The sequence below is a fragment of the Paraburkholderia sediminicola genome (genome assembly GCF_902859805.1).
GTDB classification, from domain to species: Bacteria; Pseudomonadota; Gammaproteobacteria; order Burkholderiales; family Burkholderiaceae; genus Paraburkholderia; species Paraburkholderia sediminicola.
In genome coordinates this window covers 682,159-796,971 of sequence record NZ_CADIKC010000003.1, presented here as the reverse complement: position 1 = coordinate 796,971, position 114,813 = coordinate 682,159, and the positions used below count along the sequence as shown (strand labels likewise).

At 61.0% G+C, this 114,813-nt stretch carries 103 protein-coding genes, 2 tRNA genes and 1 riboswitch (1 of these 106 only partly in view); of the genes, 35 read left to right on the top strand and 70 right to left on the bottom strand.

Annotation, left to right across the window (positions count from 1 at the left end; all coding sequences use genetic code 11):
* Nucleotides 1-225: 225 nt before the first annotated feature.
* The 3 genes from R8871_RS16030 to R8871_RS16020 all read right to left on the bottom strand — a co-directional run bounded on the left by R8871_RS16030 (nt 226) and on the right by R8871_RS16020 (nt 1,333).
* On the bottom strand, nt 226-798 hold the full coding sequence (locus R8871_RS16030; protein WP_175051299.1) for a ferritin-like domain-containing protein: 573 nt from the start codon (nt 796-798) through the stop codon (nt 226-228).
* An 87-nt stretch (nt 799-885) separates the two neighbouring features.
* Nucleotides 886-1,047 carry a DUF1328 domain-containing protein gene (locus R8871_RS16025; protein ID WP_006052455.1) on the bottom strand — a complete coding sequence of 54 codons (162 nt, stop codon included), beginning with the start codon at nt 1,045-1,047 and terminating at the stop codon, nt 886-888.
* 109 nt (nt 1,048-1,156) lie between these two features.
* Nucleotides 1,157-1,333: a DUF1328 domain-containing protein gene (locus R8871_RS16020; protein ID WP_091800263.1), complete on the bottom strand. Its 177-nt coding sequence runs from the start codon at nt 1,331-1,333 to the stop codon at nt 1,157-1,159.
* Between the two features lie 190 nt (nt 1,334-1,523).
* Here R8871_RS16020 and R8871_RS16015 point away from each other — a divergent pair, with 190 nt between their 5' ends.
* Both R8871_RS16015 and R8871_RS16010 read left to right on the top strand, forming a co-directional pair.
* Entirely contained in the window at nt 1,524-2,984 is a 1,461-nt protein-coding gene (locus R8871_RS16015; RefSeq protein ID WP_175051298.1) for a sensor histidine kinase, read from the top strand.
* Nucleotides 2,985-3,219: 235 nt separating this feature from the next.
* Nucleotides 3,220-3,354, top strand: a complete 135-nt coding sequence (locus R8871_RS16010) for an entericidin A/B family lipoprotein (RefSeq protein WP_012433647.1) — start codon at nt 3,220-3,222, stop codon at nt 3,352-3,354.
* A 236-nt stretch (nt 3,355-3,590) separates the two neighbouring features.
* Here the strand turns inward: R8871_RS16010 and R8871_RS16005 are convergent, their stop codons facing one another.
* Nucleotides 3,591-4,388: a DUF4397 domain-containing protein gene (locus R8871_RS16005; protein ID WP_175051297.1), complete on the bottom strand. Its 798-nt coding sequence runs from the start codon at nt 4,386-4,388 to the stop codon at nt 3,591-3,593.
* Between the two features lie 363 nt (nt 4,389-4,751).
* On the opposite strand from R8871_RS16005, the gene R8871_RS16000 reads away from it, so the two are divergent.
* Nucleotides 4,752-6,833 (top strand): NADPH-dependent 2,4-dienoyl-CoA reductase, encoded by a 2,082-nt coding sequence (locus R8871_RS16000; RefSeq protein ID WP_175051296.1) that lies wholly within the window; start codon nt 4,752-4,754, stop codon nt 6,831-6,833.
* Nucleotides 6,834-6,903: 70 nt separating this feature from the next.
* Here the strand turns inward: R8871_RS16000 and R8871_RS15995 are convergent, their stop codons facing one another.
* The 6 genes from R8871_RS15995 to R8871_RS15970 form a co-directional block, all read right to left on the bottom strand.
* A complete protein-coding gene (locus tag R8871_RS15995; protein ID WP_175051295.1) occupies nt 6,904-7,833 on the bottom strand; it encodes an EamA family transporter in 930 nt (309 codons plus the stop codon).
* Between the two features lie 376 nt (nt 7,834-8,209).
* Complete coding sequence (locus tag R8871_RS15990) at nt 8,210-8,458, bottom strand: pentapeptide MXKDX repeat protein (protein ID WP_054039770.1); 249 nt, start codon at nt 8,456-8,458, stop codon at nt 8,210-8,212.
* A gap of 121 nt (nt 8,459-8,579) precedes the next feature.
* Nucleotides 8,580-9,383 (bottom strand): molybdopterin-dependent oxidoreductase, encoded by an 804-nt coding sequence (locus tag R8871_RS15985; RefSeq protein WP_246287584.1) that lies wholly within the window; start codon nt 9,381-9,383, stop codon nt 8,580-8,582.
* A 50-nt stretch (nt 9,384-9,433) separates the two neighbouring features.
* Nucleotides 9,434-10,072 (bottom strand): cytochrome b/b6 domain-containing protein, encoded by a 639-nt coding sequence (locus tag R8871_RS15980; RefSeq protein ID WP_175051294.1) that lies wholly within the window; start codon nt 10,070-10,072, stop codon nt 9,434-9,436.
* 46 nt (nt 10,073-10,118) lie between these two features.
* Nucleotides 10,119-10,949, bottom strand: a complete 831-nt coding sequence (locus R8871_RS15975; protein WP_175051293.1) for a DUF1223 domain-containing protein — start codon at nt 10,947-10,949, stop codon at nt 10,119-10,121.
* Nucleotides 10,950-11,140: 191 nt separating this feature from the next.
* On the bottom strand, nt 11,141-11,620 hold the full coding sequence (locus R8871_RS15970; protein ID WP_246287583.1) for a hypothetical protein: 480 nt from the start codon (nt 11,618-11,620) through the stop codon (nt 11,141-11,143).
* A gap of 528 nt (nt 11,621-12,148) precedes the next feature.
* On the opposite strand from R8871_RS15970, the gene R8871_RS15965 reads away from it, so the two are divergent.
* The 6 genes from R8871_RS15965 to R8871_RS15940 all read left to right on the top strand — a co-directional run bounded on the left by R8871_RS15965 (nt 12,149) and on the right by R8871_RS15940 (nt 19,383).
* On the top strand, nt 12,149-12,559 hold the full coding sequence (locus R8871_RS15965; RefSeq protein ID WP_175051292.1) for a GreA/GreB family elongation factor: 411 nt from the start codon (nt 12,149-12,151) through the stop codon (nt 12,557-12,559).
* 153 nt (nt 12,560-12,712) lie between these two features.
* Nucleotides 12,713-12,831, top strand: a riboswitch (TPP riboswitch).
* Between the two features lie 180 nt (nt 12,832-13,011).
* Nucleotides 13,012-14,943: a phosphomethylpyrimidine synthase ThiC gene (gene thiC / locus R8871_RS15960; RefSeq protein WP_175051291.1), complete on the top strand. Its 1,932-nt coding sequence runs from the start codon at nt 13,012-13,014 to the stop codon at nt 14,941-14,943.
* A 289-nt stretch (nt 14,944-15,232) separates the two neighbouring features.
* A complete protein-coding gene (locus R8871_RS15955; protein WP_093643054.1) occupies nt 15,233-15,445 on the top strand; it encodes a glycine zipper 2TM domain-containing protein in 213 nt (70 codons plus the stop codon).
* A 159-nt stretch (nt 15,446-15,604) separates the two neighbouring features.
* Nucleotides 15,605-16,102: a hypothetical protein gene (locus R8871_RS15950; RefSeq protein ID WP_175051290.1), complete on the top strand. Its 498-nt coding sequence runs from the start codon at nt 15,605-15,607 to the stop codon at nt 16,100-16,102.
* 401 nt (nt 16,103-16,503) lie between these two features.
* Nucleotides 16,504-18,102, top strand: a complete 1,599-nt coding sequence (locus tag R8871_RS15945; protein ID WP_175051289.1) for an L-lactate permease — start codon at nt 16,504-16,506, stop codon at nt 18,100-18,102.
* A 354-nt stretch (nt 18,103-18,456) separates the two neighbouring features.
* Nucleotides 18,457-19,383 (top strand): DMT family transporter, encoded by a 927-nt coding sequence (locus R8871_RS15940; protein WP_246287582.1) that lies wholly within the window; start codon nt 18,457-18,459, stop codon nt 19,381-19,383.
* 589 nt (nt 19,384-19,972) lie between these two features.
* On the opposite strand, the gene R8871_RS15935 is transcribed toward R8871_RS15940, so the two are convergent.
* Both R8871_RS15935 and bamC read right to left on the bottom strand, forming a co-directional pair.
* Nucleotides 19,973-20,128, bottom strand: coding sequence for a hypothetical protein (locus tag R8871_RS15935; protein ID WP_175051287.1), 156 nt, complete (start codon nt 20,126-20,128; stop codon nt 19,973-19,975).
* A 188-nt stretch (nt 20,129-20,316) separates the two neighbouring features.
* A complete protein-coding gene (bamC, locus tag R8871_RS15930) occupies nt 20,317-21,537 on the bottom strand; it encodes an outer membrane protein assembly factor BamC (RefSeq protein WP_175051286.1) in 1,221 nt (406 codons plus the stop codon).
* A 509-nt stretch (nt 21,538-22,046) separates the two neighbouring features.
* On the opposite strand from bamC, the gene R8871_RS15925 reads away from it, so the two are divergent.
* The 3 genes from R8871_RS15925 to R8871_RS15915 all read left to right on the top strand — a co-directional run bounded on the left by R8871_RS15925 (nt 22,047) and on the right by R8871_RS15915 (nt 25,922).
* Nucleotides 22,047-22,469: a DUF2844 domain-containing protein gene (locus tag R8871_RS15925; RefSeq protein WP_246287581.1), complete on the top strand. Its 423-nt coding sequence runs from the start codon at nt 22,047-22,049 to the stop codon at nt 22,467-22,469.
* Nucleotides 22,470-22,518: 49 nt separating this feature from the next.
* A complete protein-coding gene (locus R8871_RS15920; protein ID WP_175051284.1) occupies nt 22,519-23,778 on the top strand; it encodes a DUF3443 domain-containing protein in 1,260 nt (419 codons plus the stop codon).
* Nucleotides 23,779-24,041: 263 nt separating this feature from the next.
* Nucleotides 24,042-25,922, top strand: a complete 1,881-nt coding sequence (locus R8871_RS15915) for a glycosyl transferase family 1 (RefSeq protein WP_175051283.1) — start codon at nt 24,042-24,044, stop codon at nt 25,920-25,922.
* A 69-nt stretch (nt 25,923-25,991) separates the two neighbouring features.
* Here R8871_RS15915 and R8871_RS15910 read toward each other — a convergent pair whose 3' ends face one another.
* Nucleotides 25,992-26,588 carry a hypothetical protein gene (locus tag R8871_RS15910; protein WP_175051282.1) on the bottom strand — a complete coding sequence of 199 codons (597 nt, stop codon included), beginning with the start codon at nt 26,586-26,588 and terminating at the stop codon, nt 25,992-25,994.
* Between the two features lie 302 nt (nt 26,589-26,890).
* On the opposite strand from R8871_RS15910, the gene R8871_RS15905 reads away from it, so the two are divergent.
* Nucleotides 26,891-27,535 carry a cadmium resistance transporter gene (locus R8871_RS15905; protein WP_175051281.1) on the top strand — a complete coding sequence of 215 codons (645 nt, stop codon included), beginning with the start codon at nt 26,891-26,893 and terminating at the stop codon, nt 27,533-27,535.
* Nucleotides 27,536-27,698: 163 nt separating this feature from the next.
* Here the strand turns inward: R8871_RS15905 and R8871_RS15900 are convergent, their stop codons facing one another.
* Nucleotides 27,699-28,028 (bottom strand): hypothetical protein, encoded by a 330-nt coding sequence (locus tag R8871_RS15900; RefSeq protein ID WP_175051280.1) that lies wholly within the window; start codon nt 28,026-28,028, stop codon nt 27,699-27,701.
* Between the two features lie 283 nt (nt 28,029-28,311).
* On the opposite strand from R8871_RS15900, the gene R8871_RS15895 reads away from it, so the two are divergent.
* Complete coding sequence (locus tag R8871_RS15895) at nt 28,312-29,190, top strand: class I SAM-dependent methyltransferase (protein WP_175051279.1); 879 nt, start codon at nt 28,312-28,314, stop codon at nt 29,188-29,190.
* Nucleotides 29,191-29,514: 324 nt separating this feature from the next.
* Nucleotides 29,515-31,233, top strand: coding sequence for a 2-isopropylmalate synthase (gene leuA, locus R8871_RS15890; RefSeq protein WP_175051278.1), 1,719 nt, complete (start codon nt 29,515-29,517; stop codon nt 31,231-31,233).
* A 416-nt stretch (nt 31,234-31,649) separates the two neighbouring features.
* Here the strand turns inward: leuA and R8871_RS15885 are convergent, their stop codons facing one another.
* From R8871_RS15885 to R8871_RS15850, 8 genes are all read right to left on the bottom strand, one after another.
* Nucleotides 31,650-32,423 carry an amino acid ABC transporter ATP-binding protein gene (locus R8871_RS15885; protein ID WP_175051277.1) on the bottom strand — a complete coding sequence of 258 codons (774 nt, stop codon included), beginning with the start codon at nt 32,421-32,423 and terminating at the stop codon, nt 31,650-31,652.
* Complete coding sequence (locus R8871_RS15880) at nt 32,423-33,100, bottom strand: amino acid ABC transporter permease (RefSeq protein WP_154559079.1); 678 nt, start codon at nt 33,098-33,100, stop codon at nt 32,423-32,425. The genes R8871_RS15885 and R8871_RS15880 overlap by 1 nt, the downstream gene beginning before the upstream one ends.
* A 22-nt stretch (nt 33,101-33,122) precedes the next feature.
* Nucleotides 33,123-33,905 (bottom strand): amino acid ABC transporter substrate-binding protein, encoded by a 783-nt coding sequence (locus tag R8871_RS15875; protein WP_175051276.1) that lies wholly within the window; start codon nt 33,903-33,905, stop codon nt 33,123-33,125.
* Between the two features lie 355 nt (nt 33,906-34,260).
* Complete coding sequence (gene hydA / locus R8871_RS15870; protein WP_175051275.1) at nt 34,261-35,712, bottom strand: dihydropyrimidinase; 1,452 nt, start codon at nt 35,710-35,712, stop codon at nt 34,261-34,263.
* 74 nt (nt 35,713-35,786) lie between these two features.
* Nucleotides 35,787-37,298 (bottom strand): NCS1 family nucleobase:cation symporter-1, encoded by a 1,512-nt coding sequence (locus tag R8871_RS15865; protein WP_175051274.1) that lies wholly within the window; start codon nt 37,296-37,298, stop codon nt 35,787-35,789.
* Between the two features lie 124 nt (nt 37,299-37,422).
* Nucleotides 37,423-38,757 (bottom strand): NAD-dependent dihydropyrimidine dehydrogenase subunit PreA, encoded by a 1,335-nt coding sequence (gene preA, locus R8871_RS15860; RefSeq protein WP_175051273.1) that lies wholly within the window; start codon nt 38,755-38,757, stop codon nt 37,423-37,425.
* Nucleotides 38,758-38,805: 48 nt separating this feature from the next.
* A complete protein-coding gene (locus R8871_RS15855) occupies nt 38,806-40,155 on the bottom strand; it encodes an NAD(P)-dependent oxidoreductase (RefSeq protein WP_175051272.1) in 1,350 nt (449 codons plus the stop codon).
* A 142-nt stretch (nt 40,156-40,297) separates the two neighbouring features.
* Nucleotides 40,298-41,578 carry a Zn-dependent hydrolase gene (locus tag R8871_RS15850; RefSeq protein ID WP_175051271.1) on the bottom strand — a complete coding sequence of 427 codons (1,281 nt, stop codon included), beginning with the start codon at nt 41,576-41,578 and terminating at the stop codon, nt 40,298-40,300.
* Nucleotides 41,579-41,880: 302 nt separating this feature from the next.
* Between R8871_RS15850 and R8871_RS15845 the strand changes: the two genes are divergently transcribed.
* Nucleotides 41,881-42,645, top strand: coding sequence for a TetR/AcrR family transcriptional regulator (locus R8871_RS15845; protein ID WP_175051330.1), 765 nt, complete (start codon nt 41,881-41,883; stop codon nt 42,643-42,645).
* Nucleotides 42,646-42,720: 75 nt separating this feature from the next.
* Here R8871_RS15845 and boxA read toward each other — a convergent pair whose 3' ends face one another.
* The 4 genes from boxA to R8871_RS15825 form a co-directional block, all read right to left on the bottom strand.
* Complete coding sequence (gene boxA, locus R8871_RS15840; RefSeq protein WP_175051270.1) at nt 42,721-43,965, bottom strand: benzoyl-CoA 2,3-epoxidase subunit BoxA; 1,245 nt, start codon at nt 43,963-43,965, stop codon at nt 42,721-42,723.
* Between the two features lie 58 nt (nt 43,966-44,023).
* Nucleotides 44,024-45,451: a benzoyl-CoA 2,3-epoxidase subunit BoxB gene (gene boxB, locus R8871_RS15835; protein WP_175051269.1), complete on the bottom strand. Its 1,428-nt coding sequence runs from the start codon at nt 45,449-45,451 to the stop codon at nt 44,024-44,026.
* Nucleotides 45,452-45,554: 103 nt separating this feature from the next.
* Nucleotides 45,555-47,225 (bottom strand): 2,3-epoxybenzoyl-CoA dihydrolase, encoded by a 1,671-nt coding sequence (gene boxC, locus R8871_RS15830; RefSeq protein WP_175051268.1) that lies wholly within the window; start codon nt 47,223-47,225, stop codon nt 45,555-45,557.
* Between the two features lie 117 nt (nt 47,226-47,342).
* Nucleotides 47,343-48,338, bottom strand: a complete 996-nt coding sequence (locus R8871_RS15825) for a helix-turn-helix transcriptional regulator (RefSeq protein ID WP_175051329.1) — start codon at nt 48,336-48,338, stop codon at nt 47,343-47,345.
* A gap of 184 nt (nt 48,339-48,522) precedes the next feature.
* Here R8871_RS15825 and R8871_RS15820 point away from each other — a divergent pair, with 184 nt between their 5' ends.
* The 5 genes from R8871_RS15820 to R8871_RS15800 all read left to right on the top strand — a co-directional run bounded on the left by R8871_RS15820 (nt 48,523) and on the right by R8871_RS15800 (nt 54,490).
* Nucleotides 48,523-49,002, top strand: coding sequence for a DUF4863 family protein (locus tag R8871_RS15820; protein WP_175051267.1), 480 nt, complete (start codon nt 48,523-48,525; stop codon nt 49,000-49,002).
* Nucleotides 49,003-49,010: 8 nt separating this feature from the next.
* Entirely contained in the window at nt 49,011-50,609 is a 1,599-nt protein-coding gene (locus tag R8871_RS15815; RefSeq protein ID WP_175051266.1) for a 3,4-dehydroadipyl-CoA semialdehyde dehydrogenase, read from the top strand.
* A 95-nt stretch (nt 50,610-50,704) separates the two neighbouring features.
* Nucleotides 50,705-52,297: a benzoate-CoA ligase family protein gene (locus R8871_RS15810; protein WP_175051265.1), complete on the top strand. Its 1,593-nt coding sequence runs from the start codon at nt 50,705-50,707 to the stop codon at nt 52,295-52,297.
* An 8-nt stretch (nt 52,298-52,305) separates the two neighbouring features.
* Complete coding sequence (locus R8871_RS15805) at nt 52,306-53,136, top strand: alpha/beta fold hydrolase (RefSeq protein WP_175051264.1); 831 nt, start codon at nt 52,306-52,308, stop codon at nt 53,134-53,136.
* A 571-nt stretch (nt 53,137-53,707) separates the two neighbouring features.
* Nucleotides 53,708-54,490, top strand: a complete 783-nt coding sequence (locus R8871_RS15800; RefSeq protein ID WP_175051263.1) for a prohibitin family protein — start codon at nt 53,708-53,710, stop codon at nt 54,488-54,490.
* Nucleotides 54,491-54,544: 54 nt separating this feature from the next.
* On the opposite strand, the gene R8871_RS15795 is transcribed toward R8871_RS15800, so the two are convergent.
* The 3 genes from R8871_RS15795 to R8871_RS15785 all read right to left on the bottom strand — a co-directional run bounded on the left by R8871_RS15795 (nt 54,545) and on the right by R8871_RS15785 (nt 58,475).
* A complete protein-coding gene (locus tag R8871_RS15795) occupies nt 54,545-55,915 on the bottom strand; it encodes a GntT/GntP/DsdX family permease (protein ID WP_175051262.1) in 1,371 nt (456 codons plus the stop codon).
* Between the two features lie 80 nt (nt 55,916-55,995).
* Complete coding sequence (locus tag R8871_RS15790) at nt 55,996-57,111, bottom strand: porin (protein ID WP_175051328.1); 1,116 nt, start codon at nt 57,109-57,111, stop codon at nt 55,996-55,998.
* A gap of 161 nt (nt 57,112-57,272) precedes the next feature.
* Entirely contained in the window at nt 57,273-58,475 is a 1,203-nt protein-coding gene (locus R8871_RS15785; RefSeq protein ID WP_175051261.1) for an aminotransferase class V-fold PLP-dependent enzyme, read from the bottom strand.
* Between the two features lie 118 nt (nt 58,476-58,593).
* Here R8871_RS15785 and R8871_RS15780 point away from each other — a divergent pair, with 118 nt between their 5' ends.
* The 4 genes from R8871_RS15780 to R8871_RS15765 all read left to right on the top strand — a co-directional run bounded on the left by R8871_RS15780 (nt 58,594) and on the right by R8871_RS15765 (nt 62,676).
* Nucleotides 58,594-59,457 carry an IclR family transcriptional regulator gene (locus R8871_RS15780; protein ID WP_175051260.1) on the top strand — a complete coding sequence of 288 codons (864 nt, stop codon included), beginning with the start codon at nt 58,594-58,596 and terminating at the stop codon, nt 59,455-59,457.
* Between the two features lie 93 nt (nt 59,458-59,550).
* Nucleotides 59,551-60,012 (top strand): RidA family protein, encoded by a 462-nt coding sequence (locus R8871_RS15775; RefSeq protein WP_054040495.1) that lies wholly within the window; start codon nt 59,551-59,553, stop codon nt 60,010-60,012.
* A gap of 137 nt (nt 60,013-60,149) precedes the next feature.
* Nucleotides 60,150-60,485 carry a hypothetical protein gene (locus R8871_RS15770; protein ID WP_175051259.1) on the top strand — a complete coding sequence of 112 codons (336 nt, stop codon included), beginning with the start codon at nt 60,150-60,152 and terminating at the stop codon, nt 60,483-60,485.
* A 79-nt stretch (nt 60,486-60,564) separates the two neighbouring features.
* On the top strand, nt 60,565-62,676 hold the full coding sequence (locus R8871_RS15765) for a phosphocholine-specific phospholipase C (protein WP_175051258.1): 2,112 nt from the start codon (nt 60,565-60,567) through the stop codon (nt 62,674-62,676).
* Nucleotides 62,677-62,772: 96 nt separating this feature from the next.
* Here R8871_RS15765 and R8871_RS15760 read toward each other — a convergent pair whose 3' ends face one another.
* The 8 genes from R8871_RS15760 to R8871_RS15725 are packed head-to-tail and all read right to left on the bottom strand — an operon-like array spanning nt 62,773 to nt 69,748.
* Nucleotides 62,773-64,062 carry an MSMEG_0569 family flavin-dependent oxidoreductase gene (locus tag R8871_RS15760; protein WP_175051257.1) on the bottom strand — a complete coding sequence of 430 codons (1,290 nt, stop codon included), beginning with the start codon at nt 64,060-64,062 and terminating at the stop codon, nt 62,773-62,775.
* 27 nt (nt 64,063-64,089) lie between these two features.
* Nucleotides 64,090-64,374, bottom strand: a complete 285-nt coding sequence (locus R8871_RS15755) for an MSMEG_0570 family nitrogen starvation response protein (RefSeq protein ID WP_054040489.1) — start codon at nt 64,372-64,374, stop codon at nt 64,090-64,092.
* Between the two features lie 17 nt (nt 64,375-64,391).
* The gene (locus tag R8871_RS15750) at nt 64,392-65,567 is read right to left on the bottom strand and encodes an MSMEG_0565 family glycosyltransferase (RefSeq protein WP_175051256.1); all 1,176 of its coding nucleotides are present in this window, start codon (nt 65,565-65,567) and stop codon (nt 64,392-64,394) included.
* Nucleotides 65,564-66,550 (bottom strand): sll0787 family AIR synthase-like protein, encoded by a 987-nt coding sequence (locus tag R8871_RS15745; protein ID WP_175051255.1) that lies wholly within the window; start codon nt 66,548-66,550, stop codon nt 65,564-65,566. Before R8871_RS15745 ends, R8871_RS15750 begins: the two co-directional genes overlap by 4 nt.
* Nucleotides 66,547-67,146 (bottom strand): MSMEG_0567/Sll0786 family nitrogen starvation N-acetyltransferase, encoded by a 600-nt coding sequence (locus tag R8871_RS15740; RefSeq protein WP_175051327.1) that lies wholly within the window; start codon nt 67,144-67,146, stop codon nt 66,547-66,549. The genes R8871_RS15745 and R8871_RS15740 overlap by 4 nt, the downstream gene beginning before the upstream one ends.
* A 2-nt stretch (nt 67,147-67,148) precedes the next feature.
* Nucleotides 67,149-68,219, bottom strand: coding sequence for an MSMEG_0568 family radical SAM protein (locus tag R8871_RS15735; RefSeq protein ID WP_175051326.1), 1,071 nt, complete (start codon nt 68,217-68,219; stop codon nt 67,149-67,151).
* The gene (locus R8871_RS15730; protein ID WP_175051325.1) at nt 68,212-69,246 is read right to left on the bottom strand and encodes a Nit6803 family nitrilase; all 1,035 of its coding nucleotides are present in this window, start codon (nt 69,244-69,246) and stop codon (nt 68,212-68,214) included. Before R8871_RS15730 ends, R8871_RS15735 begins: the two co-directional genes overlap by 8 nt.
* Nucleotides 69,247-69,265: 19 nt before the next feature.
* On the bottom strand, nt 69,266-69,748 hold the full coding sequence (locus R8871_RS15725; protein ID WP_054040483.1) for an MSMEG_0572/Sll0783 family nitrogen starvation response protein: 483 nt from the start codon (nt 69,746-69,748) through the stop codon (nt 69,266-69,268).
* 347 nt (nt 69,749-70,095) lie between these two features.
* On the opposite strand from R8871_RS15725, the gene R8871_RS15720 reads away from it, so the two are divergent.
* The 3 genes from R8871_RS15720 (at nt 70,096) to R8871_RS15710 (ending at nt 75,178) form a co-directional block, all read left to right on the top strand.
* A complete protein-coding gene (locus R8871_RS15720; protein ID WP_175051254.1) occupies nt 70,096-71,487 on the top strand; it encodes an aminotransferase-like domain-containing protein in 1,392 nt (463 codons plus the stop codon).
* A gap of 286 nt (nt 71,488-71,773) precedes the next feature.
* Entirely contained in the window at nt 71,774-73,573 is a 1,800-nt protein-coding gene (locus R8871_RS15715) for a methyl-accepting chemotaxis protein (protein WP_175051253.1), read from the top strand.
* Nucleotides 73,574-73,594: 21 nt separating this feature from the next.
* Nucleotides 73,595-75,178 carry a methyl-accepting chemotaxis protein gene (locus tag R8871_RS15710; protein WP_175051252.1) on the top strand — a complete coding sequence of 528 codons (1,584 nt, stop codon included), beginning with the start codon at nt 73,595-73,597 and terminating at the stop codon, nt 75,176-75,178.
* A gap of 8 nt (nt 75,179-75,186) precedes the next feature.
* Here R8871_RS15710 and R8871_RS15705 read toward each other — a convergent pair whose 3' ends face one another.
* From R8871_RS15705 to R8871_RS15675, 7 genes are all read right to left on the bottom strand, one after another.
* Nucleotides 75,187-75,567, bottom strand: coding sequence for a DUF5594 family protein (locus tag R8871_RS15705; RefSeq protein ID WP_175051251.1), 381 nt, complete (start codon nt 75,565-75,567; stop codon nt 75,187-75,189).
* The gene (locus R8871_RS15700) at nt 75,536-76,921 is read right to left on the bottom strand and encodes a dicarboxylate/amino acid:cation symporter (RefSeq protein WP_246287580.1); all 1,386 of its coding nucleotides are present in this window, start codon (nt 76,919-76,921) and stop codon (nt 75,536-75,538) included. The genes R8871_RS15705 and R8871_RS15700 overlap by 32 nt, the downstream gene beginning before the upstream one ends.
* Nucleotides 76,922-77,023: 102 nt before the next feature.
* Complete coding sequence (leuD, locus tag R8871_RS15695; protein WP_175051250.1) at nt 77,024-77,641, bottom strand: 3-isopropylmalate dehydratase small subunit; 618 nt, start codon at nt 77,639-77,641, stop codon at nt 77,024-77,026.
* The gene (gene leuC / locus R8871_RS15690) at nt 77,635-79,053 is read right to left on the bottom strand and encodes a 3-isopropylmalate dehydratase large subunit (RefSeq protein WP_175051249.1); all 1,419 of its coding nucleotides are present in this window, start codon (nt 79,051-79,053) and stop codon (nt 77,635-77,637) included. Before leuC ends, leuD begins: the two co-directional genes overlap by 7 nt.
* Before the next feature lie 17 nt (nt 79,054-79,070).
* Nucleotides 79,071-79,949, bottom strand: a complete 879-nt coding sequence (locus tag R8871_RS15685; protein ID WP_175051248.1) for an alpha/beta fold hydrolase — start codon at nt 79,947-79,949, stop codon at nt 79,071-79,073.
* A gap of 123 nt (nt 79,950-80,072) precedes the next feature.
* Nucleotides 80,073-80,978 carry a LysR family transcriptional regulator gene (locus R8871_RS15680; RefSeq protein WP_175051247.1) on the bottom strand — a complete coding sequence of 302 codons (906 nt, stop codon included), beginning with the start codon at nt 80,976-80,978 and terminating at the stop codon, nt 80,073-80,075.
* Between the two features lie 140 nt (nt 80,979-81,118).
* Nucleotides 81,119-81,568 (bottom strand): GNAT family N-acetyltransferase, encoded by a 450-nt coding sequence (locus tag R8871_RS15675; protein ID WP_175051246.1) that lies wholly within the window; start codon nt 81,566-81,568, stop codon nt 81,119-81,121.
* Between the two features lie 126 nt (nt 81,569-81,694).
* Here R8871_RS15675 and R8871_RS15670 point away from each other — a divergent pair, with 126 nt between their 5' ends.
* A complete protein-coding gene (locus tag R8871_RS15670) occupies nt 81,695-82,348 on the top strand; it encodes a helix-turn-helix domain-containing protein (protein WP_175051245.1) in 654 nt (217 codons plus the stop codon).
* Between the two features lie 48 nt (nt 82,349-82,396).
* Here R8871_RS15670 and R8871_RS15665 read toward each other — a convergent pair whose 3' ends face one another.
* From R8871_RS15665 to R8871_RS15635, 7 genes are all read right to left on the bottom strand, one after another.
* Nucleotides 82,397-83,002, bottom strand: coding sequence for a hypothetical protein (locus tag R8871_RS15665; RefSeq protein WP_175051244.1), 606 nt, complete (start codon nt 83,000-83,002; stop codon nt 82,397-82,399).
* A 43-nt stretch (nt 83,003-83,045) separates the two neighbouring features.
* Nucleotides 83,046-83,801, bottom strand: coding sequence for an amino acid ABC transporter ATP-binding protein (locus R8871_RS15660; protein WP_175051243.1), 756 nt, complete (start codon nt 83,799-83,801; stop codon nt 83,046-83,048).
* A gap of 28 nt (nt 83,802-83,829) precedes the next feature.
* Nucleotides 83,830-84,450 carry a type 2 periplasmic-binding domain-containing protein gene (locus tag R8871_RS15655; RefSeq protein WP_175051242.1) on the bottom strand — a complete coding sequence of 207 codons (621 nt, stop codon included), beginning with the start codon at nt 84,448-84,450 and terminating at the stop codon, nt 83,830-83,832.
* A 60-nt stretch (nt 84,451-84,510) separates the two neighbouring features.
* On the bottom strand, nt 84,511-85,278 hold the full coding sequence (locus R8871_RS15650) for an ABC transporter permease (RefSeq protein WP_175051241.1): 768 nt from the start codon (nt 85,276-85,278) through the stop codon (nt 84,511-84,513).
* 3 nt (nt 85,279-85,281) lie between these two features.
* Nucleotides 85,282-85,959, bottom strand: a complete 678-nt coding sequence (locus tag R8871_RS15645; RefSeq protein ID WP_175051240.1) for an ABC transporter permease — start codon at nt 85,957-85,959, stop codon at nt 85,282-85,284.
* A gap of 13 nt (nt 85,960-85,972) precedes the next feature.
* Nucleotides 85,973-86,770, bottom strand: coding sequence for a transporter substrate-binding domain-containing protein (locus R8871_RS15640; protein ID WP_175051239.1), 798 nt, complete (start codon nt 86,768-86,770; stop codon nt 85,973-85,975).
* Nucleotides 86,771-87,361: 591 nt separating this feature from the next.
* The gene (locus tag R8871_RS15635; RefSeq protein WP_175051238.1) at nt 87,362-88,270 is read right to left on the bottom strand and encodes a LysR family transcriptional regulator; all 909 of its coding nucleotides are present in this window, start codon (nt 88,268-88,270) and stop codon (nt 87,362-87,364) included.
* A gap of 141 nt (nt 88,271-88,411) precedes the next feature.
* On the opposite strand from R8871_RS15635, the gene R8871_RS15630 reads away from it, so the two are divergent.
* The 4 genes from R8871_RS15630 (at nt 88,412) to R8871_RS15615 (ending at nt 93,797) form a co-directional block, all read left to right on the top strand.
* Nucleotides 88,412-90,532, top strand: a complete 2,121-nt coding sequence (locus tag R8871_RS15630) for a 3-hydroxyacyl-CoA dehydrogenase NAD-binding domain-containing protein (RefSeq protein WP_175051237.1) — start codon at nt 88,412-88,414, stop codon at nt 90,530-90,532.
* Between the two features lie 96 nt (nt 90,533-90,628).
* A complete protein-coding gene (locus R8871_RS15625; RefSeq protein WP_175051236.1) occupies nt 90,629-91,837 on the top strand; it encodes an acyl-CoA dehydrogenase family protein in 1,209 nt (402 codons plus the stop codon).
* Nucleotides 91,838-91,849: 12 nt separating this feature from the next.
* Nucleotides 91,850-92,980 carry an acyl-CoA dehydrogenase family protein gene (locus R8871_RS15620; protein ID WP_175051235.1) on the top strand — a complete coding sequence of 377 codons (1,131 nt, stop codon included), beginning with the start codon at nt 91,850-91,852 and terminating at the stop codon, nt 92,978-92,980.
* A gap of 127 nt (nt 92,981-93,107) precedes the next feature.
* On the top strand, nt 93,108-93,797 hold the full coding sequence (locus tag R8871_RS15615) for a class I SAM-dependent methyltransferase (RefSeq protein ID WP_175051234.1): 690 nt from the start codon (nt 93,108-93,110) through the stop codon (nt 93,795-93,797).
* A gap of 253 nt (nt 93,798-94,050) precedes the next feature.
* On the opposite strand, the gene R8871_RS15610 is transcribed toward R8871_RS15615, so the two are convergent.
* From R8871_RS15610 to R8871_RS15535, 16 genes are all read right to left on the bottom strand, one after another.
* Nucleotides 94,051-95,217, bottom strand: coding sequence for an acyltransferase family protein (locus tag R8871_RS15610; protein ID WP_175051233.1), 1,167 nt, complete (start codon nt 95,215-95,217; stop codon nt 94,051-94,053).
* Nucleotides 95,218-95,439: 222 nt separating this feature from the next.
* A tRNA-Pro gene (locus R8871_RS15605) sits at nt 95,440-95,516 on the bottom strand.
* A 63-nt stretch (nt 95,517-95,579) separates the two neighbouring features.
* Nucleotides 95,580-95,987, bottom strand: a complete 408-nt coding sequence (locus R8871_RS15600) for a MerR family transcriptional regulator (protein ID WP_175051232.1) — start codon at nt 95,985-95,987, stop codon at nt 95,580-95,582.
* A 46-nt stretch (nt 95,988-96,033) separates the two neighbouring features.
* Nucleotides 96,034-96,444: an integration host factor subunit alpha gene (locus R8871_RS15595; protein WP_054040433.1), complete on the bottom strand. Its 411-nt coding sequence runs from the start codon at nt 96,442-96,444 to the stop codon at nt 96,034-96,036.
* Between the two features lie 69 nt (nt 96,445-96,513).
* Entirely contained in the window at nt 96,514-98,949 is a 2,436-nt protein-coding gene (pheT, locus tag R8871_RS15590) for a phenylalanine--tRNA ligase subunit beta (RefSeq protein WP_175051231.1), read from the bottom strand.
* Nucleotides 98,950-99,086: 137 nt separating this feature from the next.
* On the bottom strand, nt 99,087-100,100 hold the full coding sequence (gene pheS / locus R8871_RS15585) for a phenylalanine--tRNA ligase subunit alpha (protein ID WP_028200200.1): 1,014 nt from the start codon (nt 100,098-100,100) through the stop codon (nt 99,087-99,089).
* Between the two features lie 157 nt (nt 100,101-100,257).
* Nucleotides 100,258-100,617, bottom strand: coding sequence for a 50S ribosomal protein L20 (gene rplT / locus R8871_RS15580; protein WP_006052502.1), 360 nt, complete (start codon nt 100,615-100,617; stop codon nt 100,258-100,260).
* A 29-nt stretch (nt 100,618-100,646) separates the two neighbouring features.
* Nucleotides 100,647-100,844, bottom strand: a complete 198-nt coding sequence (gene rpmI, locus R8871_RS15575) for a 50S ribosomal protein L35 (protein ID WP_012433738.1) — start codon at nt 100,842-100,844, stop codon at nt 100,647-100,649.
* 248 nt (nt 100,845-101,092) lie between these two features.
* Complete coding sequence (gene infC, locus R8871_RS15570) at nt 101,093-101,617, bottom strand: translation initiation factor IF-3 (RefSeq protein ID WP_074263967.1); 525 nt, start codon at nt 101,615-101,617, stop codon at nt 101,093-101,095.
* Between the two features lie 49 nt (nt 101,618-101,666).
* A complete protein-coding gene (gene thrS, locus R8871_RS15565; RefSeq protein WP_175051230.1) occupies nt 101,667-103,574 on the bottom strand; it encodes a threonine--tRNA ligase in 1,908 nt (635 codons plus the stop codon).
* Nucleotides 103,575-103,825: 251 nt separating this feature from the next.
* Nucleotides 103,826-103,902 (bottom strand) — tRNA-Val (locus tag R8871_RS15560).
* A gap of 150 nt (nt 103,903-104,052) precedes the next feature.
* The gene (locus R8871_RS15555) at nt 104,053-106,296 is read right to left on the bottom strand and encodes a RelA/SpoT family protein (RefSeq protein WP_175051229.1); all 2,244 of its coding nucleotides are present in this window, start codon (nt 106,294-106,296) and stop codon (nt 104,053-104,055) included.
* Nucleotides 106,297-106,380: 84 nt separating this feature from the next.
* Nucleotides 106,381-106,734: a RidA family protein gene (locus R8871_RS15550; protein ID WP_028200195.1), complete on the bottom strand. Its 354-nt coding sequence runs from the start codon at nt 106,732-106,734 to the stop codon at nt 106,381-106,383.
* Nucleotides 106,735-106,830: 96 nt separating this feature from the next.
* Nucleotides 106,831-107,742 carry an alpha/beta fold hydrolase gene (locus R8871_RS15545; RefSeq protein WP_175051228.1) on the bottom strand — a complete coding sequence of 304 codons (912 nt, stop codon included), beginning with the start codon at nt 107,740-107,742 and terminating at the stop codon, nt 106,831-106,833.
* Between the two features lie 339 nt (nt 107,743-108,081).
* The gene (locus tag R8871_RS15540; protein WP_093643302.1) at nt 108,082-108,723 is read right to left on the bottom strand and encodes a CoA transferase subunit B; all 642 of its coding nucleotides are present in this window, start codon (nt 108,721-108,723) and stop codon (nt 108,082-108,084) included.
* 2 nt (nt 108,724-108,725) lie between these two features.
* The gene (locus R8871_RS15535) at nt 108,726-109,430 is read right to left on the bottom strand and encodes a CoA transferase subunit A (RefSeq protein WP_106279196.1); all 705 of its coding nucleotides are present in this window, start codon (nt 109,428-109,430) and stop codon (nt 108,726-108,728) included.
* Between the two features lie 250 nt (nt 109,431-109,680).
* On the opposite strand from R8871_RS15535, the gene R8871_RS15530 reads away from it, so the two are divergent.
* Complete coding sequence (locus tag R8871_RS15530) at nt 109,681-110,226, top strand: LuxR C-terminal-related transcriptional regulator (RefSeq protein WP_175051227.1); 546 nt, start codon at nt 109,681-109,683, stop codon at nt 110,224-110,226.
* Between the two features lie 35 nt (nt 110,227-110,261).
* Here R8871_RS15530 and R8871_RS15525 read toward each other — a convergent pair whose 3' ends face one another.
* Both R8871_RS15525 and R8871_RS15520 read right to left on the bottom strand, forming a co-directional pair.
* Complete coding sequence (locus R8871_RS15525) at nt 110,262-110,693, bottom strand: acyl-CoA thioesterase (protein ID WP_175051226.1); 432 nt, start codon at nt 110,691-110,693, stop codon at nt 110,262-110,264.
* Between the two features lie 106 nt (nt 110,694-110,799).
* Nucleotides 110,800-111,576, bottom strand: coding sequence for an SDR family oxidoreductase (locus R8871_RS15520; protein ID WP_093643305.1), 777 nt, complete (start codon nt 111,574-111,576; stop codon nt 110,800-110,802).
* A 190-nt stretch (nt 111,577-111,766) separates the two neighbouring features.
* Here R8871_RS15520 and R8871_RS15515 point away from each other — a divergent pair, with 190 nt between their 5' ends.
* A complete protein-coding gene (locus tag R8871_RS15515; RefSeq protein ID WP_175051225.1) occupies nt 111,767-113,440 on the top strand; it encodes an electron transfer flavoprotein-ubiquinone oxidoreductase in 1,674 nt (557 codons plus the stop codon).
* 113 nt (nt 113,441-113,553) lie between these two features.
* Here R8871_RS15515 and R8871_RS15510 read toward each other — a convergent pair whose 3' ends face one another.
* On the bottom strand, nt 113,554-114,813 hold the 3' portion of the coding sequence (locus R8871_RS15510) for a tetratricopeptide repeat protein (RefSeq protein ID WP_175051224.1). Its footprint extends 216 nt past the window's final position; the window shows 1,260 of its 1,476 coding nt (coding positions 217-1,476); the start codon falls outside the window, past its right edge — the gene reads right to left on this strand; the stop codon is at nt 113,554-113,556.

Below are 114,813 nucleotides of genomic sequence, written 5' to 3'. Positions count from 1 at the left end.
GCAGACATTGTAATGATCTCCGTCACCGTCCTTGCCGAAGACCGATGCGCACAGCGTAGCGGTGCATAGAACCATGCCGGCGCGGGAAACCATCCAGCCCTTCCCGCGCCGCCCATGCCGCCATACCAGGCGCCGTAGCCGAAACAACATATCACCCAGCAGCCGGCGGACGTCGTCAGACGTCCGCGCCTCGACTCCGCTTTCAACCATGCTTTTTTACTATGCTTACTCGCGGCCCTCAAGCAAGTCCGCCATGTCATCAGCATGCTCTTCTTCGACAGCAAGGATTTCTTCAAACAGGCGACGAGTCGTCACGTCCTTCCCGCCGAGATAGTGCACGATCTCGCGATACGTATCGATCGCAATACGCTCGGCAATCAGGTTCTCGCGAATCATGTCCGTCAGATTGCCGCCTTCCTTGTATTCCGAATGCGAACGCGTCTTCAAGCCGTCCGGTGCGAAATCCGGCTCGCCACCAAGCTGCACGATACGCTCGGCGATGCGGTCGGCGTGCTCCTGCTCTTCAGCGGCATGCGCCGCGAATTCCGCCGCCACGCCCTCGGAGTTGATGCCCTTGGCCATGAAATGATGCCGTTTATAACGCAGCACACAGACGATTTCAGTGGCCAGCGAATCGTTGAGCAGTTTCAACACCGTCTCGCGGTCCGCACCGTAGCTTTGGGTGACCGGACCATCCGACATATGCTTGCGGGCGTCTTCGCGGATCTTTTTGATGTCCATCACGAACGAACCGCTGGATTGAGATGCTGCGCCCTGGGCGCCAGAAGCCTTCGCCATTGAGATTCTCCTTTATCCGGTATTGGGGGAACTGCGTATCCCGCACGAATCGCGCCTGATACGCCGGTTTAAGGAAGGCGCATTCGTCTACGTTCGGAATACGCCGAGCAGCAGCGTGACCACGAACACGACGAGGAAGATGTAGAACAGGATCTTCGCGATTTCGGCCGCACCCGCGGCGATTCCGGTAAAACCGAACACGGCTGCGATGATCGCAATCACGAAAAAGACGATGGCATAGTGAAGCATGGCGACTCTCCTTGCTGGTATCTGCATCAAGAGACTCTGAGGCGAATCCGAAGCGAAACGCTCCCTCACAACCGACGGGAAGCGCACGCAAGCGCCTCATCGAACGACCCTAATCGACGATCTTCTTCGTGACCACGAAGCCGAGCACGAGGAACACCACACACAGAATCACGAACACGATAAACAGGAACTTTGCGATCGCCGCAGCGCCCGCAGCTACGCCGGTAAAGCCAAGAAGGCCGGCGATCACCGCCACGACGGCGAAGAACAATGCCCATTTCAACATGATGGCTTCCTCCAGAATCAGTCAATGAACGATCAGGTTCATCCTATCGACCGTCGACACTGGGCGCATTCCGACGCGCTCCGTTTTTCGTGTGAGAATCCGCTTACATGGGATTACGGCAGCGTTACGCCGCCTGCTCCATCGTCGAGCCCGGCGGGCGTTACACTGATGCCCACCTCAGGAGCCAAAAGTGCTGAACGTGTCGAACACGCATAGATCAGGGGCCACCGTGCGGCTGAGCGACTGGATGCGCAATCGCAGTTGGGCGATTGCGATGACCGTGGCAATCGTCATCACCGTGGGTGGGCTCGTGATTCTCGAAACCGCGCGGCAACGCATCGCCGCTGAGTACGAAACGGCACTCGAAGCGCGCGACGTCACAGTTCAATTGAGCACGCTCGCAAGCCAGCTCTCCCGCCTCAGCACCCACCAAAGCGATTTTCTTCTGACAAAGCAGGACTCGTCCGCCCAAGGTTTTTGCGCGACCGCCGTGCAGATACGGCAGAACGAACAGCAGCTGAGCAGGTTTTACCGCAGCGGCAAGGCGGACAGCGCCGAGCTCGTGAGCTTCACCCAGATCGTCGCGCTGATCGACGCGCGCATCGGCGCGGGCGCTGCTGCATTGCAACGCGCAACACCGCATTCGCTCGATCTCTCCGCGTGCGGAAGTGCCGGCGAGGCCAATCCGGCCGATGCCACGCTGGTCGACAGCACGCTCACACTGCTGCGCGACAACGAGGAGCGCCGCGCACAGCACGCGCTCGACGCAAGCCGCGCCGACCAGCGCATCTCCACGCTGTGCGCGGCGGCGCTGTCCGCGCTCAACATCGTGCTGTTCATCCTGCTGTTTCGCAATCTCGGCATCCAGATGAACCGGCAGGCGCGCGTGCAGCGTCAACTGATCACGCAACAGGAAGAGCTCGACCAGCTCGTCAACGAACGCACGCGTCAGCTTGAAGCGCTGGGCTGGCACTTGCAGGCCGTCAGCGAAAACGAAAAGACGCAGCTCGCGCGCGAACTGCACGACGAACTCGGCGCCATTCTGACCGCGAGCAAAATGGATGTGGCCTGGGCCAACCGCAAACTGAAGGACAGTGCCCCGGATATCTCCGAGAAACTCAAACGCGCGCTTGCCAATCTCGACCAGGGCATTGCGCTGAAGCGTCGCATCATCGAAGACATGCGGCCCACCGTGCTGGCGAACTTCGGGCTCGTCACCGCGCTGCGCACGCTTGCCGATGAAGCCGCGCAGCGCAACAACTGGACCCTCGAATCGCACTTGCCCGCCGACGATATCCAGCTCGACGAGCAAACCGAAATCGCGCTCTTTCGCGTCGCGCAGGAGTCGCTCACGAACGCCGCCAAGTATGCGCGGGCCTCGAAGGTATCGATCGCCTTGCAGGTCGGCGACGGCGAGGTGGCGCTGCGGATCGCGGACAACGGTGTCGGCATCACGCCCGCCGATCTGCAGCGTACGCACACCCATGGGCTGCTCGGCATGCGCCAGCGGGTTGCCGCGCACGGCGGGCGCTTCGATATCCAGCGCGGCGTGCCGAACGGCACCGACATCCATGTGGTGATGCCGAGTGCCAGCACGGCCACGCCGTCAGTGGATCTGCCACCGTCAACCCCGTCGCGAACGGCTGTCTAGCAGGGCTTTGCCGCACATTGCGCTAGCGCATGTAGGAGTGCGCCGACGCAAACACCGGAGCACGCCTACAACAAAATCGCAGCGCAACCGACAGCGCTGCCTCCGCCCTTTTTTTAACATGCAATCAGACCGGATCGACTGGCGTAAGCCCCGGTCGGACGACAGCTAGCCGGGCTAGCGCGTGCCGTACAGCATGGGCACGTCAACCGATGCATTCTCGACAAGGAGAACTTTCATGAATCGACTGATCGCTTTGCTTCTCATTGCAGGGACGGCTGCGCTCGCCGGTTGCAACACGATGGCGGGGGCTGGGCAGGATATTTCGAAGGGTGGCAACGCCATCACGAATTCAGCGGAGCAAGCCAAGTAATTTAGCGGCAACGCATCGACTGCGTGGCGCCTCACGGCGCCTTGCCATGCAGGAACTCCACAGCCCGTCGCGGGAAACCGCGGCGGGCTTTTTTTAGTCAGCCGAGTAAACAAAAAGAGCGCAAACAGCGCGCAAACAGAGCGGCGACCCACTTGCGTGGATCGCCGCTCTGTCCTCCCTGAGACTGTCGCTTATCGTATCTATCGCGTGCTATGCGCGCACGCGGGTCCGCGAGCTTATTGCCCAGTCAGCGTATTCGTCAGCTCGACGCTCGGTGTGCCGGTGTTGCCGTTCTGTGCGATCAGCAGATGGATCTGCCCCGGCACGAGCTGGCTCAGCGTACCGGCGATCGGCACTGACGTCACCAGCCAGTCGGCGTTGTTCGACAGCGAGAAAGCCGACGACTGGAAGATCGGCGTCTTGCTGCCCGCCACCGTCGCGATCAGCACATACTCGCCGCCGGACACATAGATCGAATCCTGACCGCTTGGCGGCACCGCGTTCTTGAACGACACGCCCGCCATCGTCGGGCTGACACTGCTGATGTTAGTGTTGGTCGACTGAACCAGATACAGGTCGAGATTGGTCGCGTTAGCCGATGCGTTGAAGCCGCGCAAACGTGCGCTGTTCGAGAGCAGCCCCTTGTCGAACGGGTCGTCGATCAGGCCGATATCCGGCGCTGCCGCACCCGGCAAAGCCAGCACCGTGTATTCGTGGCCCTTCGCTACATCGGGGAAGTTACCGCTCGCCAACGCGGTCGTCGTGCCGGTGGCCGAGTAAGCGACCGTGGTTGAACCTGTGTTGATGTTGGTGAAGTTCGTCACGCCCTTATAGCTGATGTTCGTCTGCCCCGAGGGTGCGCTGCCGTTCACGAGAAAGTCGACTGCCGGGCCGCCAGGAATTGCGTGGATGAAATGGATCTCCGGATTCGTCAGACCGAGTTCCTTGCCTACGTCACTGCTGCCGCCGCCACCGCATGCTGCGAGGACAGATGCGACAGCGGCCACAGCCGCCATGGTTCGGATCATTTTCATTGTGTACCACCTATATCGATGTTGGGCTCTCGAGCCGTTAATTTGCGAGCGCCCGGCCTCGGACATCGCGCCGCCTGGAAAACTTGTTCGTTGGTCGTTAGAACGGTTCCAGGCCGGCTCTCCGAAATGAAGCGCCCCCTCCCTATCCCTGCTGCACATCGCGCCCGTGCTGGCGGGCGGCGTGGTCCGTGTCAATGGACGCCAGCATTGAGCAAAGCACGTGCCGCGGGTTCGATATGGCTTCCGGCGTCAGACGGATGTCTTACGGAGCAACGAGTTGCGCGGATTAGAATTTTTCCTCGGAGGGTTGGCACGTTTCGCAGTGTATTGTTCGCGCACAACCCATACTTACACGGCCCCTGCATGTCTTACCAACACTTACTCGCTGAACTCGACCTCGGCTTCACCCGCTTGCGCAATCGCGTGGTGATGGGTTCGATGCACACCGGCATGGAGGATCGTTTCTGGAATTACCCGAAACTGGCTGCGTACTTTCGTGAGCGCGCGAAAGGCGGTGTCGGCCTGATCGTCACGGGCGGCATCTCGCCGAACCGCGAAGGCTGGCTGCTGCCCTTCGGCGGCACGCTGAACTCGGTGTTCGATCTGCGCAATCACCGCTTGCTGACCGAAGCCGTGCATGCGGAAGGCGGCAAGATCGCGTTGCAGATCCTGCATGCGGGCCGCTATGGGTACCAGCCTTTTGTCGTGTCGGCCTCGGCGCTCAAGTCGCCGATCTCGAAGTTCAAACCGCGCGCGCTTACCGAGGCCGGCATTGCGCGAACCGTGCGCGACTATGCCCGCTGCGCGCGCCTCGCTCAGCGCGCCGGCTACGACGGCATCGAGATCATGGGCAGCGAAGGCTATCTGCTCAACCAGTTTCTCTGTCCACGCACGAACCGGCGTACCGACCGCTACGGCGGCAGCATCGAGAACCGTATGCGTCTTGCGCGCGAGATTGTCGAGCGCGTGCGCGCGGTGTGCGGCGAACGCTTTATCGTGGTGTACCGGCTTTCGCTGATCGATCTGGTCGAAGGCGGCAACACGTGGGAAGAAACCGTGCAGGTCGCCCAGGCGCTCGAAGCCGCCGGTGTCACGATGTTCAACACGGGAATCGGCTGGCACGAAGCACGGGTGCCGACTATCGTGACCTCGGTGCCGCGTGCTGCATTCGCCGCGTTGAGCGCGCGCTTGAAGGCGGCGGTCAAGGTGCCGGTGATCGTGTCGAACCGCATCAACACGCCCGAGGTCGCCGAAGAACTGCTCGCTCAGGGAGCGGGCGATCTGGTGTCGATGGCAAGGCCGCTTCTCGCCGACCCCGAGTTCGTACAGAAGACCGCCGAAGGACGCGCGCACGAAATCAACACCTGTATTGCCTGCAATCAGGCCTGCCTTGATCACACGTTCAAGAACCAGCGTGCGAGTTGTCTCGTGAATCCACGTGCGGGACGCGAGACCGAACTGGTCTACCGGCCGATCGCAGGTCAGCAGGCCGCGCGCTCGGTGGCGGTGGTCGGCGCGGGTCCGGCAGGACTTTCCGCCGCGACCGTTGCGGCCTCGCGCGGACATCGCGTGACCTTATTCGATGCGAGCGCAACGATCGGCGGCCAGTTCAATCTGGCGATGCGCGTGCCGGGCAAGGAAGAGTTCAGCGAAACAATCCGCTATTTTCAGAGCCAGTTGGAGCGGCATCGCGTCGACGTGCGCCTCGATACGCGCGTCGATACTGCCCTGCTCGCGGCAGGCGGCTACGACGATGTGATCATCGCCACGGGCATCGTGCCGCGCAGCCCGGCGATCACCGGTATTAACGGGCCCAACGTGCTGTCTTACGTGGATGTATTGCGCGGTGCGCCAGTGGGACGCCGCGTCGCGGTGATCGGTGCGGGTGGGATCGGCTTCGATGTCAGCGAGTTTTTGCTGCATCGTTCCGGCGATCCTCTGCCCGTGCCGCGCGATGCATGGCTCGACGAATGGGGTGTCGATCTTACTGTGCGGGAACGCGGCGGTTTGAAACCGCCGGCGCCGGCGCAGCCGGTTCGCGAGATCTGGTTGCTGCAGCGTAAGGCGGGCAAGCTCGGCATGGGGCTCGGCAAGACCTCCGGCTGGGTGCATCGCGCGACGCTGGCAAGAAACGGCGTGAAGATGCTCGGCGGCGTGTCGTATCAGGAGATCAGCGAACGTGGTTTGAAGATCGCGCGTGAAGGGGTCGAGGAATGGCTCGAGGTGGATACGATCGTCGTGTGCGCGGGACAGGAGTCGTTGCGCGATCTGCACCCGGAAACGGTGGCAGGTGCTGCGGACAGGTCAAATGGCGCGAATGGCGTTAGTGGCGCGAATGGTGCGAACGGTCCGCGCTATCACGTGATCGGCGGCGCAAAAGTCGCGACCGAACTGGATGCGAAACGCGCGATTCGCGAGGGTGCGGAGGTGGCAGCGGCGCTCTGACCCAGCGAAGGGCGGAGGTGGCGGCGGCGCTCTGACCCAACGGAGGGCGGAGGTGGCCGCGCCGCCCTCCTTAAGCGAGCCCCTTCTTCTGGTAATCGAACCAGAAAGACAGCCCCACGCTGGCCAGAATCACGATCGTCGCGATGACCGTCGAACGCGTCACGGGTTCGCCGAGCAGCAATGCGCCGAGCGCCACCGCGACCACCGGATTCACGTACATGCAGCTGCTGGCGATGATCGGACTCGTATGCCGGATCAGGAAGCCGTACGCGACGTAGGCCGTCATCGTGCCGATCAGCATCAGGTAGACGAAGGCCAGCACCGGCAGAAAATGCACTTCCATCATCCGCTCGCCCGACACCCAGGCGACCATGGTCGACATCGCGCCGCCGAGGCCAATCTGCAGCGACGTCGACAGAAACAGGTCCGACGGCAGCTTCAACCGCCCGGCCAGATGCGCGCCGCCTGCCCAGAAAAGCGCACCGCACAGAATCGCCAGACTGCCGCCCGCCGATCCCGGCGCGGTATCGCCGTGACTCAGGATCGCGATGCCCACCAGCCCGAGGCCAACCGCGAACCACTCGCCTCTGCCGATCTTGCGCCCCGCCACCGCCGCGATCACCGTTGCGAAGAGGGGCACGGTCGCGACCATCACCGCTGCGGTGCCGGTGCCGACCGTGCGCATGCCATAGGCCAGCATGCCGCTCGACAGGCCAACCAGCATCGTGCCGACAAGACCGGCATTGCGGATTTCACCCGCACTCGGCCAGACCGGATTGCGGCGCGCGGCGAAGATGAAAAGCCCTATCCCGGCAAACAGATTGCGCAACCCTGAGAGCAGCAAGGGCGGAAACGAACCCAGCGCGACGTGCACGGCGAGATACGTCGAACCCCATACGAGATAGACGACGGCGAGCGCGAGCGCGATCTGTCCATTGCGGGACTGCGGCAAGCGGATGGGGAAACCACGCAGAAAGCGGCTGGGGAGTTGCGGCGCCATACGTTCAAGCCGCCCATGCCGCTCGAGGTGCTGCGCCCCCGCTGAAGACCCTGTGACGGGATGGCGGACACCGCATCGGCGATGCGGTCTGACGGGCGAGGCTGGCGGACATGTCGGTGGAACGGAAGGACGATAGATGGCCAATGGGGCCACAACACCGCGGCAATCGATGGAAATCGATGGAAATCGAGCCACGGCTGACACACGCCAATTGTTGGGCGCGCATCGCATTATGCAGTAAGCGCCCACCGCGTCGCCTGAAAGAATCGTAACTTTTTTGCGTGCTTGCAACAGAAAAGCCGGGGACATATCCCCGGCTTTGGGCTCGCCTGCGACACCGGCGTTCAAGCTATGCAACCGGCATCGCCGGCAACACTCAGTTGGCCATGGCGCCCGATGCTTCGTGCTTCATGCCCATTGCGTCGCTGCCCTTTTTCATCTTGTCGTGCTTCATCGTGTTCTTCTTCATGCTGTCTTTCGACATGGTGTCTTTGGACATCGAATCCTTCGACATCGTGTCCTTGGACATTGCATCGTTGGACATTGCGCCGCTTGCCTGCGCGAACGCGGCGCCGCCGCTGGTCAGAAGAGCGACGGCCATTGCTGCGATTGCGAACTTTTTCATGGGATGACTCCGTTTTGTAGTGGATAAACCTGACCCGGCCTCCAAGTTGTGCCGGGGTACTTCCGAAGCTTCTGCCGCCCGGGGTCGCGCGTCCGTCATTGCACGCGCCGACCCGCGCGCGTCAGGAGCCTCCGAACCAGTTGTAGCCCTGGTCGACCCAATAGCCGCCGGGATACGTGTTAGTGACGAACATCTCGACGATGTGCTTCGGATTCTTGTAGCCGAGCTTGGTCGGCATGCGCAGCTTCATCGGGAAGCCGTATTTCGCGGGCAATCTCTGGCCGTCGTATTCGAAGGTCAGGAGCGTTTGCGGATGCAGCGCGGTCGGCATGTCGATGCTTTCGTAGTAATCGTCGGCGCATTTGAAGCCGACATACTTCGCGCTCGTGTCCGCGCCGATGCGCCGCAGAAAATCGGCAAACGGCGTGCCGCCCCAGCGGCCGATCGCGCTCCACCCTTCCACGCAGATATGCCGCGTGATCTGCTCGGCATGCGGCAGCGCGTACAACTCGGGCAAGGTCCAGACGCGCTGACCGGTGACGAGGCCGCTGATCTTCAGCTTGTAGTCGGAGGCGTCGACATCGGGGACGTCGTCGATACCGTAGAACGCGTTGAACGGAAATGGCCGCGTGATTTGCGCTTCCGTGTAGGTCGGCGCGAGTTGCTTCGGATCGAATAGTGCGGCCTGCGCGCGGTCGTTCAGGCGCGACACGGCCGTCAGGAATGCGGTGACCGAATCGTTGTCGGTGAGCGAGCAACCCGTCAGCATCGACAGGCCACCGAGCGTCAGAAGCCGCTTGCCGAACAGGCGCCGCGACGGCATCGCGAGTTCGCGCCGGGCGTCGATCAGGATCGATTCGCGGTCGAGCTTGTTGCCGGACATAACCGCAGTTTTGCGATCGGGTTGTGTATCAGGTCGGGTCATGATTCGATGTCCTTAGGCTTTGCGTATCCGCTTGTCCGTGTATCTACGGCCTAGCGTCCGCGCAGCATCGCCAGCAGCGAGCGCGGCACGAGGGCCACCATCACCAGATGCACGGCAATAAACGCGGCCATCAGCGACATGGCGCAGAAGTGGACGATGCGTGCGTTGTCGTAGCCGCCCATCAGCTCGCGGAGCAGCGGAAACTGCACCGATTTCCAGATCGCGAGGCCCGAGAGCACCAGCACGATCAGATCGCAGACGACGAACAGATAAGCAAATTTCTGCACCGCGTTATAGACACGCAGATCGGCATGCGAGAGCTTGCCGGTCAGCGCGGCGATGAAGTCGTGCAGCACGGCGCGCGGCGAGACCGGCAGGAACTTGCGCATGAAGCGCCCGCTGGCCAGGTTCAGCGCGAGATACAGCAGACCGTTGAAGACCAGCAGCCACATCGCCGCGAAGTGCCATTGCAGCGCGCCGCCTAGCCAGCCGCCGAGCGTGATCGCAGGCGGAAACGTAAAGCTTTTGAAGATCGGCGAGGCGTCATAAATGCGCCAGCCGGACAGCATCATGAGGATGGCCGCGAGTGCGTTGAGCCAATGCGTAACGCGCACCCACACCGGATGAATCGTGCCGCTCTTCGGCATGACGGGCGGAGCAGTTTTGCTAAGAGCGTGGGGGGTGGCCATGAGAATCTCCGGTGAAATGGGCGAGCGCTGCGGGGGCGTCGCGCGATCAGTTGCAGGCAGCGAGCTCGCCCACTTGCAGCACGTCGCCGGTCGCGGCGTTCTCGACGAAAGCGACGACGCCGAAGTGGTCCGCCGGGGCATTCGCATCGACATCGTCGATACGGATATCGCGGCGGATTTGCGCATTACCGGCAACCAGCGGCACGGGGCCGATCCATTGCCGCACGACGCGCTCGTGATGCAGCGTTGCGCCGCTGTTTTCCCCTGCCCTGACCTGCGAGTTCAACGCGTTCTGGTAGACCGCGACGTAGGCATTCAGCGGGGCCGTAGGGTTTGCCGCCTTGCTGGTGAATTGCGCATCGACATTGAAGGCGCCTTTCGCCTCAGGTTTCAGTTCAAGCGCCACGTTCGCCTGCGCTGGTTCGGCGACGACCTGGCCGACGCGGCTCTGGAAACTGTCGCGTTGCGACCAGCTGCGCAGTTCGCGGCCCGATACGAAGATCTCGGGCGTATAGACGGTGTGGCCGCCTGCGAGGTCAGTGAGGGTTTGCTGACGCTCGGTAAAGCGATGTTGCGAGAAACGGTCGGTCCAGCCGAGGCTATTCCAGTAGTCCACATGCAACGCCAATGGCACGATGCTTTGGCTTGCACCACTGTTTTTCCATTGGCTCAGCCAGTTGTCGGCGGGCGGGCAGCTATTGCAGCCTTCGCTGCTGTAGAGCTCCACCAGCGCCACGCGGTGCGATGGGCTGTGCGACGCGCACACGGCGCCGGCCGCGCTTGCAAGGCCGCTGGCTGAGAGGGTTGTCAGCGCTACAGCTAGCGCGATTGCGCGAGTGACATACCGATTGTCTCGGCGGGTTCGTGTGGTTTGCATGGCGTGCTCCATCAGGATCTGCACGTTTGTCGAACCACAAGCCCACTTATGACAGCCGGTTTTGAATTTTTATTTTGTCTGGGTTGTTCGCCTACGGTCGAGACCGCTCCATGCAGTTTATCGCCGCGGGGCGCGGTGTGTCTGTACGCTGGCGCGGGCAAACCGCCCCAGAGCGCCCCGCGGCGGGTGTCTCAGTCGTAACTCACGACGACCGTCACCCGGGTATCCTGCCCGGCACTCTTCGGTGCAAGCGACAACACCCCGCCGTCACGGCCAACGCGGTAGTGGCCGTTACTGGCCGCGCCAAACGCATGTCCACGGCTGTCGACAAAACGCTCAGTCAACGCATCGCCCGGCGCATCGGCATTACGCGCCGTCGCGCCGCTGTTCACCTGGAGCGCGACATCGGCGCCCGTCGCCACGCCTGGCTCAGCGCTAAAGGTCAGCGTGACCGCTGACCCCGACTGACCGAGCCGAGCGCCGCCGGCATCGACACGCGCCCCGGCGGGCGCCACCGAAATCTCCAGTTGCGGCGCCACGATCGCTCCCGAAAAACTGATCGTTCCTCCATTCGCGGCCACCGCCGGCACTGGTGCTGCAACGAGCGCAACCAGCGCTGCCATCGCCGCGACCCCGCTGAGCCCATCAAACCGCCCCATTTCCGTTTTCATCAGCACCTCTCCTTGAGCCGTCTCAAATCGCATCGCGCCATTGACGCGCTGCCCACCGCCGGTCATCCGGCTGGGCAACGGCCGCCCCTACAGGCGGATTAACGGCAGCGCGACGGCGGCCTTGAACGACCAGATGCGATATCGACACGCCGCAGCGCGTATCCACGGCCCCTCCCGGCGGCAATTAAGGAGACGCCCGGCCCGTGCTAACATTCACCTTTCGATTGCGTCGATCAAGCTTTCCTTTCGACGCTCCCCCACTACTTTTCGCACTCTGCCGGCTACCCGATGCGCGTTCCGTTCTCCCGAGCCCTCACCCGCTTGCGCCCCCGCCGCGCAACCGGTTGTGCGCGCGCGGACATCGCGACGCCACACGCCGGCCAGCCGTCCCGAACGCTCCCGCTTCCCGCCGCCCGGCGCCCGATCTGACGCAACTCCCCTTCATTGCCGGGGCCGCGTCGTCGGGCTCCGGGCCGATCTCATCCGCACGCAGTCCCCTTACATGCAGATCGAATTGGAGAACCCGTCATGAAAAAGACGAAAACCTGTTACCTCACCGAACTCGACGTCGCCCGTCTTGAAAAGCACGCGGCTGCGCCCGGCGCTGACGCCAAATTGCAGGACATGCTCGACGACGTCCTGGAGCGCGCTGTGATCGTCGAATCGCGCGACATTCCCGCGAACATCGTCACGATGAATTCGCAAGCCACGCTGGTCGATGAAACCAGCGGCGAGCAGATGACCTGGACCGTTGTCTATCCGCCCAACGCGGACTTCGCACACGGCCGCCTGAACGTGTTTTCACCGGTCGGTCTTGCGCTGCTCGACGCCAAACGCGGCGAGCGCATTCGCTTCACGCCGCCGAGCGGCACGGAGAAGGTCCTGAAGCTTGAAAAGATCCTGTTTCAGCCCGAAGCGGCCGACGATTTCACGCTGTAAGCCCAAGCGATTCACGACGCAGAACGCTGCGCCGCATCATTCCCGGCAGCCCTATCACAATAAGAATAGTGCGTGGCTGACGGGCGTTATCTCGAACATCTGACTTTTTCAAGACGGGTTGCCAAGCAGCGCCTGGGCGGTGTATCGTGTGCGCTGCTAACGCGGGGGTCCTGCGTGGCACGGAGGTTGGAGGTCCGTGTTGCGTGGGTGAGAAATACCCTTTGAACCTGATCTGGATAATGCCAGCGCAGGGAAGCGTACGGATTTCGCACCTGGTCTACCGTTTCATCTCTCGCGAATTCCGACAACTTCCGTCTCGTCTCCTGCTTAGCGGCCCCACACATGGGACCGGAGTTAGCGCTGAAGCGCCAACTCCCGTCGACCGCAACAAGTTGCATGGGACCGGAGTAAGGCGCTAAAGCGCCAACTCCGGTCGACACAGGAGATAACGCATGAACGCCAACCCGAAGTTCCTTTCCGCCGACGCCCACGTCGATGCCGCCGCTGTCGCGCCGCTGCCGAATTCCCGCAAGGTCTACGTGACCGGCTCGCGGCCCGATATCCGCGTGCCGATGCGCGAAATTTCCCAGGCGGATACGCCGGATAGCTTCGGCGGCGAGAAGAATCCGCCGGTCTATGTCTACGATACGTCGGGCCCCTACTCCGATCCGGAAGCGAAGATTGACATCCGCGCCGGTCTGCCCGCGCTGCGTCAAGCCTGGATCGAAGAACGCGGCGACACCGAAGCGCTGACGGGCCTCTCGAGCGACTTCAGCCGCGAACGCGCCGCCGATACCGCGACCGCCGATCTGCGTTTCAAAGGTCTGCACCGCACGCCGCGCCGCGCCATCGCCGGCAAGAACGTCTCGCAGATGCACTACGCGCGCAAAGGCATCATCACGCCGGAGATGGAATACATCGCGATTCGCGAGAACCAGCAACGCGCCGCGTATCTGGAGACGCTGAAGACGAGCGGCCCGAACGGCGAAAAGCTCGCCGCGATGATGGGCCGTCAGCATCCGGGCCAGGCGTTCGGGGCGAGCGCCTTCGGTCCCGACGGCCTGAAGGAAATCACTGCGGAATTCGTGCGCGAAGAAGTCGCCCGCGGCCGCGCGATCATCCCGAACAACATCAACCACCCGGAAAGCGAGCCGATGATCATCGGCCGTAACTTCCTCGTGAAGGTGAATGCGAACATCGGCAACTCGGCCGTGACCTCCTCCATCGGCGAAGAAGTCGACAAGATGACCTGGGCGATCCGCTGGGGCGGCGATACGGTGATGGATCTCTCCACCGGTAAGCACATTCACGAAACGCGCGAGTGGATCATCCGCAATTCGCCGGTGCCGATCGGCACGGTGCCGATCTATCAGGCTTTGGAAAAGGTCAACGGCAAGGCAGAAGACCTGACGTGGGAAATCTTCCGCGACACGCTGATCGAACAGGCCGAGCAAGGCGTCGACTACTTCACGATTCACGCGGGCGTGCGTCTGCAATACGTGCCGCTGACGGCCAAGCGCATGACCGGTATCGTCTCGCGCGGCGGCTCGATCATGGCGAAGTGGTGTCTGGCTCACCACAAGGAAAGCTTCCTGTACGAGCACTTCGAAGACATCTGCGAAATCATGAAGGCGTACGACGTGGCCTTCTCGCTCGGCGACGGCCTGCGTCCCGGCTCGATCTACGATGCGAACGACGAAGCGCAACTCGGCGAGTTGAAGACGCTCGGCGAACTCACGCAGATCGCGTGGAAGCACGACGTGCAAACGATGATCGAAGGCCCCGGCCACGTGCCGATGCAGTTGATCAAGGAGAACATGGACCTGCAACTGGAATGGTGTGACGAAGCGCCGTTCTACACGCTGGGACCGTTGACGACCGATATCGCCCCGGGCTACGACCACATCACCTCGGGCATCGGTGCGGCGATGATCGGCTGGTTCGGCACGGCAATGCTCTGCTACGTCACGCCGAAGGAGCACCTTGGGCTTCCGAACAAGGACGACGTCAAGACCGGCATCATCACGTACAAGCTCGCCGCGCACGCCGCCGATCTGGCGAAGGGCCATCCGGGCGCTCAGGTGCGTGACAATGCGTTGAGCAAGGCGCGTTTCGAATTCCGTTGGGAAGACCAGTTCAATCTCGGTCTCGACCCGGACAAGGCACGCGAATTCCACGACGAAACGCTGCCGAAGGATTCGGCCAAGGTCGCGCACTTCTGTTCGATGTGCGGCCCGCACTTCTGCTCGATGAAGATCACGCAGGACGTGCGCGAATTCGCCGCGCAACAAGGCCTCTCCGACGACGACGCGCTGAAGAAAGGCATGGAAGTGAAGTCGATCGAGTTCATGAAGAAAGGCGCCGAGATCTATCAGCGGCAGTAAGGTAGGGATCGCGGGCGCACTAGCACGCGCCCGCCATTCGAAGCTTCTGCGTCACGCTATTGCAGCACCGAAGCCCGCCACTGGCGGGCTTTTGCGTTTCTGCGCGAGCGGGCACGCCGCATGCTGACAGATGGGAAACATTTGATTACGAAACCGACACCTTGCTGACAAGCTCACACATCCGGATACGGGCTGCGGCGATAAGATCAAATGTAAGGACGGGGTGATTCATCCATTTCCACGAATTTGCACGAAGCTTTGTCCAGACACAATGAATGGAGTCAGCATCATGAAATCGATTCGTCAACTCAGTACGTTCGCTGCGATCGTCGCGGTTGTCGCCAGTCTTTCCGCGTGTGACAACATGACCACGCGGCAACGCGATACAGTGATCGGCGCGGGTGTGGGCGGCGCCGCAGGCGGACTGATCGGCGGCAATGCACTGTCGACGATTGGCGGTGCGGCTGCGGGCGGCATCATCGGCAATCAGGTCGGCAAGTAAGCGCAAACAGGACCAGCGCCATAGTGGGTGCTTCGCGAAATGCTTTGCAATGACGTGAAATAAGCCGTTACGGTTTTGCAATCCTGTTGGCGCTGCGGCGGCGTAAGCTCAAGCCACTACGCTGCGGATGGCGGCGTCCGATGTAACCAGGAGCACGTCATGAAGTCCCCCGTCATCAAGTCTCTTTGCGCAATCAGCCAGCGGCTGCCGCGCGGCTTGCCCCGTCTTTCTCAAACCGGCATCGCGTTAGCCGGCGTGGCCTGTGTGCTGACGCTGTCCGGCTGCTACTACCCGTACGGCTACTATCCAGGCTACTACCCGTATTACGCTTACGGCACTGTTCCGGCGAACGGCGCCCAGCAGGATGTCCCAGTCGGGACGGCCGGCGATTCGGCCACTTCGCAGCAGCAGGCCCAAGCCCAAGCTCAAGCGGCGCAGCAGGCGCGAGCCAATTCGCAATCCCAGCCGGCCACCTACGCGGTGGCCCAGCCGCCCGTGTACGTTGCCCCCGCTTATCCCGTCTACTATCCGCCGCCGGTCTATCCGGCCTATTACGGCTATCCGGGCTGGTATGGCCCGTCGGTTTCGATCGGCGTCGGTTTCGGCTGCTGTTGGGGAGGCCGCGGTGGCTGGGGTGGCCGCGGTCACTGGCACTGAATCCCGCAGCCGGAATTTGCTGATGTGCTTTGACCGTCCCGTGCCCGCAACTATCGGGGCGCGGGGCGGACTGCGTGCGTTGCAACGTGCGTCCGCCGTTGCCCGATAGTCGGCCTTCCCGCCAGCACGCGCCATGCCGCGCCGGACAGGCCTCACGCGCATCATGCCGTGACGATCCCGCCACGCAAGACGCGGCGTTCACTTCGCTCCTTCGCCCGTACTTTCCCTTCTTGACGCGCTCCAATCGGGCCCTATGCTTGGGGAAGCCACACGCAGTACCTGTTTAAATAAGCGACCCGGCACGTCTTCGACGCGCCGCCGGCGCCCATCCGTCCTGCCAGAGCGACGCGCCCCGCAGTGCGTAGTCCCGCGTCGAATCGAACAACAACGAAGGAGACGTGATGTTTCACCAACTACTCACCCCCGTCGGCAATTCGCTACCGCTCTCGTTCCTCGTCGCCGCCTTGCCGATCATCGTCGTGTTGCTGTTGCTCGGCTGGGCGCGCCGGCCGGCCTGGCAGGCCTCGCTCGCGGGCCTGATCGTCGGGCTGATCGTGGCGATTTCCGTCTGGCAGTTCCCGGTTGGACTCGCGGCCGCTTCCGTGGCCAACGGCGCGGTGTTCGCCTGCTGGCCGGTGATGTGGATCGTGTTCACCGCGATCCTGCTCTACAACATCTCGCAGCGCTCGGGCCGCTTCGCCGCTTTCCGCATGTGGATGATCGATAACCTGCCGAACGACCGCCGCGTGGTGCTGGTGGTGATCGGCTTTTCGTTCGGCGCGCTGCTCGAAGGGATCTCCGGTTTCGGCACGCCGGTCGCGATCACCAGTTCGCTGTTGATCCTGCTCGGTTTTCCCACCCTCGAAGCACTCACCTTCACGCTGATCTTCAACACCGCGCCGGTTGCGTTCGGCGCGCTCGGCGTGCCGATCACGGTGCTCGGCGCGGTCACGCACCTGCCGGCCGATTCGCTCGCCAAGATGGTCGGCCGCCAGTTGCCGTTCTTTGCCTTCCTGCTGCCGTTCTATGTGATCGGCGTCTATGCGGGCTTTCGTAACATGCTGCGCGTGTGGCCGGTTCTGCTGGTGTCCGGTGCGAGCTTCGCGCTGACGCAGTTCGTCGCGTCGAACTACGTGAACTACAGCCTGACCGACGTGTTGTCGTCGATGGTGTCGCTGATTCTCACCATCGCGTTCCTGCGCGTCTGGAGGCCTGCTGCCGATCCGAAGTTCGCGGTCAACATCGATCGCGTGGGCGAGGTGCGCGGCAAGATCAGCGGCGGCCAGGGCTGGTATCCGTGGATCATCGTCTCGGCGGTGGTGATCGTCTGGACCGTCGCCAAGATCTTCCTGATCGGCGACGTCAAACTACCGTGGCCGGGCCTCGACAAGGCCGTGTTCATCACCCTGTACAACACGCCGTACGGCGCGGTATGGGACTTCCAGCCGCTCGCGACCGGCACGGCGATTCTGGTGGCCGCCATCATCACGACGTTCGTGACGGGCCTGAGCGCGCGCGAATTCGGCAAGGCCGTTGCCGACACGTGGGTCCAGACGCGCATCGCCATTCTGACGGTGGCGACCATCGTCGCACTCGCCTATCTGATGAACTATTCGGGGCTCACCTACACGCTCGGGCTCGGCGCCGCATCGGTCGGACCGTTCTTTCCGCTGGTATCGGCCTTCCTTGGCTGGGTCGCGGTGTTCCTGTCCGGCAGCGACACCTCGGGCAACGCGCTGTTCGGCAATCTGCAGGTGGTAGCCGCCCATCAACTGAACCTGAACCCGATCCTGATGGCCGCAACCAATTCGTCGGGCGGCGTGATGGGCAAGATGATCTCGCCGCAAAACATCTCGACCGGCGTGGCGACGACCGAGCTCAAGGGCAAGGAAGGCGTCGTGTTCGCCAAGACCTTCAAGCATTCGATTCTGTTGACGGTGGTCCTCGGCGTGCTGGTCTGGCTGCAGCAGAATTTCCTGCAGGGAATGATCCCGCACTGAGGCGGCATCTGGCCCATCGACGTAACTGTTCGCACCTGCTAATTCCTTGAAGCGGCAGTTGCGTGGTGGACCAGGATCACTGGTGCGTTGCCGCAATATAATTCACGCTCCACATGCGCTTACCCTGTCGGGTCTACACCCGGGGCACTCACCGCATCGATCTCATCGCAATTTTTCTCACATTAGCGTGAGAATTGCTCGTTTTGCAGCCGGCGCGCCCGCGCTTACGATAGCGGCTATCAAACGTCCTCCATCCCCGGATCTTGCCGTTTCATTCCAGCCTGAAACGTTTCGCGCAATCGCGCTGCTACGATGCTTAGGCGTCTCGACTCAACCGCGCGCGGCGCCACGACAATGAATGCCAAAAACCTGCTGCAACTGCTGATCCTGGCCGCCCTGTGGGGCGCCTCGTTTCTGTTTATCCGCGTCGGCGTGACCGACTTCGGCGTCGCGCCACTGATGGCGTTGCGCGTCGGCATCGGCGCGGCGTTTCTCGCCGTCGTCCTGATTGCGCGCCGGCCGCTGCGCGAGTCCGCGACAATCCTGCGCACACGCGCTTTTCCATTGCTGGTGGTCGGCATCATGAATTCGGCGGCGCCGTTCTGCCTGTTCGCCTATGCCGAGTTGACGCTGTCGGCGGGCGTGACGTCCGTGATCAATGCGACCACGCCGCTGTGGGGCGGCCTCGTCGGTTTCCTGTGGCTGCGTGACCGCCTGAGCGCGCTGCGCACGCTCGGTCTCGTGATCGGTTTTCTCGGCGTCCTGATGCTGGTATGGGATCAGATCGCCGCACCCAACGGCTCGGCCGCCACACCGACGAGCACCGCGCTCGCAGCCGCCGCCGCGCTCGGCGCCACGCTGCTTTACGGCATCGCCGCCAATTACACGAAACGCCATCTGACTGGCGTCGACGCATTGACCGTCGCGACCGGCACGATGACCGGCGCCACCATCGTCCTGCTGCCGCTCGCCGTGATCTACTGGCCGGCCGCGCCGATCTCGCTGCACGCGTGGGCCTCGGTTATCGCGCTCGGTATCGCGTGTACCGGCGTCGCGTACATGCTGTTCTTCCATCTGATCGCGGTGGCCGGGCCGGCACGCGCGATTACGGTGACCTTCGTGATTCCGATCTTCGGCATTCTGTGGGGCGCTCTGTTTCTCGGCGAAACCGTGTCGCTGGGTATGCTGGAAGGCTGTGGCGTGATTCTCGTCGGCACCGCGCTTGCCACTGGCGTGGTCAAACGTCTGCCGTGGGTCGGGCCGCGCCGCGCCGACACCTGAGAGCCGCCTCGCACGATACGTTCGGCGCGATCCGGCCCCCGCCTGCCGCCTCCGCGAGGGTCGCGCCGACACAGAACACCACCTCCCGCGATACCTTCAAGGTCGCCGCCCTCCTGTCTTGCCCCGCTCGCCGCTTCAGCGGCCTCGCAACGCATTCCGGTCACCCAAAAAAATAGCCCGCACTCCGTTTGGAGTGCGGGCGAAACCGTCGCCCTACGAGGATAGGCGACGGGGCCACCGAGGCCGCGCGCCGTTCGCGCAGGCCATCATCGGGCTAAGCACCGGTTCGTTCGCCGGTGCTGAAAGGGTCTGGGAATCGCCGATTGAACACTCGCCGCAAACTCACGTCGGATGTTACGAATCCGGCCCCATGAGTCTTTAAAAGCAGCTTGCGTGCCAGTTATAGAGATTTACAAGAAATTGTTCGCAAACCATTGATTTTTATTACATTATTTTGCGAAGAAAGGATGCTGGCAGGGTCTGAGGAGGGGGCTTCGCGAGTTACGTCACCGGGGTAACGTCACGTTACATGCGGCCGCACAAGGGCGGCCGCATGGACTCGTTTCATGCGTTTGAAGCGAGCCGACCATCACCGCACCGGCCATTTCGTGCGTTGCGCGGCCGTATGCCGGACCCGCAAACCCGTTGGCCGCTGCGTCTCGCGCCGCTCCAGGGCCGCACCGCAGACAAGCGCCAGGACGAGCAAGCTCGCCGCCCACATCCAGTAAGGCATCACGTCGAACATGGTCATCTCCCCGTTAAGCGTCGCCGGTTCATACCGGTGTTTCAGACGGAAAGCAAAACACGTGCGCGCCGTGATAGCGGTCTCCGGCTTACTGCGCCGTCGATAAATTGCGGACATAAAAAAACCCGCCCGGAATCGCCTTCCGGGCGGGTTTTCAGACAGCGTTCGCTGCTTGGCTACAGCTTCGTTCAGTGCAACTGGTCGACCATCAGACCCATGATCTGCTTGGCCTGCGAGCTCTGATCGATAGCCCCCTTGTCGTCGACCACCGCCACGCGGGTCTGGTCAGGCGTCACCGCGCGCACGTTCACGAGATACTGCTTGGCGACCTTTTCCTTCTTGCCGTGGAACACCTGGCTCCAGAAGCCCTGCTCCGCGGATGTCAGATCCTTCGGATCGACGTAGCGCACGAAGTACAGGCCGCGGCTCGCGTCGCGATCGTCGACCGTGAAGTTGCTGCGATCGAGCGCGAGGCCCACGCGCAGCCACGCACGGTCATACGGCTCGCTGAGCGTCAGCTCGGTGGACGAGAACTGTGCCGCGGTGGTGTTTGCCGAGTCATCCGGCATGGGTTGTTGCGCCGACAACGCCACGTTTTGCGCCGCCGTGGCCGCAGCCGCCGATTTCGCACCTGCCGTAGCCGCGTTCGGCGCCGTTTGCGCCCCCGCCGGCGAGAGATCGGCGCTTTGCGTGCTGCGCGAATCGGCCAGCGCCAGCGCTGCCATCAAGCGCTTCAGATATTCCTGTTCGAGGCCCGGATCGTTCGGCTTGGCTTCCCACTTGGTCGACTCATTGTTCGTACCGGTGATCGCCTCGCGCATGCCCTTCTGACTAATGAACACATAGGTGCCGCCGTTCGGCGCCGTTTCGAGACGCGTGCGGTACTTGTTGCGCTCAGAACTCACGTAGCTGTTGCCCATTGCCTTGGACAGCGTGTCGCGAATCAGCCCCTCGTTGATCGAAGCGTGCGTTTCGTTCCAGTCCGTTTCCATCACGCCCTTGTCGCGCTGGTCGACTACCAGCAGGAAGCCTTGTTCCTGCCAGAAACGGCGGATTGGCGCCCATGCCTGGTCGGGCGCCTTGTTGTCGATGACGAGCCAGCTTTCCGTGCCGTCGCGCTGAATGTGCATGCCGGTCACCTGCGGCACCACCGTCAGGGTGTTGCCGGCCGGTGCTTGCGCCTGGACCTGCTTGAGCGTGGACAGCGAGGTTTCGCCGCCTTGCGGGGGCAACGAACGCTGATCGGACGTCTCATCGATCATGTTCGGCGGTACGGCAAGTGACACTTGCTTCGATTTCGAGTCGCTTTTGTAGTCGATTTTGGTCGGCGACGAGGTGCCGCAGCCGGCGACCAGACCGCCTGCCATCAGCATTACTGCAAACCGCTTGGTAAGACGAAGATCAGTCATGTTCGGGGAATCCTTCCGCTACGCCACGGCAAGTTTCCGTGGATCAACCCAACATTTTACCGATCCCGGCGAGTCATGTGCAAAAACCCGGGTTTGCCCGTGAATTGAGCAGCACGCGGACGGCAAAATTCGGGCGGCGTCGAAGGGTCTGGAAACCGACGAATCGCAGCGAAGCGCGTCCCTTCCATCTCGGAAAAACGCCACGCTTCACGGTGACGACCATGTCCCTCCGTCGCAAATTTAACAGTTCACAACATTTCTCAAACGCCTGTAGGGCGTGATCTAGCTCCTTGTCAGATCATTGTTTTAAAAGGCACTTTCCACTTTCGCTGCAGACCATTTTCGAGATTCGCCGAAGCGCCGCGCGCCGCTCCTGACAACGATCAGGAAACCTGAGTGTTATCTTGAATTGGACGTCTCAATAAAAATTGAGCGTTCCAGGTTTCCCGATACTGAGACAGGTTGCCATGCCAAATTCCTCTTTCTTACCAGCCTTCGCGCTCCCGGCAATGGCGGCCGCCCTTTTGTGTGTCAGTGCCGATGTGCGTGCCGAATTGGGCGGCACGATGCCCAGCCAGGCGATTTCGACGGCCGCGGCGCCCCAAACCTTGCTGAACGGCGCCTTACACCTGCGCACAACGACCGACGCAGGCAGCACCACCATCAACGAGTACGCGACGAATAGCGGCCAGATCGTCGCTTACACGTGGCAAGGCCCGACCATGCCGGATCTGCGAGCACTGCTGGGCGGGTACGCCGACTCCTACAGGACGGGTGCCGCCGCATCGGCGCCGGACGGCAATCTGCACGCCTCGCGGGTTGTCAGGCCGGATGTGATCGTGGAATCGGGTGGTCCGATGCGCGGCTATGTCGGTCGCGCGTGGCTGCCGGCGGCGCTGCCCGCCGGCGTCACCGCCGACGACCTCCGCTAACGCGGGCAAGCCGGCAATAAGCCGCCCCGAATACTCGCCCTGACACGCCATGAAGACCTCTTCCCGTCTCCGCACCCTGCTTCTGACTTGCGCCGTGCTCGCTGGCTGTGGTGGCGGCGGTGGCAGCAGTACGCCGGCTGCCACCACCCAGGCGGGCTCGACGAGTCCGAGCACCGCGAGCCCGCCGTCCGGAAACACGGGCGTCAGCGTGACGAACTCCGTGCCGCAATCGAACACGCCGAATGTCCAGCCGATCACGGTCAGCGCCGCGCCGGGTCTGACGCGCAACATGCTGACCACGAGCGTTACCGTCTGCCAGCCCGGCACCAGCAATTGCGCGACGATCGACAATATTCAGGTCGACACCGGCTCGCAGGGATTGCGAATTCTCGCCTCGGCGCTGCCGGCCAGCCTTCCGCTGGCGGCCGTGGCCTCGGGCAGCGGCGTCGCGGGCGAGTGCGCGGTATTCGGCGGCGGCTATACATGGGGCGCGGTGCGCGGCGCGGACGTGCGGATGGCCGGCCAACTGGCCGCCTCGATTCCGATCCAGCTGATCGCCGACCCCACGCTGCCCAATGTGCCCACCGACTGCGCGGGTTCAGGCCGCGCGATGTTGACCGTCGCGAACCTGCGCGCCAACGGCATTCTCGGCGTCGGGCTGTTCTCAGCCGATTGCGGCAGTGGTTGCGTCAATTCTGCCCTGCCACGCTGGTATTACAGTTGCGACGCCAGCGGCGCCTGCCTCGCGAGCACGCAAGCCCTCGCCCAACAGGTGACCAATCCGGTCAGCCGCTTCGCGCTCGACAACAACGGCGTGGTGATCGACCTGCCGGCGATCGCCGACGCGGGCGCGCCCAGCGTGTCGGGCTCGCTGATATTCGGCATCGGCACTCAGGCGAATAACACGCTGGGCGGCGCAACCGTCTTCAGGACCAACACGCAGACGGGCTATGTGCGCACGACCAGCGCCGGCCAGACTTATGGGCAGAGCTACCTCGACAGCGGCTCGAACGGCCTGTTTTTCAACAATAGCCAACTGCCCCAATGCGGTTACTGGTACTGTCCGAGCTCCACGCAAACAGCAAGCGCCTCGATCGCCGGCACGGATGGCGTGTCGAGCACGGTATCGTTTTCGATCGGCAATTCGAACGCACTGTTTGGCTCGTCGAATAACGCCTTCGCCAACCTGGCCGGCATTGCCAGCAACAGCTTCGGCTGGGGCCTGCCATTCTTCTTCGGACGACGCGTCTACACGGCGATTGCATCAAGCGTGACGTCAGCTGGGCCGGGACCGTATTACGCGTTCTAAGTGCCCGACGCCGGAGCCACCTTGCACGGACAATCGCGGTGGACGGATTCGAGTGAGTGCCCGAGCAGGCCTGACGTATATCGAGCGCCAAACTCCCGCCTCAAACAGAAAGATCCTACAGACCGATCGGCTTTCTCCGCGCGGAAAATTCCCAAAACTCTCATCCCCCGCTTATTTGATATGCCCTGACTGCAATAATCGTCGTTTCCGGCTAGCGTCGTCTCGATATCGTTAGCTCTGCATAATCTAATAATAGTGAAACGATGGAAGTCACCTTTTCGCTCGACGATTTCGAGCAACTCGTCTACACGCAGCAGCATACGCAAGCCTCGCTTCAGCTCATTGCGGCACTCGCACTGCTCCAACAAACGCGCGGCGAACTGAACGAAAGCTTCAGAGCCTCAGGCATGATCGGCCTGACTCCCAACGAGCAGCGCCAGCGTTTCTGCACGCGTCTGACAAGCGCAGCGTCTACGTTGTTCGCCGATCCGGATTTCCGGCCGCCCACCGCCTACGTCAAATTGTTTTTCACGCTGCATGAATGGATCGGCACGCTGTTCTCGGCCGCAGCGTTCGGCAATGCTGACCACGTCATCCGTCATCTGAATCCTCGCGGCGCGGCGGACGCACAGTTTCTGCCGGGAGACAGCTTCATCGAGAAGCTTTGCGTGCTCTATTCGACCGAATCCGAACTGGAACTCGACTTCGCCTCGCTCTGGGCGTACGACAAAACGATCGCGGCCTGCCTCGCCCTCGCTTTGCTGGCGCCGGTCTTCAATGGCTCGCCAGGCGCGCATCTCAAGCGCGAGGCGCTGCTGGAGTGGCTGCCCGGCAAGCTGCAGCACATCGACGATCTCGACGATCTGCCGTCGGCCGTGCTGCACAACGCCTATATGTTCTGCAGCTATGCCGATACGCCGCGGCGGCATGCGATCAAGCAGGACATCAACGTACTGGTGCGCCGCAAGCTGGAGCAACTCGGCCTGATCGACTTGTCCGCGCCAAAGCGCGCGCCTGCCAAAGGCAAAACGCGGCGCGGCAAGAAGCCGCTGATGGTGGTGGTGCTGGAATGGTTCAGCGGCGCCCATTCGATCTACCGCACGCACTCGCGTACGCTCGAAGCCGCACGCGAACATTTCGAGGTGGTGGGTTTCGGCTTCGATTACGCGCTCGACGAAGTGGGGCGGGACGTCTTCGACCGCTTCATCGAACTGGAGCAGCCCGACTACATCGGCGAATGCCTGAAAACGATTCGCGACTTCGCCGAGGCAGAGCAGCCGGACGTGTTGTACATGCCGAGCGTCGGCATGTTCGTGCTCACGGTGTTCATGTCCAATCTGCGTATCGCGCCGTTGCAGATCGCGGCGCTCGGCCATCCCGCTACCACGCATTCAGACAAGATCGACTACATCAGCGTCGAGGAAGATTATGTCGGTGACCCGGCCTGCTTTAGCGAACGTCTGATGAAGCTGCCGAAAGACGGTCAACCGTATCGCCCGTCCGTCGCGTTGCCGGACATCGTCGCGCAGATCCCGTCGCGGCGCGAGACGCTGCAGATCGTCATCACCGCCAGCGCAATGAAACTCAATCCCGGCTTTCTCGACGCGTGCCGCGAGATCGGCGCGCGTGCCGCGACGCCCGTTGAGTTTCATTTTATGACCGGTGTGCCGTCGGGTCTGCCATTCGACCGTCTGCGCGACGCCATCGTGCGTGCGGTGCCGGGCGCTGTCGTGCATGACTTTCACGACTACGCGGCGTATCTGGCGCGCGTCAACCAGGCCGATCTCTTCCTGAGCCCGTTTCCGTTCGGCAATACCAACGGTATCGTCGATGCCTTGACGCTTGGCTTGCCAGGTGTGTGCAAACGCGGGCCGGAAGTGTTTGAGCGGATCGACGGCGCACTGTTCGAGCGCGTGGGCATGCCCTCGTGGACTACCGCGGATAGCATCGAGACGTTTGTCGCGGCGGCTGTACGCATGATCGACCAGCACGACGAGCGTACAGCCCTGCGCCAACGTCTGATCGATACGCAGGCGGTGCAGCGCTGCTTCGAAGGGCGGCCGCAGGCGTTCGGCGAAAGCGTGCTGAAACTGATGCGCGCAAACAAAAGCCGCCTCGCGGATGGGGCGGCTTTCGGTTTGTGACTCGCGGTTTACGATTTGCGGTTGAGCAGGCGCTAGCTAAGGCTGGCTGCGCCCGTTGCGAGCAAGGCTTTATTCGGCAGCTTCGCTCGCAGCAGCAGGGGCAGGCGTGGCGAGCTTTGCAGGCGCCAACCAGCTGAATACGCTCAGCGCGGAGCCGTGGAACGTGCACTCCGCTGCCGCGGCCGTATTGACCTTCTTCGGCTTGGCCGATTTGAGCGAAACTGTGGCGCCCCCCGAGGCAGCGAGGCTCGCCGAAGCTGCCGTCGCACCTGAAGCTGCCGCAGCCGTCACGCCTGAGGCAGCCGCCGCGGCCGAAGCCGAGGAAGCCCCCTGCGCCACTGACACACCGGACGCCGCGCGCACGCCGGAAGCCGGCTGAGGCGCATTCGCCAGTTTCGCGGCGGATGCCGCCGCGGATGCCGCCGAAGCAGCCGCAACCTCCGAAGCCGTCATCACATGCTCGATCGATCCTTCGACGACCACCCGGGAGCCGTCGATAGCGGTGCCCGTATGGGCAATCTTCAACGTATCCGGCGACGACGTTTCAGCCAGCTTGCTTCGCATCAACTGCTCGCATGCATCCGAGTTCTTGTAGACGGCCGTGCAGGCCGCCAGCAGCGCTGCAGCAGTCGTGACGCAGGCGATAGAGAGAATCCGAACTTTCATTGATGTTCCGTTTTGCAAGCCGTCGGCAATTGTAGCTTACGGGCCGACGGATCGGCACCGCCGCCGCCCACGGAGCGACACAGGCAGAAGGCCGGAGACCGTGACGCGGCACCGCGCAAGGAATGGCCGATCCGCGCATCGCACAAGACAAAGAGACGACAAAGAGACGGCTTGACCGCGGCGCCCTGGATCGGCATCGTGTTGACCGGCCGCTATGCTGCGGCGCGCCGCCGCCTCTTCAGCCTTGTCCACATCATGGGTAAGGATCCGTTTTCCCACTGCGCATTGACCGGCTTTCCCGCATGTTCAGCCTTGCCCTGCTCGCCGTCGCCGCCTACGCCGCGACTAACATCGACAACCTTTTCGTGCTGCTCGCCTTCCTCGCGGAAACGGGCGGCCAGCGTCGGCGCGTGATCGCCGGGCAGTTTGCCGGTTCGCTGATCTTGATCGTGGGGTCGATTCTGCTCGCCGCATTGTTGACCCGCTTACCTGCCGGCTATGTCGGGCTGCTCGGTATCTTGCCGATCGGCGTAGGTCTGAGCAAAGCATGGGCTCGCTTTCGTCCCGGCAACGCGGATCAGGTGCAAGAGGCGCAGGCCACGGCGCACACGCGTTCACCAGCCAGCCCGGCTACGGCGGCTACGGCCGGCCCAGGCTCGTCATGGTGGACAGTCGCGTGCGTGGCGGTCGCCAATGGCTCGGACAATCTGGCCGTCTACGTGCCCCTGTACGCGAGTCATTCGCATAGTGAGGGCATGTTCATTTCGCTCGTGTTCGTCGTCATGATCGGCCTGTGGTGCGCAGGCGCGGTGTGGCTGGTGGAGCATCCGTTGCTGGGCGCGCCGATCCGCCGCTACGGTACCGCGTTGCTGCCGCTGATCCTGCTGGTCATTGGCGTCTCGGTGATCGTGCAGAACGATACCTTACGGATCGTGTTCGGTATCTGAGGCGGACCGCGATCCAGTCGCCGGGCAGTGAGGTGGCCACACCTGAACCTGAAAGCCTGCGTGGCCTGAATCCGGGTCCAAACCAGAAATCCTGCAGTCCGTGCCGGGATGCGCTGCTGCCAGCGCGCGATGCAGCACGACCGACTGTCGCCGGCGCGAACGCTCAGTTCGACGGCATTTGCGGCTGCACGTAGGTGCGTACGCCGGCGAGCGGCGAACCGTAACCACCCGACTGGGTGTTGTTCGGCAACCCATTGACCAGTTGCGCGCGCGGATCGGTCGGATTCAGATTCAACTCGCCCGCCTGCTGGTTACCGTGCGTGGGATATTCGCTGCCACGCGCCGCGTTCGGCATCACACGGGTACTGTTTTGCGGCGCGTTGATGTCGTCCTGCACGCTCAGGCCCTGTGCGCCAACCTGCGTGGCGACGCCGCAAGCAACCGCGCACAGCAGAACCCCCACTACTCTCGACGACCTCGATGTTCGTTTCATACCGACCTCCGGCTAAGTGCAAAGTGAAATGAAAGACAATCATGTCCGCGATTCCAGTACAGGCGCACCAGCGCGCGGCAGACGCTGATCACATCATTTATACGCGCTACCTCGTCTTTCGGATTCGGCAAAATCTGCCCGCCCGCCGCAAAACTGCCGAACCGGGTGCCCCGTGCGCTGAACTAAGCCGCGAGGATGCGGGACTACCAGGACACAGCAAATACCTCAAGCGCATATCGTTATGCCGATTGGCGATTTCTTTCCAGGCGGATCGCGCCCGATAATGGCTGCCATGAATACCCACTCCACTCCCCAGGCCCGCGCGCTGCGTTCCACGCTCGTGGCACTGAGCGCGGCGCTGCTGCTAGCCGCCTGCGCCGCTCCGACGGCACCGGCCTCGTTCACGGCGGCCGATTCCACCTCGCTCGATGCCGCCATTTCGGGGCCACAGCGTAGCGACAGGAACCGCGCACGCGATGTCTACCGCCATCCGAAGGAAACGCTGCAGTTCTTCGGCGTGACGTCGTCGCAAACCGTGCTGGAGATCGCACCCGGCGGCGGCTGGTACACGGAGATACTCGCGCCCTATCTGCACGACCACGGCAAGCTGTACGAGGCGCAATACGACAGCCCGGACGCTGCGTCGGCGGCGGAAGAGCAGGCTGGCCGGGCGTCATTCGCGCACAAGCTGGCAGCCACGCCGGCTATCTATGGCAACGTGGTGGTCGGCACGCTGCGAGCAGGCCAGTTCAGCGGCTTTCCGGCCGATGGCAGCGTTGACCAGGTGCTGACCTTCCGCAATATCCACAACTGGATCAAGGACGGGCAGATCGACGCCAATCTGCGCGCCTTTTACACGGCACTCAAACCCGGCGGCATCCTCGGCGTCGAGGAACATCGCGCGGCGCCGGGCACGTCGCTGCAACAAACCATCGACAGCGGCTACGTGACTGAAGCCTATGTCATCGAACATGCGCGAGCGGCAGGTTTCGAACTGGCGGCCCAAAGCGAGGTGAACAGCAATCCGCGCGACACGAAAAACTATCCGCACGGTGTGTGGTCGCTGCCGCCCACGTACGAAGGCCACGACGTCGACCGCGCGAAGTACGCCGCAATCGGCGAATCGGATCGCATGACCTTGCGCTTCGTGAAACCCAGGTAACACGCACGACCGGCCCGGGTTTCAGCGCGCGCCAGCCGGGATAGGCCGTTCCGGCCGGTACGCGCCTCACCTCACCGGCGCTTGACGCGATCCTAATAATATGTTCCTATTGCGCACTATGTACCGCGCCCAGACCATCCTATCGCTACTACTAGCCCGCTCTACCGGGCTAGGTCTGCTGCTGCGCGCTTCCATCTGATACACCCGAAGCACCGCTCAATTCCCCAGTAACTGACCCAGCCCCGGTTTCCGACCGGCGGCCATGCTTTGTCTTTTCGTCGTCCGGTCGACAACCCAGGTTGATCGATCCCAAGGATGATGAAAATGTTGAAGAACCCTGCTACCAAGTACCACTCGTTCAAGCCCATCAATTTGACCGACCGCCAGTGGCCGTCGCGCGTCATCACGCGTGCGCCGATCTGGATGAGTACCGATCTGCGTGACGGCAACCAGGCGCTGTTCGAGCCGATGAACGCGCAACGCAAGATGCGCATGTTCAAGACGCTGGTGCAGATCGGCTTCAAGGAAATTGAAGTCGCATTTCCGTCTGCCTCGCAGACCGACTTCAATTTCGTGCGTGAGTTGATCGAAGGTGGGCACATCCCCGACGACGTCACCATCGAAGTGTTGACGCAAGCCCGCGACGACCTGATCGAACGCACCTTCGAATCCTTGCGTGGCGCACCACGCGCTATCGTCCACCTGTACAACGCCACCGCACCGGAATTCCGCCGCATCGTATTCGGCCTCGAAAAGAGCGGCGTGAAAGAACTCGCGCAGAATGCCGCGCGCACGATGAAGCGTCTCGCCGACGCCACGCCGGAAACGCACTTCACGTTGCAATACAGCCCGGAAGTATTCAGCGGCACCGAGCTCGAATTCGCTAAGGAAGTATGCGACGCCGTATTCGACATCTGGCAACCGACGCCTGAGCACAAAGCGATCGTCAACCTGCCCGCTACCGTCGAAATGGCTACGCCGAACGTCTACGCAGACCAGATCGAATGGATGCATCGTAATCTCGCGCGTCGCGATTCGTTGATCGTTTCCGTGCATCCGCATAACGACCGAGGCACAGCCGTGGCTGCCGCGGAACTGGCGGTGATGGCGGGAGCGGATCGCGTCGAAGGGTGTTTGTTCGGCAATGGCGAACGTACCGGCAATGTCGATCTCGTGACGCTCGCGTTGAATCTGTACACGCAGGGTGTGGATCCTGAACTCGACTTTTCGAATATCAATGAAGTCGCGCGGACTGCTGAGGAATGCACGCAGTTGCCGGTGCATCCGCGCCATCCGTATGTCGGCGATCTGGTGTTCACCGCGTTCTCCGGTTCGCATCAGGACGCAATCAAGAAGGGTTTTGCCGTGCAAAAACCGGATGCGGTGTGGGAAGTGCCTTATATGCCGATCGATCCTAGCGATCTTGGCCGCACCTATGACTCGGTGATTCGGGTGAATAGTCAGTCAGGCAAGGGCGGAATTGCTTATTTGCTCGAGCAGGGTTACGGGGTTGTGTTGCCGCGGCGCCTGCAGGTTGATTTTAGTTCGGCTGTGCAGCGCTATACCGATGATAGCGGGCAGGAAGTGACGCCCTCGCAGATCTGGGAATTGTTCCAGCAGGAGTATGTGCATAGCGCTGAGCCGATTCATTATGTTGGACATAGTCTGTCGGAGCGCGGCGATCGGGAACATATCAAGCTCACCGTCGATATCAATGGCTCGCGGCGCGTGTTGAGTGGTGAAGGGAATGGGCCGCTTGATGCGTTGATGCATGCTATTGGGGTGCCGGTGCGGATTCAGCATTATGAAGAGCGTGCCTTGACCCAGGGCGCTGATGCGCGGGCTGTTGCTGTCGCTGAGATGGCTGGGGCTGATGTGGCTGGGAGTGCTTTCGGAGTTGGGATTGATGCCAACCTGGTGACTGCTTCTATTCGGGCTGTTATTAGTGGGGTTAATCGAGCCTATGCTCGGTGTGGTGCTGATGCGCAAGGGCGGTTTTTTGAGGTCGCGCTTGCTGGTGACGCGGAGCGGTTGGCGGTTTGAGGTTTTTTTTCCTGATCTGGGTTTGGTGGCTTTCCTTGTTCTGGCCTTCGTGCCTTTCCTTGTTTTGGTAGTGGTCTATTAGCGTTGCCCCTGTGCGGGGCGGCACCTACTTTTCTTTGCTTGCCGCAAAGAAAAGTAGGCAAAAGAAAGCGGCTCAAACCACTCCTGCTAAGTGGGGGCCGTGGTCTGCTGCGGGTAGTGGTGCGACTGGAATCTGGGTTCGTGCACCTGCATGCACTTGTGACAAGGGTGTCATTCTTCCCGACTCGCACCATGTGCTCGTCGGAAGAGTCTGCTGGGAAACCAGTGGAGCAGTTTTGTATTTTTCTTGAGGGGCGCTTTGGCGTCCCTCTTTTTTGTGCTCCGCTGCTGGAGATCGATACACAGAATTTGCTCCCGCTCTTCCCTCTCTTCAGTTAGCTTCGCTCTGTCCATGCGTCTGGCAAGCTGTGTGTCAGCGTGGATACGAAGCGCTCCGTTTCCGGTTCCCGCGGATTCATGAAGACGTCCCGTGATGGGCCCGCCTCGACTATCACGCCGTTGTTCAGAAACACTACGTCTCGTGCAATCGTCGCAGCCAGACGCAAATCGTGTGTCGCCATTAACATCGTCATGCCTTCTGTGGCGAGCTGCTTGAGTACGTCTACTACCTCCGCGGCCAGTCCGGGATCCAGTGCCGAGGTGGGTTCGTCGCACAACAATACTTCCGGCGATGGAGCCAGCGCTCGCGCTATTGCTACGCGCTGCTGCTGGCCGCCGGAAAGTGTTGAGGGCCATGCGTCCGCTTTTTGGGCGATGCCGACCTTCTCCAGCAATTCGTCTGCTCGTACTCGCGCCTTTTCCTTGTCCCACTTCTGTACGGTCAGCAAGCCTTCCATGACGTTCTGGCGTACCGTCAAGTGCGGAAACAACTGGAAGTTCTGGAATACCATGCCGGTGCGGCGGCGGATCGTCAGCACCTCCTCGCGCGGTGGCTTGTGGTCACGGCTGAATTCGAGGCGCTGGTCGCCAACCTGAAGTGATCCAGATTCCGGGATTTCCAGCAGGTTCACGCAGCGCAGCAGCGTACTCTTGCCGCTGCCGGATGGGCCAATCAGCGCGGTGACGTTGCCCGAGGCGAGTTGCAGATCCACCGAGTTCAACACCCGATTCTCGCCGAAGTACTTGTCGATTTTTTCCAGTCGAATCATCAGTTGCCCGCATGGAAAAGTGCGTGACGGCCGAACTTGCGCTCGAGCCGGACTTGCGCCGACGACAGTACCGAACTGAACACAAGATAAACCAGCGCTGCCTCTGTATAGAGAATCAATGGTTCATAGGTCACGGATGCGATTCGCTGCGCTGCCTGAAATACCTCGGGCACCGTCAGCACCGCGGCAAGCGAGGTGTCCTTCACCAAGGCGATGAACGAATTCGACAGCGGTGGCAACGCGACGCGCGCGGCCTGCGGCAAGATCGCGCGGCGCAGCGCCTGTTCGCGCGTCATGCCCATCGAGTACGCCGCTTCCCACTGGCCCTTCGGGATCGACTCGATCACGCCGCGTATCACTTCCGAGTTATACGCGCCAACGTTCAGCGAAAAGCCGATGATCGCCGCCGTCAACGGATCGAGCACGATGCCCACGTTCGGTAGTCCGTAGAAAATCACGAACAGTTGCACGAGTAACGGCGAGCCGCGAAACAGCCACACGTAGAAACGTACGCACGCGATCGCCCACCGCGGCCCGAATAGCCGGACCAGCGCGACGATAAACGCGAGCACGATTCCGATCGCAAACGATGCCAGCGTGAGCGGCACGGTAAAGACGAGCCCCGCATACAGCAGGGGCCACAGCGACTGCGCCATCAGATGCAACCATGCCGGCATGATTCAGACTCGCAGATGACGCTTATTGGGAGACGTCTTTACCAAAGTACTTCTGCGAAATCTTCGCGTAAGTGCCGTCTTTCTTGATGTCGGCGAGCGCCTTGTTGATGGCCGCCTGCAATTCCGGACTGCCCTTGCGGATCAGCACCGCGGACTTGTCGCTGCTGTCAGCCGACGTATCGAGCGCGGCGATCTTCACCTTCGCGTCCGGCTTGTGCTTCTTGAAATCAAGGAACGACAGCGAATCGTTGACGGTCGCATCGACGCGGCCCGAGGTCAGCAGGTCGACCGATTCGTTGAAGCCCTGGACGGGAATCACTTCGGCACCGTGTGCGGCCGCGATCTTGCCGAAGTTGCTGGTCAGCGTATTCGCCGACTTCTTGCCCTTCAGGTCGTCAAACGTCTTGATCGTCGTGTTGTCCGAACGCACGATCAGCGCCGCGTGCGAGGTGATGTACGGGTCCGAGAATTCGTACTTCGCCTTGCGTGCGTCGGTGACAGCGACTTCGTTGATCACCGCGTCATAGCGGTTCACGTCGAGACCGGCGATCAGGCCGTCCCATTTGCCTTCGACGAATTGCGGCTTGACGCCCAGGCGCTTTGCGATCTCAGTGCCGATCTCGACATCGAAGCCGGTCAGCTTGCCGGATTCATCGTGGAACGTGAACGGTGCGTAGGTGCCTTCGGTGCCGATCTTGAACACGCCCGCGGACTTGATCTGCGCGAGCTCGTCAGCAGCGAATGCCGGGCTCAGGGTCACCGCTTGCAGCAGCGCGATCAGCAGAATGGAACGAATCGACTTCATCTGGAGGCTCCGTAAAGTTTGCTACGTCAGTTGCATGGTTTTGTGTGCGGCATCCCGCCGGCGGTCTGGCCCGGCAGAGTGGGCGGACTGTAGCAAACGGTTTGCGTTTTTACAAAGGATCAGGTTTCCGATCAATATGCGCTTGCGTGCTAAGCGGACAGCCAAGGTGGCTCATACAACGTCGAATTCGACTCTACAGCAGATATGGGAGACGCGGCATGCATCGCACCACGGAATACGTGCCGGGCGCCATCGGGGAAAACGCGGGAGGGGTATCGCCGCGGCGAACGCGCGGCGTTGAAAAATAGTCGGTACGGGCGGCATTGCGAGGCCGCCCGTACAGTTTGCAAACGGCTTACCGTTCCACCGGATGCGGCTCCTTGCGCTTGTTGGCCACCCGGATCGCGTCGAAGTAAGCCGGATTCGGCGGGCGCTTCAGATACCGCCCTGCGCCACGCACTGCCCGCAGTTCGCCATCGGTCCATGCCAGCGCGCCGCGCGTGAGCGTGTGCATCGCCACTCCCTGCACCGTCATGCCTTCGAACACGTTGAAGTCGACCTTCTGGTGATGCGTCTTCACCGAAATCGTCCTGCTTGCCTGCGGATCCCACACGACCAGGTCTGCATCGGCCCCCACCTGGACCGCACCTTTACGCGGATACAGGTTGAAAATCTGTGCGGCGTTCGTCGAGGTAATGCGTACGAATTCGTTCGGCGTGAGACGCCCCGAATTCACGCCGTGATGCCAGAGCACCGCCATACGATCTTCCACGCCGCCGCAGCCGTTCGGGATCTTCGTAAAGTCCTCGCGGCCCATGGCCTTCTGCGACGCGCAGAACACGCAGTGATCGGTCGCGGTGGTGTGCAGTTGGCCCGCTTGCAAACCGCGCCATAACGCCTCGCGATGCTCCGCTGAACGGAACGGCGGGCTCATCACGTGCGCCGCCGCGCGGGTCCAGTCGGGATCGCGATACACCGCTTCGTCGATCACCAGATGGCCCGGCAAAACTTCACCGAATACCCGAAGACCTTCACTGCGGGCGCGCGCGATCGCGTCGACCGCATCTTTCGCGGACACGTGGACGATATACACCGGCACGCCTAGCACTTGCGCAATGCGGATCGCCCGATTGGCGGCCTCGCCCTCCACTTCAGGCGGTCGCGACAGCGGATGCGCCTCCGGACCCGTAAAGCCTTTTGCCAGCAATTGACGCTGTAACTGAAACACCAGTTCGCCGTTTTCCGCATGCACGGTGGGCAGCGCGCCGAGTTCGAGCGAGCGCGAGAAGCTGTTCACCAGCACTTCGTCGTCGGCCATGATCGCGTTCTTGTAGGCCATGAAGTGCTTGAAACTCGACACGCCGTGTTCGTGTACCAGCGTACCCATGTCGCGATAGACCGAATCGTCCCACCACGTCACCGCGACATGAAAGCCGTAATCTGCCGACGCTTTTTCAGCCCAGCCGCGCCATTCCTTGAAAGCCTCCATCAACGATTGCTTCGGACTCGGAATCACGAAGTCGATGATACTGGTCGTGCCGCCGGATAAACCCGCGGCCGTACCGGTGTAGAAATCGTCGCTGGCCGTGGTGCCCATGAACGGCAATTCCATATGCGTATGCGGATCGATGCCGCCGGGCATCACATACTGCCCGCCCGCATCGACGATCGTGGCGCCGGCGGGCGCCTCCAGGTCCACGCCGATCTGCAGGATCGTGCCGCCGTCCTGTGGGTCCGCACACAACACGTCCGCACGATACGTGTTCTCCGCGTCGATAATCGTGCCGCCGCGAATCAGGGTCGTCATGGTGCCGCCTCCTTATGAACTGCTGGTTTCGGTGCTAGTACTTCGTTTGCTTCGTGCGTGGTTTGTGAACACGCTCAGGCACTCGCCACGCGCGCACTCGGTCCTTTGCTCAACTTCATCCACGCGCTATATACGATCGACGCCAACGCGAGTCCGACAAACCAGGCATACGTATAGAGCGTGTTGAAAATCGCCGGCACATTCGGAAACGATGCCGGAAACGCGGTATGCAGGAAACCCGGAAGATTCGGCAGCACGCCGATCACAAGCGCCACCACCGCGCCGATATTCCAGCCGCCCGTATAGCTGTACTCGCCATGCTCGTCGAACAACTCACGCGGGTCCAGCCGTGTGCCGCGAATCAGGAAGTAGTCGACCATCAGAATGCCCGCCACCGGACCAAGCAAAGCCGAGTAGCCGACCAGCCACGTGAAGATATAGCCCTGCGTGGTGGCGAGAATCTTCCACGGCATCATCACAATGGCGATGGTCGCGGTAATCATGCCGCCGACGCGATACGAAATACCCTTCGGCCACAGGCTCGAAAAATCATAGGCCGGACCGACGAGATTCGCCGCCAGATTGCAGCACATCGTATCCAACGTCAGGATGATCAGCGCAAGGCCGACGCCGATGCCCGTCATGCGGCTCGTCAGATCGATCGGGTCCCAGATTGCCTTACCGTAGATCACCACGGTCGCCGACGTCACCACCACGGAAATCACCGAGAGCAAGGCCATCGGCACCGGCAACCCAATCGACTGGCCGATGATCTGGTCGCGCTGCGTTTTGGCAAAACGCGTGAAGTCGGGGATGTTCAGTGCGAGCGTCGCCCAGAAGCCCACCATCGCCGTGAGGCCGGGCCAGAACGTCACCCAGAACATCCCTTCTTTCTTGCCGCCCGGTACGAACTGCGACGGCGCCGACAACATCGAGCCGAGACCGCCCGCCTTCGAGGTGGCCCACCACACCAGCGCGATACACATCACGATCTTGATCGGTGCAGACCAGCTTTCGAGCCAGCGAATCGAGTCGGTGCCGTGCACGATGAAATAGATCTGCAGCGCCCAGAACACGAGGAAACACGCGAGCTGCGTGAGTGAAATGTCGAGGAACGGCAAGGCCGCGCCGTGCAGCGCGTTGCCGGTCAGAATGTTCAGCAGCGTATAGATCGCACTGCCGCCGAGCCATGTCTGAATGCCGTACCAGCCACACGCGACGATCGCCCGCAGCATCGCCGGCAATTTCGCACCTTGCGTGCCGAAGGAGGAACGCACCAGCACCGCATACGGAATGCCGTGCTTCGCGCCGGCATGCCCGATCAGCAGCATCGGCACCAGCACGATCAGATTGCCGAGCAACACAGTCGCCACTGCCTGCCACGGCGACATGCCCTCCTCCGTCAAACCGGCCGCGAGCATGTATGACGCGATGTTCATCACCATCCCCACCCACAGCGCGGCGAAGTGATACCACCGCCATGTGCGCTGTGCGACGCCGGTCGGCGCAAGGTCGTCGTTGTAAAGACTGCTGCCCTGCGCGCCGGCCGCAAACTGCGGATCGACGGGTTGCGCTGTCTGCTTCATCGAAAGATCTCCACTGATCGTTGCGGCCTGCGCGGCTTCTGATGGCGCGTCAGGCCTTAAGGGAAAATTACAGGTTCAGTACAAGCGCTTCGTTTCTTCTCTTTTCCTGCAGGTAGCTCGCGTTTCAGGCTGCTTTTACTGCGTGGGCATCGGCATGCTCCGCGGCTTCAACGGCGTCCGACTTGCCGCCTTCAGCGGCATTCACCCGCGCAGGGTTGTTCGGATGCGTGGTCCAGTTCGCGTACTCGCCACTGTCCACGCGCTCCATCGTGATGCACTGCTCGACCGGGCACGCATGCATGCACAGATTGCAGCCGACACATTCGGAGTCCATCACTTCAAAATGCCGGACGCCATCTTTTTCTTTCATGATCGCCTGGTGTGCGGTGTCTTCGCACGCGATATGGCAGAGACCGCACTGGATGCACTTGTCCTGATCAATGCGCGCCTTGATGTCGTATTTGAGGTTCAGGTACTTCCAGTCGGTGACGTTCGGCACGGCGCGGCCGCGAATGTCGTCGAGCGTCGCGTAGCCTTTCTCGTCCATCCAGTTCGAGAGGCCATCGGTGAGATCGGAGACGATACGGAATCCATAGTGCATCGCCGCCGTACAGACCTGCACGCTGCCTGCGCCGAGCACCATGAATTCGGCCGCATCGCGCCACGACGAAATACCGCCGATGCCGGAGATCGGCAGATTGGGCGTTTCAACGTCGCGCGCAATTTCGGCCACCATGTTCAGCGCGATCGGCTTGACCGCCGGACCGCAATAGCCGCCGTGCGTGCCTTTGCCGTCGACCATCGGCAACGGCGACATCGCGTCGAGATCCACTGCGACGATCGAGTTGATCGTGTTGATCAGCGACACGCCGTCCGCGCCGCCTTTATAGGCCGCACGCGAACCGAGGCGGATGTCGCTGATATTCGGCGTGAGTTTGACGAGGCATGGCAGCTTCGAGCCCTCCTTGACCCAGCGCGTGACCATCTCGATGTACTCGGGCACCTGACCGACCGCAGCACCCATGCCGCGCTCGCTCATGCCGTGTGGGCAGCCGAAATTCAATTCCACCGCATCGGCGCCGGTATCTTCGACGAGCGGCAAAATCCACTTCCAGTCGCGTTCGTTGCACGGCACCATCAGCGAGACGATCATCGCGCGGTCCGGCCAGTCGCGTTTGACCTGAGCGATTTCCTTAAGGTTGACGTCGAGCGGACGGTCCGTGATCAGTTCGATATTGTTCAGGCCCGCGATGCGCTGACCGTTCCATTGCACTGCACCGTAGCGCGAGCTGACGTTCACTACATGCGGGTCGAGGCCCAGTGTCTTCCACACAACTCCGCCCCAGCCCGCTTCGAACGCGCGGTTCACGTTGTAGGCTTTGTCGGTCGGCGGCGCGGAAGCGAGCCAGAAAGGATTCGGCGATGTGATGCCGGCAATCGTACAGCGCAGATCGGCCATGTTCGGCTCCTTGGGGACTGCTTGTTTTATCCTGGTGTGATGCCTGGCTTAAGCGGCTTTGACTGCTGTGCGGGCGAACTGGGCGTCAATCGCGGCGGCGGCAATCTTGCCGTCCTGCACCGCTTGTACCGTCAGATCGATCCCGCCAGTCGCCGCGCAATCGCCACCCGCCCATACGCCTGGCAACGAGGTTTGTCCGTTGGCATCGACTGCGATACGGCTGCCGTCCAGCGTCAACAGTTCGCGCTCGATGCCGACCGGCACCAGCGTCTGTCCGATTGCCTTGAGCACCATGTCGGCTTCGACCACGAAGCGCTCCTGACTGCCATCGCCTGACGCACGCTCGAATTCGACAGCCGTCACCACGCCGCCTTCTCCTATCAAACGCATCGGCTTTGCATGCGTGACGAGCGTGACGCCGTTGGTCTGCGCGAAATCGCGCTCGGCCCACGTCGCGCTCATCGACTCGACGCCGCGCCGATAAACCATCGTCACCGAAGTCGCGCCGAGCTTGTGGCTTTGCACGGCGGCATCCACGGCCGTATTGCCGCCGCCGATCACGACAACGCGCCGGCCCACCGGCACCGTGCCGAAGTCACTCGCCGTACGCACCTGTTCGATGAAGTCCACTGCGTTCATGACGCCGCTCAGGTCCTCACCTTCCATCGCCAATGCACGCACGCCAGTGAGACCGATCGCGAGGAATACAGCATCGTGCTGCTTGCGCAGCGCGTCGAGTTCCACGTCACGTCCAAGCGCCACGCCGTGTTTGATCTCGATGCCGCCGATCGAGCACAGCCACGCCACTTCGCGCTGCGCAAAATCGTCGACGGTTTTATAGGCAGCGATGCCGTATTCGTTCAGGCCACCCGCTTTCTCATGGGCGTCATAGATCGTCACGTTATGACCGGCCAATGCAAGCCGATGCGCACACGCAAGTCCGGCCGGTCCCGCACCGACCACCGCCACGTGTCGGCCCGTTTCAGCCGCACGTTTGAACAGCCCCTCGCCGCGCGCCATCGCCCAATCGGTCGCATGACGTTGAAGCGCGCCGATCGCGACCGGCTTCGCATCCTGATGGTTGCGCACGCAAGCACCCTCGCAAAGAATTTCGGTCGGGCAAACGCGCGAGCACATGCCGCCCAGCGGATTCGCCGACAGAATGTCGACAGCCGCGCCCTTCAGATTGCCGTTACTGATCTTGCGAATGAAACTGGGAATGTCGATTTGTGTCGGACACGCGTTCACGCACGGCGCGTCGTAACAGTAATGACAGCGGCTCGCTGCTGCGGCCGCGGCACTCGCGTCGAGCAACGGTGCGATATCGGAGAACTCGCACGAGAGTTGATCGGCCGATAGGCGCTGAGGCGCAATATCGCCGGTTTGCTTGATGGCCATACACGTTCCTTCTTCGATGTGAGGACGTAGCCGTTCCCGCCGGCTGCGCAGAAGCGGAGCCGGGGCGGCATCTTTTATAGGCACTACGGTGAGGCCGGGGATTCACCCAAAGCCCGCAACTACAACCGCTACCGCTAAAGCGTTATGAAACCGGCTCGCAGGCTCGTCCGAGCATGGCGTGCAGCAAGACGTTCGCGCCCGCTTCGATCCATTCGAAGGTCGCGTCTTCGATCTCGTTGTGACTGATCCCGTCGACGCACGGCACGAACACCATCGAAGTCGGCGCGACTTGCGACAGGTAACAGGCATCGTGTCCCGCACCGGACACCATGTTGCGATGCGGATAGCCGAAGCGTTCGGCCGCGGCGCGTACGGACTTCACGCAGGCTTCGTCAAAAGCAACCGGTGCGTAGTAAAAGATCTGCTCGAGTTCGGTTTCCAGACCGATGGTGCTGGTGATCTTCTCGACGCCTTCACGTAACGCGGCATCCATCTTCGCGAGTACCGCGTCGTCCGGATGACGGAAGTCGACGGTGAAGAACACTCGGCCCGGAATCACATTGCGTGAGTTCGGATAGACCTGCATCATGCCGACCGTCGCACAACCGAACGGCGCGTTGTCCAGCCCGATACGATTGACCAGATCGACCACGCGTGCAGCGCCAAGCAATGCATCGCGACGGCGCGGCATCGGCGTCGGGCCCGCGTGTGCCTCCTGTCCCGTCAGCGTGATCTCGTACCAGCGCTGACCTTGCGCATCGGTCACCACGCCAATAGTTTTGTGCTCGGCTTCGAGAATCGGCCCTTGTTCGATGTGCAATTCGAACGCGGCATGCAAGGGACGTCCGCCGCAAGGCAGATCGCCCGCATAGCCGATACGTTTGAGTTCCTCGCCGATGGTTTTGCCGTCCACATCCTTGCGCGAGAGGCCGTAATCCAGCGTGAAAACACCGGCGAACACCCCCGAGGCGACCATCGCAGGCGCGAAGCGCGAGCCCTCCTCGTTGGTCCAGATCACCACTTCAACCGGATGCTCGGTCTCAATGCCGTGATCGTTCAGACTGCGGATCACTTCGAGCCCGCCGAGCACACCGTAGATACCGTCGAAGCGGCCGCCGGTCGGCTGCGAGTCCGCGTGCGAACCGGTCATGACCGGCAACGCATTGGGGTTGCGCCCGGCGCGGCGCATGAACACATTGCCCATCTGATCGACACTGACCGTGCAACCGGCTTCCTTCGCCCAACTGACGATCAGGTCGCGCCCCTGTTTGTCGAGGTCGGTCAGCGCCAATCGGCAGACGCCGCCTTTGGGCGTCGCGCCGATCTTCGCCATCGTCATCAGGCTGTCCCACAGCCGCTTGCCGTCGACCTTGATCGACGTAGCGGGTTCTGCGTGCTTCAGCGCTTCGGATACCGCGTTCATTCGTCTCGCTCCTTTCGGTGAACCGACATGAAACTGGTGCATTGGCGGCGGGTTTTGGGGCGTGGCCGCACGGCGGCGGTGCACACTCGATGCCTTCGATCGCCTCTTATACAGAGGGCAAACCCTAGGGCATCTCCCGCTCTCTCAATCCTGTCCAGTTGGACAGGTTGTAGACGATTAAGCCCGCCAAATCAACACCTTTCGTACGGTGGGAAACATAGCGAGAAGCGTGCCATTGCACCGCAGCACGCATTTTTCGACGGCCTCGAATGCGCGTGTCCATCCGCGCTCAAACGACTAGAATGAAGCGCGACGCGGCACACATGCCGATGAAAGCCAACATGAGAGACGACAACGTGGCTGCCGACATCACGGAAAACGACGAGACACTGGACGAAACTCGCGCACCTTTGCGGCGGCGCAAGGCGCACATTCGCGAGTCGAATGAAGCGCATTTGTTGGCGTGCGCCGAAGCGGTTTTCGCCGAGCGAGGACTCGACGGAACCAGCACCGCGATGATCGCGGAGCGCGCAGGCTTACCGAAAGCTAACCTGCATTACTACTTCCCGACAAAACTCGCGTTGTACCGCCGCGTGCTGGAAGACCTCTTCGAAGACTGGCACCGCGCGGCGGATACGTTCGAATGCAGCGACGATCCGGTCGAAGCGATTGGCGGATACGTACGCGCGAAAATGGAGTTGTCGCGCCGCCGGCCGTTAGGCTCGAAGGTATGGGCGAGCGAGATCATCCACGGCGCGGAGCATATGGAGGACATTCTCACGGGGCGTGTGAAGCCGTGGCTGGACAGCAGGGTGAAGGTGATCGACGACTGGATCGCGCGCGGGCTGCTGGCACCGGTGAATGCGCAGACGCTGATGTACATGATCTGGGCAACCACCCAGCATTACGCCGACTTCGACGCGCAGATCCGCGCGCTTAAAGGCAAACGTGCGTTGACGCAGAAAGCGTTCGAGGTGACGACGGAGGAAGTCGTGCAGTTGGTGATTCGTGCGTGTGGAGCGGTGTCGCCGGCGCAACACGAAGACGGCGCGGACCCGTCGAGATAAAAAAACCCGGTTGCGTTCTTTAAAGCAGCCGGGTTTTCGCACGTTCGTCTGATGCTTCTCTTGAGACTTGGCGATTCAGTACGTCTCCAGATGCAGCCGCCCTTCCCGCTTCAGCTTCATCCATAGCGCTTCCCAATCGAGCTGGTGCTGTTCGCCGATTTCCTTGAGCGCTTGCAGCACGCCGTCTTCCATCCCCTTCAACCCGCACACGTAGATATGCGTGTTGTCGTCCTTGAGCATCTGCGCGACGTCGACCGCGCGCTCGCGCATCGCATCCTGCACGTAGCGTTTGGGCTGACCCGGCGTGCGCGAAAACGCCAGATTCGTATCGATGAAATCCTTCGGCAGATTCGTCAGCGGCCCGAAGTACGGCAACTCTTCTTTCGTCCGCGCGCCGAAGAACAACATCAGCTTGCCGGTCGCGCCTTTCAGACGACGACGTCTGCGATATTCGGTCATCGCGCGCATTGGCGCCGAGCCTGTGCCCGTGCAAATCATCAGCAGATGCGAGTTCGGATGATTCGGCATCAGGAAGGTGCCGCCAAACGGGCCGATTACGCTGACCACGTCGCCCTTCTTCAGATCGCACAGATAATTCGAGCAGACTCCATCGAGCGCGTCGCCGTGCTGCTGGGACACGCGCTTCACGGTGAGAGAAACATTGTTGTAGCCGGGCCGTTCGCCATCGCGCGGACTCGCAATCGAATACTGCCGCGCGTGATGTGTGCGGCCATCGGCGGTCGCGCCCGGCGGCAGAATGCCGATCGACTGCCCCTCCAGCACAGGGAAAGGCATCGACCCGAAATCGAGCACGATGTGATGGATGTCGCTATCGGTCGAGCCGTCGGTAAGCCGGTAATTGCCGACCACCGTCGCGGTAGTCGGCGCCTTGTGCGTGTAAAGATTCACGTACGGTTTCGCCGCGGACCATGGCGGGACGACCGACCCGCGCACGGTATCGACTTCAATACCGCTTGCATCCGTCGGCGTATCGCCTGAGGCTCCGGCCGCGGCCGATTCATCTTCAGCAGCAGGCACGGCCATCGTGTTCTGCTCGGGCAACACGTCCCACTTGAACTGCTCGTCGATGGAATACGCGTCGGCTTTCAGCACGGTGCGCCAGTTATCGATCGAGCCAGTCGGACACGGTGGCACGCAGGCCATGCAGCCGTTGCAGACATCCGCCTTGACCACATAATTGTTCTCGTCGTGCGTGATCGCATCGACCGGGCAAGTCTCTTCGCAAGTATTGCAGCGAATGCAGATTTCCGGATCGATCAGATGCTGCCTGAGAACTTCGATCGATACTGGGCCGTTCATGACATCCTCCACCAGATATTCGTGCGAATACAACGCCGCACGTTTTCAATCGTCGTGCTCAGTTAAAGCGCACGTATTCGAAATCGACCGGCTGACGATTCACACCCATTGCCGGCGGCGCAATCCAGTTCGCGAACTTGCCGGGCTCCGTGACGGGCCCCATCAACGACGCGACATATGCACGGTCTTCCGGCGTCGCAAGCCACTTTGCTTCATTCGCGGCCCATTCGGTCTCGCTGACAACACGGCCATCCGGTGAGACACGGGTACCTGCAAACGTGCCGATCTGCCGATTGAACGCTTTATGCGGCACTGTCATGCGGAAATCGATGCCGGCCTTTTCGAGCACCTTGTTCCAGCGGCCGACGCCCGCCACCGAATCCTTAATGTAATCGTCGCGCAGCACTTCGTTCATGGCGTTAAGCATCGGCACTTCACGCTCGACCAGTTTGCCGTCCTGCACGTCGAGCAGCTTATAGCTTTGACCGTTCAATTGATGATCGTCGTCGCGCTTGTTCTCTTCATAGCGACCCTTCAGGCCCGAGCTGTAGAACGTGGCCGCATTAGACGAATGATCGGCGCCGAACAGATCGATCGTCACCGAGTAATGGAAGTTCAGATAGCGCTGGATGGTCGGCAGATCGATCACACCGGCCGCGCGAATCTTCGCGACGTCGTCCGTGCCCAGTTCGTTCATCACTTGCGCCGTGCGCTGAATCACGCGTGACACACCCGATTCTCCAACAAACATGTGATGCGCTTCTTCGGTCAGCATGAACTTCGTAGTGCGCGCCAACGGATCGAAACCCGACTCGGCGAGCGCCGACAACTGAAACTTACCGTCGCGGTCGGTGAAATACGTGAACATGTAGAAGGCGAGCCAGTCCGGCGTTTTCTCGTTGAAGGCGCCGAGAATGCGTGGATTGTCTTCATCACCCGAACGGCGGCCGAGCAGTGCCTCTGCTTCCTCGCGACCGTCGCGGCCGAAGTAGCGATGCAGCAGATACACCATCGCCCACAGGTGGCGGCCTTCTTCCACATTCACCTGAAACAGGTTGCGCAGGTCGTACATCGATGGCGCGGTCAAACCCAGATGCCGTTGCTGCTCGACCGAAGCCGGTTCCGTATCGCCTTGCGTGACGATAATGCGGCGCAGATTCGCGCGATGCTCGCCGGGCACGTCCTGCCACGCAGTCTCACCCTTGTGCTCGCCGAAATGAATCTTGCGGTCCTGCTCGCCGGGCGTGAGGAAGATGCCCCAGCGGTAGTCCGGCATCTTCACGTGATCGAAATGCGCCCAGCCGCCCGCGTCGACGCTCACCGCCGTGCGCAGATACACGTCATAGCCATGTGAGCCTTCCGGGCCCATATCGCCCCACCACGACAGAAAATTCGGCTGCCATTGTTCGAGCGCGCGTTGCAAGGCGCGATCGTCGGCGAGATTGACGTTGTTCGGAATCTTTTCGCTGTAGTTGATCGTTGACATGGTCGGTTCCTTGGTCGGAAACTGCAGTGCTTGTGTATGGGAGGCGCGTATCAGGCAGGCGGCGTCGGTTTCAGTTACGTTGCGTCGCGTCGGGTCGAAAGAATCAAACGCGCGAGACGTCGAATTGCGCCTTGCTGCCCTTGCCGTACACCTTGAGCGCGCCCTTCTCGCCCACTGCGTTCGGCCGGTTGAAGATCCAGTTCTGCCATGCGGTGAGACGCCCGAAAATACGCGTCTCCATCGTTTCCGGGCCGTTGAAGCGCAGATTCGCTTCCAGTCCGGTCAATGCATCCGGCGACATCGCCGCACGCTCTTCGAGCGCGATGCGGATTTCGTCGGCCCAATCGATATCGTCGGGCGAGGCCGTCACGAGGCCAAGGCGTTCAGCTTCAACAGCTTTGATCGCCTGGCCGATCTTCGAACGCACGGCGTCGAGCGGTTCGGTTTCTTCATAGAATCGGCGAGCGAGGCGCGATTGATGCGTGACCATCGGATAGAGACCGAAGTTGACTTCCGACAGCGTGATCGCCGGTTCTTCGTCTTCGTTGCTCGGCAGTGCCGCCATATAGCTGCGGTCGCAGGCAAACGCGAGTTCCGCGAAGGTGCCGGCAAAACACGAACCCGGTTCGATCAGCGCGAACAGCGAACGCGACGACACGTCGATACGTGCCAGCGTGCGGCGCAGGAGGCCGATGGTCTCGCGCACGAACCAGTGATCCTTGTGCTGCATCAGCGTGGCGTCGGTAGCGAGCAGGTTACGGGCGTCGCCTTCGGTCTTGAAGACCCAGGTGCCGACCTCGAGCTCATTGGTGCGCATCGACAGGATCGCGTCGTCCAGTTCGCGGGCGAACTGCAGCGGCCACCAACTCGTGCCGGCGGCGACGATCGCGTCGATCTCGGTAGGTTGTCCGGCTTGCGGCGCTTTCGCCGTGAAGGTAGCGATGCGTTTCGCACGATCGATCGTCACGTCGAGCGTTTTATAAGTCAGGCCGTCTTCGCGGTTGGTGCGTTCGATACGCGTGAGCATCACGCCTTGTGCGTCCGACGGGCGATCGCTTTGTTCGGCGAGTTCGAGCGCACGGGCCTGAATCGTCTGATCGAACTGATTCGGCTTCACCACCTCATCCACGAGACGCCACGCTTTCGCCCGCTCACCGCGAATACCTTCGACCACCGTGCAGAAGATGTCCGCACGATCGTGACGCACCTTGCGTTTGTCGGTAACGCGCGTCAGGCCGCCCGTACCCGGCAGCACGCCCAGCAGCGGCACTTCCGGCAACGATACCGACGACGAGCGGTCATCCACCAGGTAGATTTCGTCGCAAGCAAGCGCGAGTTCGTAACCGCCACCAGCGCATGCACCGTTCACGGCGGCAAGAAACTTCAGACCTGAATGACGCGACGAGTCTTCGAGACCGTTGCGCGTTTCGTTGGTGAACTTGCAGAAGTTGACCTTCCAGGCATGCGTGGACAGACCCAGCATGAAGATGTTTGCGCCCGAGCAGAACACGCGGTCCTTCAGGCTCGTCAGCACCACCGTTTTGACTTCAGGATGCTCGAAGCGGATGCGCTGTATTGCGTCGTGCAGTTCGATGTCGACGCCAAGGTCGTATGAATTCAACTTCAGCTTGTAGCCGTCCCGAATCCCGCCGTCCTCGGCGATATCGATGCCAAGGGTCGCGACAGGACCGTTGAAACTCAGCTTCCAATGCTTGTACTGCGAAGGATCGGTGCGGTAGTCGACCGGAGCGATTGCGGTTTCTGCTGTGGACATGGGGCGTCTCCTGACTGGACGATGCAAAATTTGTTTTTTGAACAATAGTGCATCTCCACCCCCGAGTAAAGCACTTTAATGCATGTTTTCTAGTAAACCCTGGGCTCGCACTGAATTTCAGCTCACCCGAACTTCGTCCGGCGATTCTGCCGCGAGCCTCGCAGCCAGCCGGTCGCGCAGCTGCAAATAGGCGTCGGCCAAGGTTTTTTCGCTGGTGTCGAAGGTCATGTCGGCACGGCCGTATAGTTCGCTACGCCCTGCCAGGATGCGCTTCAGGTCGTCCATCGCCTCCTTGTTGCCGGACATCGGCCGCAGATCGCCTTGCGCCACGACGCGGCGCATATGCTCTTCCGGCGTGGCCTGCAGCCATACGGTAAAGCAGTGCGACAACAATGCGTTGAAGGTGCCCGACTCCGACACGAGCCCGCCCGGCGACGCGATCACGGCGCGCTCGTGCTCATGAATCACGGCCTCCAGCGCACGGTGTTCATAACGCCGGTAAGCGCTCGCACCGTAAAGCGAATGAATCTCCGAAGGCGGGCAGCCGGCGAGTTGCTCGATCACGCGCGTCAGCTCGACGAACGGCACTTTGCGCTCCTGCGCCAGCATCCGGCCGAAGGTCGATTTGCCGGCCCCGCGCAGGCCGATCAGCGCGATCCGGTCCTTGCGGTGCGGGTCGCGCGGCGCCTGCGCGAACATCTCGGCAAGCGCCACGCGTGCGCGTTGCAGCGCCGCCTGGTCGCGCCCCTGCAGCAGTTCGCGGATCAGCAACCATTCGGCGGAAGCTGTGGTTTCGTCGCCGATCACTTCGGCCAGCGGGCAGTTCAGCGTCGCCGCGATCTGCCGCAACACCAGCACCGACGCGTTCCCCACGCCCGATTCCAGATTCGCCAGATGACGCTCCGACAAGCCGGTCTCGGTTGCCAGCGTCTTACGCGTCATGCCACGGCGCGCACGTAGCAAACGCACGCGATCACCCATCGCCGTCAGAAAAGGATCGCGCTCCGCCCCACGCTCAGCCGCGCTGTCGGCCCCGCGGTTGGCTCCGGCGGCGCGGCTCGCGTCTTCATCGGCGGGATCGTCCAGCGGCGCGGAAGAGTAATTTTGGTTCATGTTTAACTGCCTATTGAATACGTTACATGTACTATAGTGCTTGACAGGGCTCGGGTGAACAGTTAATTTTCGCCAAATATTGATCCAATAACAAACGCTGTCGAGGTTTTTCGGCGGCGTCACGGAGACCGCGCAACAGCACGCATGAATTAAGGTGCGTGCGCGCGCTGATCTGGAGGCTTGCATGTCCCCACATGACTTTCAGCGCCTGATTGCGGGCGTGACAGAGCAAATCGCCGGCCGCCCGCTCGACGGCACGCTGGCCACGTGGCTCAACGACACGTATCCCGCAAACGGCGCAATCTTCCGCGAGCTGGCGGATGCCTGCCGCACCGGCGTGGCTGAAGGCTGGCTGTGCAACCGGGAAGGCGGCGGCATTCGTTATGGCCGGATCTTCAAGGCCTTGCCGGAAACCCACGGCTTTTCCGTCGACGTGGTCGATATGAAGGATATTGCCGGTCCGCATCATGTCCATCCGAACGGCGAAATCGATCTGATCATGCCGCTCACCGAAGGCGCCACCTTCGACGGTCATCCGGCCGGCTGGTGCGTGTACGGCCCCGGCAGCGCGCATCGGCCAACCGTTGCGAATGGCCAGGCGCTGGTGCTGTATCTGCTGCCGCAAGGCGCAATCGAATTCACACCCTCCTCACCCTCCGCCTGAGACTCGCCATGACCGAACTATTGAAGAACTACGTTGCAGGCCAGTGGGTCGCGGGCGGCGGTGAAGGCGTCACGCTGAGCGATCCGATCACCGGCGAAGCGCTCGTGCGCGTATCGAGCCAAGGCCTGGATCTCAACCATGCGTTTGGCTTCGCCCGGGAACAAGGCGGTACGGCTCTGCGTGCGATGACCTACGCGCAGCGCGCCGCCAGTCTTGCCGGGATCGTCAAACTACTGCAGGCGAAACGCGACGACTACTATGCAATCGCAACCGCGAACTCGGGCACCACGCGCAATGATTCAGCGGTCGACATCGACGGCGGCATCTTCACGCTGTCGTACTACGCGAAACTCGGCGCGTCACTTGGTGATGTACATGCGCTGCGCGATGGCAACGCCGCTTCGTTAAGCAAGGACCAATCGTTCAGCGTGCAGCACGTGTTCACGGCGACACGCGGCGTCGCGCTCTTTATCAACGCGTTCAATTTTCCGTCGTGGGGCTTGTGGGAGAAAGCAGCGCCCGCACTGCTATCCGGCGTGCCCGTCATCATCAAACCCGCCACGGCGACGGCATGGCTCACGCAACGCATGGTCGCCGATGTGGTCGACGCAGGCATTCTGCCGCCCGGCGCGTTGTCGGTCATCTGCGGCAGTTCCGCAGGTCTGCTCGATCAGATTCAGGCATTCGACGTGGTGTCGTTCACCGGCTCGGCCGAAACTGCCGCGACACTGCGCGGGCATCCGGCTTTCGTCGAGCACGGTGCGCGTCTGAATGTCGAAGCCGACAGCCTCAACAGCGCCATTCTCTGCTCCGATGCAACACCCGATACGCCAGCCTTCGAATTGTTCATCAAGGAAGTGGTACGCGAAATGACCGTGAAGTCCGGTCAGAAATGCACGGCGATCCGGCGCGCGTTCGTGCCGGAAGCATCGCTCGAAGCGGTGCTCGATGCACTCAAGGCAAAGCTCGCGAAAATAGCCGTCGGCAATCCGCGCAACGAAACCGTACGGATGGGTTCGCTCGTCAGCCGCGAGCAATACGAGAATGTGCTGGCCGGCATCGCCGCGTTGCGCGAGGAAGCGGTGCTCGCGTATGACGGCTCGGCTGCGCCGCTTATCGATGCGGACGCAACGATTGCGGCTTGCATCGCGCCGCATCTGTTCGTGGTCAACGATCCCGATAGCGCAACGCTGCTGCACGACGTCGAAGTGTTCGGGCCAGTGGCAACCGTCGCGCCCTATCGCGTCACCAACGCAGCAAACGGCGCTCTTCCCGAAGCGCACGCCGTCGCACTCGCGCGACGCGGCCAAGGCTCGCTCGTCGCCTCGATCTATTCGAACGACGACGCGCATCTCGGCAAGCTCGCACTGGAACTCGCCGATTCGCATGGACGTGTCCACGCGATCTCGCCTGCAGTCCAGCAAAGTCAAACCGGCCACGGCAACGTGATGCCGATGTCGCTGCATGGTGGTCCGGGCCGCGCGGGTGGCGGAGAAGAACTCGGCGGCCTGCGCGCACTGGGTTTCTATCACAGGCGCTCCGCCGTTCAGGCATCGAGCGCTGCAATCGACGCACTGACGCAAACCACGCATTTGCCCGCAGCGTAGCAGCACGAGACAAGCTTCAAGCAATCAGACAATAAGCATCGAGCGGATCAAGAGCACATAACCGCCAGACCGCCCCCACCCGATGGAGGAGACATATGGAAGCCCTGCTGGAAACGGCTGCGAGTCGGCCCGCGCCGAGTGTCGAACCGCCGCCCGCGATATTCAATTTCGCGGCCTACCTGTTTGGCCTGAATGAAGCGCGCGCCGCCAAGACCGCCTATATCGACGACACCGGTAACACCACCTACGGCGAACTCGAAGAACGGGCCCGGCGCTTCGCGAGCGCATTGCGCACACTCGGCGTGCATCCGGAAGAGCGCGTGCTGCTGGTAATGCTCGATACCGTCGAACTGCCGATCGCCTTTCTCGGTGCGCTCTATGCTGGCGTCGTGCCGGTCGTCGCGAATACGCTGCTCACCACCGCCGACTATGTGTACATGCTGACGCACAGCCATGCGCGCGCCGTGATCGCATCCGGCGCCTTGCTGCCGAATGTCACGCAGGCGATGGATACCACCGAACACGACGGTTGCCAGTTGATCGTCTCGCAACCGCCTGAAGGCGAACCTTTGACGGCGCCGTTGCTTAAAGATCTGATCGATGCAGCCACACCGGCCGTCAAGGCGCCCACGACCGGCTGCGACGATATCGCGTTCTGGCTGTATTCGTCCGGTTCGACCGGCAAACCGAAAGGCACCGTCCATACGCACGCGAATCTGTACTGGACTGCCGAGTTGTATGCGAAGCCGATTCTTGGGATCGTCGAAAGCGATGTGGTTTTCTCGGCGGCCAAGCTGTTCTTTGCATACGGTCTGGGTAATGGGTTGACGTTCCCGCTTTCGGTTGGTGCTACAGCCGTATTGATGGCCGAGCGGCCCACCGCCGACGCGATTTTCACGCGCCTCGTGCGATATCGCCCGACCATTTTCTACGGCGTGCCGACGCTCTACGCGAGCATGCTCGTCTCGCCCAACCTGCCCGCGCGCGCCGATGTCGCGATGCGCGTGTGCACGTCAGCGGGCGAAGCGCTGCCGCGCGAAATCGGCGAGCGCTTCACTGCGCACTTCGGTTGCGAAATTCTCGACGGCATCGGCTCGACCGAGATGCTGCATATCTTCCTGTCGAATCGCGCGGGCGAAGTCGAATACGGCACCACGGGCCGCCCCGTGCCCGGCTATGAGGTCGAACTGCGCGACGAAGCCGGTCATCCGGTGCCCGATGACGAAGTCGGTGATCTGTTCATCAAAGGACCAAGCGCGGCACTCATGTACTGGTGCAATCGCGAGAAATCGCGCGCGACGTTCCTCGGCGAATGGATCCGCAGCGGCGATAAATACCGTCGTCTCGCGAACGGCTGCTACGTGTACGCGGGCCGCAGCGACGATATGCTGAAAGTGAGCGGTCAGTACGTATCGCCCGTTGAAGTGGAGATGGTTCTGGTGCAGCACGACGCGGTACTGGAAGCCGCCGTGGTCGGCGTGGATCACGGCGGCCTCGTGAAGACCCGCGCGTTCGTGGTGTTAAAGCGTGAATTCAAACCGTCTGAGATACTCGCGGATGAGTTGAAGAATTTCGTCAAGGGACGGCTCGCGCCGCACAAGTACCCGCGCGATATCCTGTTCGTCGACGATTTGCCGAAAACCGCTACCGGCAAGATTCAACGCTTCAAACTGCGCGAACTGTCATAAGGTGATCCATGCAGAAGCCGGCAACCGCAACCCTTGCTAGCGAATTCGCAGAACTGCCCGCCACGGCATCGCACGGGCCGTTGCGCATCGAATATCGTTGGATGAATGAAGCGGCGGCCAATGCACCGATCGCCGTCTTCCTGCACGAAGGACTCGGCTCGATTGCGATGTGGCGCGACTGGCCGCAAGCTTTGTGCGAGCGGCTCGGCATGCGTGGTCTCGTTTACTCGCGCCCCGGCTATGGACTATCCACGCCGCGTGCGCACGACGTCAAATGGCCGGTCGACTTCATGACCGCACAAGCGCGCGATATCCTGCCCGCATTGCTCGATGCGCTCGATATCAACACGCAGGAACGCAAGCGCATGTGGGTGATCGGCCATAGCGACGGCGGGTCGATCGCGCTGCTCTACGCGGCGCAGCATCCGGATGAATTGGCCGGCGCGGTAGCAATCGCACCACATGTGTTCGTCGAAGACATCTCTGTGCAAAGCATCGCGCAGACCAGGCAACTCTACGAAACCACCGATCTGCGCAGTAAGCTAGGCCGCTATCACGCCGACGTCGATTCCGCGTTCTATGGCTGGAACGATATCTGGTTGAATCCGGCGTTCAGGGCGTGGCGCATCGTCGATGAACTGGTTGCAATCAGGCAACCTTTGCTCGCGGTGCAGGGCCACGACGACAACTACGGCACGATGGCCCAGATCGATGCGATTGCCGAGCGCGTGCCGCATGCGCAATTGGTCAAGCTCGACGCGTGTGGACACTCGCCACATCGCGATGCACCGGACGCGTTGAATGACGCGATCGCGGCGTTCATTGCAAAACAGCGCTAACCGGAAACGAGCGCACCGAAACGCTGTACAACTGCGCCGCCTCCGGCGCAGTTTTTTATGCCGCATAAATAGAAAAGTGTGCTGTTCGAAAAGCACCCCCACGATCAAGCGCTTTAATCCCCGTCTCTAAAAGATACCGTTGCGCAAGCATTCAATATGCTTGTAGACTTCGCCACACCTTCGCTGATTTCTTTAATCGCCAGAAGCATAAACAACAACAAATTCGCTTAATGATTTAGCACCGCTTCAATGCAAACGAACAAACTGGCGTTCTTTGATAACACTCGGCCATACGGTCTATTGTGTGCGCTCATCGCGCTGTGCCCGACGGCCCAGCCAGTTCGTTCCCATTCCAGATTTGCCAAACACTCTTTCAGCTTTCCGCCACACCTCCGCATGGGGCCGGTCGAACAACGTGCGTAACCAACCGGTCTTTTTTCTTCTTTTGTGTTCTCTCACCTGATAGATCATCGACATGGGCCAGATTATTGTTGTTCTTTTCTTCGCCGCCATTATCGGCGCAGCAGCCGTATTCGCTTCTAAATCACTTCGCAAAGACCATGAGCCGCAAATGCGCTACGGGGTCGTCACATTTGTCCTGGTTGTGGCTGTCGGCATGCTGTTTTCGTGCTTTACGCAGGTTTCGCAATCGCGCATCGGCGTAGTAACGACTTTCGGGCATATCGAATCGGACACGCTGTCCGAGGGCCCTCACCTGGTCAGCCCGGTATCGCGTGTGCATGAAGTATTCATCGGACTCGACGTCGCCAAAGTGGAAGGCGCGCAAGCTGCATCGAAGGACCTGCAGTCGGTGCATACCGACCTGACGATGAACTATCGCGTCGATCCCAACAAGGTTCGCGCACTGTTTGCGATGGCGCCGTCGCTCGAGTATGAGGCGTCGTATGTGCAACCTGCGATGTTCGAAGTGTTCAAGGCGGTCGCCGCGCGCTACACCGCGGAAGAACTCGTCACAAAGCGCCAGCAGGTGTCGACCGATATCATGAGCGGCCTGATTACCAAGCTCAAAGGCTACGGCTTTCTGATTCAGGATATCAACATCACCAACTTCAAGTTCAGCGCCGCATTCGATCAGGCGATCGAGGCGAAGGTGACCGCCAGCCAGCGCGCCGAACAGGCCGAACGCGAACTCGCGCGCGTGAAGTTCGAAGCGGATCAACAGATTGCCAAGGCACGCGGCGAGGCCGAATCGATCGCGATTCAGGCGCAGGCCGTCAAGACCAACGGCGGACAGGAGTATCTGCAGTTGCAGGCGATCAATCGCTGGGACGGCAAGTTGCCGACCTATATGGGCGCTGGCGCACCGCTGCCGTTTCTGAACATCGAGAAGTAAGGTGCAACGGCCGCTGCCCAACGGGTGGGCAGCGGCGTTCCTACCTCTCCCCGCTTAAATCACGGTCGAGAGTCCCAACGTCAATACCAGTGCCGTCACTGAAATGATCGTTTCGCAAACGGTCCACGTCTTGAAGGTTTGGGGCACAGTCATACCGAAGTACTCCTTCACCAGCCAGAATCCGCCGTCGTTCACGTGCGACAGAATCAGTGAACCCGCACCGGTGGCCAGCACCAGCAACTCGGGCCGCACACCGCCCGCCGTACCGACCGCCGCTGCCGCGATCGGTGCAATGATGCCGGCAGCCGTTGCCATTGCTACAGTCGCCGAACCGGTCGCCACACGAATCAACGCCGCCACCAGCCAGGCAAGAATCAGCAGCGGCACATGCGCGCCCGTCGCGACATCGACGATCGCCTTCGACGCGCCGCTATCGATCAGGATGCGCCCGAAGCCCGCGCCCGCCCCCACCACCAGCGTGATACTTGCAGTCGGCGCAAGACACTCGTTGGTGAACTTGAGGATCTGCTCGCGATTAAAGCCACGCGACTTGCCGAACGTGTAGAAGCTCAACAGCACGGCCAGCAACAAAGCCATGTCCGGATGGCCGATCAGGCGCAGCGCGTTGTTCATCGACGATTTGGCCGGCACGATCACATCGGCCCAACTGCCCACCAGCATCAACAACACCGGCAACAGCACCGTCAACAACGTGATGCCGAAGCCCGGCAGTTCCTGATGCGAGCGCTTCGCGTCCTGTTCGATGAACTGCTGCGCCATCGGGTTAAAGCCGTCGAGCACGACAAAGCGCGCGATCAGCTTCGAGAACAGCGGACCAGCCACCGCCGCGGTCGGAATGCCGACAATCAGCGCGTAGAAAATCGTGTGACCGATATCCGCGTTGTACGCAGTGACCGCGAGCAACGCAGCCGGGTGCGGCGGAATCAGGCCGTGTACGACGGACAATCCCGCCACCATCGGAATGCCGACACGAATCATCGACGTGCCGGTCCGCTGGGCGACGTTGAATGCGATCGGGATCAGCAGCACGAAACCGACTTCAAAGAACACCGGCAAGCCGACTAGGAACGCGATGCACATCATCGCCCAATGCACGTTCTTCGGCCCGAACAGGTCGATCAGCGTACGCGCGATACGTTCGGCGCCGCCCGATTCGGCCATCATCTTGCCGAGCATCGTACCGAGCCCGACCACGATGGCAATGTGGCCGAGCGTGCCGCCCACACCGGTTTCGAACGACTTGAGAATCGACGTCGCGGGCATACCGACGGCGAGCGCCAACGCCACCGACACCATCATCAACGTGATGAACGGATTCATCTTGAAGCGCGCGATCAGCACGACCAGCGCGATGATGGCAATCAATGCATAGACGAGTAACAGACTTCCTTGAACGGTCGCCATAGGTGCTCCTGAAGAGAAAGAACCGCGCCGCAGCTTCCGTTAAGCGGAATGTTGTATGCGCAGCGGCGCGGGCGGCAGACTTAGAACTTGTGGCGGATGCCGGCGACGGTCACCAACTGGCCGTTGTTGCTCGACGGATTCGAAATGCCCTCGACCCACGCGTGCGATCCGGATGCGCGTTGGTAGATGCCGTTCAGGTAAAGGTCGGTGGTCTTCGACAGGAAGTACTCGCCGCCCACGCTCAGCTGGTTGTAGTGAGCGTTGGTCGCCGTGGTGCCGCTGGTGTTCTGCGTCGTGTAGATGTAGCCGAGCGCGAGCAACGTAGCCGGCGTGAACTGATACTTCACGCTGGCTTCATAGTTGGCGAAACGCAGGCTGCCGCCGCTGATCAACTGGAATTGCGAGTTCGTGTACAGCAGCGCGACGGTTGCCGGGCCGAACACGTACGAACCGCCCGCGCCCCACACCTGGTTGCGCTTCACGCCGCTGATGATCGACGAGCTGGTGCTGTAGTAGTTGTCAGACGGCGCCGCGCCCGTGGTGTTCGTAGCCGGCTGATTGACCAGCGAGTAGGCCGCGTCAAGGTGCAACGGACCGTTCACATAGTCGGCACCGACGCTCCACGCGCGGTTGTTGGCGAACTGGCCCGCCGTGTTCGAGAACGCGTACATCGCGTTCGCGGTGAACCCTGCATACGTCGGCGTGGTGTATTTGACGGCGTTGTCGGTACGGTACGTGTTGTTGATATCGTCGTTGTCGTAGATCGCGTTGCCATACTGGCTCATCGCACCGACGCCATTGATCTGCATGTTCGACAGATAGTCCTGCACGCTGTTGTACTGACGGCCGAGCGTAATCGTACCTGCCGTGCTGTTCGAAAGCGCGACCCATGCGCTACGGCCAAACATGCGGCCGCCCTGACCGGCTGCGCCACTTTCCAGGCTGAAGCCGTTTTCGAGCTTGAACAGGACCTTGTTGCCGCCGCCCAGATCTTCGCTGCCGAGCAGGCCCCAACGCGAGCCCTGCACGTTGCCCTGCGTCGCCTGATAAGCCTTCTCACCCTTCTGATTATTGGTGAAAGTAAAGCCGGCATCGACAATGCCGTACAACGTCACGCTGCTTTGCGCGTGGGCGGCCTGCGCGGCGAGTCCGGCGGCAGCGAACGCGATGGCCGTACGAAGAATCTGCTTGTGCATCATGGTTTCCTCAAGTCGAAAGAAAAGCGAACGCCGGTCACACGATGGTGTTCCGGCGATATGAGTAGTACTAAGCGGTCAAGTCAAAGCGGCGCCGGAAGGGAATCCGGCGCTACGGTCAAACAACGGTCATCGATCAAACGATATGAACCGGGAGAGAATCAATCCGGCCAATTGCGGCGCGCGGCAACGCGGCGCGCGTCGCGCTGGTAAAACGGCGTAACCACGGGTTCGGGCGACTGTCTTGCGCGCTCGAGCTCGGCAGTCAGCCGCGCCAGTACGATCTGTTCTTCGCCCGGGTGCAGATTGCAGGGGTCGATGAAAAAGAAATGCAGTTCTGCTTCATGATCGCGCACGATCACCGGCGCCTCGCCTTCGGGCGGCCGCGCGAGCGCATCGGCGAGATCCCACGCAGTGATACGGGCCTGTCTCGGATCGATATGCAGTTTCAGACGATCAAGCGGATTGCCGGTCGGGTCGGCGTCGATCTCAGCCCAGACGCCGTCGCAACGATTCAAGGTCTCGCGCCACAGCGTGAGGTAGCCGCGTTCGCGGGCGCGAACGGCGACATGGTCGCGCTGCTGCCATTGTTCGAGTGCGGCAATCGCGCCCACAATGCCTTCCTTGCCGACTTTCATGCCGCGGCCAATACCGCCGTTCTGGAAATATGCGGCACGTACCAGCGTTTTCTTACCCGCGACGATGCCGGCCGTCAGCCCGCCGAGAAATTTGTGCGCTGAGTAGAGCGCGAAATCGGCGCCGGCTTCGATAAAGCGTTTGAGGTCGTATTCGGAAGCCGCATCGACAATTACGGGCACGCCCTTCGCATGAGCGAGCGCAATAAATTCTTCGAGCGGGATCATGCCGAACTGCACCGTATGATGCGAAACCACGTAAAGTGCCGCAGCCGTGCGTTCGGTGATGGCGGTATTCAACTGGTAGCCGTGCGCTTCAGTTGCCGCGCCCACCGGCACGACGCGTGCGCCGGACAGACGGATCGCCTGGTCCACCGGTGCGCCATAATTGACGAGGTGGCCGGTTTGAATCACGACTTCGTTGCGTTGCAGCGCACTCGTGTCGGGCAGCCGCTCGATCAGGCCGTGGTCGTCGCCCGTCATGGTGGCGGCGATGCAGAGCGTAATGGCCGCTGAGCAGGACGCGGTGATATACCCGGCTTCGCTGCCGCATGCCTCGGCAATCGCCGCCGAGGCTCTGCGTTGCAGATCGTCGATCTCGACGAATTGCGGCAACACCTGCGCCACCGCGTCGATTACCGGCGCGCTGACAATGGACGCGCCCAGACTCGTCATCGTGCCTGATGCATTGATGACAGGGCGTAAGCCAAAGCGAGAGCGAATGTCCATGAAGCGCCTCCGACCGGGTATTTCTTAATTATGGAATATATGTTGTAATTGCGGATCAGTCTAGCATACAATCACCCTGCGTCAACTGGACAAAAACATCTCGCGTCAGAGGAGCACGATGGCTCGCACGTCCCGACCTTCCGCGTCCGAAGCAGTACCCGCAGCGCCTTCAACCGCCGCCGAAGCACAGGCTGAAGCTGCCGCGCCGCGCACGCGCACCAGCGCGATCGAGCGCGCCGTGCAGATTCTCGACGCGCTCCAGCAGGCAAACCGTCCCGCCACTGCGTATGAAGTTGCACGCATGGTCGGCGCGCCGCTCTCCACCGTGTATTCGATCATTAACGATCTGGTCGAGAAGAACCTGTTGGCGCGGCGCATGGACGGCACGATCTGGCTCGGCTCGCGTCTGTATGGCTACGGTTTGACGTACGCCAGCTCGCTCGACTACCTCGCGGTCGCTCATGAAGAAATGCAGCGGCTCTCCGCCGAAGTCGAAGAAACCGTCCAGGTTTGCGGACTCGAAGACGGCATGATGGTCGTCCAGCAAATGGCCGAAGGGCCGGGGCATTTCCGTGTGACCTCGCGAGTGGGCAGCCGCGTGCCACTCAATTGGACCGCGTCAGGACGCTTGCTCGTTGGGCACCTGCCGGATGCCGAACGGATTGCGTTTTTTGCGCAGCACGCGCAAAGCTCGCCTACCGGTCGTGCGGAAACCCGGCCGCAAGTGCTCGCGCAGATTGCCCGCGAGGCGCTGGAGGCGCGGCTGTCGATTCAGATCGGCGAATCGGATGCGTCCGTGGCGTGCCTCGCAGCGCCCGTGCTCGACAACACCGGTGCGTGCGTCTTCACGATTTCGATCGTGATGCCCGAGGCGAAAGCCGAGCTTGGCACCGAACGGTTCGCACAAGCTGTGCAGGCGGTGGCCGCCCGTATCGAAGCGCGTCTCGGCTGGCGGCATCGCGAGCAGGAACCGGCGGCGTAAGGCTGCCCGGCCCCCAAGCACGAAGAAGCCTTGACTCCCAACCCGCGCGCAACGCTGACTCCTTAAAGACCGCTCACCATCACTTCCCCATCGATGAACTGCTACGACCGGCTGCACACGCGCGGCCTCAAGCTCCCGCAAGTGCCGACGCCGATCGGCAATTTCACGCACTGCACGCGCGAGGGCAATCTGCTGTTTCTATCCGGCCAGGGTCCGCTCGACGAATCCGGCTCGCTGATGACCGGCAAGGTCGGCGCCACCGTCAGCGCGGACGAAGCGTACCGGCACGCGCAGATGGTCGGCCTGAATCTGCTCGCCGTGCTGCATAACGAACTGGGCGATTTGCGGCGCGTGAAGCAGGTCGTCAAGTTGCTAGGTATGGTCAACGCAGCGCCGGATTTCACCGAGCATCCGCGCGTGATCAACGGCTGCTCGGATCTGTTCGTCGATGTATTCGGCGATGCCGGTCGGCATTCGCGCTCGGCGGTCGGCGTGGGCTCCTTGCCGGGCAATATTACAGTCGAGATCGAGGCAATCGTCGCGATCCAGGATTGACCGCCGCCCAATTCTCAACAAATACCCAAATTTCCACATCTTCACAAAAGTTACACAGGTAAGCGACTATTCTTGCGCATCGCTGACCTGGGCGCGTGGATGCCCTGGCGCATCCTCCCCGTGCCGGAGACATTGTCATGTCTATTGTGTCGAAGCCGTCCATTGCCTTTCATCGCAAACGTTTGGCGGGCGCACTGGCCGCCGTGTCGCTCTGCATACTGCTCGGCGCTTGCGGCAACGACGACGATAAAGCACCGGACCCGAGCACCACCAGTTCTACCGACGGCGCCGGCGATAACAGCGGCGCTTCACAGGTCCTGTCCGCGAATCCTTCTTCCGCTTCACCAGCCGCATCTGCCTTACCCGCAGTCACGATTCAAACCCCAGCACTGCCCGCATCAAGCGCCGACGCGGCGCTATCCGCTGCCGCGTCGACGCCGCTCGCCACACCCGTCATCCACACCGTAGATTGAGTTCCGCGCCCCATGAGACGCGTGGCTCACGCTCGCGCCGCATGGTTCGTTCCTCTTATGAAGATCGAAAGCCAAGACCATGACTTCAAAAAATCGCCGTGATTTTCTGCGCTCCGCCGCGCACGCCGCCGGTTCCGCCACCGCGCTGAGCATGCTGCCGCTGGGCATTCGCAACGCACTCGCCATTCCCGCCAACAACAAGACCGGCACGATCCGCGACGTCGAGCATATCGTCGTGCTGATGCAGGAAAACCGCTCGTTCGACCACTACTTCGGCACGCTCAAGGGCGTACGCGGTTTCGGCGACACGCGCGCGATCAACCTGCCTAACGGCAAGCCGGTGTGGTACCAGCCGCTTGCCGCGGATGTCGGCTATGTGCTGCCGTTCCGCCCTACCGCGCCGAACCTCGGCCTGCAATTCCTGCAAGATCTCGCGCACGACTGGACCAGCACGCACGCAGCATGGAACGGCGGCCGCTACGATCAATGGGTGCCGTCCAAGGGCACCACGACGATGGCCTACCTCACGCGTGACGACATTCCGTTTCACTATCAACTCGCCGACGCCTTCACGATCTGCGACGCGTACCACTGCTCGCTGATGGGCCCGACCGACCCGAACCGTTACTACATGTGGAGCGGCTGGGTCGGCAACGACGGCAACGGCGGCGGCCCGGTAATCGACAACTCGGAACTCGGCTACGGCTGGTCGACGTATCCGGAAGTGCTGCAAAACGCCGGCATCACCTGGAAGATCTATCAGGACATGGGTACGGGACTCAACGCCAGCGGCTCGTGGGGCTGGACGCAGAATCCGTACATCGGCAACTACGGCGACAACTCACTGCTCTACTTCAACCAGTACCGCAACGCGCAACCGGGCAACCCGCTGTACGACAACGCCCGCATCGGCACGAACGTGGCGAATGGCGACGGCTACTTCGACATCCTCAAGCGCGACGTGCAGAACAACGCGCTGCCGCAAGTGTCGTGGATCGTCGCGCCGGAAGCGTATTCCGAGCACCCGAACTGGCCGTCGAACTACGGTGCGTGGTATGTCGATCAGGTTCTGCAGATTCTCACGTCGAATCCCGAAGTGTGGAGCAAGACCGTACTGCTGATTAATTACGACGAAAACGACGGTTTCTTCGATCATATGGCGCCGCCGTTCGCGCCGGCATCGAGCGCAAACGGTTTGTCGACCGTCGATACCAGCAATGAAAACTATGCGGGCAGCGGTAGCACGCCGGCGGGTCCGTACGGGCTCGGACCGCGTGTGCCGATGCTGGTGGTTTCGCCGTGGTCGAAAGGCGGCTACGTGTGCTCGGAACTGTTCGACCATACGTCGGTGATCCGCTTTATCGAAAAGCGCTTCGGCCAGCAGCACAATCTCGGCGAATCGAACATCACGCCGTGGCGTCGTGCAGTGTGCGGCGATCTGATGTCGGCGTTCAACTTCAGCACCCCGAACGACGCGTTCCCGACGCTGCCGAGCACGAGTGGCTATGTGCCGCCCGATCAGAATCGCCATCCGGACTATGTGCCGCTGCCGCCGCTCGTGCAGGCCGTGCCGAAGCAGGAACCCGGCGTGCGCCCGGCGCGCGCGCTGCCGTACGAACTGTTCGTGCGCGTGCACGGTGAAGGCGCGGAGAACAAGTTGACGATGCGTTTCGTCAATTCGGGCCGCGCGGGCGCCGTGTTTCTCGTCTACGCAGCGAATGGTCTCGCTGCGCCGCTGACCTATACGGTCGAAGCCGGCAAGCGGCTGCAGGATCAGTTGCCGCTGAATATCGACGGCACGTACGATTACACGGTCTACGGCCCGAACGGTTTTCTGCGCCGCTTCGCGGGCAAGCCGGTCGCGAGAAGCTGGTGGCACGGTTCCGATATTGCACGGCCGGAAGTTGCTGAAGGCTACGACGTCGCGAACGGCAATCTGCAATTGCGGCTGGAGAACGTAGGCAGCGCGCGCTGCCAGTTCACCATCGTCAATGCTTATGACGCGGGCAATGTGGTCAAGCATTCCGTGCGCGGTGGCGATACGGAACAGTTGTACCTCGATCTGCGCAACGCGTACGGCTGGTACGACCTGGTGATCACCGTCGACACGGATCCGTCGTTCGCGCGACGCTTCGCCGGACACGTAGAAACCGGTAAGAGCAGCATGAGCGATCCGGCGCTGGGAAGCTAAGTTTCAATTCGGTTCACGCTAAAAGAAACGGCCGCTGCGATAAAAAGCAGCGGCCGTTTTTTCATGCATTCGAGTCGTGATATGTAAGTGGTAATCTCAAGCCGCCACAGCTGCCCTCACCGACTCACGCTCGCGCGTTTTCTCGCGAATCGCCTGTACGACGAACTCGGCATCGCGCGCGACGCCTGAGAAACGCCCAGAACCCCACGTATGCAGCCACGGCAAGCCGACGAAATACAAGCCGTCGATCGGTGTAATGCCACGGGTATGCGCCGGATAACCGCGACCGTTGAACACTGGCGCGTCGAGCCAGCTGAAGTCCGGCGTAAAACCGATGCACCAGATAATTGCCGAAATGCCACTGGAGTGGAGATCGAGCGTTGCACGTTCTTCAACCGGCCGCCAGACGGGTTCGTAGACTTCACCTGTTGGTGCGACGATGCCATGCTTTTCAATGAAGCCATCGATGCTCGCGTTGATTCGGTTATACGTATCGTCTGCGGCGTCGAGATTGGCTGCGAGTGTCGGTGCGAAATGGAATTGCCCGTCGAGCAGATCGTCGAGCCTGCCGTACAGCTCCATGCCTTCAGCGGCGAACTTGCGCAGGTCGATATCGCGTCCGCCGTCGCGCCCCGTCACGTAGTGATTGGTGTTGTCGCGCACGCCTTCACGTAACGGATGTTTCTCGACCGGCATGTCGTAGTACTGCATGTCGGCGAGCCAATCGACCACGTCACGCCCTCGATAGAAACGCGCACAGCGTGGCGCCTCGCCAACCGCGAGCACCACCTTGCGTCCAGCCAGATGCAGGTCTTCCGCGATCTGTGCGCCGGATTGCCCCGTGCCGACCACCATGACCGCGCCCTCGGGCAAAGCCTGCGGATTCCGATACGCAGACGATTGCAACTGCACGATGCTTGCCGGCAAACGTTCGGCGAGGCGCGGCACGATAGGCGTGTGATAGCCACCCGAGGCGACCACGATCTGATCCGCAGTGAAATCGCCCTGCGTGGTCACAATCGTATAGACGCCATCGTCGCGCTGCTTCACGCGCTTGACTTCCGCGTGCTCGATCACCGGCGCTTCGACGTGCGCGATAAAGCCGTCGAGATAATCGATGATCTCGTCCTTCTTCATGAAGCCATGCGGATCGTCGCCCAGGTAGGGGTAACCGGGCAACGCACACTGCCAGTTCGGCGTCACGAGACAAAACGCGTCCCAGCGTTGCTGGCGCCACGTATGCGTCACCGTGTTCTTTTCCACAACCAGATGGTCGATGCCGGCCTGCTTGAGGTAATAACTAACCGACAAGCCCGCCTGCCCGCCGCCGATGACGAGCACGCTGTAATGCCCATCAGCGCGCCCAGGATGGGTTGGATTCGACATGACGCGTCCTCTGCAAAAAATAAACGCCTAGCTGAATTCGATGACCTTGACGGTCGCCTCGGGCCGATCGCGAAAGCGCTCGGCATCGCGTTCGATCTGTGCGAGCTGATCCATCGCCGCCGAGCAGGCAAAGCCGTACTTCTCGCGCACGCGTTCCGAAGCGATCCCTAACGCCTGTCGCGAACGTTCGACGAAATCGTCCAACGGATAAGCCTCGCCAGGTTTGAAGAAATCACCAATGACGAGCGACGGCGAATAACAGTTCGCTTCGTCGCCATCGGGCCACTGAATCCGAAAGTGCATGACAGGCATCGCAAATCCTCAATCGATCAATGAATAGCTAACGCGCGCGTTTCCAGCATTTGGCGGTACACATCGACGTGACGCCGTGCGCTTTCCGCCCAGCTAAAGCGTGCAAGTAACGCGGGCACGGCATGTTCGAAATCAATACGACTACCGCGGCCGTTGAGAGCACACAGCAAGGCCGTCGCTATCGAATCGACATCCGCCGGATTTGCCCAGTAGCACGTAGAATCGTCGAGATACTCGGTGAATGGCGCGATTGCCGAAGCAACCACAGGGGTGCCACTAGCAAGCGCCTCCAGCACCACCAGGCCGAAGCCCTCGCGCAACGACACCATCGACAACACGTCCGCACTGCGAAAGAGCGCGGGCATGGCGGCGTCTTCGAGCGGCCCGGTCACGACCACGCTTTCGTCTGGACCTATAGACAGCCCCAACTCCGCCGCTCGTTTGAACACGCTGCGGGCGTAGGCGTCGTGGTCGAGCAGGCTTGCGCCGCCGGCAATCACAAGTTGGGCGCCCGGCAATGCGCGGCGCACAGACGCGAACGCTTCCAGCAGTGCGAGTGTGTTCTTGCGCGCTTCGATACCGCCCACTGAAAGGACGATCGGGCCGCTCTCAATTCCCAGACGTCGCCTGATCTGCGCGTCGTCCGCGTCCTCATCAGGTGTGAAACGCACGATGTCGACACCGTTCGGCACCGTCAGCGCCACAATGCCGAAAGTCGAGCGCATCTCGCGCGCCCATGTATCGCTGACACACAACACCTGCTCCGCATCCTCATACGCCCGCCGCTGCCATGCAGCGAGACGGGGATCGTCGAAATGATCCAGGTGATGAACGGTGCGCACGAAACCGCGAATGAGCCCTTGGGCTCTCAGCTCGGCAAGTGCGTTGCCGCTGATACTGTCCTGCGCGTGCAACACATCGAACGACCACGCATCGTGCTCCATCAAGGTCTGCTTGAATGCTTGAATACGCGCCTCCACCATGGCGACCGTGCTGGTCTGCGATAGCGTGATCGGCGCATAGAGCACGCGGCATGGCGACAGGCGGAACAGTGTCTCGCCCGGCACGGCCGGTGCAAAGACGGTCACGTCATGACCGAGCGCGGTCAATGCGCTCGCCAGTTCAAGCGTATGAACGACCCCGCCACGCGGATTGACCGAATGCGTCAGCAACGCGATACGCAACGGGTTCATCGCGAACCGTCCTTCGCGACCATGAACGGCTCGCGATTGAAATCCCACAACACCGCCGCCTCATCGTGGTGATGCAAAACCACTTCAGACGACGCATCGACCGTACCAATCACGGCACATGTAAGTGAACGCGAATCGAACTGCGCCTGCACTGCGCCCACTTGCTCTTCGCGAACCGATAGCAGGTAGCCAAAGCTCGGAAATGCAGTGACCCAACGCTCCAAGGGGACGTCCGCCGGCTTTGGAATACGCTCGAGATCGATTCGTGCGCCCATCCGCGAGCACTCGAGCAACATCAGCGCCGTGCCGAGCGTGCCGGCCATACTGATGTCTTTCGCCGCATCGCATAAGCCACTTTCCGCTAGCTGAGGAAGCAGCTCGAGATCCGCTCTCAAACGTTCAGACGGCGCACCCACCGACGCATTCCAGAACGGATACGGTTCCTCAAAATGCCCGCGCAAATCGACGGCCATCATCAAGCGGTCGCCGACCTTCGCATTGAAGCTCGACAAGAGCGTTTTCGCGCGGCCCACTATCGACACCGCCAGTTGCGCCGCATCGCTGCGCGTATTCGTATGACCGCCGACTATCGGTACGCCATAAGCAACGGAGGCCGCCGCCATGCCCGCAAGCACCTCCTCAGCGGAGCTGATACCTCGACTCCATAGCGCATCGACCACCGCCAGCGGCCGTCCGCCCATCGCGTAGATATCGCTGACGTTGACCATCACGCTGCTGTAGCCCGCGAACCATGGCATTGCGCTCGCGAAATCGCTGACCATCCCTTCGATTGCGAACAGCAGGTAGCCTTCACCATCGGTAATGGCCGCGCAATCGTCGCCAAGTGCAACTGCCTGTGCGAGATCCTGCGTGCCGCCCGGCAGCCGTCGGGCGAGTGAGCCGACCACGTCGACGATATCCGTCTTGTGCCGGAACCCGCGACTTTCGCGCAAGCTGGCGACGAGATCGGCCACGCTTCTCACGCCGCGCTCCGTGCGGAGACCACGCCATGTGGTTGCGTATGAGTCACGAAGCCGCTATACGGCGTCACGCATCGTGGATACCAATCCAGTTGCGCCTGCATCAGATGATGCGGCCTACCCAACAACGTTTCCTCGGCAAGCACGTCCCAATGCATCGCGCAAAAGAGCGGCACGTTCTGGCTCTGCACATGGGCGAGAAAGGTCTCACAACCTAGCGCGTGAGCACTGCTCACCGCGAGACGAATCAGCGTCGCGCCGATCTTTCCGTAGCGGCGAAACGCGGCATGTACGGCAAGACGTGAACCGAACCACACGCTGCCTTCATCGCGATGAATGCGCACCGTGCCGACCACCTGCTCCGGCATGCCGGCAACACAACTCACGGCCACCAGTTGCTGAGCGTGCGTGTCGATATCATCGAGATCATCGCCGACAAAAATGCCCTGCTCGATGCAGAACACCGCACGCCGCAACTTGTACGCTTCGTCGGCTTCCCAATCCAATGTGGTCCACTTGATGCGGAATTCGCTCGGCGCATAGGGTGCAAAACCCATGTTGCCTTCCAGTGCCTCGCCTGCAATCGCTTCACCGAACATGATCACTCCTCGTACGACGACAACGACGAACATGCGCCGCATTTTCCGCAGCCGGCCTTGATGTCGCTCGAGCGCATCGCGGCCACGTTCAGCATTGCGCCAAGCGGTTGCAGAATCGACTTCATGAATTCCGGCGTAGGTGCAGGATGATCTTCGAGCGGCGTGCCGCTGATCGGCACGAACGGCACAACGAACGGATAGACACCTAGTTCGATCAACTCGCGCGACATGGACAGAATCGCTTCGGCGCTATCGCCAAGACCGGCGAGTATGTACGTACTCACCTGACCTCGTCCGAACACCGCAACTGCCGCTTTGAACGCATCCATGTAGCGCGCCAGCGGCACACTCGCCTTGCCCGGCATGATGCGTTCGCGCAATGCAGGCGTCACCACTTCGAGATGCATGCCGAGCGTATCGATGCCGCTTGCCTTCATGCGCGCGAACCAGCGATCGTCGTCGGGTGGCTCGCATTGCGCCTGGATCGGCAGATCGACCGCCGCTTTGATAGCGAACGCGCTTTCGCACAGGATCTGCGCGCCGCGGTCGGACGTGGGCGGCGTGCCGGTGGTCAGCACCATATGCTTGACGCCGTCGAGCAATACAGCTGCACGTGCTACTTCGGCTAATTGTTCCGGTGTCTTGCGCGCAATCGTGCGGCCTGCTGCCAGCGATTGCCCAATCGCGCAGAACTTGCAACTCTTGCGGCGGCTCTCGTAGCGAATGCAGGTTTGCAGCACCGTCGTGGCCAGCACGTCCGCACTATGCAGCGCGGCAATGTGCGAGTAAGGCACGCCGTCGAGCGTCTGCATGCCGTAAAAGCGCGGCGCTTTCGGAAAGCTGATATTGGCAATCGGAATCGTGCCGCGCAGCAAGGCACTCGAGCCGTTTGCATCCGGCGTCTGTGCGACGAACGGCGAGTGCCAGGCCGTGCTCGTATGCACCGGCACCATGATCGTCACGCCGTCCACGGTCACCGCCTTGTGGTCCGAGGGCCCCGCGCCGCCACGCCGGCTCGCCGCGCCCGCATCCGGCGACACCAGCCGCAAACCGGCCGACTGCAATTCAGTCATCAATTGCCGGCTCGCTGCCGACAGTGTCTCGCTGGAGTTCATCGCGCCATCCTTCGTTTGAATTGAAACCCATGCCCGCGGCACTGGACCAGAACGGCATCGGCGCGACGGTTTCCGCCGGTCGCCGGTTGATCGCAAGACTCAGCAATTCCGGCCGCGCGTAGTGGCCGACCGAATCCATCATGCGTTTGCGCTTGGTAATCAGCGTCATGTCGAGATCGGCAATCACCATGCCTTCACCCTCGCGCAGCGGCTGCGCCAGATGCTGGCCTTCCGGCGACACGATCGCGGTGTTGCAGCCGCCGCGCAGCGCTTTCTGCAAGTTCGTATCGGGTGTGACCGATGCAATCTGCGCTTCGCTCAGCCAGCCCGTCGCATTCACCACAAAGCAGCCCGACTCCAAAGCGTGATGCCGGATCGTCACCTCGATCTGGTCAGCGAAGATCGGTCCCACCAGCGAGCCAGGAAACTGGCTGCAATGAATCTCTTCGTGCTGCGTCATCAACGCATAGCGCGCGAGCGGGTTGTAATGCTCCCAGCACGCGAGCGCGCCGACGCGCGCCACCGCCGTTTGCGCGACTTTCAGGCCGGCCGCGTCGCCCTGCCCCCAGATCATCCGTTCGTGAAACGTCGGCGTGATCTTGCGGCGTTTGAGCAGCAGCTGGCCGTCCACGTCGAAGATCAATTGCGTGTTGTAAAGACTGCCGTGATCACGCTCATTGACGCCAAGCACCACCACCATCCGATGCAAACGCGCTTGCTCGGCCACCGCCTGCGTCACCGGGCCGGGCACGATCACGGCTTCCTCGTAGAGCTTCATGTGATCGGCGCCGGATGCAACCGGCGGACGCACGAAAGAAAAGTACGGGTAGTACGGCACGAAGGTCTCGGGGAACACGATCAGTTCCACGCCTTCGCGCGCTGCCTTCTCGATCGCCTCGCATACCTTCTCGAGGGTGCCGCCGCTGCGCTCGAAATCCGGTGCGATCTGGACCGCGGCGGCACGCACGATGCGTTTGTCGGACATAGTGGTCACCCGCCTCTCGTCAAACCGTCCACGTGTGGATGATCAGCGCGTTGTCCTTGCGATGGAGCAACTGGATGTCGAGCACGTCGAGCGGGCTGATCGGCCGGATACCTTCGATCAGCGAAGCTTCGCCGTGCCCGTACAAGGCTTGCAGCGCGAAGCGGCAGGCGTACACCTTGCCGCCCTCTTCCATGAACTTCATCAGTTGCTTGTTGAAGTTCAGATGGCCGGGGAACGCTTCGTCGCCAAGCGTTGGAAAGCCGCGTTGCAGACCGAGCGTGACACCTGGCCCGTAAAGCAGCACCGAGGTCTCGAAGCCCTTGCGTTGCAAGCGCGTGGCCTGCAAAAGATTGACGAAACCGATCGACCCCTCGAACGCGACCGTATGGAACGTGACGAGTGCCTTCTCGCCCGGTTCGGCCTTCACGTCTTCGAAGACTTTCTCTTCGTAGTCGACAAGGTAATCGCCTTTCTGATGCAGCGGTTTGTTGACGGCTGGCATGACACTCTCCGATCAGGGTTGCTAAGTAAAAGATGGCGCGTTCAATCCGTGCGCACTTCTCTCAATGCAACGGCCGTGCCATTGATCGGTCACGCAAATGCGATCAATCAGCAATCAATTCCGCCTCGATTCGACATGCGACTCGAAAAATTTTTAGGCGTGAAGCTTGCATATAGCCGGGACGTCGTGGCCCGGAGCCCCCGACCCCGCGATATCGCACCAGCCAAGTGCGATTTGCGTGCCGGGACGAGTCGGCGTGGTGCACTCATTCACCACAGACGATCAATCCGATCATTGATCGCATCCGGATGCGATCAATGATCTTCACCCCCAGCCGAAGGCTACAAATGAGCAGCCCGACACATCACTGGATCAAACGCCTTGCCGACACCCGCAAGCCGGCCTACCTCGCAATTCCCGATCTGATCGAAGAAGATCTCGCCACCGGCCGCCTGCGTCCACGCGATCGCTTGCCGGGGCTGCGCGATCTGGCCGAAGAACTCGCGCTGAACTACACGACCGTGGCGCGCGCATATGCGGAAGCGCGCAAGCGCGGCCTGCTCGATTCGCGCGCGGGCAGCGGCACCTTTGTGCGTGGCCGAACCGCCACCTTGCCGCTTGCCGGCGGCAGCAGCATCGAGATGTCGATGAATACGCCACCCGAGCCGCCCGATTACGCGGCCCGTTTGCGCGATTCGGCAGCGCGCCTGATGAGCGGCAGCGATCCGTATCAGTTGCTGCGCTATCAGGACTTCGGCGGTTCGGCCGCCGACAAGGACGCGGGGGCCGAATGGCTGAAGCGGCGCGTGCCGCATTGCGACGCGCAGAACGTGCTGGTGTGCCCCGGCATTCATAGCGCGCTGGTGGCGCTCGTCTCGCAGTTGGCGCGGCCCGGTGGCACGATCTGTCTCGACACGCTGGCTTACCCCGGCATCAAGGCCATTGCCGCGCAGCTCGGCGTGCGTCTGCAGGCCTTGCCACGCGACGACGAAGGTCCGCTTGCACACGCCTTCGAGGCGCTCTGCAAAACCGACAAGCCGAGCGCGTTCTATTGCAATCCGACGCTGCAGAATCCGAGCACACTCACGCTCACGCACAAACGGCGCGAGGCGCTCGCCGACGTCGCGTTGCGCTACAGCGTCCCGATCATCGAAGACGATGCGTATGCGATGCTGCCGCAGAGTGCACCCGATGCGCTTGCGAGCTTCGCTCCCGAACTGACCTACTACGTAACGGGTTTATCGAAGAGTCTCGGCGCCGGTTTGCGGGTCGCGCATCTGCACGCGCCGACTGCCAGGCAAACGCAGCGCCTCGCCGGCGCGTTGCGCGCAACAACGGTGATGGCAAGTCCGTTCACCGTTACGCTCGCAACACAATGGATCGTCGACGGCACCGCGCTCGATATGCTCAACGCGATCCGCAATGAATCTCGCGCACGCCAGGCGATTGCATCGCGCATGCTCGAAGCGTGGCCTTACGACGCGCACGCGGACGGCTTTCATTTGTGGTTGCCGGTGCCCGCCGAAAGCGGCTGGAGCGCTTCCGAACTCGCATTGCAACTGCGCAACCAGGGCATCGCTGCCGTTGCAGGAGCGGCGTTTTCCACCGACGGCAATCCGCCGAATGCAATGCGTGTGTGCCTCGGTGGTTCGAAAACGCGCGACGAATGCGAAGAGGCACTGCGCATTGTGGGCGAGACACTCGACCACCCGCATCATCTGCATTCGCCGGTAATGTGAAACCATCTGTACGGATCGGTATATAGCGTCATCCCCGGCGTTATCGTCATATGAATACAGCGCTTGCAACTCAATACAAGGGCGCTGTTTCGGCATCCATTGAAAAACCCGCAACGCGCGAAAAATTGTGTAGCATCGCGCCGCGCCGCCACGAGCGGCGTTGCCGGCCGCCGCCAGAAACTGAAAGCATTACCTGCTCAAGTCCCCACTGCCGGCGCCGTATACCGCGTATGAGGCCCCCGCCTCACCGACTACGGCTCACTGCTTACTCCGAAAGACTCCCAACATGTTCTCCTCCATTCGCGCGCGCATTGTCGCCCTGTGCGTCGCCATCGTTGTGGTTGCGCTCGCTGCTAACGCGGTTCTCAACTATGTCGTCGCCAACTCGTACAACGCCGATGCGATCGAAAGCAGTTTGAACGCTGTCGAAAGCGGTCATGCAGACGGCATCGAAGACTGGATCGCCTCCAATAGCCAGATGATCAACTCGCTGCAGGACGCAGTGCTGCAACCTGATCCATCCGCCGCGTTGAAGCAGATCGCCGCAGCCGGCAAGTTCACCAACGTATATGTCGGCTACGCGGATAAGACCGCCAAGTTTTCGGACCCGACCGGCATTCCGCCCGACTACGATCCGACCGGCCGTCCCTGGTACAAGCAGGCCGCCGCAGCGGGCAAGCCGGTGGTGACGCCGCCCTACGTGGACGTGGGCACGGGCAAGCTGGTGGTCGCATTCGCCGCGCCCGTGGTACGCGACGGCGTGGTGAAAGGCGTGGTGTCCGGCGACGTCGCGATGGACAGCGTGATTGCCAACGTCAAGGCGATTCATCCGACGCCGGCGAGCTTTGGCATGTTGATCGACGCCAGCGGCCATATCGTCGCGCACCCGGATGCCAAGCTGACTTTGAAGCCGGTATCGGACCTCGCACCCGCGCTCACCAGCGACAAGCTGACTGCGCTTTTCAGCGCCGAGCATCCGGTCGAAGTCGACGTGAGCGGCAGCACGAAGCTGCTGCGCGCCGAGGCCATTCCTGGCACCGACTGGTACGCGGTCGTCGCGCTCGACAAATCAGAAGCGACGGCGGGTATGCGATCGCTGTTGACGGCTTCGGTGATTGCCTTGATCGTGATCGCCGCGATCGCCGCCGCCATCGTGGCCGCGGTCACCGCCGTGTCGTTCCAGCGCCTGTCGAAAGTACGCGATGCGATGGACGCCATCGGCTCGGGTGAAGGCGATCTGACACAACGTCTGCCGGCCGTCGGCAACGACGAAGTCGCGCAGATCGCGCGCTCGTTCAACACCTTCATCGACAAACTTAGTCACGTGATGCGCCAGATTCGCGACGCCAGCGAATCGGTGCGCGTGGCCGCCAATGAAATCGCCGCGGGCAACGTCGATCTGTCGGGCCGCACCGAATCCGCAGCAGCCAGCCTGCAACAGACCGCTGCATCGATGGAAGAAATCACCTCGACGGTTACGCAATCCGCTAGTGCCGCGAAGCAGGCCGACGATACGGCCGTGTCCGCATCGCAGGTCGCCTCGCGCGGCGGCGTAGTGATCTCCGACGTGATTACGACAATGGGTGAGATCGAACATGCGTCGGTGAAGATCTCGGACATCATCGGTGTGATCGACGGCATTGCATTCCAGACCAACATTCTCGCGTTGAACGCAGCGGTGGAAGCCGCGCGCGCCGGTGAACAGGGTCGCGGTTTCGCGGTGGTGGCCGGCGAGGTGCGCAGCCTCGCGCAACGCAGCGCGCAGGCCGCGAAAGAGATCAAGGCGCTGATCGAAGCAACCGTGGCGAGCGTGACCTCCGGGTCGGGCCAGGTGCGCCAGGCCGGCGAGACGATGACGGAGATCGTGAGCAACGTCGCCAACGTCACTACCATCATTTCCGAAATCACCCAGGCAGCCAACGAGCAAACGCGCGGGATTCAGGAAGTGAATCGCGCAGTCAGCCAACTCGATGAAATGGTTCAGCAGAACGCCGCGCTGGTGGAGGAATCCACAGCGGCCGCTGCCGCGTTGCAAAGCCAGGCCGTGAGTCTTGCCGGTGCCGTGACGCAATTCAAGCTGGACTGAGGTCCGCCAAAGGAAATCGCAGTGACGTTCTATAGAAATCTGAAAATCGCCGTCAAGTTGGCTCTGCTCGGCGCGGTGCTGCTCGCCGCAACCATGGTAGTGGGCCTTGAGGGGTGGCATGCGTTGTCGAATACGCATGCACTGCAAATCCAGTCCGCTCAAACGCTCAGCCAATACGCGCAAGCCGCCGACACGGCGCGGGTTGCGCAGGTCGAATTCAAGAAACAGGTGCAGGAATGGAAAGACCTGTTGCTGCGCGGCGCGGACCCGGTTGCGTTCGCCAAGTATCGTGACGCCTTCAGCAAAGAAAGTGGCACGACACACGCGGCCCTGCTACGACTGAAGGATCAGCTGAGTGCATTGGGCGCCAACGTAGACGGCGTCGACAAGGCGCTCGCCACGCACGCCTCGTTGCAGGAGAGTTACCTCGACGCGCTCAAGCACTACGACGCGGCCGATCCGAATACGGCGCACGTCGTCGATGGTCTCGTCAAAGGCATCGACCGCGCGCCGACCGCCGCTATCGACGACATCGTCGCCATGGTAATGCAGCAGGCGCAAGACTCCAGCGTGCGCACGGGCGAAGCGGCAGAACACGCGTACACACTCGCCTGCGTGCTGTTATTGTCGGTCGTGATCGGCTCGCTCGGCGTGGGCACCTTCGCGGTCTGGTTCCTGAGCCGCAGCATCACGTTGCCGGTCAGGCAGGCGGTGGGGGTCGCGCAAGCGGTTGCGGCAGGTGATCTGCGCGCGGATGTCGCCGTGGTGAGCCGCGACGAAACCGGGCAGCTGCTGGTCGCGCTCAACGAAATGAATCAACGCCTGCGGCACATTGTCAGCGAGATTCGTGAAGGCGCGCACACGATTTCCTCGGCGACGCAGGAGATCGCCGCGGGTAACCTCGACCTGTCGGCACGCACGGAACAACAAGCCGCCTCGCTCGAAGAAACCGCAGCGTCGATGCAGCATTTCACCGACTCGGTTCAGCGCAACGCCAGCAACGCACGCGAGGCCACCACGCTCGCACAAACCGCGGCGCAAGCGGCGCGCGACGGCGGTGTGGTGATGACCGATGCCGTGCGCACCATGGGCCAGATCGACGCAGCGTCCAAGCGGATCGTCGATATCATCGCGGTGGTTGAAGCGATTGCCGCGCAGACCAATATTCTGGCGCTCAACGCAGCGGTTGAAGCGGCGCGTGCCGGCACGCAGGGGCGCGGTTTCGCCGTGGTCGCGAGTGAAGTGCGCAGTCTCGCTCAACGCTCGGCCGATGCCGCGCATGAGATCAAGGCGCTGATTCGTGAGTCGGTGGCCACAATCGACGCCGGCACGCAGTTGATCAATCACGCGAGCAATACGATGGACGGCGTGGTGGAAAGCGCGGGCAGCGTGACGCGCATCGTCGAGGCAATCGCGACCGCCAGCGTCGACCAGGCTGCGGGTATTGCGGAGGTGAACGATGCAGTCACGCAGATGGATCAGGTGACGCAGAGTAACGCGGCTTTAGTGGAGCAGGCGGCTGCGGCGGCCGATGCGGTGCAGAGCAAGGCTTCAGGGTTGGTGCAAAGTGTGAGTTTCTTTCGGATTGGGGTGGCGGCTTCCTAGCTTCCTGGTTACGACTCGAAGTCGAGGCCACCGAGTAATACCGTTGGCTCGGCCTGGGTGTGCGAGACGAAATCCAGTTCACGCACGTGGCGCCAGGCTTCGAGCTTACGGGGTAACGCGGCCAGGTAGCCGGCGAAACGCGTAGGCCCCTCCGCACCCATCAGCCGCTCGATCTCGTCGCTATCCCAGGTTAGAAACAGATTCAATGCATGCGGGTAGTGGCGCAGGTCTTCGATCGGTGTTGCATGGATCCGCACGCGCGTGGGATGCCCTTGCCCGCCGTAAGGGAGCACTTCAGTATGCACGGTGGTGGCGAAACATGCGGCGATCGCCTCGGCAATGCGAGGCGCAAACTGTTCATCGAAACGGGCGGCACTCTCTGGACGCATCTGGGTCTCCGATGTTCTTTGCAACGAGCAAAGCATCGTAGCATGCGGAATCGGCCCTACCGCCCTCTTCCGCGGCGATCGTGCCAGACGTGGCAACCGGTCTCGCCAAGGCCGCCTTCAGCTTCTCGCGATCCAGCTCTTTCTCCCACGCCGCAATTACGATCGATGCCACGCCGTTGCCCATCGTGTTGGTCAGCGCGCGGCACTCGGACATGAAACGGTCGATGCCGAGAATCAGCACCATCGCCGTCACCGGCACGGTCGGCACGACCGAAAGACTGGCAGCCAGCGTGATAAAGCCGGCCCCTGTCACACCGGTCGAACCCTTCGAGGTCAGCATTGTCACCGCCAGCAACGTGATCTCCTGAGCAATCGTCAAATGCGTGTTCGTGGCCTGGGCGAGAAATAGCACCGCGAGCGTCATGTAGATATTGGTGCCGTCGAGATTGAACGAGTAGCCAGTCGGCACGACCAATCCGACGATCCCGCGCGCGCATCCCAGCCGTTCGAGCTTCTCCATCAACTGCGGCAAAGCCGCTTCGGATGTCGACGTGCCGAGTACGATCAACAGTTCGTCCTTGATGTACACGACGAAGCGCCACAAACTGAAACCGCATGCCCGCGCAATCAGACCAAGTCCGCACGAGACGAACAGGAATGCGGTCAGATAGAACGTGCCGATGAGTTTCATCATCGGCAGCAAGGAGACGATGCCATATTTGCCGATCGTGAACGCGATGGCGCCGAACGCGCCGATTGGTGCAAGGCTCGTAATCATGCGCACAATACGGAAGAAAGTTTTCGACAGCAGTTCGATCAAACCGATGACGGGTTTCGCGGGTTCACCCATCACCGCGAGCGCGGTGCCGAACAACATGGCGATCAGCAGCACAGGCAGAATATCGCCCTGCGTGAACGCGCCGACGAATGTCTCCGGAATGATGTGCATGAAGAAGCCCGAGAGCCCCTCGCCGTGTGCGGCTTGTGCGGCATAACTGGATATTGCGCCCGCGTCGAGCGTAGCGGGATCGACGTTAAAGCCCACACCGGGTTTCAGCACGTGCGCGGCCAGCAAACCGATGGCGAGCGCGAGCGTCGACACCACTTCGAAATACAGCAACGCTTTGCCGCCCACGCGGCCGACCTTGCGCATGTCGTGCATGCTGGCGATGCCAGTCACGACGGTGCAGAAGATTACCGGGCTGATGATCATGCGCACGAGTTTGATGAATGCGTCGCCGAGCGGTTTCATCGCCACCGCATCCGCTGGCAAGAAGTGACCAACGATCACACCGATAACGATCGCCACGATTACCTGCACGTACAGCACCTTATAAAGCGGTTTGCGCTTCATGTCTCCTCCGTTTTTAAAAGACCAAGCGCGTCCCTTCCCTTCTGCCGGGGAATCGGTCACACGCGTTTCGGTTGAATGGCGGCGCAAGTGCCGCCAGGGGATTTACAGCACGGCGGCCCAAGGTTGCCGTTCGAAATGGGTACGCTCGAACGCTTCAATTGCGGGGAGTGAAGCGAGCGTGAGATCGATGGTGTCCATGCCTTCGATCACCATCTGTTTGTGACGCGCGCCAAGCGGGAACGTGAATACGCGACCACTGGCGGTCGTCACCGTTTGCTGCTCGATGTCGATATGCAACTGCGCGGCAGGATGTGTCGCCGCGTCTTGCAATAGAACATCAACTGCTTCGCGATCCAGTTGCACCAGCAACAGGCGGTTATTCATCGCGTTTGAATAGAAAATCTCCGCGAAGCTAGGCGCGATCACTGCTTCGAAACCGAATTGCTGAAGCCCCCATACAGCGTGCTCACGACTCGAACCGCAGCCGAAATTCGAGCCACCAATCAGGATGCGCGCGCCGCGATACGCCGTCTGATTCAGCACGCAATCCGGGCGCAGCTCGCCTTCTGCGTCGAAACGCAAGTCGTACAGCAAGCCCTCGCTCAGCCCGGCCTTGTCGATGATGCGAAGAAATTGCTTCGGCATGATCTGATCGGTGTCGAGATTTTCGATCGGCAATGGCGCGGCATTCCCCTCGATTTCGGTGAGTCTCGTTAGCATGATTGCGTCTCCAGCGTGCGGACGTCGGTGATGCGCCCGGTTAGTGCAGCGGCTGCGGCCATCGCGGGACTCATCAGATGAGTACGGCCACCGCGTCCCTGACGTCCTTCAAAGTTGCGGTTGGTCGTGGATGCGCAGCGCTCGCCTACCGCAAGAAAATCGTCGTTCATCGCGAGACACATCGAACAGCCCGGTTCACGCCATTCGAAACCGGCATCGCGCAACAGCGCCGCAATGCCTTCGGCCTCGGCCTGGCGACGCACACTACCTGAGCCCGGCACAATCATCGCGCGCACACCTTGCGCAACGTGGCGCCCTCGCACAATCGCTGCCACCACGCGCAGATCTTCGATACGTCCATTGGTACACGAACCGATGAACACGCGATCGATCGGCGTGCCTGCAATCGGCTGGTCCGCATCGAGCCCGATATAGTCGAGCGCGCGACGCAATGCGGCGGCGGCCTCCGGCGTCTTTTGCGCGGCTGCATTGGGAATGCGCTGATCGACCGCAATCGCCTGATCGGGGCTCGTGCCCCATGTGACGAACGGTGCGATATCGTGTGCGTCGAAATGATGTTCCGCATCGAAACTCGCACCCGCGTCCGATTTCAGTTCGCGCCAGTCGTTCATGGCAGCAGCCCACGCAGCATCGTCCAGTGAAGTTGCGTGCGCGCGGACGTAGTCGAACGTGATTGCGTCGGGCGCGATCAACGCCGCTCGCGCGCCGGCTTCGACGGTCATGTTGCATAAGGTCATGCGCGCTTCGGCAGACAGCGAGGCAATCGTCGAGCCTGCGAACTCCACCGCATAACCGCGCGCACCCTGTGCACCGATGCGGCTGATGATCCACAGAATCACATCCTTCGATGATGTGCCGTATGGCAGCGCCCCGTCGATCGTGATACGCATGGTTTGCGCAACGCGATAGACCAGCGTTTGCGTGGCAAGCACGTGCTCGACCTCCGAGGTGCCGATGCCGAAGCCCAACGCGCCGAGCGCGCCATACGTAGTCGTGTGACTATCGCCGCACAACACGACCATGCCCGGACGAATCAAGCCGCGTTCTGGCGCGACGATATGTTCGATGCCCTGCAGGGGATCGTTCGCCGCGTGCAATTCGATACCGGCCTGCTCGCAGTTGCGCGCGAGATTGTTCGCCTGCAATAGCGAAGCGGCATCGCGAATCACGCGCGGCGATTCCGCATGCGTCGGAATGATGTGGCTGACCACCGCCAACTGCTGCCGCGGACGACGCACGGGCCGCGCTTTCGCCGCGAGCGCGCTGAACGCCTGCGGGCTGGTGTATTCGTTCATCAGATGCAGATCGACATACAACAGCACGTTTTGCTCGTCGATACGCGTGACGACATGCGAATCGACGAGTTTCTGGTAAAGAGTTCGTTTTGACATGATGGGTCAACCGGCGACTAGGACTGCAAGAACGGCAGGAGGCGTTCGAGCAGCAACTCGGGCGCTTCCTCGGGAATGTAATGGCCGCACGGGAGGGCCTCGCCGCTCACGTGTGCCGACCATTGACGCCATTCGGCGAGCGGCTCGAAACATTGCTCGATGACGCCCTGCGCGCCCCAAAGCGCCAGGAAATCACCCTCGATCTTCTGCCCTTCAGCGAGCGACGCACGGTCGTGATCGAGGTCGATCGTAATGCTAGCGCGGTAGTCTTCGCAGATGCCGTGCGCGGTCGCAGGGTCCGACAGACAGCGCAAATACTCGGCATAGGCGGCGTCGGTGAACGGCGCCAGCCCGGCGCTGCGTGCGCCTATGGTCTGCTTCAGATAGAGATCGGGATCGGCGCGAATCAGCGTTTCGGGAAACGGAGCGGGACGCACGAGGAAAAACCAGTGCCAGTAAGCGCGCGCAAACGCAAACGAGGTTTGCTCATACATGGCGAGTGTCGGCGCCACGTCGAGCGTGACCAGCTTCGTCACAGCTTGCGGATGATCGAGCGCCATGCGAGCGGCAACGCGTCCGCCCCGGTCGTGGCCGACCACGGCAAATTGTGTGAAGCCGTGGGCGCGCATCAACGACACCTGATCCGCAGCCATGCGGCGTTTCGAATAGTTGCTGTGGTCGGACTCACCTTCCGGTTTGCCGCTGTCGCCGTAGCCGCGCAGATCCGCAGCAATGACCGTGAAGTGCCGGGCCAGCGTGGGCGCAACCTTGTGCCAGATCGCATGGGTCTGCGGATGGCCGTGCAGCAGCAGTAAGGCCGGGCCGTTACCGCCGCGGATTGCGTGGATATGGATGCCGTCGACCTGGATCGACGCGTCAGTGAAACCTGTAAACATCGTTGCCTCCCGTATCTGAATGCAGTCTAGTTGAAGCCTGCAACGATAGGGTTTCCAGTGAGGCAATCCGAAATTAACTTACAGGAACGAATCGACGGGCGATTTTCACCTTGCGACGCGGAGTCAGGGTCGCCAAGGCGGGCGCGGACGAAACTCCCGTTGCAGGTGCTGCAGAAAGGTCTTGATTCGTGCGGGCATGCCCGTTCTTTGGTGAACAAGCGCGATGACATCAGCATCCGGTAGCTTCCAGCCCGGCAGCAGCCGGATCAGCGAGCCATTTTGTAATTCTTCCGCCACGTCCCATTCCGACCGAAGCATCACCCCTCGCCCTTCGCGAGCCCACTGGTGAATCACATCTCCGTCGTTCGAACTCAGTCCAGAGGAAACACGAACGCCCCGTGAAGTACGCCCCTTCGAAAAATGCCACAACGTCACGTCCTCATTGTTTTGACGAAGGGCGATGCAGGGAATATCCGCGAGGTCTTCCGGGTTCGCTGGGGAACCGTATCTTTTCAGGAAAGCGGGGGACGCGCAGACGTAGCGGGCGTTAGGCGCAATTACGTACCTGACAAGGTTCGAAGGACCCAACTCGCCGATATGAACGACGATGTCATAGCGGTCATATTCTTCAATGAGTGGGCGGTCGGACAATGTCAAGGAGACGTCCACATCCGGGTGGGCATCCTTGAATGCAGATGCGATGCGGGCGACGTATCGACGGCCGAAGCCGAGCGGTGCGTTGACTTTCAAGCCGCCAACCAGTTGCCCTCTTCGTCTACCCAGCTCGGCAAGCAGCGAATCAAAGTCCCGAAGAAGCTCTGCGCCTTTGGAACAGAGCAGTTCGCCCTCTTCCGTAAAACGCAATTGTCTCGTCGACCGGTCCAGCAAATGGACGTCAAGCTTCGTCTCAATCTGCTGCAACCGTTTGGTTACCGCCGACGGCGTGACGCCCAGCTTCCGCGCTGCGCCCGCAAGGCTGCCGGCTTCGCGAATGCTGAGTAGAAATCTTATGTCGACGGCATCATTCATGAAGAAACGAGCTTACTGCTTCTCGGTTTTATGAGGTGGGATGGTAGTCAGTACGGAGCGTGTCGCGACCGTCTTGTGAGAAGCATTGTAGCAGCGGCGAAATGCGGGCTACGGTCAACTAATTAGCCTCGCAGACGGCATCACAAGTCCAGACGCAACCGTGGTCCAACCTCTACAAAACCCGCGGACAGATAGAACGCAAGCGTCCGGGCCCACCGTGGTTGATCAGGCGCACCGACGTCGAGTCGCTTCCATCCTCGTTCCTTGCCGAACTTCGTGGCCTCGCGTATCAGCGCTGCGGCGACTCCACCCGACCGGTACTCCGGCCGAACGTATAGCTCCGTGATCTGTCCGAAGGCTCCTCCCGCGTATATCGCCACGCCTTCTGTCATGAGAAGTATGCCCATCGGACTCTCACCTTCGAGCGCCATATATCCGAAGCTGCGATTCGTTTGGTTCAGAACGGCTTCGGCGATAGACACCCGGTCAGCAAATTCCAGCTCACCATTGTGAAGCTCCGTCAGAAGCCCATCCACAAGGTGTGCAACGGAATGCGCATCGGTCGATGCAACAGGACGAATATGCATCATGGTGTTCCCTTTTGCTATCTCTCGCGGTGCTGCCAAAAAGCTGTTGACCTGGCACTCATCCACAGCAATGCCTCATATAATGACAAAACGTAGTCATCTTTGAACTGTTCCTTCACTGAAGGCGCCATGCCAAAATCTCAGAACCAGCCGCCCGCTGGAGAATCTCCGGACATTGAGGTAGCAGAGAAGCAGATCGACCCGGCAGTAGAAAAAGTGTCCCGTGCTTTGTCTGCGCAGATTCATGCCTTTCGAACGTCAGCAGGAATTGCTTCGGGCACGCTCGCGAAAATGGCCGGCATTTCGCATTCGATGCTCTCGAGAATCGAAAAGGGAACCGCAACGCCGTCGATAGAAACGCTCACGCGGCTTGCGAATGCTTTGGGCAAACCGGTGTCGCGGTTCTTCGTCGACCAGAGTGAACGCCACGACTGCTCGTTCGTACCCGCTGGGCAAGGCGTGACTGTCGACCGGGAAGGTTCGTCGTATGGTCACATCTATCGGCTCATCGGCCACGTATTGTCAGGTAACCTTTCCGTTGAACCGTATGTCGTTACGCTCGACGAAAAGTCCCAGCCCTGGTCAACCCACCAGACAACTGGAATCCAGTTCCTTCACGTGCTTGAAGGCAAGATGAAATACCGGTACGCCAATCGGCTCTACGATCTGAAGCCTGGTGATAGCTTGCTGTTCGATCCGAATGCGGCGCATGGTCCGGAAGAAATCGAGAGCGTGCCGGTTAAATTTCTCGCCGTATTCTTCAACATCCGGGAATACAGCTAGAAAATAGAGGCCACGTCCTTTTTGCACTGGCCCCTCCCACGTACCGGTTTATCGTCGCGACCGCTGCAGTTCTGCGAATTGCTTTGCCACGACGCTTTCCCGACTCGCGACAATCTCCCCCGCCCCAACACGCTCCCGGCCATACACAATCCACGCGTCATCAGGCGAACCGATCGTTGCGTCTACTCGCAGCTTCTCTGGTTGAGAATCAAAATAGTAGCGATAGACAAGCGCTGAATCGCATTCTCCCTTCATCAACCGTTCGAATGCCACTGGAATTGAGACCGCCGGAATCAGCTGCGAATACGAACTGAGGTCCGCGTATTCATCGGTTGCAGGGGAAACAAGCGAGATTGTTTCCGGCTTGCTCACATCTTTCCGCGTGAGAATCGCCAATGTCTGACTCGGCGAAATGAAGGTATCGACAACGAACCGCTCGCGAAAGTTACTGCCCATCACGCGCGGCGTATCGGGGTGAACCGCGCACTGAACGAGATAGTCAATTTCGTCCGCGTCAAACGCGGCCAGCGCATCGTCGAAATTACCGAAGAGTTTGACTTCAGCCTCAAGCCCGTGGAATTCAATGTAACGACGAGTCACGTACTCGTGGTTCGTCCCCGATGGGCCGAGCGTGCCAAACCTGATTGTGGCCATGCTTTACTCCTCAAAATTCGCGCGCATCTTCAACGTCGCGCATTCATTTTTGAATCATCTGACTGAGGAAGCGCTTCGCGCGCTCAGTTTTCGGTGCGTCGAAGAATTCAGCAGGCTCGCTGTCTTCCACAATTTCGCCCTGGTCCATGAACAGAATGCGGTCAGCGACTGCCCTTGCAAATCCCATTTCGTGCGTGACACAAAGCATCGTCATGCCGTCTTGCGCGAGCAGCGTAAGCGTATCGAGCACCTCTCTGACCATCTCAGGGTCAAGCGCCGACGTCGGTTCGTCGAGAAGCATGATGGTCGGCGACATGCACAGCGCTCTGGCGATGGCAACCCGCTGCTGCTGACCACCGGAAAGCTGCGCGGGGTATTTCGCGGCATGGCTCGCAACGCGAACCCGTTCGAGCATTTCGAGCGCCCGCGCTTCGGCCTCCTTCCGCTTCAGTCCGCGAACGCGCATCGGAGCCAAGGTGCAGTTTTCCAGCACCGTCATATGCGGGAACAGATTGAAATGCTGAAACACCATGCCGACATCCGCACGTACCATGCGCACATGTTTCGCGTCGTCGGTGAGCTCGATTCCGTCGACGTGAACATCTCCCGAATCATGCTTCTCAAGCCGGTTCACGCAGCGAATCAGTGTCGATTTTCCGGAGCCTGACGGACCGCACAGAACAATCTTTTCACCTCGTCGGACATGCAGTGAAATAGAGTTGAGTACATTGAACGCGCCGAAACTCTTTGAGAGTCCCTTGATCGATATCGCGAGTTCGTTGTTCGGTACCGTGTTCATAGCGGAAGTCCTGTGCAGTTCGTGCTGATCAAGTGTCAAGCCGCGTGGGTGTCTGGGCGTGGAATGCTCGAGCTGCCGGGCTCTCCTTCCAGGCTACAACCTGGCCGTCGGACAATCGCTCGCGACCATAGACAATCCATGGGTCGTCAACGGTACCGATTCGCTCGTCGATTCTGAACCGCGTGGGGTTCTCGATTGCAAGAGACGAGTACGTCAGACCACTTTCGTATTTACCCGAGAGGAGTCCATCTGCTACCGATGCAGTCGATGTCTCCGGAATAAGCGTCAGTCCATCGGTATTGACATAGTCGCGGGTGGCCGGCTGAAGGGCGAGCGTTCGAGGTGTGCCGATATCAACCCGGGTCACCACCGCCATGTCCTTGCTGGAAGAGACGAAGGCGTCGATGACGAACAATTGCTTGCGGTACTTCGCGACGATGTCGGCCGTCGAAGGATGCACTGCAACTTGAACGATATAGTCGGCCTCGCCGTCGATCACCATGCGTGCAGCCTCGTCAAAGCTCAACACCAGAGCCATCGATGTTTTTTCTTCCAGACCGTGATGCTGAATGTATCGAGCAGTCACAAACTCGTGATTGCTACCACTGGGTCCAAGTGTCAGAAACCGAAGCAATTTGCGTTTCTCCATTAACTTTTCGTAGGGGACACGGGAACATGAGTCCACCTATAAAAATGCGCTACACGGTCACTAGGCTATGTGGGTGTCGCCAGAATCCGAGGACTTCAGCATCGCGGGTTGCTTAGGTTTTCGAGCATTGGCGACTTTGACGTCCTTGCCCGTTCTGCGTGCGATGTTCGTCTCGAGAATCCGGAACGCGTACGACAGGAAGAATGTCATCGCGAGATAAATCAGTCCCGCTCCGACGAAAATCTCATAGGGCGCGTAGGTTTCACTCACCAGCAACTTCGACGTTCCCGTCAACTCCATGATGGTCACCGTCGATGCCAGCGACGTCGCCTTCAGGTTCAGAATCGTTTCGTTGGCGTACGCAGGGATCGCAATGCGAATGGCAATCGGTGCTTTAACTCGGCTGAGTATCGATGCCCGACTCAGCCCGAGTGCCTCGGCAGCTTCAACAATGCCTTTGGGCACCGCAGACAACGCCCCCATCAGAATGCGCGCCGTGTACGCGCCAGAATTCAATCCCAGAGCAATGACAGCGCAGGTGAATGGGTCGCGCAGGAGCGGCCATAACACGGAGTGTCGAACAAAAGCGAACTGTCCGAATCCGTAGTAGAGAAAGAACAGTTGCACCAGCGCGGGCGTGCCGCGGAAAGCGCCAATATAAAACTTGACGCAACCGCTCAGAACCTTCGACGAACTCAATCCCACGAGCGCTGTCGGCACACCCACAATAAGACCCACAACCACGATGCAGACAAACAACTCAAGCGTGACGGGCAACGCGGCAAGCAGACGCGGAAGACTCGAAATGAGCAATGAGAAATCAAACATGGCTCACCTCGCCAACGCGGTCGACGTCTTGCGTCGAACCGTACTAAAGGCATTTGTCAGGGCGAAGCTGAGAACAAAGTACAGCACGCCAGCAACAAGGTAAAAGAAAAACGGGCGATTGGTCGCTTCAACGGCGAAGCCTGTTCGGCGCATCAGGTCCTCCAGACCAACCAGCGAAACCAGTGCAGTTTCTTTCAGGAGTACGGTCAGTTGATTCCCGAAAGCCGGAACGGCGAGGCGCCACGCCTGGGGTGCAATAACGTGGACAAAGCTCCCCGTACCCGTCAGCCCCAGCGCTGCGGCGGCTTCAAACTGCCCGCGCGGAACTTCGAGAATCGCACCCCGAAAGATCTCCGTCGCATAGGCGCCAAACACCAGCCCGAGCGACACCGCACCCGCACCGAATGCATTGATTTCAATGGATCGGCCGAGGATATGAGAAAGCGTTGCGCTTCCGCCGTAGTACACCAGGAAGATGACCAGCAGGTCCGGAACACCTCGTATCGTGGTTGTGTACGCCCCCGCGAAATGGCTGAGAATCCGCATGGGAGACAACTTGGCAGCGGCCATCAGGATCCCGATGACCGAGCCGATCGCTGTGGCCGCGAGCGCGACCAGCAGCGTCGTGACGGCCCCGAGCAGAATCAGTCCGCCATAACCATTCAGAGTGAAATCGTCCATGCCGGCTCCCGCTTTACATCAGAGAGAAAGGGAAATACTTCTTTCTGATCTGGTCATAGGTGCCGTTCGCCATGATTGCGGCCAGCGCAGCGTTAATACGATTGCAGAGCTCGGCATTGTCGAGACGAACGGCAATTGCATTTCCGTCTCCGAGTACGCCGCCTTTGAATTCAGGTCCGACGAATGCAAAGTCCTTCGAGTCTGGCCGCTTGAAGAAGTCGGAGTAGAACGTCGCCTTGTTGCCGATGATGAGGTCGACACGGCCTGCGACGAGGTCCAATTCCGGCTGACGGGTATCGTCGTACAGCACGAGTGATGCCGTCTTGTCGTAACCGTTAGCGACCAGCCACTGGTGCTGGGAAGCGCCGCGTTGAACGCCGATGCGTTTGCCTTTCAGACCCGCCGGCGACACGTCCTTGATCCCGCTGTCTTTTGCCGCGATAAAACTGGACGTCGTGTCCTTGTACTTGTTGGTGAACAGCACCTGTTTGCGGCGCGCGGGCGTTGTCGACAGCGACGCAACGATTGCGTCATACCGATTGGCCTGAAGACCGGGAATGATGCCGTCCCACGCCTGCGCAACGATCTGGCACTTCACCTTCATCTGTGCGCAGAGGGCATTCGCAATGTCCACATCGAAGCCCTGCAACTGGCCGGAGGCATCTTTAAAGCTCCACGGAGGATAGGTGCCCTCCGTTGCGACTCTCAGCACGTCGCCCTCGGAAAAAGCGGGTGCCGACATGACCAATGACGTCGCCGCCAGGGCGCAGGTGATCAATCCTCGAAGACGTTGAAACAGGCTGTGTGACATGGCAACTCTCTCGTCGCGATTGCTGCGCCCCGGATGTTCCGTCGCATTGGAAGTAAAGGTAGCCCGTCGTTAATTTAACGTCAATATTTTAATTTTATGCAAATTCCCTAATCGGGTTTACGCGTAGATTGACATCGGAGGAAGGGTCGAAGGTCGTGCGGTTCACGAAGCTCGGGACGTGCGTCGACCTTCCCGGCGACGAGTCGGAAGCAGATCTTCGATGGATTCAGCGAGCAGACGGGAAGCGAGGCACTGCAGGGCCGTCACGCGGTTCGGGTGAATACCCGCCGCGTGTGTTCATGTTCAGCCAGCGCGCCTGTTTCGTTGAGCGCGATTTGCTCGCCAGCGAATCAGGAAGCCGACCAATGCGGCGAAGGCCGCAGTAGCCGCATAGCCGGCGAGGCGAATGGCATCCTCACTCGGGAGACATGAGACCATCGCAATGACGATGGCGATTGCAAGTAGCGCGATACATGCGATTGCCCATTTCATCTCCGTCTCCCCTGAAGTTTGATGTGCTGCCAGATGCACGGCTATCTCGCCGTTTTGTTAAGCATACCCGCGAGTGAGGCACCGGCGCTTCGTTGCAATTCAAGCGGCTACCCCTCTGCCACTTCCGTGCGCCTGCGCGAGGATGAACTCGATAAAACTCGCCGCCGCCCGGGTGTGATGCCGATTCGGCATGTAGAGCAGGTACATGTTCGTGCCGAAGATGCTTAGACGCCATTCATCGAGCGCCGTCACCACGTCTCCGCGGCGCAGGTCGTCCTGCACCACGTAGTCGGGCACCAGACCAACGCCTAGACCAGCCAGCACCGCCTGGCGCAGGAACAGGAAGTTCTCGGAGATGATCGTCGGCTCAAGCAGCACCTCGTGGCGTTCGTCGCGCAGATACGCCGCCACCCGCAACTGCCTGCCGACCACCGCCGCCGTAATCAAGGGCGCAGTACGCAAATCGTCGAGACGTATCGGCATGCCGCGGCTTGCAGCAAATTCCGGCGACGCACACGCAACGTATCGCACCGGCCCCATGTCTCGTGCGACGAGATTCTGCGGCGGCTCCGACATGACCCGAACCGCGATGTCGACCTCGTCGCGCATCAGATCTTCGACCCGATTCTCGAACAGCACGTCCAGCACGATGCCCGGATAAAGACGCTTGAACGCGATCAGCCAGTCCGACATCACCAGTTGCCCGTAACCGCTCGGCACACTCAAGCGCACCCGCCCCTGCAAGCTCTGCCCGAGCGTGGTGACCGATTCGCGCGCGGCCAGCAGCGCATTCTGAATGGTGCGGCCATGCTCGTATAACTGCAGGCCGATTTCAGTCGCTTCGACCCGGCGCGTGGTGCGCCTGACCAGCTGCAGCCCGATTGAGCGCTCCAGCTGGTTCAGGTGGTAACTCACGTTGGCGCGGCTCATTTTCAGCCGGCGCGCGGCCTCGCTCAGATTGCCCGCGTCGAGGATATCGACCAGCAAGGTCAGCGAATTGACGTCCATGGCACAGCCTTTGTCAAAGTATCTTTGACAGTCTGTCAACCGCCTATGTAATTGTCAATAAACCTTGACCAACCGACAATCGGAGAATTCGCCAGACTAGGTATGCCCTATCTGCCCCGATATCAATCAGGAGACGACACGATGATCCTCAACCCTTCCGCCGACGTTGTGACGCGCGAATTGCGCGGCAAAGTCCTGCTGGTGACCATCGACCACGCACCGGTCAACGCCTTGTCCGCCGACGTGCGGCGCGGCCTGCTGGCCGCCATTGACGCGGCGGATGCCGACAAGGCCGTCGAAGCTGTGCTGATCGTCGGCGCCGGGCGCAACTTCATCGCGGGCGCGGACATTCGCGAGTTCGGCAAGCCGCCGGTGCCGCCCTCGCTGCCGGACGTGTGCAATCGCATCGAGGCATGTTCGAAACCGGTGGTGGCCGCCATTCACGGCGCCGCGCTCGGCGGCGGCCTGGAAGTGGCGCTCGCGGCGCACTACCGGCTCGCCGTGAATGGCGCGAAACTCGGTTTGCCTGAAGTGCAACTGGGCCTGCTGCCAGGCGCGGGCGGCACGCAGCGTACGCCGCGCCTGATCGGCGCGCAGGCCGCCCTCGACCTGATCCTGAGCGGCCGCCACGCCGGCGCGAAAGAAGCGCTCGCGCTTGGCCTCATCGATCGGTTCGGCAGCAGTGACGACATCCTCGCTGAAGGACTCGCCTACGCGCAGGAACTGCTGGCCGCTCACGCACCGGTACGCCGCACGCGCGATGCCGCTGCACTCAGCGACCGCGCAGCGAGCCTCGCCGCCGTCACCACGGCGCGCGCAGAAACGGCGAAGAAATCGCGCGGCCTGTTTTCCCCGCTAAAAATCGTCGATGCCGTGGAAGCCGCCATCGAACAGCCTTTCGAAGACGGCCTGCGGCTCGAGCGCAAACTGTTCCTTGAATGCATCGACAGCCCGCAGCGTGCCGGCCTGATTCACGCGTTCTTTGCCGAACGTGAAGTGCTCAAGGCCCCGGAAACACGCGAAGCAAAACCACGCGCACTGAACAGGATCGGCGTGGTGGGGGGCGGCACAATGGGCGCGGGCATCGCCGTCGCCGTGCTCGATGCCGGCCTGCCGGTGACGATGATCGAACGCGACGCTGAGTCGCTCGCGCGCGGCCGCGCGCACATCGAAAAGGTCTACGACGGCCTGATCGCCAAAGGCCGCATGAGCGCGGAAAAGAAAGCCGACGTGATGACGCGCTGGCAAGGCAGCACGTCATACGACGCACTCGCTGACACCGATCTGGTAATCGAAGCGGTGTTCGAAGACCTGTCGGTGAAAAAGGCCGTGTTCGCCGAACTCGATCGAGTTTGCAAGGCGGGCGCGGTACTCGCCACCAATACGTCGTATCTCGACATCGACGCGATCGCGGCCAGCATCTCACGCCCCGCGGATGTGATCGGCCTGCACTTCTTCTCCCCCGCCAACATCATGAAGCTGCTGGAAGTGGTGGTGCCGAAGCAGGTCAGCGCCGACGTGGTCGCCACGGCGTTCGAACTCGCGAAGAAGCTGCGCAAGACGCCGGTGCGGGCCGGCGTGTGCGATGGTTTCATCGGCAATCGCGTGCTGGCGGTGTACCGTAGCGCGGCCGACGCGATGATGGAAGACGGCGCGTCGCCGTATCAGATCGATGCGGCAGTGCGTGCGTTCGGCTTCCCGATGGGTCCGTTCCAGGTGGTCGATCTGGCCGGCGGCGACATCGGTTGGGCTGCGCGCAAGCGGCGCGCAGCCACGCGGAATCCCAACGCGCGCTACGTGCAGATCGCCGACCGTCTTTGCGAACGCGGCTGGTTTGGTCAGAAGACCGGCCGTGGTTTTTATCTGTACCCCGAAGGTTCGCGCAGCGGCGCGCCCGACCCTGAAGTCGAGGCCATCATCGACGCCGAACGCGAGCGCGCCGGCATCACGCCGCGCACGTTCACCGACGAAGAAATCATGCGCCGCTACATGGCCGCGATGATCAACGAAGGCGCCAATGTCGTGCATGAAGGCATCGCGCTGCGACCGCTCGATGTCGACGTGACCTTCCTCTATGGCTACGGCTTTCCGCGTTATCGCGGCGGTCCGATGAAGTATGCCGATAGCGTGGGCCTCGCCACGGTTCTCGCGGACATTCGCGAGTTCGCCAAAGAAGACCCGCTGTTCTGGCGTGCGTCGCCGTTGCTGGTCGACCTGGTCGAGCGCGGCGCGGATTTTGCGAGCCTCAACCAGTCAGCTTGAGAGCGCACGTTATTTGGAGCATTCTCGACCGGCAGGGAGCGCGCCCGTCTGCCCGCTCACCCGCCGGTCCGGTAAATATCTAGGGAAGAACCCGCTATGGATCTGAACTTCACGCCTGACGAAGAGGCTTTTCGCACTGACGTGCAGCGTTTTTTGCGTGACAAACTCCCGCAACGTCTCGCCGACAAAGTACACGGCGGCCGCCGCCTCACACGCGAAGACATGGCCGAGTGGCACGCAATTCTCAACGCACAAGGCTGGCTCGCCAATCATTGGCCGAAGGAGTACGGCGGCCCGGGCTGGAACGCCGTGCAGAAATTCATCTTCGAGAATGAATGCGCATTGGCGGGCGCACCGCGCGTCGTGCCGTTCGGCGTCAACATGCTTGGGCCCGTGCTGATCAAATACGGCAACGAAGCGCAAAAGCGTCACTGGTTGCCGCGCATTCTCGATGGCTCGGACTGGTGGTGCCAGGGCTACTCGGAACCCGGCGCGGGCTCGGACCTCGCATCGGTCAAAACCACGGCTGTACGCGGCAGCGACGCGCAAGGCGAGCATTACATCGTCAACGGTCAGAAGACGTGGACGACGCTCGGTCACTACGCGAACATGATCTTCTGCCTCGTGCGCAGCGCCACCGACGTGCGCAAGCAGGAAGGCATCAGCTTCCTGCTGATCGACATGAATACGCCAGGCGTCGAAGTGCGCCCGATCATCACGCTCGACGGTGAGCACGAAGTCAACGAAGTGTTTTTCACGGACGTGCGTGTACCCGTTGAGAATCTCGTGGGCGAAGAAAATAAAGGCTGGACCTACGCCAAGTACCTGCTCACGTATGAGCGCACCAATATCGCGGGTGTCGGCTTCTCGGTCGCCGCGTTCAACCGGCTGCGCAAGATTGCCGCGAAGCAGCAACGCAACGGCCGGCCGCTTGCAGAAGATCCTTCGTTTGCGGCACGTATGGCGCGAGTCGAGATCGATCTGGAGAACATGAAGACCACCAATCTGCGCGTGATCGCAGCGGTGGCCGGAGGCGGCGTGCCGGGCGCCGAGAGTTCCATGTTGAAGATTCGCGGCACCGAGATCCGCCAGGAGATCTCCTCGCTCACGCGCCGTGCGATGGGACCGTATGCGCAGCCGTTCGTCGAGGAAGCCTTGCACGATGGTTTCGAGGGTACGCCCGTCGGTCCAGACGAAGCCGCCAGCGCTGCCTCTCTCTACTTCAACAACCGCAAGCTGTCGATCTTCGGCGGCTCCAACGAAATCCAGAAGAACATCATTTCCAAAATGATCCTGGGACTGTAAGGGGCGCACATCATGAATTTCCAGCACACCGAAGATCGCCGCATGCTGGCGGATACGCTCAACCGTTTTGTCACCGAACAATACGCCTTCGAAACGCGTGACCGCATCGCAGGCTCGCCCGAAGGCTACAGCACCGACCTGTGGAACCGCTTCGCGGAACTCGGCATTATCGGCGCGTTGTTCGACGAATCGGACGGTGGTTTTGGCGGCGGCGGCTTCGATATCGCCGTCGTATTCGAGAGCCTGGGTCGCGGCCTCGTGGTCGAACCGTTTCTCGATACGCTGATCGTCGGCCAGGCGATCGCGCGCGGCGGCAATGCAATGCAAAAGGCCGCGCTCGGCGAATTGATCGACGGATCCCGGATCGTCGCGCTCGCGCATGGCGAGCCGGACGGCCATTACGAACTGTCGCGCGTCACAACACGTGCTCAGCGTGTTGGCGACGCATGGCGGTTGGATGGTGCGAAGGCCGTGGTTCAGCACGGCGAGAACGCTTCCGTTTTTCTGGTCTCCGCACGCACCGCGGGTGCTGACGACGCCGAAGCCGGCATCACGCTCTTTCTCGTCCCACGCGACGCCGCGGGTGTCAGCGTGCGCGGCTATCGCAAGATCGACGGCGGCCGCGCGGCCGAGGTCACGTTCGACAACGTCATGCTCGCAGACGATGCGCTGCTCGGCGCAGTTGGAGAAGGCTTCGCAACGCTCGAGTACGCGATCAGCTGCGGCGTGCTTGCGTTGTGTTCTGAAGCGGTCGGCGCGATGGATGTTGCAAAAGACTACACGCTCGAGTACCTGCGCACGCGTAAGCAGTTCGGCGTGCCAATCGGCAGCTTCCAGGCGTTGCAACATCGGATGGCGGATCTGCTGCTCGAGATCGAGCAGGCACGATCGGCGGTGATCAATGCCGCGGCAGCGCTTGGCGCTGAACGCACGGTGCGGGAACGCGCGGTTTCAGCCGCGAAATACAGCATCGGCCGGATAGGGACGATGGTTGCCGAGGAATGTATTCAGTTGCATGGCGGTATCGGTATGACGTGGGAGCTACCGATGGCGCACTATGCGAAGCGTCTTGTGATGATCGACCATCAGTTGGGCGATGAGGATCATCATCTCGAGCGGTTTATCGCGCTTGGTAGAGGGTGAGAACGGGTTTCCAGGTTTGCTTTGAATCAAGGGTGAATGGGCGCCATCAATGGATTACGCGCGGTAAGAATGAGGTAACTTCCGATAAGTTAGACTGCTAAAAAGTACCCGTGAAGGAGACATCTAAATGGCTCAGTTTCACTTCATCGAAGATTACGAGAGACACGTAGCCGATCTGATCGCAAACCATCCACTCGACAAGGCGATGGCGCTAGCAGTGGGTGGCCTCTATGAGGAAACAGGCGCATTGCAGCTCGCGGTGCTGCGCGAAAACGGCCTGAGAGACGGCATGAGCATCTTCGATCTGGGGTGCGGTAGCGGGCGGCTCGCGCACGCGCTTGGAAAGTCCGGACTTGATCTTGACTATTGCGGAACGGACATCGTGCAGGCGCTGCTCGACTATGCGAAATCAAAGACGCCCGCGCATTACCGCTTCGCGCGGCATACTGCCTTGTCGCTACCTACCGGCGACGAAGCGATCGATATCGCCTGCGCGTTCAGCGTCTTCACACATCTGCTGCACCACGAGAGCTATCTGTATCTGCAGGACATGCGACGCGCCTTGAAACCAGGCGGACGAGTTATTTTCTCATTTCTGGAGTTTGCGGCACCGACGCATTGGATTGTGTTTGAAAACACCGCCAAAGCGCTACGCGCCGGAAACCCCGGGCCTCTCAACACTTTCATCGAACGCCCGGCGGTCGAAAAATGGGCGGCTGAACTGGGATATCGGATCGAGCGGTTTATCGACGGAACCGCGCCGATTGGCAATCTCGGCATCTTCGGTCAGTCAGTCGCCATTCTGATCAAGGACTAGCCAGTAATCACAACCAGGTCGCGCATGAGTGTGCTCCTTCCCACGACTCAGTCGCCCTCAAGCAGTTGCTCTTCGTTTTTCCCGCTGGAGCTCGCCGCAATATGGGGACAAACGTGAGGGTAAATCCACCGCAAAACGAAAAAGGCCCTATGGAACACACTCCAGTAAAGACACAAGACTACTTTTCTCTAATTTAAAGACGGAGAGCGGCGCGGCCTTGGGAGAAGTGATTGGAGGAATATAAGAGGCTTTTCTACTCTCCTTGGCCCGTCAATCTGACGGCGCGCTCGGCAATCTGAGCGGCACGAATGTGACCACGCTTGCGCAGGGGTTCCTCCACGAACCGGAAGTTGAGGTCGGCGAGGATTAGCGTGACGATGGTCGCGGTCAATGCGTAGCGCAGCGTGAAGTTCGCTCCGATATGCGTGCCGGCCGGTTCGAACTTCGGCCAGAATTCGCGGGTGTACACGTAGACGGGAAAATGAATCAGGTAGATCGCGAAGGAACGCTCGCCGATCCACACCAGCGCGCGACGCAGTAATGTCGGCCCGAGGAAGTAGCCACGGTCATATGAGCACATCCAGACGATCAGCGCGGACACCAGCGCGGACATGCCCATGAAGAATGAAACGATCTCGTAATGGGGAATCGCGAACAGTGCTGCGAACAGAATCGAGGGGATGATGAACCGGAAGCGGGACGCAAGGAGGTTCGGTTCCAGCATCCTGTAGGCGTCTGTTCGACTGAAAAACGCCAGTAGTACGCCAAGCAGAATCGCATCAGTGCGGATGAACGAGAGTAAGCCATCCCACTGATTGCGATGAATGAAGAACTGCGCCGCGACCATTATGCCGAGTACTATTGGCAGGCGTTTCCTGAATATCAGGAAGAGCAGAGGCAGCAGTACATAGAACTGCTCCTCGAGCGACAGCGTCCAGTAATAGCCGAAGTTGCCGCACGCGCTGTCGCCATTCAGGCAATTGACAACATGGAAGTTTTCGATGTGCATCGCTACAGCGATAACATCAGGCAGGTTTTTGTGCGGGCTGTAGTAGCCGGAAAAGAACGGGCTCACGGCCATAGCGATCATCATCCACAGCCACGCCGAGGGAGTTATACGGTACAGGCGCCTGACCCAGAAACTACCGACCTCGGCCCAATATGCTGATCCGGTTTTCCCTTCCAGGCGAGGGAGCAACGCCTTGGCGATCACGTAACCCGAAATGCAGAAGAACAGGTCGACACCGACCCATAGGCCGTGCCCGATGCGATTCCAGCGCGCTCCCTCCCATGTGAACAGGAAAACCAGATGGTGGACCAGAACGGCCATCACGGCGATTGCGCGAAGTGCCTGGATTTCGTTGTTGTAATGTTTGCCGCTGTCGGTTTCCACGGTGGCCTCGGTTATTTTGGCGGCCATCGTCCTTCAAAAACCGTTTCCGGTCAAATCAGGCTATCGCGCCGGCAATCGCCTGGACGCGCAGCTGAACGCGCGACATGCCGGTGTCGAACATTGTGCTCAGTCTGCCGGCCAGGAAGTCGGCTTGAATATTAGGGAGTCTCTAATAGAATCTCTAAGATGATGAAAAAAGCGGCAGACAATGAAAAAGCCGCAACACCTTACGGCGTGCGGCTTTGATCTTGGTCGGGGCGAGAGGATTTGAACCTCCGACCACCTGCACCCCATGCAGGTACGCTACCAGGCTGCGCTACGCCCCGAACAGCTAAAAATTATAACAGACACTTCAATCGATTAGAACCGCTCTGCGCTAACAAAGAAAACTAGTGACCCAACAGGTCGATCACATGCAGCAATTCCTTGCGCAATTGCTCCACATCTACCGCAGCCGTTGCTGCGGCCGGAATCGCTGCGCCCTCGCCTTCCTCGACCAGATCAGCCGGCCCACCTTGCGCACCACCGCCATGCGAATCGAGCCGATTGCGTGCACCGTTGATCGTGAAGCCTTGCTCGTACAGCAACTCACGAATCCGCCGGATCAACAGCACCTCATGATGCTGGTAGTACCGGCGATTGCCGCGCCGCTTGACCGGCCTCAACTGCGTGAACTCCTGTTCCCAATAACGCAGCACATGCGGTTTGACGCCGCATAGTTCGCTGACCTCACCAATCGTGAAGTAGCGCTTCGCCGGAATCGGAGGCAAGACGACTTTTTCGATCGTCGCTGTCATCGTCAGTTAGCCGTCGTGGTGGGTTGCGCAGGGACGCGCCAGTCGATCAGCGCGCGAAGCTCGCTTCAGCGCCGTTCTCGACCAACGCTTTCAGCTTTTGACTTGCATGGAACGTCACAACGCGGCGCGCGGCGATCGGAATCGCCTCGCCGGTCTTCGGGTTTCTGCCGGGACGCTGGGGTTTGTCGCGCAACTGGAAGTTGCCGAACCCCGACAGCTTCACGCTATCGCCACTCTCCAGCGCATCGCGGATCACCTCGAAGAATGCTTCGACCATGTCTTTCGCTTCCCGCTTGTTGAGCCCGACATTGTCGAACAGCAACTCGGCAAGTTCAGCTTTGGTAAGCGTCGGCGTTTCGGTGGAAACGGCCGCGGGTGATGTCGGAATATCGCGAATCATGGCGCTGCGTTGCGCCGTAAGAAGGGCTTCGAAATCACTCGAGTTCATTTCATTCATATCTATCAAATGGCGCGCCAAGCAGAAACGGAGGTTGCGAAAAAATGCCGTGCAAATGTTAAATGCGGGTTATCCACGCAACCGTGCGCCATATACTCGAGCCAGACGTTCCACCAGAGTTTGAATGGCCAGATCGACCGTTTCATCCTGAAGGGTCCCGCCAGTATCTTGCAAGGTCACACGGAACGCAAGGCTTTTCTCGTGAGCAGCCAAACCACCGGAAGTGTTTGATTTTGGACGGAATTCGTCAAAAAGCACAACCTTCTGAACAGTCTTGCAGGCCTCTTCGGACTGGGCCTTCTGGAGCTCGTCCAGCAGCGCCTGCACCTCGATTTTCTGATCGACGACCACCGCGATATCGCGACGTACCGGCGGGAATTTAGACACATCCGCCGGAATCGGCAATACGCGCTGCATTAATGCTTCCGATTCGATTTCAAACAGAATCGGCGCATGCGGCAAATCATATTTCTGCATCCAGCGCGGATGCAATTCACCAATCCAGCCCACTGCGCGATCATTCAGTTCAATACGCGCGCTGCGGCCCGGATGCAATGCCGGATGCTCCGCTTTCACGAAGCGTGCCACGGCCGGCGCGAGCACGGCTTCCAGATCGCCCTTCACGTCGAAGTAGTCGACAGTGCGTGTTTGTGCGCCCCACTGCTCTTCGAGCACGGGACCGTAGGCGAGGCCGCCGATCATCTTCGGCTGCGCAAAACCTTCGACGGTCAATTCACCTGCCTTGATCGACGGATCGTGCAGGAACACGCGGCCGGCTTCGAACACGCGCACGCGATCGGCCGCGCGGCGATTCAGGTTCGTGCGCAGGACCTCGATCAGGCTGCCGAACAGCGTGGTGCGCATGACCGACAACTGGCTCGCAATCGGATTCAACAGACGAACAGGATTGTCGTTGCCGGCGAAGTCCGACTCCCACTCGGCATCCACAAAGCTGAAGTTAACCGTTTCCGCGTAATCGCGTGCGGCGAGCGCATGGCGGATCACGTGAATCGAGCGCTGCGTTTCGTTGGTCGGCAGCATTTCGCTGGTTGCAACCGGCGGACGCGCAGGAATCTTTTCGAAGCCGTAGATGCGCGCGACTTCTTCGATCAGGTCTTCTTCGATTTCGATATCGAAGCGGTACGACGGCGGGATCACCGAGAACGTATCGCCGTCGCGCTCGAACGTAAGACCGAGACGCGTGAAGATCTGTGCAATTTCGTCCGCGTCGATCTTGATGCCGATGATGCGGTTTGCACGCGAAACCCGCATCTTCACCGGCTCACGCTTCGGCACGTTGACGATCTGATCGTCGACCGGGCCGGCTTCGCCGCCGCAGATATCAAGGATCAATTGCGTGATGCGTTCGATGTGTTCGACAGTGGTCGCGTAATCGACGCCGCGCTCGAAACGATGGCCTGCATCGGTCGAGAAGTTGTACTTGCGCGAGCGGCCACGAATACTATCCGGCCACCAGAACGCGGCTTCGAGATAGATGTTGGTGGTGTCGAGCGTGACGGCCGTGCTGTCGCCGCCCATGATGCCGGCGAGGCTTTCGATGTGCTGTTCATCGGCGATCACGCCGACGGTTTCATCGAGTTCTACGGTGTTGCCGTTCAACAGCTTGAGCGTTTCGCCCTTGCGGCCCCAACGCACGTCCATGCCGCCGTGGATCTTGTCCAGATCGAACACGTGCGACGGACGGCCCAGTTCGAGCATCACATAGTTCGAGATGTCGACGAGCGCGGAAATGCTGCGCTGACCCGAACGCTCGAGACGCTGCACCATCCATTGCGGTGACTTCGCACGCGCGTTCACGCCACGAATCACGCGCCCCGAGAAGCGGCCGCACAGATCGGGCGCCGAGATTTTGACGGGCAACGTTTCGTTCAACTTGACTTCGACAGGCTTGATCTCAAGCGGACGCAGCGGCGCACCGGTGATGGCCGACGTTTCGCGCGCCACGCCGAACACCGACAGGCAGTCCGCCTTGTTCGGCGTCAGCTTGATTTCGAAAACCGTGTCGTCGAGATTGAGCGTTTCGCGGATGTCCTGGCCGATCGGCGTAGCTTCCGGCAAGATCATCAGGCCGCTATGATCTTCCGAGAGCTTCAGTTCACGTGCCGAGCACAGCATGCCCTGGCTTTCCACGCCGCGCAGCTTCGAGAGCTTGATCGCGAAAGGCGCGCCGCCCTCTTCGGCCGGCGGCAGTTGCGCGCCGACCAGCGCGACCGGCACCTTGATGCCCGGCGCGACATTCGGCGCACCGCACACGATGTTCAGCGTCACGCCCGTGCCGGCGTCGACCTGACACACGTTGAGCTTGTCCGCGTCCGGGTGCTTGACGACTTCCAGCACCTGGCCGACGACGATCTTCGAAGTCGGCGGCGCGGCCGGCCGCAGGTCTTCGACTTCGAGACCCGCCATCGTCAACGCGTGCGACAGCTCATCGGTCGTCAGTTGCGGATCGACAAAGGTTCTCAGCCAGGATTCCGGGAATTGCATGGTTCTGTGTACGTTCTGATCAGGTTAGGTCCAGGTCCGGCAGGCGGCCCATTGATTCACTGGGCACTACCGGGGACGCTGCTGCGGCACTGCGTACAGTGCCGCGCTCTATGCTTGTCGCGTTCGTACGCGCCGGTTCACGCGAATTGACGCAGGAAACGCAGGTCGTTTTCGAAGAACAGACGCAGGTCTTGCACGCCGTAACGCAACATGGTGAGCCGCTCGAGGCCGCTGCCGAATGCAAAACCGATGTAGCGCTCGGGGTCGAGACCCATGTTGCGGATCACCGTGGGGTGCACCTGGCCGGAACCCGAAATTTCGAGCCACTTGCCGGCGTTCTTGCCCGTTTCGAACAGCATGTCGATTTCAGCCGACGGTTCGGTGAACGGAAAGTACGACGGACGGAAGCGCACCTGAATATCGTCGCGCTCGAAGAATTTCTTGAGGAAGTCGGAGTAGACGCCCTTCAGGTCCGCGAAGCTGATGTTCTCGTCGATCCACAGGCCTTCGACCTGGTTGAACATCGGCGAATGCGTTGCGTCGCTGTCCACACGATACGTGCGGCCCGGCACGATCACCTTGATCGGCGGCGTGTTGGTACGGGCGTAGCGCACCTGCATCGGGCTGGTGTGGGTGCGCAGCAGCAGTTGACGGCCGTCGGCATCTTTGCCGTCGACGTAGAAGGTGTCCTGCATTGAACGCGCCGGATGGTTTTCCGGGCTGTTCAGCGAGGTGAAGTTGTACCAGTCGGTTTCGATTTCGGGGCCGTCGGCCACGTCGAATCCGATCGTACGGAAAATCTGTTCGACGCGTTCCCACGTGCGCATCACCGGGTGCAGACTACCTGCGCCGGTGCCGCGGCCGGGCAACGTGACGTCAATGGCTTCAGCGGCGAGGCGCTGGTTCAGCAACGCGTCGGCGAGCGCCTGACGGCGGGCCGTCAACGCGGCCTCCACTTGTTGCTTGACGAGGTTGATCCGTGCGCCTTCGGTCTTGCGCGTTTCGGGATCGAGTTTGCCAAGGCCCTTCAATAGCTCGGTCAACGCACCCGATTTGCCGAGAAAGCGCGCTTTCTCGTTCTCGAGGGTGGTGACGTCGGAGGCTTCTGCGAAGGCTTTTTGCGCGTCGGCGACAATCTGGTCCAGATCCATTGATCCCATCATTTCAACGTCAGTGTTCTATCGAAGCAAATCCGGTTCTACCAACAAAAACGGGGCTCGGTGAGGAGCCCCGTTTTTGCTGCAGCGTCACCGAGACTACCGGATGTTCGCTGCAACGAACCACGCAGTTTAATTGCCCAAAGCGCAATCAGGCTGCAACGGCGGCTTTCACCTGCTGAACGATCGCAGCAAAAGCAGCCTTGTCGAACACAGCCATGTCGGCCAGCACCTTGCGGTCGAGTTCGATCGAAGCCTTCTTCAGGCCGTTGATGAACACGCTGTACGTCATGTCGTGCTGACGCACCGCCGCGTTGATACGCGTGATCCACAATGCACGGAACACACGCTTCTTGTTGCGGCGATCGCGGTAGGCGTATTGGCCTGCGCGCATGACCGCCTGCTTGGCGATGCGATAGACGTTATTGCGACGGCCGCGGTAACCCTTGGCCAGCTTGATGATCTTCTTGTGACGGGCCCGTGCGGTAACCCCACGTTTTACTCGAGGCATGTCTTGCTCCTATGAGTGTCGGTTAAGGGTTAAGCGAACGGCAGCATTGCGCGCACGGAGTTCATATCTGCATCATGAACTGCCGTCGAACCGCGCAAATGGCGTTTGTTCTTGGTGGTCTTCTTGGTAAGAATGTGGCGCTTGAAGGCTTGACCGCGCTTGACGGTACCGCCCGGACGCACCACGAAGCGCTTTGCAGCACTCTTCTTGGTCTTCATCTTCGGCATGACAACTCCATTATTAGATGGATATGGGTGTGCGGTCGGCCAGATGGCCATTACCCGCCCTTCGAAACCCATTCCACTTGGTATGCAGACCGCCGTTACCGCCGGCAGCCGCTTTTCAGGAAGCGGCGCATATTTGCACATGCGCCATTCCGAAACCTGCCGATCCCGCACCGGACACCCGGCACAGCATCGTTTCAATCTTTCACAACCGGAGCGCACACCACACGGTGCGCCGCTGCCCCAGCGGCTTACTTCTTTTTCTTCGGCGCGAGCACCATGATCATCTGGCGCCCTTCCATTTTCGGCATCTGCTCGACCTGACCGACTTCGTCGAGGTCAGTGCGCAGGCGCTCGAGCATGCGCATACCGATTTCCTGGTGAGCCATTTCGCGGCCACGGAAACGCAACGTGATTTTCGTCTTGTCGCCGTCGTCGAGGAAACGAATGAGGTTGCGCAGCTTGACGTTGTAGTCGCCGTCATCAGTGCCCGGGCGGAATTTGACTTCCTTGACCTGGACAATCTTCTGCTTGAGCTTGGCCTCGTGTTGCTTCTTCGCTTCCGAGTACTTGAACTTGCCGTAGTCCATCAAACGGCAGACCGGAGGAACCGCTTGCGGAGCGATTTCAACCAGATCCACATCCTGCTGTTCCGACATGCGGAACGCATCAGCGAGTTTCACGATGCCGAGCGGTTCGTTCTCGACTCCGACCAGACGCACCTCGGGTGCTGTAATTTCACCGTTGATGCGGTGCGCAGACTTATCAGTAGCGATGTTACGTTTCCTCTAAAAATTAAAAAAACGAGCCGGGCTGCCAAGTGGCTCAGTTGAACGACTGCACATCCTGGCGCAGACGCTCAATGAAGGTATCGAGAGGCATCACACCCAGATCGACACCACCACGGGCACGCACGGCTACCGTTTGGGCTTCACGCTCTTTGTCGCCGACCACAAGCAGGTACGGCACCTTTTCCAGCGTGTGCTCCCGTATTTTATAGCTAATCTTCTCGTTGCGCAAATCGGCCTCTACTCTAACCCCTTGTTTTTGCAACGATTGGGCTAGCGACTGCGCATATTCGGCCTGACTTTCCGCGATATTCATCACCACAACCTGCATCGGCGCAAGCCACGACGGCATTGCACCAGCATGGTGCTCGATCAGAATGCCGAGGAAGCGCTCCATTGATCCGACGATTGCCCGGTGCAGCATGATCGGGCGGCGGCGGCTATTGTCTTCGGCGACGTATTCCGCGCCCAGACGCTCCGGCAGCACCATATCGAGCTGCAACGTGCCGCACTGCCACGACCGGCCGAGTGCGTCCTTGATGTGGTACTCGACCTTCGGGCCGTAGAATGCGCCCTCGCCCGGCAGTTCTTCCCACGTCACGCCGCACGCCGTCAGCGCGTCGCGCAAACCCTGCTCGGCACGATCCCACGTCTCATCGGTACCGGCACGTGAATCCGGGCGCAGCGACAGCTTGATCTCGACATTGTCGAAGCCGAAGTCCTTGTAGACGCTCATCGCCAACGTGTTGAACGCGATCGATTCGCTGATGAACTGGTCTTCGGTACAGAAAATGTGCGCGTCGTCCTGCACGAAGCCACGCACACGCATCAGGCCATGCAGCGCGCCCGACGATTCATTGCGGTGGCACGAGCCGAATTCCGCGTAACGCAACGGCAGGTCGCGATACGAGCGCAAGCCGTGGTTGAACACCTGCACGTGGCCTGGGCAGTTCATCGGCTTGATCGCGTAGTCGCGCTTTTCCGATTCCGTCGTGAACATGTTTTCACGATAGTTCTGCCAATGGCCCGACGCTTCCCAGAGCGAGCGGTCCATGATCATCGGCGTCTTGATTTCGAGGTAGCCGGCATCGTTCACGCGGCGGCGCATGTACTGCTCGACCTGCTGCCAAAGCGTCCAGCCACGCGGATGCCAGAACACCATGCCCGGCGACTCGTCCTGCATGTGGAAGAGGTCGAGTTGCTTGCCGAGCTTGCGGTGATCGCGCTTTTCCGCTTCCTCAAGCATGTGCAGATACGCTTCCTGGTCTTCCTTCTTCGTCCAGGCCGTGCCGTAGATACGCTGCAATTGCTCGTTCTTCGAATCGCCGCGCCAGTAGGCGCCTGCAAGCTTCATCAGCTTGAAGACCTTCAGCTTGCCGGTGGACGGCACGTGCGGGCCGCGGCACAGATCCGTGAAGCCGCCGTGCGAGTACAGCTTGATTTCGTCGGTAGCCGGAATCGATTCGATGATCTCGGCTTTGTATTTTTCGCCGATGCTCTTGAAGTAGTCCACAGCTTCGTCGCGCGAGACCACGCGGCGCGAGACCGGCTCGTCTTTCTTCGCGAGGTCCTGCATGCGCTTTTCGATCTTCTCGAGATCTTCCGGCGTGAAGGGACGGCTGTACGCAAAGTCGTAGTAAAAGCCATTGTCGATCACCGGACCGATCGTGACCTGCGCTTCCGGGAACAGATCCTTCACCGCGTACGCGAGCAAGTGCGCCGTGGAGTGACGAATGATGTCGAGGCCGTCGGCGTCTTTCTCGGTGACGATGGCAAGCGCCACGTCGTGATCGATCAGCGTGGACGTATCGACGAGTTCACCGTCGATCTTGCCGCCGAGCGCAGCTTTCGCGAGGCCGGGGCCGATCGAGGCTGCCACTTCGGCGACGGTCACCGGATGCTCGTACTGTCGAACAGAACCGTCAGGCAAACGTATCGAAACCATTGCGTTCTCCGTGGTGCCGACCGGCGGCGGCACATACAACCAGGTCAAAAAACCAAAAAAAATGCGGCCCCGCTTTCGAGGGGCCGCATTCACATTTCCTGCTAACTACAGTGGCGAAAGTGGTCCTCGACTAGCGTCGCTCCGAAGTAGTTTCGGTCAACGTTCGCGGTGCCATAACCGTATTTGCCTTTTGCGCCGAAGCGCTTACTGCAGTTTGCGAAACCCCGGCAAAACCGGAATTTCTCTTTCGTTGGTAGGCTCGATTGGACTCGAACCAACGACCCCCACCATGTCAAGGTGGTGCTCTAACCAGCTGAGCTACGAGCCTGAAGAAACGAGATTATATGGAGCCCCACACCGCTTGGCAAGTACTTTTATGCACCGACTTTAAATTTCTACTCGCACGCACGGGCGCATCGAAACGATGCCTGCCGTGCGCCTGCACGCACCCACAGGCACCCGCCGCCTCGTGCGCGCATCAACTCTTGCGTGAAGCGCGCACCACGCCGATTACTTCACCGAGCAGCGTACACGCGCGCTGAATTTGCGCGGCGCTCGATACCTCGACAGTAAATTGCATGAACGCGGCATTGCGGCGCGACTGCGTCTTCACGCCGATCACGTTCATCTTCTCGCGCGCGAAAACTTCGGAGATATCGCGCAGCAGACCTTGCCGATCCGTGGCCTCGATGCTGAGGTCGACAGGATAAACCGACTGACCGCGGCCGCTCATGACATCTGCCGACCATGCGGTTTGCAACACACGTTCCGGCGCGCGATCGGCCATGCGCACGAAGGTCGGGCAATCGCTGCGGTGAATCGACATGCCCTTGCCGCGCGTGACGAAGCCGCTGATGTCGTCAGGCGGTGCGGGACGGCAACAGCGCGCGAGTTGCGTAAGCAACGCGTCGACGCCGACCACGAGCACACCCGTAGAAGCCCCGCGGGCGACGCTCGCGCCGCTACTGCGCTTCTCAAACTGTTCCGGCGCTTCGACTACCGGCTCGGGCGGCGGCGCATCGTGCAGCGCCTGCTCGACGAGCCGCAGACTGAATTCTTCTTTGCCGACCACCGAGAACAGGTCGTCGGTCGTCTTGAAACCGAGCTTGGCGGCAAGCTGATCGAGATTGACCGACGTCTTGCCCTCGCGCTGCAGGGTTTTTTCGACCATCGCACGGCCGCTCGAGATGTGCTCCTGCACTTCGACCGCGTTGAACCACGCGCGCACTTTCTGCCTCGCCCGATGGCTCTGCAGATACCCGAGTTGCGGGTTGAGCCAGTCACGCGACGGACCGCCCTCTTTCACCGCGACGATCTCGACCGTCTGACCGTTCTGCAACGCCGTGTTGAGCGGCACCATCGCGCCATCGACACGCGCACCACGGCAGCGATGCCCCAGTTCGCTATGCAGGTGATACGCGAAGTCCACCGGTGTCGCGCCGTGCGGCAGCGGAATCACGCGGGCTTGCGGCGTGAGCACGTAGATGTGGTCGTCGTCGAGCGTAGCCTGGCGCAGTTGCTCCCACGGCTGCGCGGCCCGCTTCTCGCCGTGCTCGCCTTCGGAGACGTCGTCTTTCCACGCGAGCAGTTGACGCAACCACGCAATCTTCTCGTCGTACTTCTCATTGGCGCTGAACTGGCCGCCGTAGCCACGCGTGCCCGCTTCCTTATAACGCCAGTGCGCCGCCACGCCATACTCGGCGAACTGATGCATTTCCTGCGTGCGGATCTGTACTTCGAACGCGCGGCCATCGTCGCCGATCACGACCGTATGCAGCGATTTATAGCCGTTCGGCTTCGGCCGCGAGATGTAGTCGTCGAACTCTTTCGGCACCGGTTGCCACAGGTTGTGCACGATGCCGAGCACGGTGTAGCAATCCTTGATGTCCTGCACGATCACGCGAAACGCGCGCACGTCGTACAGTTCGGCGAAATCCAGCTCCTTGCCGTGCATCTTGCGCCAGATGCTGTAAATGTGTTTTGGCCGGCCGCTGACTTCAGCCTGAACATGCGCCGCAGCCAGTTCCTGCTGCAGCCGCTCGATTGCCTGCGCAACATAGCTCTCGCGCTCGACGCGCTTCTCGTCGAGCAGCTTGGCGATGCGCTTGTAAGTGACCGGCTCTTCGAAGCGGAGCGCGAGATCCTCGAGCTCCCACTTCAGTTGCCAGATGCCGAGCCGGTTGGCGAGCGGCGCGTAAATATCGAGCGTTTCACGCGCGACGTCGGGCGACGGCGTGATTTTCGCCGCCGCGTAATAACGCAGCGATTGCAAGCGCGACGCGAGCCGTATCAGCACCACGCGAATGTCCTGCGCGAACGCGAGCAGCATCTTGCGCAGCGCCTCGACCTGCGCGCGGCGCGCGGCTTGCGCATCGCGCCCGGCTTCGGGCATCGCATTCTGCGCCGCGCGCAAGCTCACCGTACCGAGGCGCAGCAACTTGCGCACGTCGCCCACCAGCTGCGCGACTTCTTCGCCGAAGTTGTCGGCGATTACGCGCTCGGGGTCTTGCAGATGCGGCGTCAGCGCAAACAAGGCCGCCGCCAGCACAGCCGGCGGATCAACATTGAGCTTGCGCATGATCGACGCCGTACCCGCCGCGTGATCCGCCAGCAACTCGCCCGATGAGAGCCGCACTTCGCCCGCATGTTCGCGCACGAACGCCATCGCTTCGTCGAAGGAAGGGATGGGGGTCGGCGTGCTCGTAACGATTTCGGTAGTCATGGTGCGACGGCCCACCGGGCCAGACGGATCAACGGATTTTCAACAACAACTGCGAGACGACGCTAAAGCCAGGCTCAGCGAGGCTCAATCGCGCTGCGCCGCGACCACGACGATTTCGACGAGGCACTTCGGGTTAGCGAGCTTCGCTTCGACGGTAGCGCGCGGCGGCGTGGCGCCTTGTGCGACCCACTCGTCCCACACTGCGTTCATGCCGGCGAAGTGCACCATGTCCGAAATGTAGATCTGCACGGACAGCAAGTGCGACTTGTCGCTATTCACTTCTTCCAGCAGACGGTCGATGTGGCCGAGCACTTCGCGCGTCTGACCCGTGATGTCCTGATCCGCGTCTTCAGCGATCTGGCCGGCGAGGTACACGGTGCCGTTGTACACAGCGGTTTCCGAGAGACGCTTGCCGACGTGGTGACGAATGACTGCCATGAAGAATCCTGAGGTTGGTTGAAAATTGATCGCAGATGCGTTCCGCATTGCACCTACGCAATGCGCCCAATAAAGGACGCCGCGCGGAACTCGATATTATGACGCGTCAGCGGCCGGCCCGATAAAGAACTGCCTCGCGAGGTCGATCTGATCGGCCGACAGAAACGCCGGCGCATGCCCGACGCCCGCAATTTCGGCGCTGGATACAGCGCGCCCGGTTTCGATCATCTTTGCGACGGTCTCGCGAGAAAGCAGATCCGATTGCTCGCCGCGCACCACTAACACCGGCCCCTGAAACGCTGCCAGCGAGTGCCACAACGCGGCCTCGCCGAGTTTGGCCGCCTCTTCGGTTGTCGCGGTAAACGGCTGTGCGATCCGCGGGTCGTAGCGGAACAACCATGCGCCGTCCTGCTCGTGCAAAAGCGGCGTATTGATCTCGCGCCACTCGTCCGGCGTGAGCGGACCGAAGGTTTGCGCAAGCAACGCGGCGTAGTCGATGCCCTGCTGCAGCGTTTCGAAACGCACGGGCTTGCCGAGGTAATCACCGATGCGCTGCACGGCCACCGGCTCCAGATGCGGTCCGACGTCGTTCAACAGCATTTTACGAATCGGCGTTTCCGGCAGGCCGGCCAACGCGAGCCCGATCAAACCGCCCATCGAGGTGCCGAACCAGTCGACCGTTTCGACGTTCAGGCGCGCGATCAGCGTGACCATATCGGCGACGTATTGCGGCACGCTATAGAAGTTGGGGTTCGCGAGCCAGGAAGACAAGCCCCGCCCCGCCACATCCGGACACACCACGCGGTAAGTGCCGGCGAATTCCGCCGCGAGGCGGTCGAAATCACGCCCCGAACGCGTCAAGCCGTGCACGCACAGCAGCACACGTGGATTAGCAGGGTCGCCCCATTCGGTATAAGCGATCCGGTGCAGGCCACCGGCGCTCGCGCATTGCACATAACGTTGGCGCGGCGCGGGCCGCCCGGCGGTGGAAGCGGACGTCTCGGTCATCTGGGTTCCTTGCAAAAGCGCTATGGGCTCGGCGCAGACCAAGCGGCGGGAAATGAACGTCGAATCTTCAAACGATTGTAAACCGCTTTGCCGCGCGGCAAGGATCGGCCAAACGGCCTAAGACGCACCGGGGCAAAAACCTCAACGCACCCATCCCGACGCAGGCAGCGCAAAACGGCCCAAAAAGACGGCACCAAAACAAAACGGGCGAGACTCGCGCCTCGCCCGCCAACAACCTCGCTTCAATTCGCTTCGCAAGCCGCCCCAACACCCGCAAGGCAGCTCGCGTTGCCGCCCGCTTCCGTCACAAAGACCTGGGCGGGCGGCTCACAACACCACTCAGCTCACCGCGCTCACATCCAGCGGCGCGCCCGTCTTGGTCTGGATTTCCTCGACGCTGACGCCCGGCGCCAGTTCAGTCACCTTCAGACCGTCTTCCGTGATTTCGATCACGCCGAGATCGGTGATGATCTGGTCGACAACGCCCACGCCCGTCAACGGCAACGTGCATTCTTCGAGAATCTTGTGCTGGTCGCCCTTCGCGACGTGCTCCATCAGCACGACCACGCGCTTGACGCCCGCGACCAGATCCATCGCGCCGCCCATGCCCTTGATCATCTTGCCCGGGATCATCCAGTTGGCCAGATCGCCCTTCTTGCTGATCTGCATAGCGCCGAGAATCGCCAGGTTGATGTGGCCGCCGCGAATCATCGCGAACGAATCCGCCGACGAGAAAATCGACGAACCCGGCAGCGTAGTCACTGTCTGCTTGCCGGCGTTGATCAGGTCGGCATCCACTTCTTCTTCGGTCGGCGACGGGCCGATACCGAGCAGGCCGTTCTCCGACTGCAGCCACACTTCAACACCCGCCGGCACGTGGTTCGCCACCAGCGTCGGCAAACCGATGCCGAGGTTCACGTAGAAGCCGTCCTGCAATTCCTTCGCCGCGCGTGCGGCCATTTCATCACGAGTCCATGCCATGATCAGTCTCCTTTCGCGCGGACGATGCGTTGTTCAATGCGTTTTTCCGGATTCGCATTGAGCACAATGCGCTGCACGAAAATGCCCGGCGTGTGAATCGCGTCCGGATCGAGTTCGCCCACTTCAACGATTTCCTCGACTTCCGCGACCGTGATCTTGCCGGCCATCGCGCACATCGGGTTGAAGTTGCGTGCGGTGCGGCGATAGATCAGGTTGCCCGATTTGTCGGCTTTCCATGCCTTGACCAACGCGACGTCGGCCGTCAGCGAATGTTCGAGCACATAGTGGTTTTCGCCGAACTGGCGGGTTTCCTTGCCTTCGGCGATCAGCGTGCCGTAGCCGGTGTTCGTGAAGAAAGCCGGAATGCCCGAGCCGCCGGCGCGCAGCTTCTCGGCGAGCGTGCCTTGCGGCGTGAATTCGAGCTCGAGTTCGCCGGCCAGATACTGGCGTTCAAACTCCTTGTTTTCGCCCACGTAAGAAGAAATCATCTTCTTGACCTGGCGCGTTTCGAGCAGCAGACCGAGGCCGAAACCGTCGACGCCCGCATTGTTGCTGATGCAGGTGATGCCCTGCACCTTCGAATCGCGCAGCGCTCCAATCAGCGCCTCAGGAATGCCGCACAGCCCGAAACCGCCGACGGCGAACGTCTGCCCGTCCTTGACGATGTCTTTCAGCGCCTCGGCGGCGCCTGGATAGACCTTGTTCATCAGTATGTCCCTTCCTTTATGGAAACCCGAAAACGGAATTCGGATCGTTGCGACTTCGATATGACGCAGAGCGGGCAAACGCCCGACACGTCATTCTAGTCATCCGCGGCCGGCTTTGCGCTCAGTCTGCCCAGCTTCGAGCCAAGGCCTGCTGCGAACGCTTCGCCGCGTTGTCATGTGCCCGAAAGAGTACGCTGGGCGCGCCATGCGGCACAATACGCAAAAATACATAAGTACTTGCCGCCAGCCCATGCCCGCACTGGATTACCAAACCGCGTTTCACCTCGCCCCGATCGGACTCGTGCTGTCACGCGAACGGATCATCGAAGACTGCAACGACGAGCTGGCGTCGATATTCTGCTGCACGCGCGAGGCGCTGCTCGGCCAGTCGTTCCAGATCCTGTATCCGTCGACGGACGAATTCGAGCGGATCGGCGCACGGATTCCACCGATCATGACCGCGCAAGGCAGCTACGCGGACGACCGGATCATGAAGCGGGCCAACGGGGAATTGTTCTGGTGCCACGTGACGGGCCGCGCGCAGCAGCGCATGGACCCGCACGCAGCGGGTGTCTGGACTTTCGAGGATTTGAGCGCGACACGGCGCGTGGCGGTCGAACTGACGCCGCGCGAGCGGGAAATCGCCGCGCAACTGGTGACGGGCAAAACCAGCAAGCAGATCGGACGGGCGCTGGATATCAGCCCGCGCACGGTCGATGTCTACCGCGCGCGGCTGATGCGCAAATACGATACGGGGAATGCGACCGAACTGTTGCAGCGCTTGCTCGGGCATTGAGAAGGTGCTGGGAGCGCTGGGAGCGTCAGGCGCTATCAAGCCGCCTTGACCAGCGCCGCACTCTCGATGGTCGCGCGCAACATATCCGGAACCGGCACCGACTTGCCTGCGGCGTAGTCGATCCACACACAGCGCGCAGCACCGCGGGCATAGACGGTGCCCGGATCGTCGGCGCGCACGAGCTCGAACGCCGTGTCGAAACTGCTGCGCCCAGGCGTAGCCACGGACATCCGGCCGATCACATCACCCGGATAGTGCAACTGCTTGAGAAACTCCATCGATGCGTTGACGATCACCGGCCCGTGCCCGTCGGCGTTGCTGCCGGCCAGACCCAGTTGTTCGAACCAGGAAATCCGCACCTGCTCCATGTAACGGAAATAGACCGTGTTGTTCACATGGCCGAATGCGTCCATGTCGCCCCAACGGATCGGCATCGACATCTCGAAAACTGCGTGAAAATCGCTCATCGTACTTCTGCTCATCGTACTTCTTTAACGGGTTGAAACGAGGGTGAAACCGGCGCATGGGCCGGGGCAAACGTGACAAACAACAAACGGCAGCGCAAAGCCGCGTTCAGGCGAGACCGAATCCATCGTCGGCGGCAATCACCGAGCCGTTGATGAACTGCGATTCGTCGGCCGCCAGCAGAAGCAATAGCCCGTCCAGATCCTCCGGCTTGCCGACCCGATGACGCGGCAGTAGCGACACCAGCTTCTGCCCTTGCTCGGTCGACCAGTGATGATGGTTGATCTCGGTATCGATATAGCCCGGGCAGATGGCGTTCACGTTGATGCCGTGCTTACCCCACTCCAGCGCCATGGCTTTCGTCATATGGACGACAGCGGCCTTGCTCATCGAGTACAGGCCGATCTGCGGCAACACCCGCAGGCCCGCCATCGACGCGATATTAATGATCCGGTATGACGGCTTCTGCGCGCTATTGCCGCGCATGATCATGCGCTTGGCGACTTCCTGGGCAACGAAGAACGCGCCGCGCGTGTTAGTGTCGAACACGTATTCGAAATCGGCCGGCGTGACTTCCGAAAGCTTCTGCGTGGTCGACACGCCTGAATTGTTCACCAGAATGTCGATCGTGCCTGCCTCGGTTTCCGCGTGGGCGACAGCTGACTTGATGCTTTGATAGTCCGTGACGTCGAGCGAAACGACGTGCGCAGCGCCCCCGGAGGCCTCGATCTCGGCGCGCAACTCCTTCAGGCGCTCAGTGCGGCGGCTTGCCAACACGACCTTGGCGCCAGCCTGCGACAATACTTGAGCGAAGCGCTTCCCCAACCCGCTCGAGGCGCCGGTGATCAGCGCGACCTTGCCTTCCAGATTGATCGAACGGCCCATTGTCGTTCCTTGTTCGGTTGTTGTTACAGACGCGGTTGACAGGTGCGGTAGGACCGTCACTGCGGGTCATACCGTATCACAGAAATAGAACGATCGTGCTAATCTCTGCTCATCTGGTTGCAGTGGCGGAGACCATCGCCCACAATACGATCCCGAAAAAAGCATTCTAACGGTAAGAAGAGGAGCATCAATGACCCCCGCAAGCCTCATTGAGCAATACGGTCCACGCGAGTCGATGGAATACGACGTTGTGATCGTCGGCGGCGGCCCGGCTGGCCTGTCCGCAGCGATCCGCCTGAAGCAGCTGGCGGCGGAAAAAGGCGTCGAGCTTGGCGTGTGCGTACTGGAAAAAGGCTCGGAGATCGGGGCTCATATCCTGTCGGGCGCGGTGATGGATCCGCGCGCCATCACCGAACTGATCCCGGACTGGAAGGAAAAAGGCGCGCCGCTGACGGTGGACGTGACCGAAGACAAATTCCTGTTCCTGACCGAAACCGGTTCGAAGAGCGTGCCGACCTGGGCGCTGCCGGACAACTTCAAGAACCACGGCAATTACGTGATCAGCCTCGCGAATGTCACGCGCTGGCTGGGTCAGCAGGCTGAAGCGCTCGGTGTGGAGATTTTCCCCGGCTTTCCGGCTGCTGAGATTCTGTACAACGACGATGGCTCGGTTAAAGGCGTCGCCACCGGCAATCTGGGGATCGGCAAGGACGGCGAGCCGACCGAGAATTTCCAGCTCGGCATGGAACTGCACGCGAAGTACACGCTCTTCTGCGAAGGCGCGCGCGGGCACCTCGGCCGTCAACTGAACGACAAGTTCAAGCTGCGCGATGGCGTCGATCCACAGGTCTACGGCATCGGCATCAAGGAATTGTGGGAAATCGATCCGGCGAAGCACAAGCCGGGTCTGGTGATGCACACCGCCGGCTGGCCGCTGGAAAACGACACGTACGGCGGCTCGTTCCTCTATCACATGGACAACAACCAGGTGGTGGTGGGCTTTGTGGTCGGCCTCGGCTACACGAATCCGTACCTGTCACCGTTTGAGGAATTCCAGCGCTACAAGACGCATCCGGCGATCCGCGCGATTCTGGAAGGCGGCAAGCGGGTGTCATACGGCGCGCGGGCGATCACGGCGGGCGGACTGCTGTCGTTGCCGAAGCTCGTGTTCCCGGGCGGCGCGCTGGTGGGTGACGATGCGGGCTTCCTGAACGCATCGCGGATCAAGGGTTCGCATGCGGCGATCAAGACCGGCATGCTGGCGGCTGAGGCTGCTTTCGAGGCAGTCCAGGCTGGCCGCACCAGCGATGAGCTGACGGCCTATCCGGAGTCGTTCAAGACCTCGTGGCTGCACACGGAACTGCATCGTGCGCGCAACTTCAAGCAGTGGATGAGCAAGGGTCTGTACCTCGGCACGCTGATGGTCGGCATCGAGCAGAAGCTGTTAGGCGGCAACGTGCCCTGGACGCTGCATCACCAGCATTCCGATCACGAGATGCTGAAACCTGCGTCGCAGTGCAAGCAGATTACGTATCCGAAGCCGGATGGGAAGCTGACGTTCGATCGGTTGTCTTCCGTGTTCATTTCGAACACCAACCACGAAGAGAATCAGCCGGCTCACCTGACGCTGAAAGATCCTTCGGTGCCGGTGAATGTGAACTGGCAGACGTATGCCGGTCCGGAGTCACGCTACTGCCCGGCCGCGGTGTATGAGTTCGTGAAGAACGACGACGGCAGCGAGCGCCTCGTGATCAACGCGCAGAACTGCGTGCATTGCAAGACCTGCGATATCAAGGACCCGACCCAGAACATCGTCTGGGTGACGCCTGAGGGCGGCGGTGGTCCGAACTATCCGAATATGTGATTCGGTGTTTGTTTGCCGTGCGCGGAGTTTGTTTGTCCGCGCACGGCAAACAGGTAAAAACAAAGCGGCATTCATTGCAGACGTACTGCCGACACCGCCGCAAAGCAACAAGCTCAAACGCCCCGCATCATTCCAATCCGCTCCCGCACTTTAGCCAGCACCGGCGCCCATGCGCCAATCTCAGGCTGTCGGAAAAGCTCAATAGAATCGTACCAGGCCGTAGTGCCCGATTCGTCGCCCCAAAACCATGCCGACACATGATCGATCATCAAACACGTCGGCACGCCGAGCGCCCCCGCCAGATGCGCGGGCCCGCTATCAATCGTGACGACCAGATCCAGATTCGCCAGTAGCGCAGCGACGTCGTCGAATCCGGACTGAAAATGGTGGGTCAGGTCGACAACATCGAACCCCTTGGCCCGCCACTGCGCGACTGTCTCGCTGCGCCCAGGCGACAACGCAAACCAGGTCACGCCCGGCACGCTCAATAGCGACTCGAGTTGCTCGACAGGCACCGACCGCCGCGTATCGCGGATATGCTCGGGATTGCCGTTCCACACCAAACCGACGTTGCGATTGCCCTTCTTGCCGGCCGTGTGCGCATGAACCCGCTCGCGCCATGCCTGCACGCGCGCGGGCTCGGCGCTCAGATACGGCGCACCCCACCCGGTCGCATCGAAGACGCCGAGCCGCAGCGGCAAGCTCATCAACCCGCAATGGAAATCCGGCCGCGTTTCAAGGCTCGTTTCGAGCGGCAAGTCCGCAGGTAGCATCCGTTCGAATAGATGCCGCAATGGTCCGTCGTGACCGAAAATTACCCGGCCGCCTTCGCGTCGCGCCCGCTCGGCCAGGAGCGGCAGAAAGCGCACCGCCCAAAGGCAATCGCCGTTACCTTGCTCGCCGTACACGATCAGCGTTTTACCTTGCAGCGATTCGCCCTGCCAATGCGCGCTGATCTCAGCGAGCGCCTGCTGCGCGTTATTCAGATCGTCGCCGAACGCGACGCGCGACTCGTAGTGCGCCCAGCCTTCGGCGAAACGTCCGGTGCGGATTTCAAGTTCCGACAGATCGAATAGCGCATGCATGTTTTCCGGCGACAAGGCCAGCACCTGCCTGAGCAATGCTTCCGCTTCAGCCAGCCGCGCCTGCTCCTTGATGCACAACGCGAGCTTGTGAAGCGCAACCGGATTGCCAGGCACAACACGCACCGCTTCGCGTAGCAGTTGCTCGGCCATGTCGAAGTCGTTGCGTTGTTGCACGGCTGCCGCACGCCAGATCAGCGCGTTGGCGTCTTCGGCGTTTTGCGCGAGCAACAGCGCCGTGGCGGAGTCGACGAGCGACCAGTCGCGCACGATGAAGGCCGTCTGCGCGAT

Excerpts from the sequence above, each read along its gene's own strand:
- R8871_RS16030 (WP_175051299.1), bottom strand. The coding sequence starts at position 798 with ATGGCGAAGGCTTCTGGCGCCCAGGGCGCAGCATCTCAATCCAGCGGT.
- R8871_RS15775 (WP_054040495.1), top strand. The coding sequence starts at position 59,551 with ATGAACTGCTACGACCGGCTGCACACGCGCGGCCTCAAGCTCCCGCAA.
- R8871_RS15865 (WP_175051274.1), bottom strand. The coding sequence starts at position 37,298 with ATGAAGCAGACAGCGCAACCCGTCGATCCGCAGTTTGCGGCCGGCGCG.
- R8871_RS15555 (WP_175051229.1), bottom strand. The coding sequence starts at position 106,296 with ATGACTACCGAAATCGTTACGAGCACGCCGACCCCCATCCCTTCCTTC.
- leuA (WP_175051278.1), top strand. The coding sequence starts at position 29,515 with ATGTTGAAGAACCCTGCTACCAAGTACCACTCGTTCAAGCCCATCAAT.
- R8871_RS15990 (WP_054039770.1), bottom strand. The coding sequence starts at position 8,458 with ATGAAAAAGTTCGCAATCGCAGCAATGGCCGTCGCTCTTCTGACCAGC.
- leuC (WP_175051249.1), bottom strand. The coding sequence starts at position 79,053 with ATGTCAAAACGAACTCTTTACCAGAAACTCGTCGATTCGCATGTCGTC.
- R8871_RS15535 (WP_106279196.1), bottom strand. The coding sequence starts at position 109,430 with ATGAACAAGGTCTATCCAGGCGCCGCCGAGGCGCTGAAAGACATCGTC.
- R8871_RS15655 (WP_175051242.1), bottom strand. The coding sequence starts at position 84,450 with ATGGAGAAACGCAAATTGCTTCGGTTTCTGACACTTGGACCCAGTGGT.
- R8871_RS15530 (WP_175051227.1), top strand. The coding sequence starts at position 109,681 with ATGCCCGCACTGGATTACCAAACCGCGTTTCACCTCGCCCCGATCGGA.
- R8871_RS15965 (WP_175051292.1), top strand. The coding sequence starts at position 12,149 with ATGAAAAAGACGAAAACCTGTTACCTCACCGAACTCGACGTCGCCCGT.
- pheT (WP_175051231.1), bottom strand. The coding sequence starts at position 98,949 with ATGCAATTCCCGGAATCCTGGCTGAGAACCTTTGTCGATCCGCAACTG.
- R8871_RS15515 (WP_175051225.1), top strand. The coding sequence starts at position 111,767 with ATGACCCCCGCAAGCCTCATTGAGCAATACGGTCCACGCGAGTCGATG.
- R8871_RS15730 (WP_175051325.1), bottom strand. The coding sequence starts at position 69,246 with ATGTCCGACAAACGCATCGTGCGTGCCGCCGCGGTCCAGATCGCACCG.
- R8871_RS15620 (WP_175051235.1), top strand. The coding sequence starts at position 91,850 with ATGAATTTCCAGCACACCGAAGATCGCCGCATGCTGGCGGATACGCTC.
- R8871_RS15790 (WP_175051328.1), bottom strand. The coding sequence starts at position 57,111 with ATGCACAAGCAGATTCTTCGTACGGCCATCGCGTTCGCTGCCGCCGGA.
- R8871_RS15685 (WP_175051248.1), bottom strand. The coding sequence starts at position 79,949 with ATGTTTACAGGTTTCACTGACGCGTCGATCCAGGTCGACGGCATCCAT.
- R8871_RS15545 (WP_175051228.1), bottom strand. The coding sequence starts at position 107,742 with ATGACCGAGACGTCCGCTTCCACCGCCGGGCGGCCCGCGCCGCGCCAA.
- R8871_RS15785 (WP_175051261.1), bottom strand. The coding sequence starts at position 58,475 with ATGGACATTCGCTCTCGCTTTGGCTTACGCCCTGTCATCAATGCATCA.
- R8871_RS15850 (WP_175051271.1), bottom strand. The coding sequence starts at position 41,578 with ATGAACGCGGTATCCGAAGCGCTGAAGCACGCAGAACCCGCTACGTCG.
- R8871_RS15650 (WP_175051241.1), bottom strand. The coding sequence starts at position 85,278 with ATGTTTGATTTCTCATTGCTCATTTCGAGTCTTCCGCGTCTGCTTGCC.
- hydA (WP_175051275.1), bottom strand. The coding sequence starts at position 35,712 with ATGACGACCCTGATTCGCGGCGGCACGATTATCGACGCGGAGAACACG.
- R8871_RS15670 (WP_175051245.1), top strand. The coding sequence starts at position 81,695 with ATGCCAAAATCTCAGAACCAGCCGCCCGCTGGAGAATCTCCGGACATT.
- preA (WP_175051273.1), bottom strand. The coding sequence starts at position 38,757 with ATGGCCGATCTGCGCTGTACGATTGCCGGCATCACATCGCCGAATCCT.
- R8871_RS15770 (WP_175051259.1), top strand. The coding sequence starts at position 60,150 with ATGTCTATTGTGTCGAAGCCGTCCATTGCCTTTCATCGCAAACGTTTG.
- R8871_RS15950 (WP_175051290.1), top strand. The coding sequence starts at position 15,605 with ATGAAGTCCCCCGTCATCAAGTCTCTTTGCGCAATCAGCCAGCGGCTG.
- R8871_RS16010 (WP_012433647.1), top strand. The coding sequence starts at position 3,220 with ATGAATCGACTGATCGCTTTGCTTCTCATTGCAGGGACGGCTGCGCTC.
- R8871_RS15895 (WP_175051279.1), top strand. The coding sequence starts at position 28,312 with ATGGCTGCCATGAATACCCACTCCACTCCCCAGGCCCGCGCGCTGCGT.
- R8871_RS15910 (WP_175051282.1), bottom strand. The coding sequence starts at position 26,588 with ATGAAAGTTCGGATTCTCTCTATCGCCTGCGTCACGACTGCTGCAGCG.
- thiC (WP_175051291.1), top strand. The coding sequence starts at position 13,012 with ATGAACGCCAACCCGAAGTTCCTTTCCGCCGACGCCCACGTCGATGCC.
- R8871_RS15915 (WP_175051283.1), top strand. The coding sequence starts at position 24,042 with ATGGAAGTCACCTTTTCGCTCGACGATTTCGAGCAACTCGTCTACACG.
- rplT (WP_006052502.1), bottom strand. The coding sequence starts at position 100,617 with ATGCCTCGAGTAAAACGTGGGGTTACCGCACGGGCCCGTCACAAGAAG.
- R8871_RS15810 (WP_175051265.1), top strand. The coding sequence starts at position 50,705 with ATGGAAGCCCTGCTGGAAACGGCTGCGAGTCGGCCCGCGCCGAGTGTC.
- R8871_RS15680 (WP_175051247.1), bottom strand. The coding sequence starts at position 80,978 with ATGAATGATGCCGTCGACATAAGATTTCTACTCAGCATTCGCGAAGCC.
- R8871_RS15900 (WP_175051280.1), bottom strand. The coding sequence starts at position 28,028 with ATGAAACGAACATCGAGGTCGTCGAGAGTAGTGGGGGTTCTGCTGTGC.
- R8871_RS15985 (WP_246287584.1), bottom strand. The coding sequence starts at position 9,383 with ATGACCCGACCTGATACACAACCCGATCGCAAAACTGCGGTTATGTCC.
- R8871_RS15715 (WP_175051253.1), top strand. The coding sequence starts at position 71,774 with ATGTTCTCCTCCATTCGCGCGCGCATTGTCGCCCTGTGCGTCGCCATC.
- R8871_RS15525 (WP_175051226.1), bottom strand. The coding sequence starts at position 110,693 with ATGAGCGATTTTCACGCAGTTTTCGAGATGTCGATGCCGATCCGTTGG.
- boxC (WP_175051268.1), bottom strand. The coding sequence starts at position 47,225 with ATGTCCACAGCAGAAACCGCAATCGCTCCGGTCGACTACCGCACCGAT.
- R8871_RS15595 (WP_054040433.1), bottom strand. The coding sequence starts at position 96,444 with ATGAATGAAATGAACTCGAGTGATTTCGAAGCCCTTCTTACGGCGCAA.
- pheS (WP_028200200.1), bottom strand. The coding sequence starts at position 100,100 with ATGGATCTGGACCAGATTGTCGCCGACGCGCAAAAAGCCTTCGCAGAA.
- R8871_RS15700 (WP_246287580.1), bottom strand. The coding sequence starts at position 76,921 with ATGAAGCGCAAACCGCTTTATAAGGTGCTGTACGTGCAGGTAATCGTG.
- R8871_RS15630 (WP_175051237.1), top strand. The coding sequence starts at position 88,412 with ATGATCCTCAACCCTTCCGCCGACGTTGTGACGCGCGAATTGCGCGGC.
- R8871_RS15945 (WP_175051289.1), top strand. The coding sequence starts at position 16,504 with ATGTTTCACCAACTACTCACCCCCGTCGGCAATTCGCTACCGCTCTCG.
- R8871_RS15750 (WP_175051256.1), bottom strand. The coding sequence starts at position 65,567 with ATGAACCCGTTGCGTATCGCGTTGCTGACGCATTCGGTCAATCCGCGT.
- rpmI (WP_012433738.1), bottom strand. The coding sequence starts at position 100,844 with ATGCCGAAGATGAAGACCAAGAAGAGTGCTGCAAAGCGCTTCGTGGTG.
- R8871_RS16000 (WP_175051296.1), top strand. The coding sequence starts at position 4,752 with ATGTCTTACCAACACTTACTCGCTGAACTCGACCTCGGCTTCACCCGC.
- R8871_RS15975 (WP_175051293.1), bottom strand. The coding sequence starts at position 10,949 with ATGCAAACCACACGAACCCGCCGAGACAATCGGTATGTCACTCGCGCA.
- R8871_RS15725 (WP_054040483.1), bottom strand. The coding sequence starts at position 69,748 with ATGCCAGCCGTCAACAAACCGCTGCATCAGAAAGGCGATTACCTTGTC.
- R8871_RS15875 (WP_175051276.1), bottom strand. The coding sequence starts at position 33,905 with ATGAAGTCGATTCGTTCCATTCTGCTGATCGCGCTGCTGCAAGCGGTG.
- R8871_RS15880 (WP_154559079.1), bottom strand. The coding sequence starts at position 33,100 with ATGCCGGCATGGTTGCATCTGATGGCGCAGTCGCTGTGGCCCCTGCTG.
- R8871_RS15600 (WP_175051232.1), bottom strand. The coding sequence starts at position 95,987 with ATGACAGCGACGATCGAAAAAGTCGTCTTGCCTCCGATTCCGGCGAAG.
- R8871_RS15755 (WP_054040489.1), bottom strand. The coding sequence starts at position 64,374 with ATGCCTGTCATGCACTTTCGGATTCAGTGGCCCGATGGCGACGAAGCG.
- R8871_RS15665 (WP_175051244.1), bottom strand. The coding sequence starts at position 83,002 with ATGGCCACAATCAGGTTTGGCACGCTCGGCCCATCGGGGACGAACCAC.
- R8871_RS15735 (WP_175051326.1), bottom strand. The coding sequence starts at position 68,219 with ATGACTGAATTGCAGTCGGCCGGTTTGCGGCTGGTGTCGCCGGATGCG.
- R8871_RS15645 (WP_175051240.1), bottom strand. The coding sequence starts at position 85,959 with ATGGACGATTTCACTCTGAATGGTTATGGCGGACTGATTCTGCTCGGG.
- R8871_RS16025 (WP_006052455.1), bottom strand. The coding sequence starts at position 1,047 with ATGCTTCACTATGCCATCGTCTTTTTCGTGATTGCGATCATCGCAGCC.
- bamC (WP_175051286.1), bottom strand. The coding sequence starts at position 21,537 with ATGACTGATCTTCGTCTTACCAAGCGGTTTGCAGTAATGCTGATGGCA.
- R8871_RS15845 (WP_175051330.1), top strand. The coding sequence starts at position 41,881 with ATGAAGCGCGACGCGGCACACATGCCGATGAAAGCCAACATGAGAGAC.
- R8871_RS15635 (WP_175051238.1), bottom strand. The coding sequence starts at position 88,270 with ATGGACGTCAATTCGCTGACCTTGCTGGTCGATATCCTCGACGCGGGC.
- R8871_RS15740 (WP_175051327.1), bottom strand. The coding sequence starts at position 67,146 with ATGTTCGGTGAAGCGATTGCAGGCGAGGCACTGGAAGGCAACATGGGT.
- R8871_RS15765 (WP_175051258.1), top strand. The coding sequence starts at position 60,565 with ATGACTTCAAAAAATCGCCGTGATTTTCTGCGCTCCGCCGCGCACGCC.
- boxB (WP_175051269.1), bottom strand. The coding sequence starts at position 45,451 with ATGTCAACGATCAACTACAGCGAAAAGATTCCGAACAACGTCAATCTC.
- R8871_RS16020 (WP_091800263.1), bottom strand. The coding sequence starts at position 1,333 with ATGTTGAAATGGGCATTGTTCTTCGCCGTCGTGGCGGTGATCGCCGGC.
- R8871_RS15760 (WP_175051257.1), bottom strand. The coding sequence starts at position 64,062 with ATGTCGAATCCAACCCATCCTGGGCGCGCTGATGGGCATTACAGCGTG.
- R8871_RS15980 (WP_175051294.1), bottom strand. The coding sequence starts at position 10,072 with ATGGCCACCCCCCACGCTCTTAGCAAAACTGCTCCGCCCGTCATGCCG.
- leuD (WP_175051250.1), bottom strand. The coding sequence starts at position 77,641 with ATGCTAACGAGACTCACCGAAATCGAGGGGAATGCCGCGCCATTGCCG.
- R8871_RS15920 (WP_175051284.1), top strand. The coding sequence starts at position 22,519 with ATGAAGACCTCTTCCCGTCTCCGCACCCTGCTTCTGACTTGCGCCGTG.
- R8871_RS15610 (WP_175051233.1), bottom strand. The coding sequence starts at position 95,217 with ATGGCCGCCAAAATAACCGAGGCCACCGTGGAAACCGACAGCGGCAAA.
- R8871_RS15795 (WP_175051262.1), bottom strand. The coding sequence starts at position 55,915 with ATGGCGACCGTTCAAGGAAGTCTGTTACTCGTCTATGCATTGATTGCC.
- R8871_RS15855 (WP_175051272.1), bottom strand. The coding sequence starts at position 40,155 with ATGGCCATCAAGCAAACCGGCGATATTGCGCCTCAGCGCCTATCGGCC.
- thrS (WP_175051230.1), bottom strand. The coding sequence starts at position 103,574 with ATGGTTTCGATACGTTTGCCTGACGGTTCTGTTCGACAGTACGAGCAT.
- R8871_RS15550 (WP_028200195.1), bottom strand. The coding sequence starts at position 106,734 with ATGGCAGTCATTCGTCACCACGTCGGCAAGCGTCTCTCGGAAACCGCT.
- R8871_RS15615 (WP_175051234.1), top strand. The coding sequence starts at position 93,108 with ATGGCTCAGTTTCACTTCATCGAAGATTACGAGAGACACGTAGCCGAT.
- R8871_RS15970 (WP_246287583.1), bottom strand. The coding sequence starts at position 11,620 with ATGAAAACGGAAATGGGGCGGTTTGATGGGCTCAGCGGGGTCGCGGCG.
- R8871_RS15640 (WP_175051239.1), bottom strand. The coding sequence starts at position 86,770 with ATGTCACACAGCCTGTTTCAACGTCTTCGAGGATTGATCACCTGCGCC.
- R8871_RS15825 (WP_175051329.1), bottom strand. The coding sequence starts at position 48,338 with ATGAACCAAAATTACTCTTCCGCGCCGCTGGACGATCCCGCCGATGAA.
- R8871_RS15805 (WP_175051264.1), top strand. The coding sequence starts at position 52,306 with ATGCAGAAGCCGGCAACCGCAACCCTTGCTAGCGAATTCGCAGAACTG.
- R8871_RS15625 (WP_175051236.1), top strand. The coding sequence starts at position 90,629 with ATGGATCTGAACTTCACGCCTGACGAAGAGGCTTTTCGCACTGACGTG.
- R8871_RS15935 (WP_175051287.1), bottom strand. The coding sequence starts at position 20,128 with ATGTTCGACGTGATGCCTTACTGGATGTGGGCGGCGAGCTTGCTCGTC.
- R8871_RS15925 (WP_246287581.1), top strand. The coding sequence starts at position 22,047 with ATGGCGGCCGCCCTTTTGTGTGTCAGTGCCGATGTGCGTGCCGAATTG.
- R8871_RS15940 (WP_246287582.1), top strand. The coding sequence starts at position 18,457 with ATGAATGCCAAAAACCTGCTGCAACTGCTGATCCTGGCCGCCCTGTGG.
- R8871_RS15800 (WP_175051263.1), top strand. The coding sequence starts at position 53,708 with ATGCGCTACGGGGTCGTCACATTTGTCCTGGTTGTGGCTGTCGGCATG.
- R8871_RS15995 (WP_175051295.1), bottom strand. The coding sequence starts at position 7,833 with ATGGCGCCGCAACTCCCCAGCCGCTTTCTGCGTGGTTTCCCCATCCGC.
- boxA (WP_175051270.1), bottom strand. The coding sequence starts at position 43,965 with ATGAACGGCCCAGTATCGATCGAAGTTCTCAGGCAGCATCTGATCGAT.
- R8871_RS15780 (WP_175051260.1), top strand. The coding sequence starts at position 58,594 with ATGGCTCGCACGTCCCGACCTTCCGCGTCCGAAGCAGTACCCGCAGCG.
- R8871_RS15720 (WP_175051254.1), top strand. The coding sequence starts at position 70,096 with ATGAGCAGCCCGACACATCACTGGATCAAACGCCTTGCCGACACCCGC.
- R8871_RS15540 (WP_093643302.1), bottom strand. The coding sequence starts at position 108,723 with ATGGCATGGACTCGTGATGAAATGGCCGCACGCGCGGCGAAGGAATTG.
- R8871_RS15705 (WP_175051251.1), bottom strand. The coding sequence starts at position 75,567 with ATGCGTCCAGAGAGTGCCGCCCGTTTCGATGAACAGTTTGCGCCTCGC.
- R8871_RS15955 (WP_093643054.1), top strand. The coding sequence starts at position 15,233 with ATGAAATCGATTCGTCAACTCAGTACGTTCGCTGCGATCGTCGCGGTT.
- R8871_RS15820 (WP_175051267.1), top strand. The coding sequence starts at position 48,523 with ATGTCCCCACATGACTTTCAGCGCCTGATTGCGGGCGTGACAGAGCAA.
- R8871_RS15520 (WP_093643305.1), bottom strand. The coding sequence starts at position 111,576 with ATGGGCCGTTCGATCAATCTGGAAGGCAAGGTCGCGCTGATCACCGGC.
- R8871_RS15905 (WP_175051281.1), top strand. The coding sequence starts at position 26,891 with ATGTTCAGCCTTGCCCTGCTCGCCGTCGCCGCCTACGCCGCGACTAAC.
- R8871_RS15675 (WP_175051246.1), bottom strand. The coding sequence starts at position 81,568 with ATGATGCATATTCGTCCTGTTGCATCGACCGATGCGCATTCCGTTGCA.
- R8871_RS15660 (WP_175051243.1), bottom strand. The coding sequence starts at position 83,801 with ATGAACACGGTACCGAACAACGAACTCGCGATATCGATCAAGGGACTC.
- R8871_RS15815 (WP_175051266.1), top strand. The coding sequence starts at position 49,011 with ATGACCGAACTATTGAAGAACTACGTTGCAGGCCAGTGGGTCGCGGGC.
- R8871_RS15885 (WP_175051277.1), bottom strand. The coding sequence starts at position 32,423 with ATGATTCGACTGGAAAAAATCGACAAGTACTTCGGCGAGAATCGGGTG.
- R8871_RS16005 (WP_175051297.1), bottom strand. The coding sequence starts at position 4,388 with ATGAAAATGATCCGAACCATGGCGGCTGTGGCCGCTGTCGCATCTGTC.